General features: G+C 68.3%; 97 protein-coding genes, 1 rRNA gene, 2 pseudogenes and 2 riboswitches. Of the genes and pseudogenes, 41 read left to right on the forward strand and 59 right to left on the reverse strand.

All coding sequences use genetic code 11. From position 1 onward, the window contains the following. Window positions 1-715, reverse strand: a 16S ribosomal RNA gene (locus ACIRRA_RS26715); the annotation flags it as partial. Window positions 716-1195: 480 nt separating this feature from the next. On the opposite strand from ACIRRA_RS26715, the gene ACIRRA_RS26720 reads away from it, so the two are divergent. The 3 genes from ACIRRA_RS26720 (at window position 1196) to ACIRRA_RS26730 (ending at window position 4389) form a co-directional block, all read left to right on the forward strand. Beyond that, a complete protein-coding gene (locus tag ACIRRA_RS26720) occupies window positions 1196-1495 on the forward strand; it encodes a hypothetical protein (protein ID WP_402773355.1) in 300 nt (99 codons plus the stop codon). 141 nt (window positions 1496-1636) lie between these two features. Beyond that, window positions 1637-3469 (forward strand): ArnT family glycosyltransferase, encoded by a 1833-nt coding sequence (locus ACIRRA_RS26725; protein WP_402773357.1) that lies wholly within the window; start codon window positions 1637-1639, stop codon window positions 3467-3469. A 53-nt stretch (window positions 3470-3522) separates the two neighbouring features. Further along, the gene (locus ACIRRA_RS26730) at window positions 3523-4389 is read left to right on the forward strand and encodes an SDR family NAD(P)-dependent oxidoreductase (RefSeq protein WP_402773360.1); all 867 of its coding nucleotides are present in this window, start codon (window positions 3523-3525) and stop codon (window positions 4387-4389) included. A gap of 245 nt (window positions 4390-4634) precedes the next feature. Here ACIRRA_RS26730 and ACIRRA_RS26735 read toward each other — a convergent pair whose 3' ends face one another. Next, the gene (locus ACIRRA_RS26735; RefSeq protein WP_402773362.1) at window positions 4635-5564 is read right to left on the reverse strand and encodes an NAD-dependent epimerase/dehydratase family protein; all 930 of its coding nucleotides are present in this window, start codon (window positions 5562-5564) and stop codon (window positions 4635-4637) included. Between the two features lie 150 nt (window positions 5565-5714). On the opposite strand from ACIRRA_RS26735, the gene ACIRRA_RS26740 reads away from it, so the two are divergent. Then, the gene (locus ACIRRA_RS26740) at window positions 5715-6416 is read left to right on the forward strand and encodes a TetR/AcrR family transcriptional regulator (RefSeq protein WP_402773365.1); all 702 of its coding nucleotides are present in this window, start codon (window positions 5715-5717) and stop codon (window positions 6414-6416) included. 122 nt (window positions 6417-6538) lie between these two features. Here ACIRRA_RS26740 and groL read toward each other — a convergent pair whose 3' ends face one another. The 10 genes from groL to ACIRRA_RS26790 form a co-directional block, all read right to left on the reverse strand. Then, window positions 6539-8161: a chaperonin GroEL gene (gene groL, locus ACIRRA_RS26745; protein WP_402773368.1), complete on the reverse strand. Its 1623-nt coding sequence runs from the start codon at window positions 8159-8161 to the stop codon at window positions 6539-6541. A 225-nt stretch (window positions 8162-8386) separates the two neighbouring features. Further along, window positions 8387-8689 (reverse strand): hypothetical protein, encoded by a 303-nt coding sequence (locus tag ACIRRA_RS26750; RefSeq protein WP_157389774.1) that lies wholly within the window; start codon window positions 8687-8689, stop codon window positions 8387-8389. Window positions 8690-8796: 107 nt separating this feature from the next. Next, the gene (locus tag ACIRRA_RS26755; protein WP_402773372.1) at window positions 8797-9552 is read right to left on the reverse strand and encodes a Clp protease N-terminal domain-containing protein; all 756 of its coding nucleotides are present in this window, start codon (window positions 9550-9552) and stop codon (window positions 8797-8799) included. Window positions 9553-9618: 66 nt separating this feature from the next. Continuing rightward, on the reverse strand, window positions 9619-10701 hold the full coding sequence (locus tag ACIRRA_RS26760; RefSeq protein WP_402773375.1) for an NAD(P)/FAD-dependent oxidoreductase: 1083 nt from the start codon (window positions 10699-10701) through the stop codon (window positions 9619-9621). A 125-nt stretch (window positions 10702-10826) separates the two neighbouring features. Continuing rightward, window positions 10827-11729, reverse strand: a complete 903-nt coding sequence (locus ACIRRA_RS26765; RefSeq protein WP_402773686.1) for an RNA polymerase sigma-70 factor — start codon at window positions 11727-11729, stop codon at window positions 10827-10829. Window positions 11730-11878: 149 nt separating this feature from the next. Next, window positions 11879-12310, reverse strand: a complete 432-nt coding sequence (locus ACIRRA_RS26770; protein WP_402773377.1) for a hypothetical protein — start codon at window positions 12308-12310, stop codon at window positions 11879-11881. A gap of 114 nt (window positions 12311-12424) precedes the next feature. Further along, window positions 12425-12778, reverse strand: coding sequence for a UBP-type zinc finger domain-containing protein (locus ACIRRA_RS26775; protein ID WP_357004805.1), 354 nt, complete (start codon window positions 12776-12778; stop codon window positions 12425-12427). After that, complete coding sequence (locus tag ACIRRA_RS26780) at window positions 12778-14265, reverse strand: ATP-binding protein (protein ID WP_402773381.1); 1488 nt, start codon at window positions 14263-14265, stop codon at window positions 12778-12780. Before ACIRRA_RS26780 ends, ACIRRA_RS26775 begins: the two co-directional genes overlap by 1 nt. Before the next feature lie 10 nt (window positions 14266-14275). Next, window positions 14276-15949 (reverse strand): FAD-dependent oxidoreductase, encoded by a 1674-nt coding sequence (locus tag ACIRRA_RS26785; RefSeq protein ID WP_402773384.1) that lies wholly within the window; start codon window positions 15947-15949, stop codon window positions 14276-14278. Window positions 15950-16058: 109 nt separating this feature from the next. Further along, entirely contained in the window at window positions 16059-16262 is a 204-nt protein-coding gene (locus ACIRRA_RS26790) for a hypothetical protein (protein ID WP_357004814.1), read from the reverse strand. A 264-nt stretch (window positions 16263-16526) separates the two neighbouring features. On the opposite strand from ACIRRA_RS26790, the gene ACIRRA_RS26795 reads away from it, so the two are divergent. Then, on the forward strand, window positions 16527-16985 hold the full coding sequence (locus tag ACIRRA_RS26795; protein ID WP_402773387.1) for an SRPBCC family protein: 459 nt from the start codon (window positions 16527-16529) through the stop codon (window positions 16983-16985). A gap of 15 nt (window positions 16986-17000) precedes the next feature. Continuing rightward, window positions 17001-17705 carry an SIMPL domain-containing protein gene (locus tag ACIRRA_RS26800; RefSeq protein WP_402773390.1) on the forward strand — a complete coding sequence of 235 codons (705 nt, stop codon included), beginning with the start codon at window positions 17001-17003 and terminating at the stop codon, window positions 17703-17705. 43 nt (window positions 17706-17748) lie between these two features. Here ACIRRA_RS26800 and ACIRRA_RS26805 read toward each other — a convergent pair whose 3' ends face one another. Then, window positions 17749-18777, reverse strand: coding sequence for a beta-ketoacyl-ACP synthase III (locus ACIRRA_RS26805; protein ID WP_402773392.1), 1029 nt, complete (start codon window positions 18775-18777; stop codon window positions 17749-17751). Between the two features lie 293 nt (window positions 18778-19070). On the opposite strand from ACIRRA_RS26805, the gene ACIRRA_RS26810 reads away from it, so the two are divergent. The 4 genes from ACIRRA_RS26810 to ACIRRA_RS26825 all read left to right on the forward strand — a co-directional run bounded on the left by ACIRRA_RS26810 (window position 19071) and on the right by ACIRRA_RS26825 (window position 24531). After that, on the forward strand, window positions 19071-19787 hold the full coding sequence (locus tag ACIRRA_RS26810; RefSeq protein ID WP_402773395.1) for a phosphatidylserine decarboxylase: 717 nt from the start codon (window positions 19071-19073) through the stop codon (window positions 19785-19787). Beyond that, complete coding sequence (pssA, locus tag ACIRRA_RS26815) at window positions 19784-20704, forward strand: CDP-diacylglycerol--serine O-phosphatidyltransferase (protein WP_402773397.1); 921 nt, start codon at window positions 19784-19786, stop codon at window positions 20702-20704. Before ACIRRA_RS26810 ends, pssA begins: the two co-directional genes overlap by 4 nt. A 71-nt stretch (window positions 20705-20775) precedes the next feature. Then, window positions 20776-23034: an AAA family ATPase gene (locus ACIRRA_RS26820; protein ID WP_402773399.1), complete on the forward strand. Its 2259-nt coding sequence runs from the start codon at window positions 20776-20778 to the stop codon at window positions 23032-23034. A 150-nt stretch (window positions 23035-23184) separates the two neighbouring features. After that, the gene (locus ACIRRA_RS26825) at window positions 23185-24531 is read left to right on the forward strand and encodes a hypothetical protein (RefSeq protein ID WP_402773402.1); all 1347 of its coding nucleotides are present in this window, start codon (window positions 23185-23187) and stop codon (window positions 24529-24531) included. Between the two features lie 22 nt (window positions 24532-24553). On the opposite strand, the gene ACIRRA_RS26830 is transcribed toward ACIRRA_RS26825, so the two are convergent. The 5 genes from ACIRRA_RS26830 to ACIRRA_RS26850 form a co-directional block, all read right to left on the reverse strand. Continuing rightward, the gene (locus tag ACIRRA_RS26830; RefSeq protein ID WP_402773404.1) at window positions 24554-25915 is read right to left on the reverse strand and encodes a DUF5933 domain-containing protein; all 1362 of its coding nucleotides are present in this window, start codon (window positions 25913-25915) and stop codon (window positions 24554-24556) included. Between the two features lie 184 nt (window positions 25916-26099). Next, window positions 26100-27248 (reverse strand): glutamate--cysteine ligase, encoded by a 1149-nt coding sequence (locus ACIRRA_RS26835; protein WP_402773406.1) that lies wholly within the window; start codon window positions 27246-27248, stop codon window positions 26100-26102. A gap of 18 nt (window positions 27249-27266) precedes the next feature. Beyond that, entirely contained in the window at window positions 27267-27932 is a 666-nt protein-coding gene (sodC, locus tag ACIRRA_RS26840) for a superoxide dismutase[Cu-Zn] (RefSeq protein WP_402773409.1), read from the reverse strand. Window positions 27933-28105: 173 nt separating this feature from the next. Further along, window positions 28106-28660 carry a LytR C-terminal domain-containing protein gene (locus ACIRRA_RS26845; RefSeq protein WP_402773410.1) on the reverse strand — a complete coding sequence of 185 codons (555 nt, stop codon included), beginning with the start codon at window positions 28658-28660 and terminating at the stop codon, window positions 28106-28108. 91 nt (window positions 28661-28751) lie between these two features. Continuing rightward, window positions 28752-29069: a DUF3263 domain-containing protein gene (locus ACIRRA_RS26850; protein ID WP_402773413.1), complete on the reverse strand. Its 318-nt coding sequence runs from the start codon at window positions 29067-29069 to the stop codon at window positions 28752-28754. Window positions 29070-29414: 345 nt separating this feature from the next. Here ACIRRA_RS26850 and ACIRRA_RS26855 point away from each other — a divergent pair, with 345 nt between their 5' ends. Genes ACIRRA_RS26855 through ACIRRA_RS26865 form a run of 3 tightly spaced genes read left to right on the forward strand, consistent with a single transcriptional unit; the run spans window position 29415 to window position 31862 of the window. Beyond that, on the forward strand, window positions 29415-30038 hold the full coding sequence (locus ACIRRA_RS26855) for a peptide deformylase (RefSeq protein WP_402773416.1): 624 nt from the start codon (window positions 29415-29417) through the stop codon (window positions 30036-30038). A 6-nt stretch (window positions 30039-30044) separates the two neighbouring features. Further along, a complete protein-coding gene (locus ACIRRA_RS26860; RefSeq protein WP_402773419.1) occupies window positions 30045-30995 on the forward strand; it encodes a GNAT family N-acetyltransferase in 951 nt (316 codons plus the stop codon). Window positions 30996-31046: 51 nt separating this feature from the next. Further along, complete coding sequence (locus ACIRRA_RS26865; RefSeq protein ID WP_402773422.1) at window positions 31047-31862, forward strand: exodeoxyribonuclease III; 816 nt, start codon at window positions 31047-31049, stop codon at window positions 31860-31862. Here the strand turns inward: ACIRRA_RS26865 and ACIRRA_RS26870 are convergent. Next, on the reverse strand, window positions 31859-32497 hold the full coding sequence (locus ACIRRA_RS26870) for a hypothetical protein (RefSeq protein WP_402773425.1): 639 nt from the start codon (window positions 32495-32497) through the stop codon (window positions 31859-31861). The two genes, ACIRRA_RS26865 and ACIRRA_RS26870, sit on opposite strands and share 4 nt — an antisense overlap. A gap of 494 nt (window positions 32498-32991) precedes the next feature. Here ACIRRA_RS26870 and ACIRRA_RS26875 point away from each other — a divergent pair, with 494 nt between their 5' ends. Further along, complete coding sequence (locus ACIRRA_RS26875) at window positions 32992-33204, forward strand: hypothetical protein (RefSeq protein ID WP_402773428.1); 213 nt, start codon at window positions 32992-32994, stop codon at window positions 33202-33204. A 51-nt stretch (window positions 33205-33255) separates the two neighbouring features. Here ACIRRA_RS26875 and ACIRRA_RS26880 read toward each other — a convergent pair whose 3' ends face one another. The 3 genes and pseudogenes from ACIRRA_RS26880 to ACIRRA_RS26890 all read right to left on the reverse strand — a co-directional run bounded on the left by ACIRRA_RS26880 (window position 33256) and on the right by ACIRRA_RS26890 (window position 37521). Next, window positions 33256-35082 (reverse strand): acyl-CoA dehydrogenase, encoded by a 1827-nt coding sequence (locus ACIRRA_RS26880; RefSeq protein WP_402773430.1) that lies wholly within the window; start codon window positions 35080-35082, stop codon window positions 33256-33258. A 364-nt stretch (window positions 35083-35446) separates the two neighbouring features. Beyond that, window positions 35447-35555: pseudogene (locus ACIRRA_RS26885) on the reverse strand (DUF2236 domain-containing protein); the annotation flags it as partial. 46 nt (window positions 35556-35601) lie between these two features. Further along, complete coding sequence (locus ACIRRA_RS26890) at window positions 35602-37521, reverse strand: acyl-CoA dehydrogenase family protein (protein ID WP_402773433.1); 1920 nt, start codon at window positions 37519-37521, stop codon at window positions 35602-35604. A gap of 155 nt (window positions 37522-37676) precedes the next feature. Between ACIRRA_RS26890 and ACIRRA_RS26895 the strand changes: the two genes are divergently transcribed. The 4 genes from ACIRRA_RS26895 (at window position 37677) to ACIRRA_RS26910 (ending at window position 43263) form a co-directional block, all read left to right on the forward strand. Then, a complete protein-coding gene (locus ACIRRA_RS26895) occupies window positions 37677-38303 on the forward strand; it encodes a TetR family transcriptional regulator (protein ID WP_357004859.1) in 627 nt (208 codons plus the stop codon). A 69-nt stretch (window positions 38304-38372) separates the two neighbouring features. Then, window positions 38373-39578, forward strand: a complete 1206-nt coding sequence (locus tag ACIRRA_RS26900) for a homogentisate 1,2-dioxygenase (protein WP_402773436.1) — start codon at window positions 38373-38375, stop codon at window positions 39576-39578. A gap of 55 nt (window positions 39579-39633) precedes the next feature. Next, window positions 39634-40812 carry a fumarylacetoacetase gene (fahA, locus tag ACIRRA_RS26905; RefSeq protein ID WP_402773439.1) on the forward strand — a complete coding sequence of 393 codons (1179 nt, stop codon included), beginning with the start codon at window positions 39634-39636 and terminating at the stop codon, window positions 40810-40812. A gap of 102 nt (window positions 40813-40914) precedes the next feature. Beyond that, window positions 40915-43263: an MMPL family transporter gene (locus tag ACIRRA_RS26910; protein WP_402773441.1), complete on the forward strand. Its 2349-nt coding sequence runs from the start codon at window positions 40915-40917 to the stop codon at window positions 43261-43263. 124 nt (window positions 43264-43387) lie between these two features. Here the strand turns inward: ACIRRA_RS26910 and ACIRRA_RS26915 are convergent, their stop codons facing one another. Continuing rightward, the gene (locus ACIRRA_RS26915) at window positions 43388-44062 is read right to left on the reverse strand and encodes a TetR/AcrR family transcriptional regulator (RefSeq protein ID WP_402773444.1); all 675 of its coding nucleotides are present in this window, start codon (window positions 44060-44062) and stop codon (window positions 43388-43390) included. A gap of 208 nt (window positions 44063-44270) precedes the next feature. On the opposite strand from ACIRRA_RS26915, the gene ACIRRA_RS26920 reads away from it, so the two are divergent. Together ACIRRA_RS26920 and thiC are read left to right on the forward strand one after the other, a co-directional pair. Beyond that, entirely contained in the window at window positions 44271-44618 is a 348-nt protein-coding gene (locus ACIRRA_RS26920) for a lipase family protein (RefSeq protein ID WP_402773446.1), read from the forward strand. Between the two features lie 198 nt (window positions 44619-44816). Continuing rightward, window positions 44817-44927, forward strand: a riboswitch (TPP riboswitch). Continuing rightward, window positions 44921-46582 (forward strand): phosphomethylpyrimidine synthase ThiC, encoded by a 1662-nt coding sequence (gene thiC, locus ACIRRA_RS26925; protein WP_402773449.1) that lies wholly within the window; start codon window positions 44921-44923, stop codon window positions 46580-46582. (Overlaps the previous riboswitch by 7 nt.) 90 nt (window positions 46583-46672) lie before the next feature. On the opposite strand, the gene ACIRRA_RS26930 is transcribed toward thiC, so the two are convergent. Both ACIRRA_RS26930 and tnpA read right to left on the reverse strand, forming a co-directional pair. Then, complete coding sequence (locus ACIRRA_RS26930; protein WP_402773451.1) at window positions 46673-47077, reverse strand: VOC family protein; 405 nt, start codon at window positions 47075-47077, stop codon at window positions 46673-46675. Between the two features lie 177 nt (window positions 47078-47254). Beyond that, window positions 47255-47671 carry an IS200/IS605 family transposase gene (gene tnpA / locus ACIRRA_RS26935; RefSeq protein WP_402773453.1) on the reverse strand — a complete coding sequence of 139 codons (417 nt, stop codon included), beginning with the start codon at window positions 47669-47671 and terminating at the stop codon, window positions 47255-47257. Between the two features lie 25 nt (window positions 47672-47696). On the opposite strand from tnpA, the gene ACIRRA_RS26940 reads away from it, so the two are divergent. Continuing rightward, window positions 47697-48845: an RNA-guided endonuclease InsQ/TnpB family protein gene (locus ACIRRA_RS26940; protein WP_402773455.1), complete on the forward strand. Its 1149-nt coding sequence runs from the start codon at window positions 47697-47699 to the stop codon at window positions 48843-48845. A gap of 103 nt (window positions 48846-48948) precedes the next feature. On the opposite strand, the gene ACIRRA_RS26945 is transcribed toward ACIRRA_RS26940, so the two are convergent. Further along, window positions 48949-49599, reverse strand: a complete 651-nt coding sequence (locus ACIRRA_RS26945) for a TetR/AcrR family transcriptional regulator (RefSeq protein WP_402773457.1) — start codon at window positions 49597-49599, stop codon at window positions 48949-48951. Window positions 49600-49686: 87 nt separating this feature from the next. On the opposite strand from ACIRRA_RS26945, the gene ACIRRA_RS26950 reads away from it, so the two are divergent. After that, window positions 49687-50826: an epoxide hydrolase family protein gene (locus tag ACIRRA_RS26950; protein ID WP_402773459.1), complete on the forward strand. Its 1140-nt coding sequence runs from the start codon at window positions 49687-49689 to the stop codon at window positions 50824-50826. Window positions 50827-51022: 196 nt separating this feature from the next. Here ACIRRA_RS26950 and ACIRRA_RS26955 read toward each other — a convergent pair whose 3' ends face one another. The 4 genes from ACIRRA_RS26955 to thiD all read right to left on the reverse strand — a co-directional run bounded on the left by ACIRRA_RS26955 (window position 51023) and on the right by thiD (window position 55757). Next, on the reverse strand, window positions 51023-51175 hold the full coding sequence (locus ACIRRA_RS26955) for a hypothetical protein (protein WP_364619771.1): 153 nt from the start codon (window positions 51173-51175) through the stop codon (window positions 51023-51025). A gap of 163 nt (window positions 51176-51338) precedes the next feature. Next, a complete protein-coding gene (locus ACIRRA_RS26960; protein ID WP_402773462.1) occupies window positions 51339-53366 on the reverse strand; it encodes a glycosyltransferase family 39 protein in 2028 nt (675 codons plus the stop codon). Between the two features lie 157 nt (window positions 53367-53523). After that, window positions 53524-54768: a glycosyltransferase gene (locus ACIRRA_RS26965; RefSeq protein ID WP_402773465.1), complete on the reverse strand. Its 1245-nt coding sequence runs from the start codon at window positions 54766-54768 to the stop codon at window positions 53524-53526. 137 nt (window positions 54769-54905) lie between these two features. Next, on the reverse strand, window positions 54906-55757 hold the full coding sequence (thiD, locus tag ACIRRA_RS26970) for a bifunctional hydroxymethylpyrimidine kinase/phosphomethylpyrimidine kinase (protein WP_402773467.1): 852 nt from the start codon (window positions 55755-55757) through the stop codon (window positions 54906-54908). 249 nt (window positions 55758-56006) lie between these two features. Between thiD and ACIRRA_RS26975 the strand changes: the two genes are divergently transcribed. After that, window positions 56007-57143, forward strand: coding sequence for a GTP-binding protein (locus ACIRRA_RS26975; RefSeq protein WP_402773470.1), 1137 nt, complete (start codon window positions 56007-56009; stop codon window positions 57141-57143). Window positions 57144-57267: 124 nt separating this feature from the next. Then, a complete protein-coding gene (locus ACIRRA_RS26980) occupies window positions 57268-57645 on the forward strand; it encodes a DoxX family protein (RefSeq protein ID WP_402773472.1) in 378 nt (125 codons plus the stop codon). A 167-nt stretch (window positions 57646-57812) separates the two neighbouring features. Here the strand turns inward: ACIRRA_RS26980 and ACIRRA_RS26985 are convergent, their stop codons facing one another. The 8 genes from ACIRRA_RS26985 to ACIRRA_RS27020 form a co-directional block, all read right to left on the reverse strand. Continuing rightward, on the reverse strand, window positions 57813-58199 hold the full coding sequence (locus tag ACIRRA_RS26985; RefSeq protein WP_402773474.1) for a hypothetical protein: 387 nt from the start codon (window positions 58197-58199) through the stop codon (window positions 57813-57815). 171 nt (window positions 58200-58370) lie between these two features. Further along, window positions 58371-58985, reverse strand: a complete 615-nt coding sequence (locus ACIRRA_RS26990; RefSeq protein WP_357004891.1) for a TetR/AcrR family transcriptional regulator — start codon at window positions 58983-58985, stop codon at window positions 58371-58373. 6 nt (window positions 58986-58991) lie between these two features. Further along, on the reverse strand, window positions 58992-59786 hold the full coding sequence (locus ACIRRA_RS26995) for an enoyl-CoA hydratase family protein (protein ID WP_402773478.1): 795 nt from the start codon (window positions 59784-59786) through the stop codon (window positions 58992-58994). Window positions 59787-59872: 86 nt separating this feature from the next. Then, the gene (locus ACIRRA_RS27000) at window positions 59873-61036 is read right to left on the reverse strand and encodes an acyl-CoA dehydrogenase family protein (RefSeq protein ID WP_402773481.1); all 1164 of its coding nucleotides are present in this window, start codon (window positions 61034-61036) and stop codon (window positions 59873-59875) included. A gap of 3 nt (window positions 61037-61039) precedes the next feature. Further along, window positions 61040-63106 (reverse strand): acetyl/propionyl/methylcrotonyl-CoA carboxylase subunit alpha, encoded by a 2067-nt coding sequence (locus ACIRRA_RS27005; protein WP_402773484.1) that lies wholly within the window; start codon window positions 63104-63106, stop codon window positions 61040-61042. 26 nt (window positions 63107-63132) lie between these two features. Then, window positions 63133-64737 (reverse strand): acyl-CoA carboxylase subunit beta, encoded by a 1605-nt coding sequence (locus ACIRRA_RS27010; protein ID WP_402773486.1) that lies wholly within the window; start codon window positions 64735-64737, stop codon window positions 63133-63135. Beyond that, window positions 64734-65897, reverse strand: coding sequence for an acyl-CoA dehydrogenase family protein (locus tag ACIRRA_RS27015; protein ID WP_402773489.1), 1164 nt, complete (start codon window positions 65895-65897; stop codon window positions 64734-64736). Before ACIRRA_RS27015 ends, ACIRRA_RS27010 begins: the two co-directional genes overlap by 4 nt. Window positions 65898-65985: 88 nt before the next feature. Then, window positions 65986-67701 carry an acyclic terpene utilization AtuA family protein gene (locus ACIRRA_RS27020; protein WP_402773491.1) on the reverse strand — a complete coding sequence of 572 codons (1716 nt, stop codon included), beginning with the start codon at window positions 67699-67701 and terminating at the stop codon, window positions 65986-65988. Between the two features lie 178 nt (window positions 67702-67879). Here ACIRRA_RS27020 and ACIRRA_RS27025 point away from each other — a divergent pair, with 178 nt between their 5' ends. Then, window positions 67880-68038: a hypothetical protein gene (locus ACIRRA_RS27025; RefSeq protein WP_357004908.1), complete on the forward strand. Its 159-nt coding sequence runs from the start codon at window positions 67880-67882 to the stop codon at window positions 68036-68038. A 51-nt stretch (window positions 68039-68089) separates the two neighbouring features. Here ACIRRA_RS27025 and ACIRRA_RS27030 read toward each other — a convergent pair whose 3' ends face one another. From ACIRRA_RS27030 to thiO, 6 genes are all read right to left on the reverse strand, one after another. Next, a complete protein-coding gene (locus ACIRRA_RS27030) occupies window positions 68090-68857 on the reverse strand; it encodes an adenylate/guanylate cyclase domain-containing protein (protein ID WP_402773688.1) in 768 nt (255 codons plus the stop codon). 543 nt (window positions 68858-69400) lie between these two features. Then, window positions 69401-70219 carry an ABC transporter permease gene (locus tag ACIRRA_RS27035; RefSeq protein WP_402773493.1) on the reverse strand — a complete coding sequence of 273 codons (819 nt, stop codon included), beginning with the start codon at window positions 70217-70219 and terminating at the stop codon, window positions 69401-69403. Continuing rightward, a complete protein-coding gene (locus ACIRRA_RS27040; protein WP_379401279.1) occupies window positions 70219-71163 on the reverse strand; it encodes an ABC transporter ATP-binding protein in 945 nt (314 codons plus the stop codon). The genes ACIRRA_RS27035 and ACIRRA_RS27040 overlap by 1 nt, the downstream gene beginning before the upstream one ends. A 233-nt stretch (window positions 71164-71396) precedes the next feature. After that, window positions 71397-72167 carry a thiazole synthase gene (locus ACIRRA_RS27045; protein ID WP_402773496.1) on the reverse strand — a complete coding sequence of 257 codons (771 nt, stop codon included), beginning with the start codon at window positions 72165-72167 and terminating at the stop codon, window positions 71397-71399. Then, entirely contained in the window at window positions 72160-72372 is a 213-nt protein-coding gene (gene thiS / locus ACIRRA_RS27050; RefSeq protein ID WP_354843470.1) for a sulfur carrier protein ThiS, read from the reverse strand. Before thiS ends, ACIRRA_RS27045 begins: the two co-directional genes overlap by 8 nt. A gap of 26 nt (window positions 72373-72398) precedes the next feature. Continuing rightward, window positions 72399-73466, reverse strand: coding sequence for a glycine oxidase ThiO (gene thiO, locus ACIRRA_RS27055; RefSeq protein ID WP_402773499.1), 1068 nt, complete (start codon window positions 73464-73466; stop codon window positions 72399-72401). 153 nt (window positions 73467-73619) lie between these two features. Here thiO and thiE point away from each other — a divergent pair, with 153 nt between their 5' ends. Further along, window positions 73620-74321 (forward strand): thiamine phosphate synthase, encoded by a 702-nt coding sequence (thiE, locus tag ACIRRA_RS27060; RefSeq protein ID WP_402773501.1) that lies wholly within the window; start codon window positions 73620-73622, stop codon window positions 74319-74321. A gap of 119 nt (window positions 74322-74440) precedes the next feature. Here thiE and ACIRRA_RS27065 read toward each other — a convergent pair whose 3' ends face one another. Then, on the reverse strand, window positions 74441-74662 hold the full coding sequence (locus tag ACIRRA_RS27065) for a hypothetical protein (protein WP_402773705.1): 222 nt from the start codon (window positions 74660-74662) through the stop codon (window positions 74441-74443). Between the two features lie 24 nt (window positions 74663-74686). Next, window positions 74687-74842, reverse strand: a pseudogene (locus tag ACIRRA_RS27070) (hypothetical protein); the annotation flags it as partial. Window positions 74843-74999: 157 nt separating this feature from the next. Between ACIRRA_RS27070 and ACIRRA_RS27075 the strand changes: the two are divergent. After that, a complete protein-coding gene (locus ACIRRA_RS27075; protein WP_402773504.1) occupies window positions 75000-76322 on the forward strand; it encodes an RNA-guided endonuclease TnpB family protein in 1323 nt (440 codons plus the stop codon). A gap of 173 nt (window positions 76323-76495) precedes the next feature. Here ACIRRA_RS27075 and ACIRRA_RS27080 read toward each other — a convergent pair whose 3' ends face one another. Continuing rightward, window positions 76496-77170 carry an NUDIX domain-containing protein gene (locus ACIRRA_RS27080; protein WP_402773506.1) on the reverse strand — a complete coding sequence of 225 codons (675 nt, stop codon included), beginning with the start codon at window positions 77168-77170 and terminating at the stop codon, window positions 76496-76498. A gap of 157 nt (window positions 77171-77327) precedes the next feature. On the opposite strand from ACIRRA_RS27080, the gene ACIRRA_RS27085 reads away from it, so the two are divergent. The 3 genes from ACIRRA_RS27085 to ACIRRA_RS27095 are packed head-to-tail and all read left to right on the forward strand — an operon-like array spanning window position 77328 to window position 82071. Further along, on the forward strand, window positions 77328-78659 hold the full coding sequence (locus ACIRRA_RS27085; RefSeq protein ID WP_402773509.1) for a hypothetical protein: 1332 nt from the start codon (window positions 77328-77330) through the stop codon (window positions 78657-78659). After that, a complete protein-coding gene (locus ACIRRA_RS27090) occupies window positions 78656-79642 on the forward strand; it encodes a glutamate ABC transporter substrate-binding protein (protein ID WP_402773512.1) in 987 nt (328 codons plus the stop codon). Before ACIRRA_RS27085 ends, ACIRRA_RS27090 begins: the two co-directional genes overlap by 4 nt. Window positions 79643-79695: 53 nt before the next feature. After that, window positions 79696-82071, forward strand: a complete 2376-nt coding sequence (locus tag ACIRRA_RS27095) for a tetratricopeptide repeat protein (protein ID WP_402773690.1) — start codon at window positions 79696-79698, stop codon at window positions 82069-82071. Between the two features lie 233 nt (window positions 82072-82304). On the opposite strand, the gene ACIRRA_RS27100 is transcribed toward ACIRRA_RS27095, so the two are convergent. From ACIRRA_RS27100 to fgd, 3 genes are all read right to left on the reverse strand, one after another. Further along, entirely contained in the window at window positions 82305-83501 is a 1197-nt protein-coding gene (locus tag ACIRRA_RS27100; protein ID WP_402773515.1) for an acetate kinase, read from the reverse strand. Continuing rightward, entirely contained in the window at window positions 83501-85579 is a 2079-nt protein-coding gene (gene pta / locus ACIRRA_RS27105) for a phosphate acetyltransferase (RefSeq protein WP_402773517.1), read from the reverse strand. Before pta ends, ACIRRA_RS27100 begins: the two co-directional genes overlap by 1 nt. A gap of 135 nt (window positions 85580-85714) precedes the next feature. Beyond that, on the reverse strand, window positions 85715-86722 hold the full coding sequence (fgd, locus tag ACIRRA_RS27110) for a glucose-6-phosphate dehydrogenase (coenzyme-F420) (RefSeq protein WP_402773520.1): 1008 nt from the start codon (window positions 86720-86722) through the stop codon (window positions 85715-85717). Window positions 86723-87020: 298 nt separating this feature from the next. Here fgd and ACIRRA_RS27115 point away from each other — a divergent pair, with 298 nt between their 5' ends. Continuing rightward, window positions 87021-87779, forward strand: coding sequence for an HAD-IIA family hydrolase (locus ACIRRA_RS27115; RefSeq protein WP_402773692.1), 759 nt, complete (start codon window positions 87021-87023; stop codon window positions 87777-87779). 1 nt (window position 87780) lies between these two features. Here the strand turns inward: ACIRRA_RS27115 and ACIRRA_RS27120 are convergent, their stop codons facing one another. The 5 genes from ACIRRA_RS27120 to ACIRRA_RS27140 all read right to left on the reverse strand — a co-directional run bounded on the left by ACIRRA_RS27120 (window position 87781) and on the right by ACIRRA_RS27140 (window position 91317). Then, entirely contained in the window at window positions 87781-88242 is a 462-nt protein-coding gene (locus tag ACIRRA_RS27120) for a MarR family winged helix-turn-helix transcriptional regulator (RefSeq protein WP_402773523.1), read from the reverse strand. Then, window positions 88239-88880, reverse strand: a complete 642-nt coding sequence (locus ACIRRA_RS27125) for a type 1 glutamine amidotransferase family protein (RefSeq protein ID WP_402773525.1) — start codon at window positions 88878-88880, stop codon at window positions 88239-88241. Before ACIRRA_RS27125 ends, ACIRRA_RS27120 begins: the two co-directional genes overlap by 4 nt. Before the next feature lie 126 nt (window positions 88881-89006). Next, window positions 89007-90221 carry an O-succinylhomoserine sulfhydrylase gene (locus tag ACIRRA_RS27130; protein ID WP_402773528.1) on the reverse strand — a complete coding sequence of 405 codons (1215 nt, stop codon included), beginning with the start codon at window positions 90219-90221 and terminating at the stop codon, window positions 89007-89009. Between the two features lie 34 nt (window positions 90222-90255). Continuing rightward, complete coding sequence (locus ACIRRA_RS27135) at window positions 90256-90678, reverse strand: rhodanese-like domain-containing protein (protein WP_357004953.1); 423 nt, start codon at window positions 90676-90678, stop codon at window positions 90256-90258. 14 nt (window positions 90679-90692) lie between these two features. Then, window positions 90693-90808: riboswitch (SAM riboswitch) on the reverse strand. 62 nt (window positions 90809-90870) lie between these two features. Beyond that, window positions 90871-91317 carry a hypothetical protein gene (locus ACIRRA_RS27140; protein WP_402773531.1) on the reverse strand — a complete coding sequence of 149 codons (447 nt, stop codon included), beginning with the start codon at window positions 91315-91317 and terminating at the stop codon, window positions 90871-90873. Window positions 91318-91604: 287 nt separating this feature from the next. Here ACIRRA_RS27140 and ACIRRA_RS27145 point away from each other — a divergent pair, with 287 nt between their 5' ends. From ACIRRA_RS27145 to ACIRRA_RS27155, 3 genes are all read left to right on the forward strand, one after another. Then, window positions 91605-92996, forward strand: a complete 1392-nt coding sequence (locus ACIRRA_RS27145; RefSeq protein ID WP_402773534.1) for an FAD-dependent oxidoreductase — start codon at window positions 91605-91607, stop codon at window positions 92994-92996. Between the two features lie 91 nt (window positions 92997-93087). Further along, window positions 93088-93960 (forward strand): amidohydrolase family protein, encoded by an 873-nt coding sequence (locus tag ACIRRA_RS27150; RefSeq protein ID WP_402773537.1) that lies wholly within the window; start codon window positions 93088-93090, stop codon window positions 93958-93960. Between the two features lie 109 nt (window positions 93961-94069). Beyond that, window positions 94070-95167, forward strand: coding sequence for a CaiB/BaiF CoA transferase family protein (locus ACIRRA_RS27155; RefSeq protein WP_402773539.1), 1098 nt, complete (start codon window positions 94070-94072; stop codon window positions 95165-95167). An 87-nt stretch (window positions 95168-95254) separates the two neighbouring features. Here ACIRRA_RS27155 and ACIRRA_RS27160 read toward each other — a convergent pair whose 3' ends face one another. Next, window positions 95255-95791 carry a YceI family protein gene (locus ACIRRA_RS27160; RefSeq protein WP_364619874.1) on the reverse strand — a complete coding sequence of 179 codons (537 nt, stop codon included), beginning with the start codon at window positions 95789-95791 and terminating at the stop codon, window positions 95255-95257. 102 nt (window positions 95792-95893) lie between these two features. Here ACIRRA_RS27160 and ACIRRA_RS27165 point away from each other — a divergent pair, with 102 nt between their 5' ends. The 4 genes from ACIRRA_RS27165 (at window position 95894) to ACIRRA_RS27180 (ending at window position 101154) form a co-directional block, all read left to right on the forward strand. After that, window positions 95894-96715 (forward strand): helix-turn-helix domain-containing protein, encoded by an 822-nt coding sequence (locus ACIRRA_RS27165; RefSeq protein WP_402773542.1) that lies wholly within the window; start codon window positions 95894-95896, stop codon window positions 96713-96715. Window positions 96716-96780: 65 nt separating this feature from the next. Continuing rightward, window positions 96781-99396 carry a LuxR C-terminal-related transcriptional regulator gene (locus tag ACIRRA_RS27170; protein ID WP_402773545.1) on the forward strand — a complete coding sequence of 872 codons (2616 nt, stop codon included), beginning with the start codon at window positions 96781-96783 and terminating at the stop codon, window positions 99394-99396. Window positions 99397-99799: 403 nt separating this feature from the next. Further along, window positions 99800-100801: a hypothetical protein gene (locus ACIRRA_RS27175; protein WP_402773546.1), complete on the forward strand. Its 1002-nt coding sequence runs from the start codon at window positions 99800-99802 to the stop codon at window positions 100799-100801. A 26-nt stretch (window positions 100802-100827) separates the two neighbouring features. Beyond that, complete coding sequence (locus ACIRRA_RS27180; RefSeq protein ID WP_402773548.1) at window positions 100828-101154, forward strand: hypothetical protein; 327 nt, start codon at window positions 100828-100830, stop codon at window positions 101152-101154. A 71-nt stretch (window positions 101155-101225) separates the two neighbouring features. Here ACIRRA_RS27180 and ACIRRA_RS27185 read toward each other — a convergent pair whose 3' ends face one another. Together ACIRRA_RS27185 and ACIRRA_RS27190 are read right to left on the reverse strand one after the other, a co-directional pair. Continuing rightward, the gene (locus ACIRRA_RS27185; protein ID WP_402773551.1) at window positions 101226-101786 is read right to left on the reverse strand and encodes a methylated-DNA--[protein]-cysteine S-methyltransferase; all 561 of its coding nucleotides are present in this window, start codon (window positions 101784-101786) and stop codon (window positions 101226-101228) included. 52 nt (window positions 101787-101838) lie between these two features. After that, entirely contained in the window at window positions 101839-102141 is a 303-nt protein-coding gene (locus ACIRRA_RS27190; RefSeq protein ID WP_357004984.1) for a hypothetical protein, read from the reverse strand. 62 nt (window positions 102142-102203) lie between these two features. Between ACIRRA_RS27190 and ACIRRA_RS27195 the strand changes: the two genes are divergently transcribed. Continuing rightward, window positions 102204-103697, forward strand: a complete 1494-nt coding sequence (locus tag ACIRRA_RS27195) for a PLP-dependent aminotransferase family protein (protein ID WP_402773554.1) — start codon at window positions 102204-102206, stop codon at window positions 103695-103697. A 264-nt stretch (window positions 103698-103961) separates the two neighbouring features. Here the strand turns inward: ACIRRA_RS27195 and ACIRRA_RS27200 are convergent, their stop codons facing one another. Then, a complete protein-coding gene (locus ACIRRA_RS27200; RefSeq protein WP_402773557.1) occupies window positions 103962-105263 on the reverse strand; it encodes an adenylosuccinate synthase in 1302 nt (433 codons plus the stop codon). A gap of 533 nt (window positions 105264-105796) precedes the next feature. Between ACIRRA_RS27200 and ACIRRA_RS27205 the strand changes: the two genes are divergently transcribed. Together ACIRRA_RS27205 and ACIRRA_RS27210 are read left to right on the forward strand one after the other, a co-directional pair. Beyond that, the gene (locus ACIRRA_RS27205) at window positions 105797-106456 is read left to right on the forward strand and encodes a hypothetical protein (protein WP_402773560.1); all 660 of its coding nucleotides are present in this window, start codon (window positions 105797-105799) and stop codon (window positions 106454-106456) included. Window positions 106457-106514: 58 nt separating this feature from the next. Then, entirely contained in the window at window positions 106515-107297 is a 783-nt protein-coding gene (locus ACIRRA_RS27210) for a site-2 protease family protein (RefSeq protein ID WP_402773563.1), read from the forward strand. The last annotated feature ends 198 nt before the right edge of the window (window positions 107298-107495 follow it).

The following is a 107495-nucleotide window of genomic DNA, read 5'->3' on the forward strand; positions in this document are numbered from 1 at the left end:
CCCAGAGACCCGCCTTCGCCACCGGTGTTCCTCCTGATATCTGCGCATTTCACCGCTACACCAGGAATTCCAGTCTCCCCTGCAGTACTCTAGTCCGCCCGTATCGACCGCAAGCTCACAGTTGAGCTGTAAGTTTTCACGATCGACGCGACGAACCGCCTACAAGCTCTTTACGCCCAGTAATTCCGGACAACGCTCGCACCCTACGTATTACCGCGGCTGCTGGCACGTAGTTGGCCGGTGCTTCTTCTACAGGTACCGTCACTTGCGCTTCGTCCCTGTCGAAAGAGGTTTACAACCCGAAGGCCGTCATCCCTCACGCGGCGTCGCTGCATCAGGCTTTCGCCCATTGTGCAATATTCCCCACTGCTGCCTCCCGTAGGAGTCTGGGCCGTGTCTCAGTCCCAGTGTGGCCGGTCGCCCTCTCAGGCCGGCTACCCGTCGTCGCCTTGGTAGGCCGTTACCCCACCAACAAGCTGATAGGCCGCGGGCCCATCTCGCACCGATAAATCTTTCCACCACCAGGCATGCACCCAATGGTCATATCCGGTATTAGACCCAGTTTCCCAGGCTTATCCCAGAGTACGAGGCAGATCACCCACGTGTTACTCACCCGTTCGCCGCTCGTGTACCCCGAAGGGCCTTACCGCTCGACTTGCATGTGTTAAGCACGCCGCTAGCGTTCGTCCTGAGCCAGGATCAAACTCTCCGTTGAAGACTCTCGAAACACCCGAAGGTGAATCAGAAGTATCTCGAACCAGAGTCCGAAAACCTAGCAAAAATCGCCAGCCGGAAATTAGCTGACTTAAATGTCCGACCCCATCACACGGGGGGTGTGAGGCCGGAACCAAATAAAATATTTGGCACTGACATTCATCGACACACTATTGAGTTCTCAAAGAACACACGCACAAACGATCTCCCGGGCTCTTAGTCCCGCTCGATCGTGAGGCAACTTTTACAGCTTAGCTCAGCCTTCTCAGCGAATCCAAATCCGCTGGTCAGGTGAAGCTAGTGTGATCATCAGGCGCTCCTCGTCCAACCTCGTTTCCCAGGCCCTTGGGGCTCCGGGTCGGTGTCCGTGTCGCTCTGACCTGGAATAAGTTACGTGTTGCTACGAACAGAAGTCAAATCGGCTGGTCAGAGGCTCAATTCGCGCAATTCGCACGCTCTCGGTCTTGCGACCCGTCGCCGGGTGAACGACCTTGGTGGTGTGTACGTCTGCGATTGGTCGATTACCAGTTCTGTTGTCGACGAGTTCGCGGAACGACTTCCCGGCCATAAAGAGACCGACTGGTGTGTTAGTTGGCTGCCGGGCCGATTGTTCACCCGCGCCCAGGCAATGGCCGCCATCGAATTGACCGAACTCCTCTTCGACCCCGCCCGCCCCGCGGGCGCCGATATCCACGCCACCATTGCCGCGACCGCTGAACAGCTCGGCATCCGTCCCATCGATGCGGCCGTCACCCTCTCGGCACGACACCCCAACCGCTGACCCCACCGCTGTCCGGCCGCACCGTTACCGTCCACCCCTCGGTGGGCCCGGATACGCCGTGCGGACGATTCCCGCCGGAAGCCCTCGGCCCACGGGTGGAATTCCTTTGACACACACCGGAATCGGTCCGAGATTGGAGCTGTGACAGGGGTAATCGCACGTCCCGAACAATCCGGAACCGACTGGTCACGATGGTTGCGGGGGCAGGCCGACCAACCACGCTGGGTCCGGCCCGCACTGCTGGGCATCGCTGTCGCGGCCGGGGTCCTCTACGCCTGGGGCATCAGGTCGCAGACACCACACCTCTACTACTCGGCGGCCGCCCGCTCGATGAGCATGAGCTGGCACAACTTCTTCTACGCGGCCTTCGACCCGGACGCGACCATCAGCATCGACAAGCTGCCGGGCGCGATCTGGATCCAGGCGTTGTCGGTACGGGTCTTCGGACCGCATACCTGGGCGTATCTCCTGCCGCAGGTGATCGAGGGCGTACTCACTGTTCTCGTGCTCTACCGTGCGGTGCGGCGGCTGTCCGGTCCGTACGCGGCCCTCGTCGCGGCGGCGGTCGCGGCCCTGGCGCCGGCGGTGGTCGCGCTCGATCGCGGCAATATCTCCGACACCCTGCTGATCCTGCTGCTGGTGCTGGCCTCGGATCAGGCGGCGGCCGTGATCGTGTCGGGGCGGGTGCGGAATCTGGTGTGGTGCGGGCTGTGCATCGGCCTCGCCTTCCAGGCCAAGATGGTGCAGGCCTGGCTGATCGTCCCGGTCCTGGCGGCGGCGCTGCTGCTCGCCGCGCCGAGAACCGAACTGCGGCAGCGCATCACGGGTCTGGCCTGGTTCGGCGCGACCGCGCTGGCGGTGTCGCTGAGCTGGATGTCCGTGGTCAGCCTGCTGCCCGCCGGGCACCGGCCGTACGTCGACGGCAGCCACCACAACTCGCTGTTCGAGCAGGTCTTCGTCTACAACGCGGCCAGCCGTACCAATGACGGATTCAGCGTGGGTTCGGCCAACTTCACGGCCGGCGGTCAGGGCTCGGGATTCCGCGCGGAGCTGGTGCTCGGGCCGGACAGCCGGTTCGACCATCTCTTCGGGGGCAGCGGCGGGCGCGAGACCGGGTGGTTGATTCCGCTCGCCCTCGTCTGCCTGATCGCCCTGGCCTGGGCGGCCCGGCGGCGGCCGCGGACCGACCGTGAGACCGCGGCGCTGGTGCTGTGGGGCGGCTGGCTCGTGGTCCACCTGGTGATCTTCCTGGTGATCGGGACGGTGAACCCCTACTACCTGGCGGTGCTCGCACCCGCGATCGCCGCCCTGATCGGCATGGGGGCCGAGGCTTTCCGGAAGACGGATGACCGCCGGATGCGTGGGCTGGGGCTGGCCACCGTGGCCGCGACCGCCGCGTACGGCTGGTGGCTGTCCGCGGCCGCGCCCGGCTGGGTGCGGGCCGGGCTCGTGGTCGTCGCCGTGGTCCTCATCCTGGCGGCGCTGCGCGTCCGCGAATCATTGGCCACCGCACTGCTACTCGTCGTGGCACTCGCCGCGCCGACGGCGGCCGCGGTCTCGGTGGTCGCGGACGGATACGGCCCGCTCGACACCCCTTACGAATCGGCGCAGGCCCGGCAGGTCACCCAGGGCTTCATGGCCTCCGCCCTCACCTCGGCCCGGAAGCTCGACGCGCAGCTCGCGAAAGCGCCCGACCAGCCGCGGTATCCGCTGGTCACCTTCACCTCCGCGCTGGCCTCGCCGTTCATTGCGAGCAGCGGCCGGCAGGTGCCGGCCATCGGAGGCTTCACGGGTACGGCGCCGGTGCCGACCACCGCCGAGGTCGCCCGCATGATCGAAGCCGGCGAGGTCGGACTGGTCCTGGTGACCCCCGCGGACGACGACCGCGTGACCTGGGTCCGGCAACACTGCCGTGCACTGCCCGGCGGCGGGGACAGCGCCGCGGTCCTCGCCTACACCTGCGCCCGCCACTGACGGCGAAACCGAAACGGTCCCGAATCACTGTGCGGCGCTTAGCATCACTGACCATGCAGGACATCAACGGGCTGATTCACAAGATCAAGCACGGCCTCGACACCCAGGTGAGCCTCTCGCGGCTGCGGCGACACCGCACCCTCGCGGACGCCGCGACCGGACGCACCATCGTGATCACCGGAGCCTCCTCCGGCATCGGACGTGTCGCCGCCGCACAACTCGGCGCGGCCGGAGCCACCGTGCTGCTGGTCGCGCGCCGCGCCGAGGAACTCGAACAGGTAGTCACCGACATCGAGGCCGCGGGCGGCAAGGCCGTCGCCTACCCCTGCGACCTCAACGACTTCGACGCCCTCGACGCCATGACCGCCAAGGTGCTCGCCGACCACGACCACGTCGACATCCTGGTCAACAATGCCGGCCGCTCCATCCGCCGCCCGCTCGACCAGTCCTACGACCGCTTCCACGACTACGAACGCACCATGCGGCTCAACTACTTCGCGGCCGTCCGCCTCATCCTCGCCTTCGCCCCCGGCATGCGCGACCGGCGTGACGGCCACATCATCAACATCCTGTCCCTGGCCAACCTCTACGGCGGACCGGGCTACGCCGCCTACGTCGCGTCCAAAGCTGCCCTCGATTCCCTGAGCACCAGTCTCCAGGCCGAAACCCATACCGAGAACGTGCGTTTCACCTCCATCTACCTCCCCCTCGTCCGTACCCCGATGATCGCCCCCAACGCCGTCTACCAGAACGCCGACGCCCTCACCCCCGAAGAGGGCGGGCAGATCATCTGCGACGCCATCATCGACCGGCCGCGGCGACTCGCCCCGGTCATGGGACGAGTCACCGCGCTCATCGACAGCGTCCTGCCCGAACGCGCCGACGGCATCCGCAGCGCCCGCTTCCGGCACGGCATGTGAACATCCGGCCCGGCCGGTGAGCCGTGCCGGCGTCCGGGGGCCGCCCTCATCCGGTGCGGCGGCCCCACAGCACGGCCAGCTCCAGCATTCACCCGCTCCGCAGCACATACCCGGCGAAATTCGCCTGCTGCGCGCCCGGCACGTGCCACGGAGCCACCACACCGGACAGGGTCAGGGCCGCCGCCACTGCCGCGGGTTCTGACTGCGAGTGGAGGATGCCGTGAGAGCGGACATGGCGGGCTCCTTCACCGATGCACGGCGGGCTGAGCATCCAGGGTGGCGCGGACGGCATCCGCGAGCGGCGTCGGGTCGAGGCCGAAGCGGGTGGTCGCGGCGCTGGAGTCGAGCACGAAGGGGCGGTCGAACTGGTAGCGCAGCTCCCGCATTTCCCGGGCATCGGGCACGAACAGGCCGACCGCCCAGAGCAGGGCGGCGGGCATGCGACCGACCCGGGCGGGCGGCGCTCCGGCCACCGACGCGGTCAGATCGGCCAGGGCGCGGATCGACAGCGGCGGCGGGGTCGGGACGTGCCAGGCTCGGCCCCAGGCGGTTTCGTCATCCGCGACGGCGATCAGCAGGCGGGCCACGTCCTCGGTGGCGGTCCAGCTGTGCGGGGCGTCCGGGTCCGCCGGGACCAGGGCGTGCTTGCCCGCGAGCACCGCGGGTAGTACCAGCACGCTGAAGGCCGAGGTCGCGTTCGGGCCGAGGTAGTCCGAACCGCGCACCTCGGCGGTGCGGATGCGGCCGGCCCGGTGGGCGGCGAGCTGCTCGGTCCACATGTCCGTACGCACCCGGCCCTTCACGGAATTCGGGCGCAGCGGATGCGATTCGGTGACCTGACCGTCGAATTCGCCGTAGCCGTACAGGTTTCCGACGGTGATCAGGGCCGCGCCGGAACACTCGGCGGCCGTCAGGACGGCGCGGTGCAGGGGCGGGAAATCCTGCGGCCAGCGGTGATACGAGGGCTGGGCGCACTGGTACAGGGCGGTGGCGTCCGCACAGTGGGTCAGTAGAGCTGCCGAGTCGGTGGCGTCGGCGGCAATGCGGTCGATATTCGGGTGGTCGGGGCCGGAGCCGCTACGGGTGACGATGCGGACATGGTCACCCCGCGCGGCGAGCAGACGCGCGGTGGCGGCGCCCACCGGACCCGCTCCGATGACGACGTGCAGGGACATGGGTCCTCGATCCTGGTCGGATGTGGATGAGTCGAGAACACTGTTCTCGCTCTTTCGACGGTAAAGGTGCACACCGTTTCCCGTCAAGAACACTGTTCTCCAAGTCGCCTGCCGTTCTCCGAACAGTTGCCTGTTCTCTACACTGCGGATATGTCCGCCGGATCCCTGCGCGCCCGCGTCCGCACCGAAATGATCGAGGAGATCAAGGCCACCGCGCGCAAGCGGCTGGCCACCGACGGCGCGAACCTGTCCCTGCGCGGCGTCGCCCGCGACATGGGCATCGTCGCCTCCGCGCTCTACCGCTACTTCCCCAGCCGCGACGACCTGCTGACCGCCCTCATCCTGGACAGCTACCGATCCCTCGGCGCGACCGCCACCGCGGCCCAGGCCACCGCTCCCGCGAACAACGAACGCGCACAGTGGCTTTCGGTTTGCGCGTCGGTCCGGGACTGGGCCGTCGCCAACCCCACCGAATACGGACTCCTCTACGGCAGCCCCATCCCCGGCTACGACGCTCCGAAGGACACCGTCGGCCCCGCCGCCACGGTCGTCATGCTGCTCGCCGGCATCGCCGCCCATGCCGCGGCCGCCGGCCGCCTCCACCCCGCGCCGCTACCCACGCCCCTCCCCGCCCCGGTGCGCGCGGACCTGCGCACCCTCATCGAACAGCAGTCATCCGACCTCCCCGAAGAGGTCCTCGACCGCGTATTCCTAGCCTGGACACAGCTTTTCGGCCTGGTCACCTTCGAGATCTTCGGCCGCCTCGACGGCACCATCGAAGCGGTCGCCGACTACTTCACCCACCACATGAACCTCATGGCCGACCTCGTCGGCCTCCCCACCGGAAGCTGATCCAACACAAGCGAATCGACCCGAGTCACCACGGCACCGTGCCACCCTCCACAAAGCACTGGGCCCGGCCACCATCAGGTGGCCGGGCCCAGGTCGTTCAATTCCGTTGCCGGAGGCGCGGACTAGAAGTCCATGCCACCCATGCCGCCGGTCGGGTCGCCCGCGGGGGCGGCCTTCTCCGGCTTGTCGGCGACGACGGCCTCGGTGGTCAGGAACAGGGCCGCGATGGAGGCCGCGTTCTGCAGAGCCGAGCGGGTGACCTTGACCGGGTCGGCAACGCCGGCGGCCAGCAGGTCGACGTACTCGCCGGACTCGGCGTTCAGGCCGTGGCCCGCCGGGAGGTTCGAGACCTTCTCGGCGACAACGCCCGGCTCCAGGCCGGCGTTGAAGGCGATCTGCTTCAGCGGGGCGGACAGCGCGACGCGGACGATGTTCGCGCCGGTGGCCTCGTCACCCGACAGGGACAGGGCCTCGAGGGCCGGGGCGGCCTGCAGCAGCGCCACGCCACCACCGGCGACGATGCCCTCTTCGACGGCAGCCTTCGCGTTGCGGACGGCGTCCTCGATGCGGTGCTTGCGCTCCTTGAGCTCGACCTCGGTCGCGGCGCCGGCCTTGATCACGGCAACACCGCCGGCCAGCTTGGCCAGGCGCTCCTGCAGCTTCTCACGGTCGTAGTCCGAGTCCGAGTTCTCGATCTCGGTGCGGATCTGCGCGACACGGCCCTTGATGGCCTCCACGTCGCCCGCACCCTCGACGATGGTGGTCTCGTCCTTGGTGATGACGACCTTGCGGGCGGTGCCCAGCAGCTCCAGACCGGCGGTCTCCAGGGAGAGGCCGACCTCTTCGCTGATGACCTCGCCACCGGTCAGGATGGCGATGTCGGCCAGCATGGCCTTGCGGCGGTCACCGAAGCCCGGGGCCTTGACGGCGATGGACTTGAAGGTGCCACGGATCTTGTTGACGACCAGGGTCGACAGGGCCTCGCCCTCGACGTCCTCGGCGATGATCAGCAGCGGCTTGCCGGCCTGGATGACCTTCTCCAGCAGCGGCAGCAGGTCCTTGACGGTCGAGATCTTCGAGCCGACGAGCAGGATGTACGGGTCCTCGAGGACCGCTTCCTGACGCTCCGGGTCGGTCACGAAGTAACCGGAGATGTAGCCCTTGTCGAAGCGCATACCCTCGGTCAGCTCCAGCTGGAGGCCGAAGGTGTTGCTCTCCTCGACGGTGATGACGCCTTCCTTGCCGACCTTGTCCATGGCCTCGGCGATCAGCTCACCGATGGACGAGTCGCCCGCCGAGATACCGGCGGTGGCAGCGATCTGCTCCTTGGTCTCGACCTCCTTGGCGGTGTCGAGCAGCTTGGCGGTGACGGCCTCGACGGCCTTCTCGATGCCGCGCTTCAGGCCGAGCGGGTTGGCGCCGGCGGCCACGTTGCGCAGGCCCTCACGGACCAGCGCCTGGGCCAGCACGGTGGCGGTGGTGGTGCCGTCACCCGCGACGTCGTCGGTCTTCTTCGCAACTTCCTTGACGAGCTCCGCGCCGATCTTCTCGTACGGGTCCTCGAGCTCGATTTCCTTGGCGATGGAGACACCGTCGTTGGTGATGGTGGGGGCGCCCCACTTCTTCTCCAGCACCACATTGCGGCCCTTGGGGCCCAGGGTCACCTTGACAGCGTCGGCGAGGCTGTTCAGGCCACGCTCGAGTCCGCGGCGAGCCTCTTCGTCGTACGCAATTGTCTTGGCCATTGCGTTGAGATCCTCCAGATCAGGGGATTGGCATGATCTGGTCAGGTTCGGTGCCCGCGACGGACGACCCGGCTCATTTGGTCAAATACAGCCCGGTCTCACCGTTTCCGACCTAGCACTCGCAGGTGCGGAGTGCCAAATCCCTTTTTAGCACTCACCCCAGACGAGTGCAAGGTTGGGGAGATGGCCGCACGAGTCGTCTCGGCGGCCCGGATCCCCCGAGGACTACGAGAAGTGGGAGCGGTCGTCTACGCGCAGCAGCAGGGCGATCAGGGCGTCGGTACGACGTTCCTCCGGGGTGCGCGGCTCACCGTGCTCGATGGTGACGAGCTCGGCATCCTGGAGGAGGAGTTCGGCTTCGATTCGCATGATGGCCCGGATGAACGGTGGTGCGACCTCCGGTGGGAGGTCTCCGTTCACGATGTAGCCGCCGTCCGGCGTGTCCTCGGTGGAGACATAACTGAGCGCGCGCAGCAGATCGGCGCGCTTTTCCCCCGCAACTAGGTCGGAACCCTCGTCGCCCGCCATTCCACAATCGTATCTGCCGCATCATGCACACCAGATGACCCGGTGACGCGGGCGCGATCACGAGCCCTACATCACCAGGTCGGCAGCATGGTGGAGCGACACGCCGACTACTGCGTGTCGGGCGCGGGCGTCGTGACGCCGGGCACCGGCAGCGAGCTCAGCAGGTCCGCGATATCGGCCTGCACCGAGTCCTTGTCCAGACCCAGGCCGGACAGGATGCCGGCGCCGTTCTCCTGGTCCAGCAGGGCGAGCAGCAGGTGCTCGGTACCGATGTAGTTGTGGCCCAGCCGCAAGGCCTCACGGAAGGTCAGCTCGAGGGCCTTGCGGGCCTGTGCGTCGAACGGGATGAGCGCGGGCACCGGCTCGCCGGTGGCGACAGGGAGCGAGGCCGTGGCCACCCGGCGGACGGCGTCGACCGAGACACCCTTGGCCTCGATGACCTTCACCGCGAGGGATTCCGGCTCGGCCAGCAGGCCCAGGATCAGGTGTTCGGGACGGGTTTCGAGACTGCCGACGGCCCGGGCCTCCTCCTGGGCGGCCATCACCACGTGGCGGGCGCGCTGCGTGAAGCGGGCGAACCCGGCATTGGGGTCGAGGGCGGCGACCTGGCCCGGGTCGGCGGGGGCCTTGGGGACGAAGCGCTTCTGAGCGGCCTGCTTGGTCACGCCCATGCTCTGGCCGATGTCGGTCCAGGACGCGCCGGAACGGCGGGCCTGGTCGACGAAGTGGCCGATCAGGTGGTCGGCCACCTCGCCGATGTGGTTGCCGAGGACCACGGCGTCGGAGAGCTGTTCGAGGACGTCGTCGGGACGGGCCTTCTTGATGCCGTCGATCAGATCGTCGAGGCGGATGGAGTTCGTCATGCGTCAACTGTAGGTTGACTATGCCGTATCGGTCAACCCTTAGTTGACGATTATCCGGACGTGGGCTCAGGGCTTCGCCGCCCGGCCCACGGCCAGCACGACCTGCTCCTTGATCCACGCCGCCGTGCGACCGATCAGCACCGTGCGGCCGTTCGAGTCGTCGGCGTGCATCAACTGGACGACGCCGTCGCGACGCCCCAGGCTGATGCAGGTCAGCGCGAAGCGGACCCGATAGGGCGACGGCACCTTCCCACGCACCCGGGCGGCCACCGCCGCACCGATGTACCTGCCCGCGGGCTGCGCGGCCTGGCAGGACATCCGCGCCTCGCGGCCGTTGTGCCCGGGCATGACCGCCGCGTCACCGACCGCGTACACATCCGGGATGCCTTGCACCCGCAACTGCTCGTCGACCAGCACGCGGTCGCGTGCGTCCACCGGCAGGCCGGAGCGGGCCGCCACCTCCGGCACCGTGAAACCCGTTGTCCAGAGCACGGTTTCGGCGGCAATGCGCTCGCCGTCGACGAGCTCGAGTCCGGCCGCGGTCACCGCCGCCACCTTCGCGACGCGCACCCGGACACCGAGGCGATCCAGAACGGTGCGAATGTGCGAGGCCGCCTTGGGGATCAGCCAGCCTCCCGGTTCGTCGGCGCTCACCAGCAGGACCTCGAGATCGGGCCGGGATTCGGCGAGCTCGGCGGCGGTCTCGATGCCCGTCGGGCCGCCACCCACCACGGCGACCCGGCCGGTGAGCGCGGGGATCCGGCGCACATCCTCGGAAGTCGCCACGGTGTGGGCGAATTCGGCGGCGCCGGGCACCATGCCGAGGGCGGCGCGGCTGCCGAGGGCGTAGATCAGCGAGTCGTACTCGACCACTGCGCCGGAAGCCAATTCGACGCGGCGGGCCGCGATGTCGATACGTTCCGCACGGCCGGCGACGAACTCGATGCCCTTGGCCTCCAGGGTCTTCCGCAGTTCCCAGCGCGGCACGTCCTGACCGGCGGCGACCTGGTGCAGCCGCACCCGGTCGATGAATTCGGTGTGCAGGTCGATCACGGTGACCCGCGCGCCCTTGGCCTTCACCGCCTGCTGTGCCGCGGCCAGCCCCGCATAACCCGCGCCCAGTACGACGATTCGATGCTGCCCGGTCATGAGAGTGCTCCTTACCCGGCCCCCGCTCGGTGGCCGACACCCTCTAGACCGGACAGTCCCGCGATCCCTGACAGCTTCCGGATGTGTCCTGCGTCATATGCGAATTCGCGACGCGGAAATCGTCGCTATCCGGCGGCTTCGTCGGCGAGTTGCTGCTCGGCACGCGCGAGATAGGCCAGCTTGTCCGGGTTCACCACGAGCTGGATCGAGGCGATCGAAGGGCCGTCGAAGTCGGCGGACACGGTGCCCATCACCGTTCCCGCCAGCCGGGCCACGAACGCCGGTGCGGCATTGACCTCTTCGACCGCGAAGGTGACACCCGGCACCTTGGTGAACAGACCCACCAGGTAGCGCGCGACGTTCGCGGCGCCGACGATGGGCCGCTTGGCCGCATTGATCTTCGTGCCGCCATCGGCGACGGCGACGATATCGGCGGTGAACATGGCCTCGAGCGCGGCCAGATCACCGGATTGCGCTGCGCTGAGGAACTTTTCGACCAGTTCGCGCGCGTGCGCGGGGGCGGGTTCGAAGCGCGGGCGCTCCTCGTGCACGCGGTGGCTGGCGCGTCGGTAGACCTGCTGTGAATTGGCCTCGGTGAGCTCGAGCATGTCGGCGATCTCGCGGTGCGCGTAGCCGAAGGCCTCGCGCAGGACGAAGACGGCGCGCTCGGTGGGGCTGAGCCGTTCCGCCAGCGCCAGGAAGGCGATCGACACCAGTTCCCGCTGTTCCGCCGATTCCAGCGGACCGAGTTCGCCGTGCCCGGTCGGGACCGGTTCGGGCAGCCAGGGGCCGACGTAGGTCTCGCGGCGGGCACGGGCCGAATCCAGCCAGCTGCGGCAGAGATTCACCAGGATGGTGGTCAACCAGGCTTCGGCGGAGCGGATTCCGGCACGATCGGTGCCGTCCCAGCGCAGGTAGGTCTCCTGTACGGCGTCCTCGGCCTCGGCGGCGGAGCCGAGCATCCGGTAGGCGAGCGCGAACAGGCGCGGCCGATGCCGTTCGAATTCGGCCAGCCCGTTCGCGTCCATCAGTGCCCCAGTTCTCGTCGCACGCAATCGTTTGAGCACGATACGCCTGCCGCCGCGGGCCACGACGGTGGCCACCCGCCACACGCCATCAGGGTGCGGTCCGCGCCCAATGAAGAACCACCGACCGCCCAACCAGAATCGGCGTGAAACTACTTGGGCGCCACCCGGATCGCCACCGCGACCGGCGTATTCGAATACGTCGAGGCCAGGCAGGCCAGTTTGGCGGTGCCCAGCGCCACGTTCGGGCTGCCGTCCAGGAACGACCCCGGATTGGCGGCCAGGACCTGGTCGATCACCTGCTTCTCGGCATCCTCGGTGAGGTCGCGGAAGTCGCCGCAGGTGGTCTGGGCGCCGGCGGGCGCGGCGGTCTTCTTGGCCGCGGTGGCGCTGGTGGGCGCCTCGGCGGGCGGCTGCACCGGAGCCGCGGCGCTGGTGGAAGCGCCCGCGCTGGTGGTCCTGGCCACAGTGGTGGTCCCGGCCTGCTTCAGGCCGTTCGTATCACTGGATTTGTCCGAACCACAACCGGCGAGAGTCAACGCCATCGCACCGGCGGCGAGGGCGACGATCGAAAGACGCTTCATACCCTGCTTTCCGAACTTTCCCGAGAGTGCCAGCACCGGACCGGCCCGGCGCTCGCAGCAGCGTACCCGGCCCCGGCAACTCCCGGTAGAAAAAGTTCCGACCCGCGGCTCTCGTCAGTGCAGGTGCTGCTGCCAGTCCGCGGGCACCCGGCCGCGCGGACCGGGCACCGGCTGGTCCAGCGGATGCGCGTGCGGCGGAGCGAGTTCCGGGCCGCCCTCGTACATCTCCTTGTTCTCGAAGTTGTAGTACCAGTCCTCACCCGGCTCGAAACTCTGGATGAAGGGGTGCCCGGTGCTCTCGAAGTGCTTGGTGCCGTGCTGGTTCGGCGACATGTCGCAGCAGCCGATGTGCCCGCACTGCGCGCACCGGCGCAGGTGCACCCACCAGCCGCCGGCGGCATCGCATTCGACGCAACCGGATCCGCTGGGCGCGATGCTGGGGTCGATGCCTTCGATCTGTTCGGTCATCAGTTGCCTTCCGTCGTTGACTGCGCTGCTGCGAGAGTGGACTGTGCGGCGCCGGGGGCGGCCGCCTCGAGCGGCAGCCGGACGATGAAACGCGTATTCCCGGGCTCGGATTCGACGCGGATGTCGCCGTGATGCTTGTTCACCACGATCCGGAACGAGATGTCCAGCCCGAGCCCGGTGCCCTCGCCGACCGGTTTGGTGGTGAAGAACGGTTCGAAGATGCGGGTGCGGATCTCTTCCGGGATACCGGGCCCGGTGTCGCCGATTTCCACTGCGGCGCACTCGTTCTCACGATAAGTACGGACGCTGAGGGTGCCGCGCCCGGCCATGGCGGAGACCGCGTTGTCGATCAGGTTGGTCCACACCTGGTTGAGCTCGGCGGCGTAGCACGGCACCGGCGGCAGCGCCGGATCGTATTCCTTGACCACCGTGATGTCGTCACCGATCTTGCGGGCCAGCATGACCAGCGTGCTGTCCAGCAGATCGTGCAGGTCCACCACCTGGAACGGGGCCCGGTCCATCTGCGAGTACTGCTTGGCCGCGTTCACCAGAGAAGAGATGCGGTTGGTCGAGTCGGTGATCTCGTTCATCAGCAGCTCGGTCTCGACCGTGTAGTTGAGCCAGCGCATGGCCGCCTCGAAAACGTCACCGCCACAACCGGACAGGGTGCCGTGCACCTTCTCCATCCAGTCGATGTCGAATCCCGCCTGCACGAAGTTCGGCGCGATGTCCCAGCCATTGGCGACGCTGTGGTCCTCGAGCCAGTCACCCAGCTCGTCCTCGCGGTCGGCGGCCTCCAGCGGCGTCAGCGTCGGGGCCTTGGCGACCTGGGCGGCCGCCTCCTCCTGCAGCTGGGCCAGCGCCTCCATGGTCTCGGAGTTGAACTTGCCGTGCGCCATCATCTTCAGCTTGTGCCGCATGCCCGCGACCCGCTCGCGCAGCGAGGAGGTGGCGCGCACCGCGGCGGCCGCCGGATTGTTCAACTCGTGGGTCAGGCCCGCGGAGAGCGAACCCAGCGCCAGCAGCCGTTCCCGCTGACCGATGCGCTCATTGGCATTGCGGTTGCCGAAGAAGACGCCCTCCAGCAGGTGCAGCGCCATCGGGAACCATTCCTGCATCATCTTCGCGAAGGTGCCGGCGTCCAGCACGAAGAACTTCGACGGCCGGGTCACATAGAACGACGCGGTGTAGGTCTGTTCGACCTTGTCGCCCATGTAGGCCGTCCACGCGCCCGAGTACGAGCCGACGTGCTCGGTGCGGACGAGTTCGATCTCCTCGCCGCCCGACATCTTGGTCAGCCGCACCTCGCCGTCCATCAGGACGTAGAAGCAGGTGGCCGGGTCGCCCTCGCGGAAGACCAGCCCGGGCTCGAACATTTCGACCCGGCCGTCCTTGCACAGCCAGGCCAGCTGCTCGGCGTCGAGCTTCTCGAACAGGAACAGCTTCCGCAGTTCGTTCGGGTCACAGATCAATCGGGTGTTGCCCATTCGCCTACTCCTACTGTTTCGCGAGCCAGCGGTGCACCAGCATGACGGCCATGGCGCCCTCGCCGACCGCGGAGGCCACCCGCTTCGCGGATTCCGACCGCACGTCGCCGGCCACGAACACACCGGGCACGCTGGTCTCCAGATGCTGCGGGGGACGGGGGAGTTCCCAGCCCGCAGGCCGTTCGCCGCCGACCATGAGGTCCGGTCCGGCCAGCACGTAGCCAGCGTCGTCGCGCTTGACGATGCCCTCGAGCCAGTCGGTTTCCGGCGCCGCACCGATGAACAGGAACAAACGCTCCGCGTCCACCTTTTCTTCCGTGCCGGTCTCGTTGTCGCGCAGCACGATCCATTCCAGGTGGTCGTCGCCGTCGGCGGACACCACCTCGGTGCGGGTGTGCACCTTGATGTTCGGGATCTCCGCGATCTGCTGAATCAGGTAGTGCGACATGGACGCTTCCAGCGACGCCCCGCGCACCAGAATGTGCACGGTCCGGGCCCGCCGGGACAGGAACACCGCCGCCTGGCCCGCCGAGTTCGCGCCACCCACGATGTAGACGTCCTTGTCGGCGCAGTCGCTGGCCTCCGTCATGGCCGAGCCGTAGTAGACGCCGCGGCCGGTGTATTCGTCCACGCCGGGGGCCGGGTGGTGGCGGTAGTTGACGCCGGTGGCGATGAGCACCGAGTGCGCCGCCACGCTGCCGCCGTCGGCGAACCGCACCACCCGCGCGGAACCGCAGGCCTCGAGGGCCACCACCTCCCGCGCGGTGATCAGCTCGGCCCCGAATTTCACGGCCTGCCGGCGGGCCCGGTCGGCCAGCTGCGCGCCGGAGAGACCGTCGGGGAAGCCCAGGTAGTTCTCGATGCGGGAGCTCTGCCCGGCCTGGCCGCCGGTGGCGGTGCGTTCCACCAGCACGGTGCGCAGACCCTCCGACGCGCCGTAAACCGCCGCGCCGAGACCGGCCGGACCGCCGCCGACCACGATCAGGTCGTAGAAGTCGCTGGAGGCGTCGGTGTTCAGGCCCACGCCCTCGGCCAATTGCGCGTCGGTGGGCATGATCAGCACATCGCCGCTGGGATTGATGATGACCGGGCACTGGTCCTCGGTGACATTGGCGGCGGTCAGCAACCGCGCCCCCTCCGGCTCGTCCACCTGGTACCAGCGATACGGCAACTGGTTGCGCGCCAGGAACTCCCGCACCTCCGAGCAGCGGGCCGACCAGCGGTGGCCCACCACCTTGGTCTCGGTCACCGGCTTGTGCTCGTCTCCCCGCCAGGCCTCCAGCAGGGCGTCGACGACCGGGTAGAGCTTCTCCTCCGGCGGATCCCACGGCTTGAGCAGGTAGTGGTCCAGGTCGACCACATTGATGGCCTCGATGGCGGCATTGGTGTCCGCGTAGGCGGTCAGCAGCACGCGGCGCGCGTACGGGTGCAGGTCCATGGCCTGCTCGAGGAATTCGACGCCGTTCATACCGGGCATCCGGTAGTCGGCGATTATGACCGCGACCGGCCGGCCGCGCAGTTTCATCTCCCGAAGGGCCTCGAGCGCATCGGCGCCGGACTCCGCCCGCAGAATCCGGTAGTCCGCCCCGTACCGGCGGCGCAGGTCCCGCACGACCGCGCGCGAGACGCCAGGATCGTCGTCGACGCTGAGGATGGCCGGCTTTGCGGTAGCTGGTGAAGTCACCTAACGAGTATGGGCTGACGAGGCAAGACCGCGAAGGCCAGACCGTGCCATGTTCGCGTCAGGCGGAACAGACCTGCGTTCTTGCTCGAACGCCCCCCGGCACACCGGTTCAAATCCGGTGATGCTCAATGAGATCCATTTCGGTGGGGGTGAGCAATCGCTCGAGTCGCTCTTCGAGGGCGCCGTTGGCCTTGCGGCGGAAGCGCTTCGTCGGTTTGTCGAGCGTCATGGACTCCGCATTGGTACCGGACTCTTCAGCGGGGAGGAGTGGGACCGTCTTGGTCTCGAAATGCAGGAGCGAACGCAGGTTCACGGCCGATCACCTCACGTTTCCAATCGGAAAGCTGGTGGCAGTGTCTGTTGCTGCTTCGTCTATCCCACATTGTGCGCCGGGCATTACATTTCGGACATCAACACCCCCGGAATGTGATCTAGTTGGTTTTCAACCGCGGAATGAACCGGCGACACACGCTGTACGCGCAGGTGGGGTGTGGTGATCCACACCACGGAGCCGAGGTGATCCACGCCACCCGAACTAGGATGCGTGGTACCGATCGTCACGTCCCCGGAGGCAACGTTGCCGAAAACTCTCGAAGCCAGCATCGATATCGCGGCAGCACCCGAGCAGGTCTGGAGCGTCGTCGCCGACCTCAGGCGCATCCCCGAGTTCAGTCCGCAGACCCTGCGCATGCAGCCGCTGGGCCGCGTGGTGCACACCGGCACCTGGACGGTGAACCTCAACAAGGCCAAGGGCTACATCTACCCGACCACCTCCCGGGTGGTGCGGTTCGAGCCGAATCGCGCGATCGCCTTCCGCATGACCGAGAACCGGACCATCTGGAGCTACACCCTCGAGCCCACCGCGGACGGCGGCACCAAGCTGGTCCAGCGGCGGGACGTACCCGGCGGCAAGCTGCCCCGGTGGCTGCAGTTCACCATCGACACCGTGTTCGGCGGTGAACAGCCCTTCGAAGGCGCGCTCGAGGACGGCATGCAGGTAACCCTCGGGAAGATCAAGCAAACCGTGGAGCGCTGAGCGTAGGTTCGCCCTATGCGACGAATGACAGCGCTCTGCGCCGCCACCGCCGGTGCCGCGCTCGTGCTCACCGGCTGCGGCAGCTCCGACTCCTCGGGTGACCGGACGGTCACCGTCACCGGTACCGGAAAGGTCCAGGGCACACCGGATGTGCTCAATGCCGACCTGGGCACCGAGGTGAGCGCGGCCGACGTGTCCGCGGCCGTGAACCAGGCCAACGACAAGGCCAAGGCGATCACCGACGCCATGGTCACGGCCGGGGCCAAGCGCGAGGACATCAAGACCAGCGACCTGTCCGTGCAGCCCACCTACGGCACCGACGGCCACAACATCACCGGCTATCGCGCCACGAACACCATGCACGTGGCCGTGCGGGACCTGCCGAAGGCCTCGGGCATCCTGTCGGCGGCGGTGCAGGCGGGCGGCAACGACACCCGCATCAACTCGGTGGCCTTCGGACTGGAGGACAACACCAAGCTGCTGTCCGACGCCCGCGCGCGGGCCTTCGACGACGCCAAGAGCCGCGCCGAGCAGTACGCGGGCCTGTCCGGGCTGAAGCTGAAGACGGTCAAGACCATCAGCGAAAACGGCAGCGGCACAACGCCGCCGCCGAAACCGATGTACCGGGACACCGCCCCGGGCGCCGCGCCCAACGTCAACCTCGAACCAGGCCAGCAGACGGTCACGTTCACCGTGACCGTCGCCTGGGATATGGGATAGCTCGTCCGCTGCGCGCCGCCGGGTGGGCGGCGCGCAGCGGCGCTCATTTGAAGTTCGGCAGCTGGACCACCTGCGCCGCCCAGGACAACCCCGCACCGAAGGCGATGAGCAGTGCGGTGCCGCCGGGTTTGGCGTCGCCCGCGCGCATCATGGCCTCCATGGCCAGCGGGATCGAAGCCGCCGAGGTATTGCCGGTCTCCTCGATGTCGTTGGCCAGGGCGCACCGCTCGGGGAGCTTCAGCACCCGCGCCATGATCTCGATGATGCGACCGTTGGCCTGATGCGGGACCATCGCGTCCAGATCGTCCGTGGTCAGGCCCGCCCGCTCGATGGCCTCGCGGCACACCCCCTCCAAAGAGTGTGCGGCCCAGCGGAAGACAGCTGTTCCTTCCATGGCGAGGTAGGGCCGGACGGCGTCGAGGCCCTTCTCGTCGATCTCGGCGAAGAACTGAAGCCAGTCCTTGTCCTGGCGGATGGCGTGGTGCTGGGTGCCGTCCGATCCCCAGACGGTCGGGCCGATGCCCGCTTCGCTGGAGGGGCCGATCACCACCGCGCCGGCGCCGTCGGCGAAGAGGAAGGCGGTGCCACGATCCCTCGGGTTGACCGTGTCCGTCAGCTTTTCCACGCCGATGACCAGCACGTGCCGGGCGGTGCCGCCCTTCACCAGATCGGACGCCATGGCGACCGCGTGGCAGAAGCCCGCGCAACCGGCCGAGACATCGAAGGCCGCCACATTGTTCAGACCGAGTGCAGTGGCGACCTGCGGCCCCGCGCCGGGCGTGAGCAGTAGCCAGGTGGACGTTGCGACGATGACGCAATCGATCTGATTCGCGTCGATCTCCGCTGCTTCGATGGCGTCGCGGGCAGCCGCGGCGCTCATGCTGACAATCGTCTCCTCGGGGGAGGCGAAGCGTCGGTTGCGGATGCCGGAACGCGTCCGGATCCACTCGTCACTGGAATCTATCGGCCCAGCCACCTCGTCATTGGTGACGATTCGCTCCGGCCGGTACACACCGAGCCCGAGCATGGCCGTGTGCTCTGCCCCGTTGATCGAGGCAATTCGAGCAGACATTGGTTCTCTCCTATGTACTGCGTACCGCGCGTCGAACGTGACCTTCATCGGGCTCCTCAGCCCCCGCGGACCCACAATGCCGCAGACATGAGGCTCCCTCATCTTAATCGCGATAGCCTCTCATGCCAGTTCTTCTGATCACAATCGAGGGGTCATTGCCGGGTGGCGCACCTCCGGTCCGGGAGGCCGGGCCGCAGGTGTTCGGTCACCGAGAACGCGAGCGTCGAACTCACTTCACGTATCGTGTGATCGCGGTCCCTGACCGCATCTACCCCTGCATGAAAGAGGAGCCTGTGGCCCGCCGACCCACCCCGCCCGGCACTCCGGAACAGACCGGCCTCGGTCACGTCGCCGACCTGGTCCGCAAAGCCGTTCCGCCGCTGCATCCGGCAGGTCTGCCGTTCGTGGCCGCACCGCTGGCGGTGGCCACCCTCGGCTATCGGCGAAAGTGGCTGCGCCGCACGGGTTTGCTGGCGGCCGCGGCCTGCGCCACCTTCTTCCGGCACCCGCACCGGGTGCCGCCGAACCGCGCCGGCGTCGTGGTGGCCCCCGCCGACGGTGAGGTCGCCCTGGTGGACACGGCGGTGCCGCCGGCCGAACTCGGCCTGGGCGACGCGCCGCTGCCGCGGGTGAGCATCTTCCTGTCGGTGCTGGACGTGCACGTGCAGCGGGTGCCGGTGAGCGGCCTGGTGGAACAGGTCGCCTACCAGAAGGGCCGCTTCCTCTCCGCCGACCTGCCCGAGGCCAGCGACCGCAACGAGCGCAACAGCATGGTCATCGAGACCGTCTCCGGGCAGCGCGTGGTGGTGGTGCAGATCGCCGGGCTGCTGGCGCGCCGCATCGTCTGCGAGGCCAAGGCCGGCGACAAGCTGAACATCGGTGACACCTACGGCCTGATCCGGTTCGGTTCGCGCGTGGACACCTACTTCCCGGCCGGGACCAGGCTGCTGGTCACCCCGGGGCAGCGCACCATCGGTGCGGAAACGGTGCTGGCCGAACTGGATTCATGATGGAACAACTCGCGCCCACACCGAACGGGCGTCGCCGTAACCGCACTATCCGGCTGCTGCCGAGCATGGTGACCATCCTGGGACTGTGCTCGGGCCTGTCCGCGGTGAAGTTCGGCATGGAGGGCAAGCTGGGGATCGCGCTGGCGCTGGTCGGCGCGGCCGCGGTCTTCGACATGCTGGACGGGCGCATCGCCCGCATGCTGGACGCCACCACCAAGATGGGCGCGGAGCTGGATTCGCTGTCGGACGCCATCGCGTTCGGCGTCACGCCAGCCCTGGTGCTGTATGTGACCTTCCTGCACGCCGACAGCATCGGCTGGATCCTGGCGCTGATGTTCGCGGTCTGCATGGTGTTGCGGCTGGCCCGCTTCAACACGCTGATGGACGACGACAACCGCCCGGATTGGCAGCGTGAGTACTTCACCGGCGTGCCCGCCCCAGCGGGCGCGCTCATCGTGCTGACACCTATCGCGCTGTCCGAGCAGTTCGGCGACGGCTGGTGGGTGAGCTTCCCGGTGGTGGCGGTGTGGACGGTGCTGACCGGCCTGCTGTGCGTGAGCACGCTGCCCACCCTGGCCGTCAAGTCGGTGTCGGTGGCCCCGCGCAGCGCGCCCATCCTGCTGGTGCTGGTCGCGCTGGCCGCCGCGCTGCTGGTCACGTACCCGCTCATCCTGATGATGGCGCTGGTCGTGCTGTACCTCGGCCACATTCCGTTCGCGGTGCACTCCGCGCGCTGGGTGGCGGCCCGGCCCGAGACCTGGAACCACAAGCCCGCCGAGCGCCGCGCCCAGCGCAAGGCGCAGCGCCGCCAGCGCCCGCTGGCCGGCCGGGTGCCGCGGGTGTCGGTGTCCACGGCGCGGCTGCGGCTGCGCCGACCGGGTCAGCGCGACCGGGTATCGAACAGCCCCGGGAGCTGAGACCCAACGGCCGGGCCACAATTCGCCCGCGGTGACGTCGGCGGACGGTCGGCCCGGGCAGAATTGACAGCGTGACCGACGCACAGCCGGGTTTTCAGTTCACCGCTCGCCTGAACACCTCCCCCGCCGACGATCGGCGGGGAGTGGTCCGGTTACATCCGGAGTCGCTGGCGCTGCTGGGTGTGAATCCATGGGACGTGATCTCGATCGCCGGCGGCAGGCAGACCTCGGCGTTGGTGGCGACACCGGCGAAAGGCAAACCCGTCGGGCGCGGCGAGGCGCTGCTCGACGAGGTGACGCTGTCGAACGCGCACATCTCGGCGGGCTCGAAGCTGACCATCGCGAAGGTGATTCCGCGCCGGGCCACCCGGATTTCGGTCACGGGCTCGCCGGACGTCATGCGTGCCATCGACGAGACCACACTGCGCCAAGCCCTGCAGGGCAAGGTGGTGTCGATCCAGGACGCCGTCTCGCTGCGCCCGATGGATCTGAAGCCCGGGACCAGCCGATCCGGTGTGGCCCAGCAGCTTTCGAGAGCCCTCAATATCGCCTGGACCTCGGAGCTGCTGCGGGTGACGGCGGTCGATCCCCTGCCAGGCCCGGTGGTCATCAGCACCAACAGCGCGGTGGCCTGGGGTTCGGGAATCGCGGAGACCGACCAGCCCAGGGCCCTGCTGGACGACTGCGATACCCGGTCCGACCTCCGGATCGGTGCCCCGGCGTCACGACCGGAATCGGCGGTCGCGATCGCCGATCTGGCCGGGGTCCAGGCTCAGGCCGCAAAGCTGACGGAGTGGCTGAGCCTGGCGCTGGACGAGCCGGAGCTGTTGAAGAAGCTCGGAGCCTCCTCGCATCTGGGCGTACTGATCACCGGCCCCGCGGGCGTCGGCAAGGCGACGCTGGCCCGGGCGGTGACCGGATCTCGGCGGCTGGTGGAGCTGGATGGCCCGGCGATCGGCGCGACCGAGGCCGGGCCCCGGCTGCGCGCGGTGTCCGACCGGGTGGCCGAAATCTGTTCCGGTGCGGGCGGAGTCCTGCTGATCACCGATATCGACGCCCTGTTGTCGGCGCAGGCGGAGCCGGTGGCCACACTGATCCTCGACCAGCTGCGCGGCGCCGTGGCGTGTGAAGCGGTCGCGGTGCTGGCCACCACGTCGAATGCGGCAGGTGTCGACCCGCGGCTGCGTGCGCCGGAGCTGTGCGACCGGGAGGTCTCCCTGCCACTACCCACATCCGGGGTGCGCACGGCGTTGCTGGAACAACTGTTGCGCAATGTGCCCATCGATGGCCTGAAACTGGAGGAGATCGCCTCGCGAACACCGGGATTCGTCGCGGCGGACCTGACGGCGCTGGTGCGCGAGGCCGCCCTGCGGGCGGCCGCGCGGGCCAGTCGCGAGCACGCGGACCCCGTGCTGGTGCAGGAGGATCTGGCCGGTGCGCTGGAGGTGATCCGCCCGCTGTCCCGGTCCGGGTCCGAGGAACTGACCATCGGCAGCCTGAGCCTGGACGACGTCGGCGACATGGTGGAGACCAAGCAGGCCCTCACCGAGGCGGTGCTGTGGCCGCTCAAGCATCCGGATTCGTTTCAGCGGCTCGGCATCGAGCCGCCGCGCGGGGTGCTGCTGTACGGGCCGCCGGGGTGCGGCAAGACCTTCCTGGTGCGGGCGCTGGCGGGATCGGGCCAGTTGAGTGTGCACGCTGTGAAGGGTGCGGAGCTGATGGACAAGTGGGTCGGCTCCTCGGAGCGGGCGGTGCGCGAGTTGTTCCAGCGCGCACGGGATTCCGCGCCGTCGCTGATCTTCCTGGACGAGGTGGACGCGCTGGCGCCGCGACGTGGGCAATCCAGCGATTCCGGCGTCTCGGATCGCGTCGTCGCCGCGCTGCTGACGGAACTGGAGGGGGTCGAGCCGCTGCGGGATGTGGTGGTGATCGGCGCGACCAATCGCCCGGAACTCATCGATCCGGCCCTGACCCGGCCCGGGCGGCTGGAGCGCCTGGTGTTCGTGCCGCCCCCGGATGCCGATGCCCGTGCCGAAATCCTGCGCACGGCAGCCAAATCCGTGCCGCTGGCCACGGATGTCAACCTGCGGCGGCTGGCTCGTGATCTGGACGGGTATTCGGCCGCCGACTGCTCGGCGCTGCTGCGCGAGGCCGCGCTGGCCGCCATGCGGCGCGATGTCGAGGCCGCCGAGGTCACTGCCGCGGATGTGACCGCGGCTCGCAAGGCCGTGCGGCCGTCGCTGGATCCGATCCAGGTCGAGGCCCTGCGGAATTACGCCGCCCAGCGCGAGTCGTCGACTCCGCCCGGAGACCCGTCCGGCTACGTCTGAGGCCTTTCCACCAGGCCATACAACACCGATTAGTCTGTTGCCGCCCCGGTTTCGCGGCGTGTCCGCCATGCGCGCCGGTCGTTCGCCGAATCTGTACAAAGTAGGCGAGTCGTACCAATCGGTACGCCTATGGCCGGTAATTTTGCGCTGGTGAGGTCGCATCAGGTAGCCGTCGAGACGATCACGGCGCTGGTCGCAGCAACGGTTGCCGGCCTGGCGCTGACCCTGCCCATCGACTTCGGCTGGACCTCGGAGACTTCAGCCATGCAGCGAGACCTGCTGGCCTACACCCTGCCCCGCGCCGTGGCGGCGGGCGCGCTCATCGCCATGATCGCGGCGGTACTCATCACCACGCTCGGCAGCCCCGTCGCGGCGTGGGCGACCACACTGGGCGGATTGCTGGTGCTGCTGGCAAATCATGTGTTCGGCCATGCGGGCGACCCGAATTCGTCGCTGTCCACCATGAACTTCACCGATTCCCTGGCCGGCGGCCTGATCCTGGGCGCGCTGGGGGCGGCGGTGCTGCACCGTCGGCTGCCCGCCTTCGGCTGGACCCTGGGCATTCTGATCAGCCTGCTGCTGGGTTCTGTCAATCCGGTGCTGCAGACCGGCGGCGGTATCGACCAGACGCGGAGCGATCACTGGCATGCCGGCGAAATACCGCCCATCTGGATGCTCGTGCTGGCGCTGATCCTGGTCGGCTTCGGGTTCCTGACCCATCGGAAGCTCGAGGTGCAGCAACGACTCTCGGCGGAACTGCCGCTGGCCCCCATCCTGGCGGGCGTGGTACTGGTGCTGGTGACGCTGGCCAGTGCGGAATGGCTGGCCCGGCACGGCGACAGCCATGCGGGCATCGGCCTCGCGGTGGCGACCGCGGTGGGGACCGCCATTGTCGCTGCCATGCTGTTGCCGGGCCGGGACGGCGAGATCGTGCTGCTGGCGGTGGGCCTGGGCGCGGTGGGTGCGGCGACCGTGGCGGCCGAGATGCCGGCCTGGTCGATCCCGGTGCTGGCGGCGGCGGCAGCCGTCGGCATGTGGGTGGGCAGCAGGCTCGGGGGACCCACGGTCTCCCTGGCCGCGGGCATGGCGCTCGGGGTGTTCACGGCGTTCACGGCCGATTCGACCCGGGCCTGGCTGATAGTGGGCAGTGCGGCGTTCGTGTCCTGGCTCATCGGTTTCGCCCTGCTGTCCACTCGGCCGCGCTATGTGCCGAGCCGGGTGCTGGGCACCCTGGTGCTGTTCGTCCCGTCGGCGGTGCTGGGCATGCGGGATTATGTGTCGCGCGGCCACTACGCCACGCAATCCGCCGGCAACGCATTGATGTGCGCGGTGAGCTCCACCAGCACCGCAGCCCCGGGCTGGACGTCGATGCTGGTGGCCGGGGGCTGTCTGGCCGGGATCTATCTGCTGCGGCGCAGTCGCCCGCGGACCCCGGCCGCGACCGACACCACGCCCGATTCGCCCGAATCTCCGAACGGCGCGGCAACCTCCGGCTGACGGCGCAGCGACCGGCGAACGGTCAGGCGCGCACGGCGGATTCGAGTGCGGGAGCCGCGGTCACGGCGTCGCCGAACCAGGTGCGGTAGAAGGCCGTCACATAACCGGCCAGCAGGCCGAGCACGACGATGCCCGCGGGCACCGGGTGTTCGGCGAAGCCGGTCGACAGGTACCGGTAGGACAGCAGCAGCCCGGCGAAGAGCGCGGCGCCGGCCGACACCAGCTGCACGCGGGTGCGGTCCCAGCCGCGTTCCGGTGCACGCAGGGCGGATTCGATGGTCAGGCACAGCACCGCGCCGGCCACCAGATCCGCGCCGTAGTGGTAGCCGAAGCCCAGGGTGGCCGACAGGGTGGCGAGGAGCCAGAAGGTCCCGCCCCAGCGCAGCCAGACCGGCGCGGGCGCGCCGGTGATGGGGTCGCGGCGGGAGTGGATGAAGATCGACAGCGCCCACGCGGTGTGCAGCGATGGCATGCAGTTGCGCGGGGTGTAGTGGTCGAAGCCGATGGAACCCGGCGAGAGATCCACCGGCGGCACGACATTCGGCCAGTAGCCGCCCAGGGAGAAGGCGTGGCCGTCCGCGCCGAACGCGAACATCGGCCCGACGACGGGGAATACGACGTAGAAGACGGGGCCGATCAGGCCGAGCACCAGGAAGGTGCGCACCAGGTAGTGCCTGGGCCAGTCCCCCGTCGCGACCACATTGCGCAGTTGCCAGATGGTCACGATCATCGCGCCGACGGGCAGTTCGATGTAGACCCAGTGCAGCACGGCGGAGGCGATGGGACCGGTCCAGTCCAGCAGCTGCCCCATCAGCCAGGAGGGGTCGCCGAGGGCATGGTCCACCAGCACGATGTGTTCATCGAGCACCCGGGGCCCGGCCAGCACGGTGATGCCCAGCCAGACGTCGGCGACCTTGCTGGACAGCACCAGCAGGATGCCGAGCGCGGCGGCGTGCAGCGCATTGGTGCGATCCTTGCCCTGCCACTTCCAGCACGCGAGCCCGATGATGGCGAGCAGCACGAGGACGGGGCCGTTGCCCATGGCCAGTGGTCCACCGGACAGCGTCCGAACCGCTTGGTACACAAGGTCGATGCCGAGCGCCGCGCCGACCGCCAGGAACCGCCGCCGCCAGCTCAGTCCGATGAGCGCGAGCCCGAGCCCGGCCCACGGCACGGTGAAGGATTTGGCATTACCGGCGAAGTCGTCCCAGATGCTTTCGAGCGGACCGGTGAAGTGGTGCTGCGAGGCCACGAGCTGCAGGACGATGAGCAGCACCGCCCCCACGGACAGCGCGGCCGTCAGGCCGGCGCGCGGCGACAGCATCCGCAACCCGGTTCGGCGTGCCTCGCCGCCGATTCGGAAGTGCGGATCGTCGAGCAGCATCCAGCCATAGTAAACGCCGCATGAACGCCAGCTCGGTGAGTAGTTGAACGCCGCCCATCTCATCGGATGAACAGGCCCCGGTCAGCGCGGCATCACACCTGGCCACGCGTACACCGTACGTATCCGGTCGTAATCGAAATCACAGGCGTGCAAGACGGTTCGGCGGTGCGGGAGTTCGTGGACCTCAGCACTCGAGTTCGTGGACCAGCGAGTCGACGACCGCGACCAGATCGCCATGCGCGGCCGCGGCCACCCGGCGCTGACGCTGATAGGACGCGCCCTTCTTCGGGATGTCGGCGACCATGGCGAGCTCGCTCTCACAGCCGAGGCTCTTGGCGGTCGGCTCCAGCCGATTGAGTAGTTCCATCAGGTCGTCGGTGACCAGTCGCTCATTGCTGTCGACGTCGGTGATGACGATGGCGTCGAGCCCGTATCGTGCTGCGCGCCACTTGTTTTCCTGCACATGCCAGGGCGGCAGGATGGCCGGCATGGTCTCGCCTGATTCCACCCGGCGGTCGAGATCCACCACCAGGCAGTGGATCAACGCCACGATGGCGGCCAGTTCGGCCTTGGTGGGGGTGCCGTCGCAGACGCGGACCTCGATGGTGCCCCACTTGGGCGCGGGCCGGATGTCCCAGTGCATGCCGCCGAGTTGTTCGATCACACCGGTTTTCATCTGGTCGTGCACGAAACCCTCGAACTGGTCCCAGTTCTCGAACTGGAAGGGCAGTCCGGCGGTGGGCAGCTGCTGGAACATGAGCGCCCGGTTGCTGGCGTATCCGGTGTCGACGCCGGCCCACATGGGCGAGGAGGCCGACAGCGCCAGCAGGTGCGGATAGGACCGCAGCAGCCCGTTGAGGATGGGGAAGACCTTGTCCGGGTGGGAGATTCCGACGTGTACGTGCACGCCCCAGATGAGCATCTGGCGGCCCCACCACTGGGTTCGTGCGATGAGTTCGTCGTAATGCGCACTGCGCGTGAGCTGTTGGGTGGACCACTGCGCGAAGGGATGGGTGCCGGCGCAGAACAGGTCGACACCGACCTGATCGGCGGCGCGGCGCACGGCGTCCTGGGTGGCGCGCAGTTCGTCGACCACCTCGCTCACGGTGTCGTGCTTGCCGGAGACGAGTTCGACGGTGTTCTTCAGCAGTTCCTTGGTGATCTGCGGGGTGCCGTCCCAGGCGCGCAGATCACCGCAGGCTTCGAAAACCGCTGCGGCGGTGTTGGACAGGTCGCGCGTGCGCTTGTCGACGAGCGCGACCTCCCACTCCACGCCGAGCGTGGGCCGGGGCGATGAGTTGAAGGGGACCTTCGTTCTGCCTGCCCCGGCCATGGCTCACCTCGAGAGGGTTCAGGCGACGACGCCGCAGGCGACCCGTGCACCCGCGTCGCCGGTCGCGAGGGTGTCCGCATCCGGTGCGGGCGCATACCGGGTGGGAATGTTGCCGAAGTTGTCGGCGCCGGCGTGGATGATCAGGGCCTTGCCCTTGACCTCGTCGAGGGTGAAGGCATCGGTGGTGGTGGTCAGCTTGGCGGTGCCGTCCTTGAGCACCTCGAGCGAGGTCAGGTCGCCGCTGGCCGGGTGGGTGTTCTGGTCGCCGACCTGCAGGTGGCCACCGGCGGAGAGGAAGTCGCCGGGCGCGCCGCCCGCCGGTGCGGTGGAGTTGGGCTCGCACTTGCCGACCTGGTGGACGTGCAGGCCGTGGAAGCCGGGCTTCAACCCGTGCGCCTCGACGACCAGCTCGAGGTGCCCGCCCTGGTTGGTGAAGGTGGCGGTACCGATGGACTGACCGTTCGAGTCCTTCAGGGTGGCCGAGACCGAGTCACGCGGCACGGCGGCTCCCAGACCGCTCGAGGTGCCGGCGGGGGCCTGCGAACTGGTGAACACCGGCGGGGTCGTCCCCTTGACGTCGCTCGACTCCTGGCTGTTGGAGCAGGCCGTGAGGCCGAGAGCGGCGACCGCGAGCACCGGAGCAACAGTCCACCAGGACGGGCGACGAGTTGTGGACGAGGCCATCGGGGAACTCCTTTACGAGTCCGAGTTTATCGGGAAAGCAGGGTGGACATAGTTCGTACCGGACAAGATGATGCCAGAGACGTGCGTGTGTCCCGTGAAGGGGCCGCGCGGTTTCTTTCGAGCGACCTGATGGCGCACTGCGAACAGCGATTCAGTGCCTTCTCGACAGCGATTCAGTTGCCCGTGACGATGACGATGACGCCGGTGGGCGAGTCCGAGATTCCGGGGAATCGGGGTTCGGCCGAGCAGCCCAGTTGCGCGGCGATGGCCTGGGCCAGTGCCTGCTCCTTGGGCGAATTGCCGTAGTACACGGTGGTTTTCGGAACGACACCGTTCGGATAGTTGCCCACCTCGGTGACGTTGTACCCGTCGGAGCTGAGCTGGTCGCCGGTCTTCTTGGCCAGGCCGGGCACGGTGCCATTGTTGTAAACCCGTACGGGAAGGGTCTTGTCGACGCCCGCGGCCGCGGTGGTGGTGGTGGTCGTGGACAGCGCCGTGGTGGTGGGCGCGACCGGCGAGGTGGTGGCCTGGGCCGAATTCTGCTGTGCCGCAGTGGTGGTGGTCGCGGCGGCGCTGGACTGCGAGGTCGAGTCGGCACTGCTGCTCGAGGAGTCCGAACTCGACAGCGACATCGCGCCCAGCCCCGCGAACACGATGGCCAGCGCGATCAGGACCATCGCCAGGGCCCGCAGCGGCGGGCCGCCGGCCGGCGAATTCGGGTTGCTCACAGCGTCGAGCCTAATGGGTGAAGGGGCGCCCGCGCGGGATCAAGCGCGTACGCACGCGGTGTTGGAAGCTGCTTCACGTTCCGGCCGTGGTTCACACCTGGAAACCGAGACGGCGTGCGGCCCTGGTCTTCTGACGGCTGGCGCGTAGCCGGCGCAGGCGCTTGACCAGCATGGGGTCGGCGGCCAGCGCCTCCGGCTTGTCGACGACCGCGTTCAGGACCTGGTAGTAGCGGGTGGGTGAGAGGTCGAACAGCTCACGGATGGCTTCCTCTTTCGCACCGGCGTACTTCCACCACTTGCGTTCGAAGTCGAGAATGTCGAGCTCGCGGCGGGAAAGCCCGTGTACGTCATCCTCGCTGGAAGGGCCGTCCTCGCTTGCGGGAATGTCGCGTGCCGCTGCGCTGTCCATAGTGCTCCCTCGCCGAGTGGTCACCAGACGAATATGGTGCTTGTGCGTCGCCGATCATTCAACCACGCGGCGGAGTCGTCCCGATGCGTACCAATCGGCGTGTTCTGACGAACCCCCCGGCGTGTCGCGCTCGTTCTGCCCCTCCGCTTCGCCCCGGGCGGGGTTCGCGACCCCGAGGTCTCGATTCTTCCCTCCTCCGCTTGGCTCCGGTATTCGCTCCGAGCGCGGCGAGGCGGAGCGCAGTTCAGAATCGAGCGCTCCGCCTGCCCGCGCTCGGCCGCGAACCTGCGGGCGGGTGTCCAGGGGGCGATCTCTTGGAAAAAGCAGCCCAGTAGGCTGCTCAGCATGGCTATTCTCCCGATTCGCATTGTCGGCGACCCGGTTCTGCACCGCGCGACCACCCCGGTCACGCAGGCCCCGGAGGAGCTGGCCGAGCTGATCGCGGACATGTACGAGACCATGGACGCCGCCAATGGCGTGGGCCTGGCCGCCAACCAGGTCATCATCAAGGACGAGAACGAGGTCTCGCCCCGTATCTTCGTCTACGACTGCCCGGACGACACCGACGGCGCGAAGATGGTCCGCCGCCGCGGCTGCGTCGTGAATCCCGTACTGCAGACCTCCGAGATCCCGGAGTCCATGCCGGATCCCGATGATGACGAGGAGGGCTGCCTGTCGGTTCCCGGCGAGCAGTTCCCCACCGGCCGCGCCGAGTGGGCGAAGGTCACCGGCACCGACGAGCACGGCGAACCGGTCGAGATCGAGGGCCGCGGCTTCTTCGCCCGCATGCTGCAGCACGAGACCGGGCACCTGGACGGCTTCCTCTACGTCGACGTGCTGATCGGGCGCAATGCCCGGGCCGCCAAGAAGTCCATCAAGCGAAACGGCTGGGGCAAACCGGGTTTGAGCTGGGTGCCGGGCACCGTGCCGGATCCCTTCGGACACGACGACGACGATCTCGACGACTGATCGGGCATGACCGATTCCGAACTCCCGCCGATCGGTAAGCGGGTGGTGGTTCGCTACCGCCTGCCCGCGGGCTATCCACAACCGCTGACAGATGTGATCGGTGAACTCACCGAGACCGATCCGCTGACCGTGCGCACCGCCGACGGCCAGGTGGTCTCCATCGCGTGGGATCGGGTGGTGGCCTGGAAACCGCTCGGGCCCAGGCCCATTCGGACCAGCGAGATCCGCAGCCTGGAGGCGGCCGCGGCCGACGGCTGGCCGGGCCTGCGGCGGTCCTGGATCGGCGGCTGGCTGCTGCGCGCCGGGGACGGGTACACCAATCGCGCGAATTCCGCAGTGCCGCTGGGCGGTACGGACGGACCCGCCCTGATGGACACCGAAACCCTGCATCGGATCGGTGAGTGGTACGCCGCGCACGGTCTGCCCGCACAGTTCCAGCTGCCCGACCGGCTGGCCACCGCGCCCGCGGACTGGCACAGCTGGAACGAAACCCAGGTGCTGGCCGTCGATATCGAGACCATGGCGTTGCCGTCCGGACCGCCGATGGTGCGTTTCACCCCGGATCCGGACGGGGCCTGGCTGTCCATGCACCGGCATCGCGGCGGGGACGCCGAACTCGGGTCGACCCCGGTGGTGGAGGTGCTGACGGCGGTGCGCGACGGTCAGGTCGCCTTCGCCACGCTGGGTTTGCAGTCGCCGCTGGCCATCGGCCGGGTCGCGGTTACCACGGCCCCGGACGGCCGCTGCTGGGCGGGGCTGACCTGCGTCGCGGTGGCGACCGGGCATCGGCGGCACGGGCTGGGCGCGCTGGTGTGCGCGGAGATGATCCGCTGGGGGCAGTCGCACGGGGCCACGCACGCGTACGTGCAGGTGTCGGACGAGAATGAGGCGGCCCTGGCGCTGTACCACGAGATGGGGTTCGTCGAACACCACCGCTACCGGTACGCCGCGCCCTGATTGCGCGCCCCTCGCTTTCGCAAGACACTAGTTCTGAAAGGTTCACCACTCGTGCGCATCGCTACCTGGAACGTGAATTCGATTCGTACCCGCCAGGATCGGGTGCTGGCGTGGCTGGACCGCGCCGATATCGACGTGCTGGCCATGCAGGAAACCAAGTGCAAGGACGAGCAGTTCCCGTTCGAGGCCTTCGAGGCGGCCGGGTACGAGGTCGCGCACGTCGGCTACAGCCAGTGGAACGGCGTGGCCATCGCCTCCCGGGTCGGGATCGAGGATGTCGAGATCGGCTTCCCGGATCAGCCCGGGTTCGACAAGGACGCCGGGGAATCGCTGCTCAGCGCGCCGGTGGTGGAGGCCCGCGCGATCGGCGCGACCTGCGGCGGGGTGCGGGTGTGGAGCCTGTACGTGCCCAATGGGCGCGCCCTGGACGATCCGCACTACACCTACAAGCTGGAATGGCTTGCCGCCCTGCGCAGTGCGGGCAGCAAGTGGCTGTCGGAGGATCCGGACGCGCGGATCGCGCTGGTGGGTGACTGGAATATCGCACCGACCGATCTGGATGTCTGGTCGCCGGAGTTCTTCGAGGGCAAGACCCACGTGTCCGAGCGGGAACGCGACGCCTTCGACGCCTTCGGCGAGGCGGGCTTCAGCGACGTGATGCGGCCCTTCCACCCCGGCCCCGGTGTCTACACCTACTGGGACTACACGCAGCTGCGCTTCCCCCGGAAAGAGGGCATGCGCATCGATTTCATCCTCGGCTCCCCCGCCCTGTCGGCCCGGGTCACCGAGGCGAACGTGGACCGCGAGGAGCGAAAGGGCAAGGGCGCCAGCGATCATGCGCCCGTGGTGGCCGAGCTCGCCGACTAGACGGACCGGGTCTTGATGGCGTCGTGGGAGATGAAGACGTCGTAGCTGCCCGCGGCGGCGATGACCGCGTTGCCGTAGGCCGAGCGCACGAAAGGCTTTGTGTACCAGGACTGATTCTTCATGTCCTGGAAGAAGTCGGCGTCGCTGCCATTGAGGAAGATCTGGTTCTGCTTGGTGGCGATGCCGTCCAGCCGCTGGCCGTAGAGCCGGGTCACCTTGTACCCGGAGTTGAAGCCGAGCGCGTTCACCCACGGTTCGAGTTCCACGATATTGGCCTGCAGCACCCACAGGTCGCCCTCGACCTGATAGGTCTTGTGCTGGTCGCCGTGGTCCTTGTCACCGTAGAGGGTCAGATCCACGTTCATCATGTGTTCCTGCCCTGCAACGGGTTTGACCTCGATGTGCGCCGCCTTCACCTCCCCGGTGAGCCCGAGGAAGGTCTGCAGCAGCGTGGTGATCCACAGGATCACGACCGCGACGAGCACCAGCCCGGCCGCACCCGCGCCCCGGCCGGCCAGCACCCGCCACCCGACCTTGCGCGCTTTGAGAGCGGCGGTGACGAGCAATCCGATCGCCGCGATGCCGAGGACCAGCAGCAGCATCTGGATCCAGCCGAAGGTAACCGGGAAGACCATGCCGTAGTTGTACCCGCTGGGAACGACACCTCACGGCGCCGTCACACATCGAATGTGCGTGTCACGTCGGCGAGTCGCGCCTCGCCGACAAGACACACAGGAGCTCGTTCGGGTCCGGGTTGATCGGGGCGTCTGCGGGCTGATCCACCGGGCCGTCGAGCAGCTTTCCGCGCACGGTGCACCACTCGGGTTCGGTGAAGCGGGGCACCGCGTTCCGGGACCGTCCGGCGACGGCCCGGGCGGGCGATACGGACCAAGGGTGCGGCGAGATAGCCACTCCCGAGCTACGCCACCGGTACCACTCCGTTCACCCGTACCGGACGGTAGTGCGATCTGGGGATGGAGCGGCCCAGATCCGCACCAATGGCACGAATCGAGACTGCTCGCGGCACGGACTCTCACAGTTATCCCCAAAGTAGCTACACGTTCGAATATCTCATGCAGAATGCCGGACAGAACCGGCCCCGGCCGGTGGCGGACCTCGGAGGGGCGAGATGAACAATCCGACAGGCTCGAGTGCGCACCAGGTACTCGACGAGATCCTCACGCGCTACGGCAGCCTCGACGCTTTCATCGCCCACCTACACGCGGTGCTGGACGCACCACCGACCATCGTGCTCCCCATCCCCGTGGTCGCTCCCGCCGCGGGCGGACGGCACCGTCTTCGAGACCCCGCCGACCGGGGACCCTCGAGCCGGGTGGCGTGAAGCAAACCGGCCCCGCACCGAACAGGTGCGGGGCCGGGGGATGCGGGTGGGTCAGAAAGCGGCCTCGTCCAGCTTCATGATGTCGTTGTCGATGTTCTCGACGACCGAACGCACGCCGCTGATGAGGGGCAGCTTGTTCTTGGCGAACCAGGAGGCGACGCCGACCTTGCCGGTGTAGAAGGCCTTGTCCTTCTCGGCGGCGCCGCCGTCGAGGGCCGTCTGGGCGATGGCGGCCTGCTCCAGCAGTCGCCAGGAGATGACGAGATCGCCCACGGCGTACAGGAATCGGACCGAGCCCAGGCCGACCTTGTAGATCTCGTCGATCTGCTGCTGCGCCGCCATCAGGTAACCGGTCAGGGTGGCCGCCATGGCCTGCACATCGGCCAGCGCCGCGCCGAGCAGCCCGCGCTCGATCTTGAACTGGTCCGGGCCGCCGTCGATGAACTTCTGCATCAGGCCCGCGACGTGCGCGAGCGCCACGCCCTTGTCGCGAATGATCTTGCGGAAGAAGAAGTCCTGCGCCTGGATGGCGGTGGTGCCCTCGTACAGCGAGTCGATCTTGCAGTCGCGGATGTACTGCTCGATCGGGTAGTCCTGCAGGTAGCCGGAACCACCCAGGGTCTGCAGCGATTCGGTCAGGCTCTCGTACGCCCGATCCGAGCCGCAGCCCTTGACGATCGGCAGCAGCAGGTCGTTGACCTTCTCCGCCAGCTGGGCGTCCACCCCGTAATTGGCCTGCGCCACATCGGCGTTCTGGTACGAGGCGCAGTACATGTACAGCCCTCGCAGACCCTCGGCGTACGCCTTCTGCGTGACCAGCGAACGACGCACATCCGGGTGGTGGGTGATGGTGACGCGCGGCGCGCTCTTGTCGGCCATCTGGGTCAGATCCGCGCCCTGCACGCGCTGCTTGGCGTACTCCAGGGCGTTCAGGTACCCGGTGGACAGCGCGCCGGTGGCCTTGGTGCCCACCATCATTCGCGCGTTCTCGATGACTTTGAACATCTGCGCGATGCCATTGTGCTTGTCACCGACCAGGTAGCCGACGGCCGGAATGTCGCCGCCGAAGGTGATCTCACAGGTGGGCGAGGACTTGATGCCCATCTTGTGCTCGACGCCGGTGACCAGCGCGCCGTTCTTGGCGCCGAGTTCCATGGTCTCGGTGTCGAACAGGAAGCGCGGCACCACGAACAGCGACAGGCCCTTGGTGCCCGGGCCGGCGCCCTCGGGGCGGGCCAGCACCAGGTGGAAGATGTTGTCGGCGGTGTCGCCCACGTCGCCGCCGGAGATGAAGCGCTTCACGCCCTCGATGTGCCAGCTGCCGTCGGCCTGCTGGATCGCCTTGGTGCGGCCCATGCCGACATCGGAGCCAGCGTCCGGCTCGGTGAGCACCATGGTGCCGCCCCAGCGGTTCTCCCACGCGTGGGTGGCCCACTTCCGCTGCTGCTCGGTGCCCTCGTCGAAGAGCACCTTGTGCATGAGCGGACCCATGTTGAAGAAGGAGGCCGAGTTGTTCGCGGCGACCAGCATTTCCTGAATGCCCCAGATGAGGGCATTGGGGGCGGGCACGCCGCCCATCTCCTCGGCCATACCCAGACCCGAGTACCCGGCCTCGTTGACCGCGGCCACGGTCTTCTTCAGCGATTCCGGCACGATGATGGTGTGCTGGTCCGGAATGAACTCGACCGGGTTGCGATCGGCGTCGACGAACGATTCTGCGATCGGCCCCTCCGCCAGGCGCTTCGCCTCGGCGAGCATCTCCCGCGCGGTGTCGGCGTCCAGGTCGCCGTAGGCGCCCTGGTCCAGCAGTTCCCCGATACCCAGTACTTCGAACAAGTTGAACTCGATGTCTCGTAGGTTCGCCTTGTAATGGGACACGGAAGGGCCTCCTCGGCTGAGTCTGAACTGGTCGAGCGATGTCGGAAGATCTGATCGAGCATCTCGAAGATCAAGGCGAGGTTGCCGTACGCCCGTCCTGTTACGCAAGCGTAGGTACGCCTCTTTACTCGGAAAGCCCCATCCGACCGGGAAGAATCCCGAAAAGTTAACCCCGCCGTTATGCGCTGGACCGGGACGCCGCGGCCGTACAGTTCCTTGGCCTGCTGCGAAGTGACGGTGACGGGATTCACGGGAACCCGGGATCGCATGTGCACCTCGAGCAGACGGCCGGCCATGCGGCCGATGAACTGCTCGGCCGGCTCCAGCTTCGAGCGGTCGTTCTTCAGGGCGGCCATGGCCGTGCGGACCGCGGGCGGGTAGGCGGCGTCGAGCGGGCCCGGCCGGCGGAAACCGCCGGTCTCGCGCATCCACCCGTGGGATGTGGCGATGGCCGCCGGGGCCACCAGACGACTGCCGCCGCTGGTCGCGGCCCGGGCGGCCGGGCCGCGGCGGACGACGTCAGGGGTTCATCTCGTAGACCCCGGCCAGGGCCTCGACCTGCGCCGATACGTGATCGAAGCGGGCGGGGTCGGCGATCGGGCGGCGGACCAGATCCAGGGCGCGGACCTGTTGGGCCCTGGTCGCGGTCGGCTTGGTGTGCAGGGTCAGGGCGTGCTTGGAGAACTCGCGCACGAACAGGTCGAAGAGTTGGTCTAGTACCGACTCGTCGGCACCGGCGATCTCGGCCTGCTCGAGGATGAGCTGGGCGTACGGGAGCGTGGTGAACAGCTCGCCGAGGGCGAAGAGGAAGTCGACGTCCTGCTGCTGCTCCGCGGTCGGAGTGGCGGCCGCGAGCAAGGTCTGGAAGGCGAGGGCCTGTTCCAGGAAGACCGCGACATTCGGGATGTGGGCGAACTTCTCGAAGACCGGTCGCCAGTCGGTGAAGCGGATCTTGCCGAGGCCGCTGCTCGGGCCCTGACGGAAGAGGAATTCGTCGTCGGCGGCGTCGCGGCGGGTGGGCACGGGAGCGTGTGCGGCCCGGGCGAATTCGCTCTTCAGCGCGGGCACGGCCTTGGCGGCAGGGCCGCTGGCACGACGGCTGGTCCAGCTCAGCGCCCCGGACACCGCGCGCACCACGCTCTTGGGCGCGACGCCCGCGCCCGGCAGGTAGCGCAGCGCGGCCAGTCCGGCATCGGCGGGATGGAACATGAAGTTGGGCATGAACTTCAGCGACAGGGCCATGTTCACATGGACGGTGCCCTCGAGCCGCGGCAAGCCGAACATGCCGACCATGGCCATCGGGAAGTACATGTCGTTCTCGAAGCCGCGCGCCGCGATCACGTCGGCGAGATCCTCGTACAGCCGCTGGCCGTGCCGGGTGACCGACATCTTCTCGATGGCGTTGAAAAGCAGGTAGCGCCGGTCGTTCTCATTGGCGGAGCGCATGTAGTCGATGGCCCGCTCGCTGTAGAGCTTCATGCCGATCAGGCGGGCGTAGCTGTCCGCCAACAGCGACTTCACCTGCGGGAACTCGGTCACCCGGTGCCCGAACAGGATTCGGTTGTACGCGTGGCCGACCGCCTCGAACATGGCGTGCTCACACGCGCCGACCGCGCCGAAGCCGAGATTGAACTTGCCGACATTGACCGTGTTCATGGCGGCGTCGAAGGCCGCCCGCCCGGTGTGCAGGATGTCGGATTCGGCGACCGGGTACTTGTCGAGATCGAAAGCGGCGACGTACATCTGGGAGTCGACGACGTTCTTGCGCAGCTTGTAGTTCTTGTGCCTGGAGTCGGCGGCGAAGAACAGGTAGCCCGAGTACTCCTCGTCGGTCATCTTCCGCAGGAAATCCGAGGAGTCGATGATCGGCTTGTCGGCGCGGCGGCCGAAGACCGACACCATGCCCGCGAGATTGCCGTTGCCGATGTAGTGCTTGCCGCCGGTAGCGGTGTAGCCGCCGCGCGGGTCCGGTTCCAGCACCATGTCGGTGGAGTAGATGTCGGCGCCGTGTTCCTTCTCGGAGAGGCCGAAGGCGAAGATCTCGCCGGATTCCAGCAGCGCGGCGGCGCGGGCCTTGGCCTCGGCATTGGCGCTCTGCCAGATCGGGCCGAGGCCGAGGATGGTGACTTGCCAGACGTACCAGTACTGCATGCCGTAGAAGCCGAGGATCTTGCTCATCATGGCGATGCGCGCGGTGTCCCAGCGCTTGTTCGGGTCGCCGCCGGCCTGTGCGGCCGGGGTCAGGAAGGTCGCGAAGACCCGTTCGCGCTTGATGAAGTCCAGGAAGTCCGCGTACCAGACCCGGTCCCGGCTCTCGGCCAGCAGCCGGATCTTGCCGAAGGTCTCGAAGTAGTCGACGGTGGCGCGCAGCAGTCGTCGGGTCTCGGCGTCGAATTCGGTGAATTCGCAGGTTTTCGGGTTGAACAGGGTCTGGCTCATGGGGCTTCGCCTCCTCCGGCCGGGGGCGTCCTCGGCTCCTCCGGGTTGTTTCCTTCGTGAATGTAGCATTTTTGTGCAGTACTGTAGGAAACGATCTTGTTACCGGCTCGGACCAGCGGGTCCCCACCCCGCGCGCACTGCTATCGTCGGTGCGCATGGGCACCGATTCGGCGATACGACCACGCCAGCGCGCGCGGCATCTGGGTCCCGAACGGCGTCGCCCGCAGGTCCTCGACACCGCCCTCGAGATCGCCGTCGCCGACGGCATCGCGGCGGTGACCATCGCCGCCGTGGCCGACCGCATGAAGGTCACCCGCCCGGTCGTCTACGCCTGCTTCGCCGATCGGGTCGAGCTCCTCGAAGCGCTCATCCGCCGCGAGGAGGACTACCTGGTGCAGGGCGTGCTGGACACGCTGCCGCGCCGACGGGTCGAAGCCGACGAGGCGGTCTTCGTGGAAGGCTTCCGCGCCCTGCTGCACACGGTGTCCCAGCGGCCCGACACCTGGCGCCTGCTGTACGGCAATCCCGATCCGGCCGTGGCGGATTCGTTCGGCAAGGGCCGGCTACTGGCCGTGGAGCGCTGCACCCGGCGATTGCGCCCGACCTTGAAGGCCTGGGGCACCGCGCACGCCGAACGCAAACTGCCGGCCCTGGTCGAGCTGTGGGTCTCGGCCGGTGAGGGCGCGGTGCGCACGTTGCTCACCGATCCGGGCGAGTGGACCCCCGACACACTGGGCGAGTTCGTCGGCGCGGCGGTGTATCGAGCCCTGCGCCACGCCTGAGAATCCGGGGTCCTGCCGTTATCCGATGGCTACGATGGGAAAGGGACCATCGGTCAGCGGGAGGCCGCCATGACGTTCTATCGGCAGGTTGGTTCGGTGCCGCCCAAGCGGCACACGCAGCATCGGGATGAGCGGGGCTCGCTCTATTACGAAGAGCTGATGGGCGAAGAGGGCTTCTCGGGCGATTCCTCGCTGCTCTATCACCGGGGATTGCCTCCGGCCATTGTGGATTCGTCGGTGTGGATACTGCCCGAGCAGCGGCTGTACCCGAATCATCCACTGCGGCACCGGCATCTGAAGCTGCACGAACTGTTCCTGGGCGACAAGCCGGGCGACAGCGATGTGGTGACCGGGCGGCGGCTGCTGCTGGGCAATGCCGATGTGCGCATCTCCTATGTGGCGGCGCTGCGGGACTCGGCCCTGTACCGCAATGCCGTCGGCGATGAACTCGTCTATATCGAATCCGGTTCGGGGCGGGTGGAAACCGTGTTCGGGGCCCTGCCGGTGCGGCAGGGGCATCAGGTGCTGCTGCCGCGCGCCACCACGCATCGCTGGATTCCCGACGGCCCGGAACCCTTGCGCGCCTACGTCATCGAGGGTGCCGGCCACATCGCCCCACCCAAGCGATATCTCTCGAAATACGGCCAGTTCCTGGAGAACTCGCCCTACTGCGAGCGGGATCTGCACGGGCCCACCGAACCGGTACAGATCGACGGCGAGAACGTGGAAGTGCTGGTCAAGCACCGCCCCGCCGGTGAGATCGTCGGCACCAGCATGGTGTACGCCACCCACCCCTTCGATGTGGTGGGCTGGGACGGCTGCCTGTATCCGTTCACCTTCGATATCGCCGACTTCGAACCGATCACCGGCCGCGTGCATCAGCCGCCGCCCGTACATCAGGCCTTCGAGGGGCAGAACTTCGTGATCTGTAATTTCGTGCCGCGCAAGGTGGACTACCACCCGCTGTCGATACCGGTCCCCTACTACCACTCGAATGTGGACTCCGACGAGATCCTCTTCTACTGCGGCGGAAACTACGAGGCGCGCAAGGGATCCGGGATCGGGCAGGGCTCGGTGTCGGTGCATCCGGGCGGGTACGCGCACGGGCCGCAGCCGGGGGCCTACGAGCGCAGCATCGGCATCGATTTCTTCGACGAGCTGGCGGTCATGGTGGACACCTTCCACCCGTTGCAGCTGGGCGAGGGCGCGCTGGCGTGCGAGGACGCGCGGTATGCCTGGACCTGGTCGGGGCGAGGGCCGTCCGAGTGGATCTGAGTCCGAGTGAGGCAACGGTGCAGGGGTTGGTGACATGGGATCGGGCGGTGGGGAAATGAGCAGCCGGGTGCGTATCGAGGTGCCTCCGAGTTCCGGATTCGGACCGGCGCATCTGCCGTACTGCGTGTTCCGCCCGCTGGGCGGGGACCCGCGGGTGGGGGCGCGGCTGGGCGATTCGATCATCGATCTGGCGGTGGCGCTGGATGATCCGATGTTCGCGCAGCCCAGTCTGAACGCCTTCATGACCCAGGGCCGGCAGTGCTGGCGGGAGGTACGCGAGCGGGTGCGCGCGGTGGCCGACGCGGAACTGCCTGCGGCGGCGGTGCATTCGGTGCGGGCGGTGCGGCTGGACCTGCCGATGGAGATCGGCGACTACGTCGACTTCTACGCCAGCCTCGATCACGCCACCGCCATGGGCCGGATGCTGCGGCCGGCCGGTGAACCGCTGCTGCCGAATTGGCGGCACCTGCCGGTGGGGTATCACGGGCGCGCGGGCACCGTGGTGGTGTCGGGCACGGAGGTCGTCCGGCCGCATGGACAGCGCCGGACCGATTCCGGCACACCGGATTTCGGTCCGAGTCGCCGCCTCGATATCGAGGCCGAACTGGGCTTCGTGGTGGGTGCGGGCTCGCGGCTCGGTACGCCCATCGGGACCGGCGAGTTCGCCGAGCACGTATTCGGGGTGGCGCTGGTGAACGACTGGTCGGCCCGGGATATCCAGGCCTGGGAGGGGCAACCGCTGGGCCCGTTCCTCGGCAAGTCGTTCGCGACCAGCCTGTCGGCGTTCGTGACGCCGCTCGACGCGCTGGCCGCCGCGCGGATTCCGCTGCCGCCGCAGCATCCGGAGCCGCTGCCGTATCTGCGGGACGACACGTCCTGGGGACTGGACATCACGCTGACCGTCGAGTGGAACGGTCAGGTGATCTCCACTCCCCCGTTCCGGCGCATGTACTGGTCGGCGGCGCAGATGCTCGCGCATCTGACGGTCAACGGCGCGTCGACCCGCACCGGCGACCTGTTCGCCTCCGGCACCATCTCGGGGGCCGAGCGCGCCGAGCGCGGGTCGCTGATGGAAATGAGCTGGGGCGGTACCGAACCGATCGAGTTGAACGGGGTCCAGCGGACCTTCCTGCAGGACGGCGACGAGGTGGTCATCACGGCCACCGCACCCGCCATCGGGGGCGGTCACCTGGAGCTGGGTGAGGTGCGAGGGCGCATTACGAAAGCCGAGTGATAGCCAATTCGCATGGCCATGAATATCATCACTGACCCTACCGACCGGTAGGTCAGGAACGTTACCGTTCCGAACGTCTGAAGACTTCGGAGGGTGGCGTCCATGTTGACCAGTTCTGCCCGGTTCGCCATGGCGCGCCCGCGCGCGGTCCTGGCGGCCGCGCTCCTTTTGATGCTCATTTGCGGTGGCTTCGGAGCCACCGTGAAATCCCACATGGTCGGCGGTGGTTATCTCACCGACTCGCTGGAGTCGGTGCGCGCCAATGACTTCATCACGAAGAACTTCCCTGGCGGCAATCCCAACCTCATCGTCATGGTCAGCGGTGACGGGGGCGTCAACAGCCCGCAGGTGCGCGGCGAGGCGCAACGCGTCACCGACGAGCTGAGCCAGGACCCGACGGTGACCGGCGTGCAGTCGTATTGGACCAGCCTCACCGCCCGGCCCGACCTGGCCGCCGCGCTGAAGAGCAAGGACGGGCAGCGCGGGCTCATCATGGCCACGGTCACCGGCACCGACACCGAGGTGCAGAACCGGGCCGCCGAGCTGTCGAACCAGCTCAATGGGGACAACGACGGCGTGCGTGTCCGGGTCGGCGGCATGGCGGGTTCCTTCGCCGATATCAATCACCAGGTGGAGAAGGACCTGCTGCTGGCCGAGGCCATCGCGGTGCCGGTGTCGGCGCTGCTGCTGGTGCTGGTGTTCGGCAGCGTGGTCGCGGCGTTGCTGCCGGTCGGCGTGGGACTGTTCGCGATCGCCGCGACGCTGGGCATTCTGCGCGGGCTGACCACGGTCATGGATGTCTCCATCTTCGCGCTGAACATGACCAGCGCGCTGGGGCTGGCCCTGGCCATCGACTACAGCCTGTTCATTGTCAGCCGGTATCGCGAGGAGCTGGCCAATGGCCGCGATACCCGGGCAGCGATTCTGTGTTCCATGCAGACCGCGGGCCGCACCGTCGTGTTCTCCGGCTTGACCGTCGCGCTGGCCCTGGCCGCGCTGGCGGTGTTCCCGCAGCCGTTCTTCAAGTCCTTCGCCTACGCCGGTGTCGCGGTCGTCGCCGCGGCCGTGGGCGCGTCGATGCTTTTGCTGCCCGCCGCGCTGGTACTGCTCGGAGATCGGGTGAACGCCTGGGATCTGCGGAAACCGGTGCGCCGTCTGCTGGGTCGCGGCGAGCCCGCACCCAAGCCGGTCGAGACCACCTTCTGGTACCGGCTGGTGACCGTGGTCATGCGGCGAGCGCTACCGGTCGCCGTGATCGCGGCGGCCGTGTTGCTGGCGCTCGGATCCCCGTTCCTGAAGGCGCATTTCGGCACCCCGGACGATCGGGTGATCGGCACCTTCGCGTCCAGCCGTCAGGTGGGCGACGCGCTGCGGCAGGACTTCGATGCCGACATGGCCTCCAGCGCGGTGATCGTGTTGCCCGGATTCCACGGCAGCGCAGCGGAAATCGGCACGTACGCGAAGAGCCTGTCGGAGGTGCCGGGCGTCGCGGCGGTGCTGTCCAGCGAGGGCGTCTACCTGGCGCCAACGCCTGCTGTGGGCGTCGGGCCGATCGGCAAGCGGGTGGCGGCCGGTATCCCGCAGATGGTCGGCCCGAACGGGACCTACCTTTCGGTCGGCACCAAGGTCGCGCCCTACTCCGCCGCGGGTAAACAGCAGCTCGCGGCACTTCGGGCGGTTCCGGCTCCCGGCGAGGTGCTGTTCGGTGGCGCGGCCGCCCTGAACAAGGACACCATGGACTCGGTCATCAGCCGAATCCCCTTGGCGGCCGCGCTCATCGCCGTCATCACCCTGATCCTGCTGTTCCTGTTCACCGGCAGCGTGGTGCTCCCGGTGAAGGCGCTGCTGCTGAACATGCTGTCGCTGACCGCCACCTTCGGCGCCATGATCTGGGTCTTCGCGCAGGGCCACCTGTCCGGACTGCTGGGGTTCACCTCGACCGGCAGCATCGACCTGTTCATGCCGATCCTCATGTTCTGTCTGGCCTTCGGCATGTCGATGGACTACGAGGTCTTCCTGCTGTCCCGGATTCGCGAGGAATGGCTGGCCTCCGATCGCGGCCGGGCGGCCAATACCCGCTCGGTGGCCCTCGGGGTGGCCCGCACCGGCCGGATCTTCACCGCCGCCGCGGGTTTGATGGCGGTGGTGCTGCTGGCCGTGGCCACCTCCGAGGTCGCACCCATGAAGTTGTTCGGCATCGGCCTGGCGCTGGCGGTGGTCTCCGACGCCACCATCATTCGCGGGCTGCTGGCCCCGGCCCTCATGCGCCTGATGTCCACCGCCAACTGGTGGGCTCCGAAACCGCTTGCGGCACTGCACAAGCGGATCGGACTGGAGGAGGAGTCGGCCGAGGCGGTAGCCGAGGGCGACCACACCGGCGGCGAGCACGCCGAGACCGAGACCCATGCTGTCGGCGAGGGCGACCGGGTGGGCGCCGTCTCCGGCATCTGAGGCCATGACGGAGCCGATCACCGCGGCGCCGACTGCGGCATCGAATTCCCGTGCGGCGGAGTTCGATCCGGCGCCCATTTCGACCCGCCCACCCGCGCGATCGAGCGCCGGGCCGGAGGTTCGCTCAGCGGGCGGCGGCCCGGCCCGCGTCGACCACCGCCACGAAGTGGTTCAGATCGGCGACGAGGGTGTCCACGGAATCCGGTGCGCCGCCGTCGTCGTGGTGGTGCAGCCAGTCGGCGACGAGTTCGAACATGCCGCCGATGGTGGCGAGGGCCAGGGCCGGCAGGCGCGGGTCTTCGCGCGGATCGGCTTGCAGCCATTGGTGTTTCAGGAATTCCGCGGACCAGCGGCGGTTGGAGCGGCGCATGGCTTCGACGGTGGGTGAGATGCCGCCGGCTTCGCCGAAGGTGACCCTGGCCAGGCGGGGGTCGTCGGCGATGGCGTGGACGAAGGCGGCCAGTACGGCGGCGCGACGGGTGGGACAGTCCGCGTCGGCGGTTTCGGCGGCCACCTCGGCCACCCGTTGCCGGATGTCCGTGGTGATCTGTTCCAGCAGGGCGGTGTAGCAGGCTTCCTTGCTGTCGAAGTGGTCGTAGAAGCCCTTGGTGCCGACGTAGGCGTGCTGACAGATCTGTTCGATGGAAGTGCCCGAATAGCTTTGCCGGGCAAAGAGTTCGGTGGCGGCGGTGAGCAGCTGACGGCGGCGCTGGACGCTGCGCTCGTCGGCGTCGAGGCCGCGGATGCGACGCCGCACGGGGGTCCGGTCGGTCGGCGCGGCAGATTTGCTGCGGGACATGCCTAGACGATAGCCAAGCTCATTTCAGAAAGACATCTTGTTGATAAGCTGGCGGTGCTCACCGTGCTGCCGGTGCACGTGCGGTCGTGGCAGCTGCTGTACCGCACCACCGACCTGTTCGGGCAGCCGACGGTCGCGGCCACAACCGTGGCGATTCCGCAGGGGGCCAACACTTCTCACAGTCGGCCGCTGGTCTCGCACCAGTTCCGTGGGTACCGCCTCGCTGCGCAACACGTACCCGAAGTTCGCCGAGACCACCGAGAAGTACCTGACACCGGAAGGCCGCGAGGTCATGGATCGCACCGCGAACCAGTGCCTGGCACGCACCGTGCTGAACCTGATGTTCACCGACTACCAGCGCATGCCGACCATCCCGATCGCCGACTACCCGGCGCTGCCGGAGATCAAGGAGGTCTTCGATTCGACTGTGCTGGGCGGCAATCCGCCGACCGCGCCCACCATGGTCTATCAGGGCGTCTACGACGAGGCGGTGCCGTGGTACACCAACGACCGCATGGTTCAGCGATGGTGCGACGGGGGCGCGTCGGTCTACTAGCTGGGCAGCCTCGACGCCCTCGCCACCCAGACCGAGATCGAGCTGAACGCCGCGTTCGGCGCACTGGGCCGGCCGATCGGCCCGCAGGAGCGCTGAACCTCACCCGGCCGAATCCATCCCCTGAGCAGACCGGATCGTATATTCCGCGGTCTCGGAGCGTGCGTGCCGCGGAGCGCGGTATGGTCGCTGCGGAAAAGTACGTATGCCAACGGGGGCTCGCACCAGCGGGCTGAGAGGACGGCTAGTGGGCCGTCGACCGTATGAACCTGACCGGGTAATGCCGGCGTAGGGAGGATTCACCCATGTCATCGAGTCACGTCCCGAGCAACTCTGCACCCGTCGACACCGTGACAACCGGTCCCATCGAGGGCAGCGTCAAGCACTACCAGCAGGTCGAGGCCGACGGCACGACACTGCGGGTTCCGGTGCGGCGCATCAATCTCACCAATGGCGAGCACTTCGACGTGTACGACACCTCCGGTCCGTACACCGACGACACCGCCACCATCGATCTCGAGGCGGGGCTGCCCAAGCTGCGCGACACCTGGGACAAGCCGCAGGTCGACGGCCCGCCGACCCAGCTGGCCTGGGCCCGCCAGGGCATCATCACCAACGAGATGCGCTACATCGCGGCGCGCGAGGGCGTCGCGCCCGAGCTGGTGCGCGACGAGGTGGCCGCCGGTCGCGCGGTGATCCCGGCCAACCACCGCCACCCCGAGTCCGAGCCGATGATCATCGGCAAGAAGTTCGCGGTCAAGATCAATGCGAACATCGGCAATTCGGCCGTGAGCTCCTCCATCGCCGAGGAGGTGGAGAAGATGGTGTGGGCCACCCGCTGGGGCGCCGACACCATCATGGATCTGTCCACCGGCAAGAACATTCACGAGACCCGTGAGTGGATCCTGCGCAACTCCCCCGTCCCGGTCGGCACCGTGCCGATCTACCAGGCGCTGGAGAAGGTGAACGGCGACCCCACCAAGCTCACCTGGGAGATCTACCGCGACACCGTGATCGAGCAGGCCGAGCAGGGTGTCGACTACATGACGGTGCACGCCGGCGTGCTGCTGCGCTACGTGCCGCTGACCGCCAAGCGGGTCACCGGCATCGTGTCGCGCGGCGGTTCCATCATGGCGGCGTGGTGCCTGGCGCATCACCAGGAATCGTTCCTGTACACCAACTTCGCCGAGCTGTGCGAGATCCTGGCCGAGTACGACATCACCTTCTCGCTGGGTGACGGTCTGCGCCCGGGTTCCATCGCGGACGCCAATGACGAGGCCCAGTTCGCCGAGCTGCGCACCCTGGGCGAGCTCACCAAGATCGCGAAATCCTATGGCGTGCAGGTGATGATCGAGGGCCCGGGCCACGTGCCCATGCACAAGATCGTCGAGAACGTGAAGCTGGAGGAGGAGCTCTGCGAGGAGGCTCCCTTCTACACGCTCGGCCCGCTGGCCACCGATATCGCACCGGCCTACGACCACATCACCTCGGCCATCGGCGCGGCCATCATCGCGCAGGCGGGCACCGCCATGCTCTGTTACGTGACGCCCAAAGAGCACCTGGGCCTGCCCAACCGGGACGACGTGAAGGTCGGCGTGATCACCTACAAGATCGCCGCCCACTCCGCCGACCTGGCCAAGCAGCACCCGCGCGCTCAGGACCGCGACAACGCGCTGTCCAAGGCGCGCTTCGAGTTCCGCTGGACCGACCAGTTCAACCTCTCGCTGGACCCCGACACCGCCCGCCAGTACCACGACGAGACCCTCCCGGCCGAGCCCGCCAAGACCGCGCACTTCTGCTCCATGTGCGGCCCGAAGTTCTGCTCGATGCGCATCTCGCAGGACGTGCGCGACTACGCCGAGAAGCAGGGCCTCACCGATATCGCCGCCATCGAAGCGGGCATGGCGGAGAAGTCCGCCGAGTTCGCCGCCACCGGCAACCAGGTGTACCTGCCGGTCGTGTCCTAGGACCGCACCCGGTAATCAGCGAATCCGATTCGGGGCGGGCGGCTTTCGAGCTGCCCGCCCCGAATCGTGTTCCGGCCCGGTCCCATCGCCTCAGGCCCGGCTCGAGATCTGCTGGACGGCCCAGCTGTTGCCGTCCGGATCGTCGAAGAAGATGAACCCGCTGTTGTCCAGCGGGTCGCCCGCGGAAGGCGGCCCCGGCAGCACCTGGATGTCGCTGACCTCGACTCCGCGCGCGACCAGTTCAGCGCGGGCGCGCTTCAGATCCGGTACCACCAGCTGTAGCCCCTTGAGATATCCCGGCTCCATTTTCGGCACCACGCCCTCACCGATGACGATCGAGCAGCCCGACCCGGGGGGCGTGAGCTGACAGATCCGCGTCCCCTCCACGGGCCGGACATCGTGGTCCACATGGAACCCGAGCTTGGTGCTGTAGAAATCCTTGGCGCGGTCCACGTCCGACACGGGGACGATGACCACTTCGAGTGTCCAGTTCATGACAGTTCCTTCCGATTCGAGCGCTCTTGCGGAAGTCGGAGCCGAGCCGCGGAATTCATCATGGTTCAGGAACGAATGTCGGCACGTCCGCGGCGAACGCTATCGTGGGCCAGTGCGCCGTCGTTCGGGGCGGTGGTGGAAGCGGACGTGGGAGGGCTGTCGAGGCCCGAGCGTGCCCTAGACCGGGCGTTGCTGCTGTTCGATGTATTGGTGGAGAACGGAAATGGGTGCGCCGTCGACTGATCCGGCGAAGTAGGACCCCGACCATAGGCGTTTGGCTCGCCAGTAGTGGTGAACGAGGTCGGGGAACTCTTGGCGCAGCCTGCGTGAGGAGACGCCTTTGAGGGAGTTGACCAGTTTCGACACGGCGACTTTCGGTGGGAAGTTCACCAGTAGGTGAACGTGGTCGGCTTCGCCGTTGAATTCCACCAGCTCGCATTCGAAGTCGGCGCACACGTCCCGCATGATCTGCTCCATCCGGGCCAGGTGACGGTCGGTGAACACGCGATGCCGATATTTAGTGACGAAAACCAAGTGGACATGAAGCACGAAAACACAATGCCTGCCAGTGCGTATCGTATCGTCTTCTGCCATAAGCCAATACGGTACAGTCGGTCGTGTGCAGCTGTGGTACAACTTCCGCGTCTATCCGACACCCGGCCAGCAGGTTTCGCTGGCGCGAGCGTTCGGATGCGCTCGCGTGGTGTACAACGACGCGCTCGCGGCGCGGGAGGCCGCGCGCGTGAACGGGTTGCAGTACGTGAGCGACAGCGAGCTGAGCCAGGCGTTGACGGCAGCGAAGAAGGACCCGGGCCGGGAGTGGCTCGGTGAGGTGTCGGCGGTGGTGCTGCAACAGGCGCTGGCGGATTTGAACACTGCTTACCGGAATTTCTTCGCCTCGATCACCGGGAAACGCAAGGGCGGGCGGGTCGGTCGGCCGCGTTTCCGGTCCCGGAAGGACAACCGGCAGGCCATTCGATTCACCAAGAACGCGCGTTTCGCTGTCACGGCGGGCGGCAAGCTGCGGCTGCCGAAGATCGGGGACGTGTCGGTCCGCTGGTCGCGGGAACTGCCGTCTGCCCCGTCGTCGGTGACGGTCATCAAGGACGCGGTGGGCCGATATTTCGCGTCGTTCGTCGTAGTGACCGACGACCGGCCGTTGCCGTCGGTCGATTCGGAGGTCGGAATCGATTTGGGGTTGGCCACGTTCGCGGTCTTGTCGGATGGCAAGGTGATCGAGTCGCCGAAGTTCCTGCGCCGCGCCGAACGTCGCTTGCGGAAAGCGCAGCAGTCGTTGTCGCGCAAGGAGAAAGGTTCCAGCAACCGGGCCAAGGCTCGAGTCCGTGTGGCGAAGGCTCACGCCAAGGTGGCTGATACGCGCCGGGATTGGGCGCACAAGCATTCGACGCAGATCATTCGCGAGAATCAAACGGTGTTCGTCGAAGACTTGTGCGTGAAAGGTCTTGCACGGACCAGGTTGGCGAAGTCGGTGCACGATGCCGGGTGGGGCATGTTCACCCGCATGCTGGAGGAGAAAGCCCATCGGTACGGCCGGCATTTCGCGAAGGTGGATCGGTTCTTGCCATCGTCGCAGTTGTGCTCGGAGTGCGGGGCGATCGACGGACCGAAACCACTGTCGGTCCGGGAGTGGACGTGCGCATGTGGAACAACCCACGACCGGGATGCGAACGCCGCCAAGAACATTCTCGCCGCCGGACGGGCGGAGAGGTCAAATGCCTGCGGAGGGGCTGTCAGTCTTCCCGCCTAGCGGAAAGCGAGCCCCTGTGAAACAGGAACCCACCGAGAGCGCCCGCGAGGGCGCTGGCAGGAATCTCCGGCCTTCAGTCTTCAGGCGGAGAGGACGTCAACGTTCACTGGTCACGACGCTGCCAGCGTTGGGCGAATTCGCCGGGAACCGGTGGCGGGCCGGGCAGGTCGCCGGTGGCGGTGAGGCCGTCGATCAGCAGGGCCAGGACCCGGCGGCGCAGCTGGGCGGTGCGCTCGGGATCGGGCAGTGAAATCGTCGCGCAGGCTTCGAGGATCAGACCGAAGTCGGCGACGGTGACCCCGGGCCGCAGCCGCCCCGATTCCCGGGCCCGGCGCAGGAGTTGGTCATTGAGTTCGGCCGCGCGCTGGACGTCCGGGACGATCGACTCGTCCGGGGTGAAGGTGCCGGCCAGATGCACGGTCAGCGAGTGCACATCGGCGTCGACCACACGGTGCAGGAAGTCGACCAGTGCCGCCCAGCCGTCGGAATTCCCCAGAGCCGCTTCGGCTTCCGCGTTGTAGCGGCGCAGTCCGTCGTAGCAGAGGGTGCGCAGCAGCTCCTCCTTGCTCGGATAGCGGCGGTACAGCGCGCTGATCCCCACCCCCGCGCGCTCGGCGACGGCCGAGATCGGCGCCTTGGGTTCGGCCAGGAACACGTCCCGGGCGGCGGCCAGGATGAGCTCGTCGTTGCGCGCGGCCTGCGCCTTGCGGCCGGGCAGGGCGCGCTGAGCTGCGGGTTCGGCTGTGTTCGGCATGAATCCGAGCTTACCACTTGAACGGAATAATCCGTTCCGTTAAGCTTTGAACAGAATGAAGCATTCCGTTCCACCAAGGAGAGAATGATGAACGCCATCCGCCCCTTCCGCATCGATGTCCCACAGGCCCGGCTCGACGATCTGGCCGACCGGCTGCGTAAGGCGCTGTGGCCGGACGAGCTTCCGGGCGTGGGCGACGCGTACGGCGTCACCGGCGACCGCGTCCGCACGCTCGCCGAGTACTGGCTCGAGAAGTTCGATTGGCGGGCACTGGAGTCCGAGCTCAACGCCTACCCGCAGTTCACCACCGAGATCGACGGCGAGGACATCCACTTCCTGCACATCCGGTCCTCCAGGGCGGATGCCACCCCGGTCATCCTGACCCACGGCTGGCCCGGTTCCATCCTGGAGTACCTCGACGTCATCGAGCCGCTCACCGAGCCCGAGTCCGCGGATGATCCCGCCTTCCACCTGGTCATCCCGTCCCTGCCGGGCTACGGCTGGTCCGGCCCGACCCGGTCCAGCGGCTGGAACCGGTGGCGCACCGCCCGGGCCTGGGCCGAGCTGATGGAGCGGCTGGGCTACGCCCGCTACGGCGCCATCGGCAATGACGCGGGTTCCATGATCTCCCCCGAAATCGGCCGCATCGCCCCCGATCGGGTGGTAGGAGTCCATGTGACGCAACTGTTCTCGTTCCCCTCCGGCGATCCGGCGGAAATGGCCGACCTGTCCGCCGAGGATCAGGCGGGGCTGGTCCACCTGAAGTGGTTCTACGACAACAAGATGGCTTTCAACACCCTGCAGAGCCAGCAGCCACAGACCCTGGCCTTCGCGCTCGCGGATTCGCCGGTGGGCCTGCTGGGCTGGAATTCCCAGCTGTTCCCCGAGAGCGCCGACATGGACTTCGTGATCGGCAATGTGGCCCTCTACTGGCTGACCGGCACCGCCGCCTCGTCGATCCGCTTCTACTACGAGGACGCCCACGCCACCGAAGTGCCGCAGGGGCCCACCACCACCCCGACCGGACTGGCCATGTTCAAGGGCGACTTCCAGTCCATCCGCCGCTTCGCCGAGCGGGATCACGCGAACATCGTGAGCTGGCACGCCTACGACGTGAACTCGATGGGCTCGACCAGCGCCAACGATGCGGCGGGACACTACGCCGCGCACGAGGCGACCGACGTGCTGGTCGCGGATATTCGCGAATTCTTCGCCGGGCTGCGCTGATTCGCCTGGCTCCCCTCGAAGGCCGGCCTGGTTCATCCCCGGGCCGGCCCGGATCCTCCCCGGGTTCGCGAAACGCGCGGCGATGGTCCCCGCCGACTCCCGTTGATGTACTGAATTCATTGTCGCAACAACGAATTACACGACGTTAGCGTCATGAAGGTCGCCATTTCCGGAGCCGGACCCGGTGTGCCGCCGATCAGAAGCCGAAAACCTCTGCCATGGAGATGGATTCGTCGTCCCAGCGCCGTTCTATGGCCGCACGCTCGGCATCCGGGAGGTACGGATCCCATCCGGCCCTGCGCCAGAAGGCTTCTCGATGCTCATCGCTGAGGGGATGCGGCGTGCTCATGGCGGATTCCCTGGATCGTGACGACCGTCACATCGATTCTAGCGACCGGGTAGATCACTTGCGGCGAGTCGCAGCGCCACTTGTGTGCGACGGAAGAACCGAGCACTCGTCCCCCATCGGGTACGAGCGCTCAGTCCTGTTGTGGCGGTGGCAAGCCCGCCGGTTATGTGGTCTTCGGCGAGGTCAGGTCGTAGAGGGTGATGCCGTCCGCCTCCTGCGAGTTGAAGTGCTCCTTCACCCACGCGGTGATCTGCGAGCTCTGGCTCTGGTTGTTGCCGTTGCCGCCGCGGTCGCCACCCATCTGGTTGCCGCTGATGAAGTAATGGATCCGGCCGACCTGCACGTACTCCTCGAACTGGGACAGTGTGGGCGAGGGATCGCTGCCGTTGAAGCCACCGATCGGCATCACCGGCAGCTGGGTCGCCAGCTGGAATCCGGCCGCCGAATTCGAGCTGACCGTCGCCGCCACCCAGGTGTACTCGGAGCCGTCGGCCTTCAGCAGCGCGGTGACCTTGTCGCTCGGTTTGCTCGCGCTCATCATGTTGCCCGCCGGGCCGCCGAATCCGCCCGGGCCGCCGTCGTTTCCGGCATTGCCGCCGGGGCCGTCGGCCGCGGTGTCACCGTGGTTCATGCCCATGCCGTGCTGACCGCCACCCGGCTGCCCGCTGGGCATGCCATGGTTGCCGCCGCGCGGCCCGCCCGGACCCCAGGCGCCGCGCACCGCGGGTCCGGCCGAAGGCATCGGCCCCTGGTGCGCGGTGGCGATGCCATCCACGGCGTAGGCGGCCGGACCCGCCAGACCGACCAGTAACGCGGCCGCCGCGCCGGCCAGACCGGCCTTGCGGGGCAGGCGAATCAGCAGGAGCACGGTGGCGACAATGCCGCCCACCAGGATCACCCAGCGCAGCCACGGCACGAAGGACGTGCTGCGGGACAGGATGATCCACGCCGTGGCCGTGGTCAGGCCCATGGCGAGGACGGCGGCCAGGCGCACCCACAGCCGATCTCGGTGCTGCCAGGCGAGCACCGAGCCCGCACCGATCAGCGCGGCCACGGCCGGAGCCAGCGCCACCGTGTAGTACGGGTGGAAGATGCCCTTCATGAGGCTGAAGACCAGCCCGGTGCCCACCAGCCAGCCGCCGAACAGGATGAGCGTGGCGCGCTGGGGATCGGTGCGGGTCAGCTTGCCGCGCAGGGCGATTCCGGCCACCAGCAGCACCAGGGCGGCCGGGATGAGCCAGGCGATCTGACCGGCCTGCGCCGGTTCGAACAGCCGCCCGATGCCGGGCGTGCCCCACATGCCGCCACCGCCGGTCGGCAGCTGGTCGCCGCCGCCGACGCTGCCGCGCTCATTGCCGTCGAGGCGGCCCAGACCGTTGTAGCCGAGGGTGAGTTCGATGATCGAATTGTGCTGTGAGCCACCGAAGTACGGGCGATCCGAGGCCGGCCACAGCTCGGCCAGCAGCACCCACCAGCCCGCGCCCGCCGCCATGGCCGCGGCCGCGCCGAACAGCTGCGCGATGCGCTTGCCCAGCTCGGGCGGGCCCGCGATCAGGTAGGTCAGCGCCAGCGCGGGCACCACCAGCAGCACCTGCAACTGCTTGGCCAGGAAGCCGAGTCCGATGAACGCGCCGGTGAGCAGCACCCAGCGCCAGCGGCCGTCGGCCACCGCGCGGGTCATGGCCCAGGCCGCGGCCAGCATGAGGAAAACCAGCATGGCGTCCGGGTTGTCGAACCGGAACATCACGGCGGCAATGGGAGTCACCGCCAGCACCAGGCCGGCCAGCAGTCCGGCGCTCGCGCCGAAGGTGCGGCGCACGATGGCCCACAGCAGCGCGACCGAGGCCACGCCGAGCAGGGCCTGCGGCAGCAGCATGCTCCAGCTGTGCAGGCCGAAGATCCGCACCGAGATCTCCATGGGCCACAGCGACAGTGGCGTCTTGTCCACGGTGATGGAGTTGGCCGCGTCGGAGGAGCCGAAGAACATGGCCTTCCACGACACCGAACCCGCCTGCACGGCGGCCGCGTAGAAGGAGTTGGCCCAGCCGTTGGCGGACAGGTTCCAGATGTAGGCGATGGCGGTGCCGATCAGCAGGGCCGTCAGCGCCAGGTACTCCCGGCGGTCGGTGCGGGCCCCGGCCGGCTCGGCCGGGGGCGGGGCGAGCCGGGGCTCGGTCAGTGTCGCGGTCATCGGTCGCCTCCTCGGTCAGCTCGATCGGTGGGGGTGTCGGAGGGGGTGGCCCAGTACGGCAGATCGCCGTGTTCGGGGTGGCACCGGCCGGGGAAGTCCACTCGCACCAGCCGGAAGCCGTCGTTCGGAAGCGCCTGTGGCGCAGGGAAGATCGTGGTCACCGAACCGCCTCGGGCACGGGATGCCGTCCGGCATTGCGGAAGACCCAGCGCAGACCGACGAAGCGCAGCAGGGTGGCGACCAGGTTGGCGACCACCAACACCAGCAGTTCCAGGTGCACCGCCGCATTCGGGGCCCAGTGGTGCAGGGTGTAGAGCGAGCCACTGGTCAGCGCCAGGCCGACGCCGAAGATGATCAGCCCCTGGAAGTGGTGCGACACCGCCTGACTGGTCCCGCGCACCCCGAAGGTGAAGGCGCGGTTGGCGGCGGTATTGCCGATCGCGGTGACCAGCAGGGCCAGGAAGTTGGCGGCCTGCGCGCCCGTGATGCCCTGCAGCAGGACGTAGAGCAGCAGGTAGGCCAGGGTCGAGGTGACGCCGACGATGCCGAAGCGCACCAGCTGCCCGACCATGCCCAGCGGCACGCCCTCCACCAGCGGCTCGCGGCCGATGGCGGCGCGCAGCTCGTTGATGGGCAGCCGGCCGGTGGTCAGCGCGCGGCCGACCCGCCAGACGCCGAGCAGGTCCTTGCGGGCGGTGTCGACGATGTCCACCCGGGAGTCCGGGTCGTCGATCCAGTCCACCGGCACCTCGTGGATGCGCAGCCCGATGCGCTCGGCCAGCACCAGCAGTTCGGTGTCGAAGAACCACTCGCCGTCCTCGACCAGCGGCAGCACCAGCTTGGCCACGTCGCCGCGCATGGCCTTGAAGCCGCACTGCGCGTCGGAGAACTTGGCCTGCAGCGAGGCCCGCAGGATCAGGTTGTAGCAGCGGGAGATGATCTCGCGCTTGGGCCCGCGCACCACCCGCGAGGAGGAGGCCAGCCGGGTGCCGATGGCGACATCGGAGTGCCCGGACACCAGCGGCGCGACCAGCGGTAGCAGCGCGTTGAGGTCGGTGGACAGGTCGACGTCCATGTAGGCGACGACCTGGGCGTCGGAGGCCTGCCAGACCTCGCGCAACGCGCGGCCGCGGCCCTTGCGGTCCAGGTGCACCACCCGCACGCCGTCCATCTGGTCGGCCAGCTGCCGGGCCACCTCGAGGGTGCTGTCGGTGGAGGCATTGTCGGCGATGGTGATGCGCGCCGTGAAGGGGAAGTTCAGCGTGAGGAACGCATGCAGTCTGCGCACGCAGGGGCCGAGGTCGACCTCTTCGTTGTAGACCGGAACGACCACATCCACGACGGGCGCGGTCACTGCTTCTGCGGGTTCCGCCGCCCGCACGGCGGTCACGGTGTCGCTCATGCAGACCAATCTCGATCACCAGACTCACATCAGTCTGCGGCCTGCCTGGGAGGTTCCTGGGAGCCGCTTGCCTCGGCGTCGATTTCGTGCAGTGCGCGACCCCGGATCGAGATCGCGCGGACCCCGCGGTGATCGGGCTAGCTCGGTCCGAGATGCAGCCGCCACAACGGGGAGACCGGTCCGTGTCCTTTGCCCAGGTCGTACGACGCTTCCAGGCAGCGGAAGGTCCATTCCTTGGCGAAGGCGACGGCGTCGGGGACGGAGTAGCCGTGGGCAAGCGCGCAGCAGATGGACGCGGCCAGGGTGTCGCCGCCGCCGTGGTCGTTGCCGGTCGCCAGGCGCCGGGCCGGGAGTTCGTGGAAGGTGTCGCCGTCGAAGAGCAGGTCGGTGGACTGCTCGGAGGTGCGCAGGTGGCCGCCCTTGACGATGGCCCACTGCGGGCCGAGCGCGATGAGCGCCTCGGCGGCCTTGCGGGCGGAAGCGTCGTCGACCACGTCGATGCCGGTGATCAGGCGGACCTCGTCGAGGTTCGGGGTGACCACGGTGGCCAGCGGAATCAGGGTGTTGCGCACCGCATCCAGGGCCTCGGCGTGCAACAGGGCGTCGCCGTGCATGGAGGCGGCGACCGGATCGACCACCAGCGGGATGCTGCCCTGGTTTCCGATGCCGACCTCGCGGCAAACCCCCGCCACCGCCTCGATAATGGCGGTGGAGGCCAGCATGCCGGTCTTGGCCGCGCCGATTCCGATGTCGCCGACCACGGTTCGCACCTGGTCGGCCACGATCTGCGGCGGGATCTCGTGGAAACCGCTGACGCCGAGGGTGTTCTGCACGGTCACCGCGGCGACCGCCACGCACGCGTGCACACCGCACAGGGCCATGGTGCGGGAGTCGGCCTGGATCCCCGCGCCGCCGCCGGAGTCGGTGCCCGCGATGGTGAGGGCGCGGACCGGGGTGGTGCCGTTCGGGGCGAGCGTTAGGAGTTGCACGGTGCCTATTTTGCCCTCCGCTTCGCTCCGGGCGGGTTCGCGGCGCTGAAGGTCTCGTTCTTCGCTCCCTCCGCACGGAGTTCGATTGCCCTCCGCTCCGCTCCGGGCGGGTTCGCGGCGCTGGAGGTCTCGTCCTTCCCTCCCTCCGCTCCTCCGCTTCGCTCCCCCGCTCCGCTCAGTCCAGAACGAGACGCGCCGCGAACCAGGAGGGATCAAACCTCCACTGTTGAAAACCATTATCATTAACTCGTGACTTCAACTCAGCTGCCTGTGACCGTGCTGTCGGGATTCCTCGGTGCGGGCAAGACGACCCTGCTCAACCACATCCTGGCCAACCGGGAGGGCCGCCGGGTGGCGGTCATCGTCAATGACATGAGCGAGGTGAACATCGACGCGGCACTGGTCGCGGGACAGGGGCACCTGGACCGCACCGAGGAGAAACTGATCGAACTCACCAACGGCTGCATCTGCTGCACGCTGCGCGAGGACCTCATCGAATCGGTGGGAAAACTGGCCCGGGAGGGGCGCTTCGACCAGCTGGTCATCGAATCCACCGGGATCTCCGAGCCGATGCCGGTGGCGGCCACCTTCGAGTGGGAGTTCGAGGACGGCTTTCAGCTCGGTGAACTCGCGCGCCTGGACACCATGGTGACGGTCGTGGACTGCTCCACCTTCCTCGCCGACGTGGTGAAGGGGCAGGCTCTGGCCGAGCGGAATCTGCAAGCGGGAGAAGGGGATGCGCGCACCATCGCCGACCTGCTCGTCGATCAGGTCGAGTTCGCGAACGTGCTGGTGCTCAACAAGACCGACCTGGTGAGCGCGAATGCTCTCGGGACCGTGGAGGCCACGATCCGGCGGTTGAACCCGGGCGCGCGAATCCTGCGGACCGCGCACGGCGTCGTCGACCTCGCCGAGGTCCTCGACACCGGGCGCTACAACCCCGATCTCGCCGCCCAATTCGACGGCTGGGACGAGGAATTGGCCGGCGGCCACACTCCCGAAACCGAGGAATACGGCATCAGCAGCCTCACCTTCACCGCCGACCGCCCCTTCCACCCCGAACGCCTGGACGCCGCCCTCGCCCAACTACGGAGACTGCTCCGCAGCAAGGGCTTCTTCTGGCTGGCGAGCCGCCCCGACCTGGCCGCCATCTGGTCTCAAGCCGGCCCGAACCTGACCTTCGAAGCCGGCGCCTACTGGGACGTCCTCGACATGCGGCCCGGCCAGGAGATCGTCTTCATCGGCATCGAACTCGACCGGCCCCACGTCCACGACCTGCTGACCTCAGCCCTCCTCACCGACGCCGAACTGGCTGCGGGCCAACAGGAATGGCTCACTTACGCCGACCCCTTCCCGTCGTGGGGACCATCCCACCACCACCCCTGACCAGCCGGACCAGCTACGACTGCACTCGAACCCACCGCCCGTGACGCAGGTCATTCGAAGGTGATGTCACAAGACCGGAGGATTTCGACTCTTGTGTGCGAATCGCTGAAAAGGAGTCGCCACCATGAACATCGCCCTGTGGATCTGCGCCGGACTGCTCGCAGCCGTAGCCCTCTTCGGCGGCCTCACGAAAATCGTCGTCCCCAAGGAGAAGCTGGCCGCCGCCCCCGGCGGCGGCTGGACCGGCGACGCCACCGCCACGTTCGTCACAACCCTCGGCGGCCTGGAAGTCCTGGCCGCCCTCGGCCTCACTCTCCCCGCAGTCCTGGACACAGCCCCGTTCATGGTCCCGGTAACCGCCGTCTGCTGGATCCTCCTGATGATCGGCGCCATGATCACCCACCTCGGCCACGGCGACCGAGCAGCCTTGACAGCCAACGTCCTCTACCTGGCCCTGGCCCTCTTCATCGCGGTAGACCGCTTCTGGCTCCACCCGTTCTGACCAGCACCCGACTGCCGAGTGCCCAACCGAGATCCGGTGCTACCCGATGCTCGGCATGATGCCCCGGCCGCAACCGCACAGTGTCGTGCAGCGGCAGCTCGGCCGGCTCATCCACCAGTGCGGTGCGATCTTGCGGGGACCGGCCGGAACCGGGTCCAGTGACCGGGTCAAGCGATGAGTTTTCCGGTGAGGTCGTAGCGCACGGTCTTGATGTGGGCTTGATCGACCATCACGCTGGCCTCGATGAGGGGTTCGGGGTCCTTCAGATTCTCGAGGGCCGTGACCGACATGAGGGTGCCGCCGGGTGTACCCGCATCGTTGAGCGCAGTGCTCTGCACCTTCATCAGGACCTGCGGAGAGACCGAGTCACGTTTGAAGACACGCTGCGTCCCCTGCTCGGGCGTGAGCGCCACAACCGTCTCTGCCGCCGAGACCGCCTGCGACTGCGGGTCGTAGGTGTAGACGGTCATGCTGCGGTCCTTGTCGGGGGTGAGCACCCCTACGACGACCGATCGCTTCTGATTGTGCTGAACGGCCGCGAGCTGGACGGTCACATTCATATAGTCGGCCGACGCCGGCCACAGCTGAGAAGCTCGCGGCCCGTTCACTTTCGGTCATGCCAGGAGTCGAGCTTGGTGGCCCCGAGAATGACGTGCGTGCCGAAGAACTCTTGCGCCAGCCGAAATCATCACGATCACACCGAATTTCGACCCACCGGCGGATGGTCAGTGCCGGGCGGCCAAGGCGGTGTGGAGGGTGGCGGCCCACTGCTGCACGATTTCCTTGCGGCGCAAGGAGTCGTCGGTGAGGACATCGGCGAGCCCCAGGCCGCGGGCCAGGTCGAGGGTGGCCTGCACCAGGTGGTGCGCGACCGGATCCGAGTCGTCCACACCCAGCGCCTCGACCGCCATCCGATGCGAGATGCGGCCGAAGCGGGCTTCCATCGGGACGATTCGTTCACGCAGGGCCGGGTCGGCGGCCGCGTGGGTCCACACCTGCAGCGCCGCCTTGAACAGCGGGCTGGTGTAGGACTCGACCAGACCGGCCACCACCGCCTCGGTGCGTGCGACGCCCTCGGCAACGTCGGCGACCGCGAGGGCGTCGGCCTTGGCCTGGTCCATCCGGGTGTCGAACATGTACTCCAGTGCGGCGGTGATCAGATCCTCACGGGTGGGGAAGTGATGCTGGGCCGCACCACGCGACACCCCGGCCCGTTCGGCCACCACGGCGACCGTGGCGGCCGCCCAGCCCGTCTGGGCCAGGCAGTCGATGGTCGCCTCCAGCAGCCGCTGCCGGGTGGCCCGGCTGCGGTCCTGCTTGGGTTCGTGGGGTGTCGCCATGGTTGCCTATTCTGCCCAGCTGGGCGGGCGGCGCTGCATGAAGGCTGTGATGCCCTCGATCACCTCGGGGGTGCCGAAGAAGCTCGCGGAGCGTTTGGCCAGGTCCTCTGCCCCGCGATCGAAGGCCGTGAGCAGGTCCGCGTTGACGAGCTGCTTGGCTTCGGCCAGGCCCTGCGGTGAGCCCTTGCGGAGCTCACCGAGCAGGCGCGCGGTCTCGGTCGCGGGGTCGTCGGCGGCGACGGTGACGAGGCCGATGCGTTCGGCCTCGGCCGCGTCGAAGGTCTCGCCGGTCTGGAAGTAGCGGGCCGCCGACCGGCCGGTCATGCGCGGCAGCAGGGTCAGCGAGATCATGAACGGGGCCAGCCCGATCCGCACCTCGGTCAGCGCGAAGCTGCTGCTCCGCCCGGCGACCACGAGGTCGCAGGCGGCGATGATGCCCATGCCACCCGCCCGCACATTGCCGTCCACCCGTGCCACCACGGGCTTGGGCATGGCGAGGATGTCGCGCAGCACCGAGATCATCCAGCGGGTGCGGATATCGGCGGCGGCGGCCGGGTCGGCGTCCACCGCCTCCTTGAGATCCGCACCCGCGCAGAAGGTGTTGCCGGTGTGGGTGAGCACCACCCCACGCACCGCATCGTCCCCGGCCGCCCGCTCCAGGCCCGCCAGCAGTTCGGTGACCAGCCGGGAGGACAGGGCGTTGCGATTGTGCGGGGAGTCCAGGGTCAGTACCGCGAATCCGTCGCGCACCTCGTAGCGCACGAACGGCGCGTCCGCGGCGGCACCGGCTGTGTCGGTCATCGAATACTCCTGCTGCTGTGTGGCTTTCGGGTGCGGGAGGGACGAGTGACGGTGGCCGCGCACACCGCCGCCACTCGTCGCCCCGGTCAGTAGGACCGGGGCAGGCCGAGCGAGTGCTGGGCCACGAAGTTGAGGATCATCTCGCGGCTGACCGGGGCCACCCGGGCGATGCGCGCAGCGGCCAGCATGCCCGCCAGGCCCACATCCGAGGTCAGGCCGGAACCTCCGTGGGTCTGGATGGCCTGGTCGAGAGCCTTGATACTGGCCTCGGCCGCAGCGTATTTCGCCATATTGGCGGCCTCGGCCGCGCCGAAGTCGTCACCGGAGTCGTAGAGGAACGCGGCCTTCTGCATCATGACCTTGGCCAGCTCCAGCTCGATCTTCACCTGCGCCAGCGGATGCGAGATGCCCTGGTGCGAGCCGATCGGCGCACCCTTCCACACCGCGCGCTCCTTGGCGTAGGCCACGGCGCGGTCGATGGCGTAGCGGCCCATGCCGACCGCCATGGCCGCGCCCATGATGCGCTCCGGGTTCAGGCCCGCGAACAGCTGCGCGATAGCGGCGTCCTCCTGGCCGACCAGGGCGGTGGCGGGCAGCCGCACATCGTCGAGGAACAGCGTGAACTGGTTGTCCGGCTCGAGGATGTCCATCTCCTGCTTCGTCTTCACGAAGCCGGGGGCATCGGTGGGAACGATGAACAGGGCGGGCTGCAGGTTGCCGGTCTTGGCGTTCTCGGAACGGGCCACGATGAGCACCGCCTCGGCCTGGTCCACGCCGGAGATGAAGATCTTGCGGCCGTTGAGGATCCAGTCCTCGCCATCGCGGCGGGCGGTCGTGGTGATCTTGTGCGAGTTGGAGCCCGCGTCCGGCTCGGTGATACCGAAGACCATCTTGGACGAACCGTCGGCCAGCTTGGTCAGCCAGTGCTGCTTCTGCGCCTCGGTGCCGTACTTGGTGAGGATGGTGCCGCAGATGGCGGGCGAGACCACCATGAGCAGCAGGCCACAGCCCTGCGCCGCCAATTCCTCTTGCACGAGCGCGAGTTCGTAGATGCCCGCGCCACCGCCGCCGTACTCCTCGGGCAGGTTCACGCCCAGGAAGCCGAGCTTGCCGGCCTCGTCCCACAGCTCGTCGAAGGGCTCGTTGCGCCGGGCCTTGGGTCCGGCGTAGTCGCGGAAGTTGTACTTGGCGGCCAGCTTGGCCACCGCGGCCCGCAGCGCCTTCTGCTCGTCGGTCTCGATGAAACTCATTGCCTACTCCTGATCTTCGCTGTGGACCACGGCGAGAACCGCGCCGACCTCGACCTGCTGGCCGGCGGAAACGTTCAATTCGGTGAGCACGCCTGCGGTGGGTGCGGCGATGGTGTGCTCCATCTTCATCGCCTCCAGCCACAGGATGGGCTGGCCCTTCTCGAGCCGGTCGCCGACGGCCGCGCCCAGGCGGATGACCGCGCCCGGCATCGGGGCCAGCAACGAACCTTCGGCCACCTGGTCGGCCGGGTCCTCGAAGCGCGGCAGGCGGCGCACGGCCACCGGGCCGAGCGGGGAATCCACCGTTACCAGGTCGCCGTAGCGGGCGATCTCGAAGCGGCGGCGCACCGGGCCGCGCTCCCCCGGAACCTGGAGCACCACGAGATCCGGTGTGGCCTCCAGCAATTCGAGCCCGTCATGGCCCTCGACCTCGACACCCGCGCGGGTCAGGCGGTAGCGCACCTCGTGCTTGCCGGTCAGGCGCGACTCGTAGGACTTGGACTGCGGCTGCGACGGCAGATTGCGCCAGCCGCTGGGCAGGCCGCTGCCGACCCGGGCCGCGCGCCGGTTGGCGGCGGCGTCGGCGAGCGCGGCCGCCACGATGGACAGCTGCTCGTCGGCTTCGGAAACCAGTGGCGCCGAGAGCTTCTCGAGATCGTGGGTCGCGAAGAACGCCGTATCGGTGTCGCCCGCCAGGAACGCCGGGTGCCGCAGCACCCGCACCAGCAGGTCGCGGTTGGTGACCAGGCCGTGAATCTTGGCCCGCTGCAACGCGCTCGCCAGCAGATGCGCCGCCTCGTCACGGGTCTCGGCGTAGGCGATGACCTTCGACAGCATGGGGTCGTAGTGCACGCCCACCACGGAACCGTCCACCACGCCGGTGTCCAGGCGCACACCAGGCTCGGTCAGCACGGTGAATTCGCCCAGGGTGCCTGGGATGTCGATCTTGTGGACGGGGCCGGACTGCGGCTGCCAGTCGTGGGCCGGATCCTCGGCGTAGAGGCGCACCTCGATGGAGTGGCCGCGCATCTCCGGCTGCCGCGCGGGCAGCGGGCGACCGGCGGCCACCTGCAGCTGCAGGCGCACCAGGTCGAGGCCGGTGACCTGCTCGGTGACCGGATGTTCCACTTGCAGACGGGTATTCATCTCCAGGAAGAAGAAGTCGCCCTTCTCGTCGGCCAGGAATTCGACGGTGCCCGCACCCTCGTAGCCGATGGCCTGCGACGCCAGCCGCGCCGCTTCGAACAACCGCGCCCGCATGCTCTGTCCCTCGGCCATGCGCGCGGGCTCGTGGTTACGCTGCGCTACCTCCTCCGAGCTTGACGCGCGCATGGCGTCGATCTTCTCGACCAGCGGGGAGGGAGCCTCCTCGACGACCTTCTGGTGGCGGCGCTGGATCGAGCACTCGCGCTCGCCGACCGCCCACACGGTGCCGTGGGTGTCGGCCATGACCTGCACCTCGATGTGGCGCCCGGTCTCCAGGTAGCGCTCACAGAAGACGGTCGGATCGCCGAAGGCGGACTGGGCTTCCCGCTGCGCCGCCTCGATCTGACCGGTGAGCTCGGACAGTTCGCGCACCACGCGCATGCCGCGACCGCCGCCGCCGGCGGACGCCTTGATGAGCACCGGCAGCATGTCGGCGGTGACCTCGGCCGCATCCAGCTGCTTCAGTACCGGGACACCGGCGGAGTCCATCATCTTCTTGGACTCGACCTTGGAGCCCATCTGCTCGATGGCCGCGACCGGCGGGCCGATCCAGGTGAGGCCGGCGGCCTGCACAGCCTTGGCGAATTCGGCGTTCTCGGAGAGGAATCCGTAGCCGGGGTGGATGGCGTCGGCACCGGCGGCCAGGGCGGCCTCGATGATCAGCTCGGCACGCAGGTAGGTCTCGCCGGGGGTGTTGCCCGGCAGGCGGATTGCCGCATCGGCCTCGGCGACATGGGGAGCGTTCGCATCGGCGTCGGAATAGACCGCCGTGGTAGCGATACCCATGCGACGGCAGGTGGCGAACACCCGTCGTGCGATCTCGCCACGGTTGGCGACCAGAACGTTGGTAATCACTGTGCCCATTGGGGTCGCAATGCTCATCTCTGGCCTCACATCCGGAAGACGCCGAAGCCCTCGGCGCCCTTGATCGGGGAATTGTGGATGGCGGACAACGCCATTCCCAAGACCGTGCGGGTGTCACGCGGGTCGATGACGCCGTCGTCGTAGAGGCGGCCCGACATGAACATGGGCAGCGATTCGGCCTCGATCTGCGCCTCGATCATGGCGCGCATCCCGGCGTCGGCCTCCTCGTTGAAGGGCATGCCCTTGGCCTCGGCCGCGGCCCGGCCCACGATGGAGATGACGCCCGCCAGCTGCGCACCGCCCATGACGGCGGATTTGGCACTGGGCCAGGCAAATACGAAGCGCGGATCGTAGGCGCGGCCGCACATGCCGTAGTGGCCCGCGCCGTAGGACGCGCCCATGAGCAGCGAGATGTGCGGCACCTTCGAATTCGACACCGCGTTGATCATCATCGCGCCGTGCTTGATGATGCCCTTCTGCTCGTACTCCTTGCCGACCATGTAGCCGGTGGTGTTGTGCAGGAACAGCAGTGGCGTGTTCGACTGGTTGGCCAGCTGGATGAACTGGGTCGCCTTCTGCGCTTCCTCGGAGAACAGCACGCCGCGGGCATTGGCGAGAATGCCGACCGGGTAGCCGTGCAGTTCCGCCCAACCGGTCACCAGGCTGGACCCGTAGAGGGGCTTGAACTCGTCGAAGTCGGAGCCGTCGACCACGCGGGCGATGACCTCGCGCGGATCGAAGGGGATCTTGAGGTCGGTCGGCACGATGCCGATCAGTTCCTCGGAGTCGTACAGCGGCTCGATCACCTCGGTGACCGGGCGCGCCGCCGGGCCCTGCTTCTGCCAGTTCAGCCGCTTGACGATGGACCGGCCCAGCCGGATCGCGTCCTGCTCGTCCACGGCCAGGTAGTCGGCCAGACCCGAAATGCGGGCGTGCATGTCGGCGCCGCCGAGGGATTCGTCGTCGGACTCCTCACCGGTGGCCATCTTCACCAGCGGCGGACCGCCCAGGAACACCTTGGAGCGCTCCTTGATCATGACCGTGTAGTCCGACATGCCCGGGACGTACGCGCCACCGGCGGTGGAATTGCCGAAAACCAGTGCGATGGTGGGGATTCCGGCCGCCGACAGCCGGGTGAGGTCCCGGAACATGCGCCCGCCGGGAACGAAGACCTCTTTCTGTGTCGGCAGATCCGCGCCGCCGGACTCGACCAGGCCGATCACCGGCAGCCGGTTCTCCAGCGCGATGTCGTTCATGCGCAGGTTCTTGCGCAGCGTCCACGGATTCGACGTACCGCCGCGCACGGTCGGATCCGGCGCGACAATCATGCACTCGACGCCCTCGACAATGCCGATGCCCGCGATCACGCTGGCGCCCACATGGAAGTCGCTGCCCCAGGCCGCGAGCGGGGCCAGCTCCAGGAACGGCGAATCCTCGTCGATGAGCAGTTCGATGCGCTCACGCGCGGTCAGCTTGCCGCGCTTGCGGTGCCGGGCCATCTTGTCCGGGCCACCGCCCGCGATGTTCTTGGCGTACTCGGCCTCCACCTCGGCCAGCTTGGCCGTCATGGCTTCGGCGGCGGCCTGATAGTCCGCCGAATTCGGGTCTACGGACGTGCGCAGAATACTCAAGACTGGAACCCCAATCGCTTGGCCGCGAGGCTGGTCAGGATCTCGTTGGTGCCGCCGCCGATGCCGAGGATGCGGACATCGCGGTAGTGGCGCTCGACTTCGGACTCACGCATGTAGCCGAGGCCACCGAAGAGCTGCACCGCCTGGTGGGCAACCCATTCCGCGGTCTCCACGGCGGTGTTCTTGGCGAAGCACACCTCGGCGATCAGATCGGTCTCGCCGCGGGCGGCACGCTCGGCCAGCGCGTGGGTGTACACACGCGCGACGTCGATGCGGCGCGCCATCTCCGACAGCGTGTTCTGCACGGCCTGGCGGCTGATCAGCGGGCGGCCGAAGGTCTCCCGGTCCCGGCACCACTGCAGGGTCAGGTCCAGGCAGCGCTGGGCGTGCCCGTACCCCTGCACGGCCAGCCCCATCCGCTCGCTCACGAAAGCCTGTGCGATCTGGGCGAATCCGCTGTTTTCGGGGCCAACCAGGTTCGAGACCGGCACTCGCGCATCGACATACGACAGTTCGGCGGTGTCCGAGCACAGCCAGCCCATCTTCTCCAGCTTGCGGCTGACGGTGAACCCGGGCGTGCCCTTCTCCACCACCAGCAGCGACACACCCGCTGCGCCCGGACCGCCCGTACGCACCGCGGTCACCACGAAATCGGCGCGCACACCGGAGGTGATGAAGGTCTTGGACCCGTTCACGATGAAGTCGTCGCCGTCACGAACCGCCGTGGTCCGCAGATGCCCGACATCCGAACCGCCGCCCGGCTCGGTGATGGCCAGCGACCCGATCTTCTCGCCCGCCAGCGTCGGCCGCACCCAGCGCTCGATGTGCTCGGCATTGCCCGAGGCGATCAGGTGCGGCACCGCGATACCGCAGGTGAACAGGGAGGCGAACAGGCCGCCCGAACAGCCCGCGTAGTGCAGCTCCTCGGCCACGATGGCGGCGTCGATGCCATCACCGCCGGAACCGCCCGCGGACTCCGGGAACTGGATGCCCAGCAGCCCCAGCGCACCCGCCTTCTTGTGCAGCTCACGCGGGATCTCGCCATTGCGCTCCCACTCGTCCAGATACGGCAGCACCTCCCGCTCCGCGAAACCGCGCACGGTGGTGCGCAATTCGCGACGTTCGGGCGTCTGCCACGGATCTGCATATCCGGCGCTCATACCGCCTCGTTCCCTTCCGCGAGGCCGAACCCTCGCCTGTCACCGGCTCGGCCGGTCCACGGCCGCGGCGCAGGTCCGCCACGCCGCCTCACGGCAGCAACTCCGCGGGGATGTCCAGGTACCGGGCGCGCAGCCATTCGCCGAGCCCCTTGGCCTGCGGGTCGAAGCGGGCCTGATAGGCCACGCCCTCCCCGAGCAGGCCCTCGACGATGAAGTTCAGCGCCCGCAGATTCGGCAGCACGTGCCGGGTGACCGGCAGCGCGGCGGTCTCGGGCAGCAGGCGGCGCAGCTCGTCGACCGTCAGCGTGTGCACCAGCCAGCGCCACTGCTCCTCGGTGCGCACCCAGACGCCGATATTGGCATTGCCGCCCTTGTCGCCACTGCGGGCCAGCGCGATCGCGCCCAGCGGGGCACGGGTGGCGGCTCCCGCCGGAAGCGGCTGCGGCAGTTCGGGTTCCGCGACCGCATCCAGCTCCAGGGTTTCACCGGCCGGCGCGATCGCGACCTCGGTACCGTCGGCCAGGACCGCCGTGTGCGGAATCTCCTTGGAATCCACGTATCCCGGCGTGAACACCCCGTACGGACCGCCATTGCCGGGCGGGGCCGTCAGCGAGAAACCGGGGAAGCTGGCCAGGGCCAATTCCACGGCGACACTGGAGAAAACGCGCCCCACCCTGTTCGGATCCGGGTCGCGGACCACGCAGCGCAGCAGGGCGCTGGCCTGCTCCTCGGTGTCGGCGTCGGGCCGGTCCAGCCGTGCCAGGGTCCACTCCAGCTGCGCGGGCCGCGCCGGCAGCCAGGACTCCAGCTGCCGTTGCGCCAGTTCGGCTTTGGCCTCGATATCCAGGCCGGTGAGGATGAACTCCATCTCGTTGCGGAATCCGCCGATGGTGTTGGTCGACACCTTGGTCTGCGGCGGCGGGGCCTCACCGGTCACGCCGCTGATCAGCACCCGGTCGGGGCCCTCCTGGCGCACCTGGATGGTGTCGAGTCGCGTGGTGACATCCGGCCCGGCGTAGCGTGCGCTCTGGATCTCATACATGAGCTGGGCTTTCACCGTGTCCACGGTGACCGCGCCGCCGGTGCCCTCATGCTTGGTGATGACACTGCTGCCATCGCGCCGCACCTCGGCGATCGGGAAGCCCGGCCGGCCCAGATCGGCGATCTCGGTGAAGAAGGCGAAATTGCCGCCGGTAGCCTGGGTGCTGCACTCGATGACGTGTCCCGCCACCACCGCACCGGCCAGCGCGTCGTAATCGGTTCGGCCCCAGCCGAAATGCGCGGCCGCGGGACCGACCACCACCGAGGCGTCGGTGACCCGCCCGGTCACCACGATGTCCGCGCCTGCGGTCAGGCATTCGGCGATGCCCCACGCGCCCAGGTAGGCGTTCGCGGTGAGCGGCGTGCCCAGTCCGAGCTCTCCGGCCCGCGCCAGCAGATCGTCACCGGTCACGTACGCGACCTTCGGTGCGAGACCGAGCTTTTCGGCCACCTCGCGCACCCGCTGGGCCAGCCCGGCCGGGTTCAACCCGCCCGCATTGGCGACGATCTTCACCCCGGACTCGAGGGCCAGGCCGAGGCTGCCCTCCAGCTGCTTCACAAAGGTTTTGGCGTAGCCGAGGTTCGCGTCCTTCATGCGATCGCGTCCGAGGATCAGCATGGTGAGCTCGGCCAGATAGTCGCCGGTGAGCACGTCGAGCTGCCCGCCCTCGAGCATCTCCCGCATGGCGCTGAGACGATCGCCGTAGAACCCGGAACAGTTGCCGATCCGAATCAGATCCGGAGTGTCGGCGAGCTGACTCATGGCGGGCCTCCCTGTGCACCTGCGCTGTCACAGCGCGGTCGGCGCAGCCTCGGTGCTGCGGTCGATTACAGGGTCACATCGGTCCCGGAAAAAATCAAGCCCGCGTGCTTGTTATTTTCCAAAATCCCAGGTCGGGACCGGTCTCGGTGCGTCGGCAACCTTCAGGCACACTGAACAGGTGTCCTCAGACGTCACCGCGATCGTCCTGCTCGCCCTCGCCGGATTCCTGCTCGGCGGGGCGTACTCGCTGTTCAAGACCTCGCGCCCACTGGCCATCGGGCTCGCCGTCTGCGGCGTGCTCGCGGCCGTGGGCGCGGTGCTCTGGATGACCAACTGACTCTCGGGCTCTCAGGGGCTTCCCTGAAACCCCTTCCGGCCCCGGGGGCCGCTACTCCGCTTCGAGGCGGAAGATGCGGAGATCCTCGGGGACGCCGCTCAGGGGAGCGGCGAAAAAGCTACGGCGATAGGGCTTTACGCCCAGCCCGAGCTCCTCGAGCGTCTCCGGTCGCAGCGAGTCCAGGGTCGCGCCCGAGAGCATGGTGTTGCCATTGCCGCCCGCCTCCATGACGCGGGCCGCGATGTTCACATCGATGCCGAGCCAGTCGCCGCCGATCTCGCGCGGGCTGCCGGTGTGCAGCCCCAGGCGCATCTGCGGGCGATAGCCGTCCACCGACACCGCCGACAGGTTCTCCTTGGCCGCCACCGCCGCCCGCACCGCCCCGTCCGCGGACGGGAACACGGCCATCACGCCGTCGCCCATGCGCTTGACCACCTGGCCGCCACGATCCACGATGGGCGGCTCGATGGCCTTGGCCACCCGCCGCAGCAGGTCCAGGGTCACCTCGTCCCCCGCGGCCAGGGACCAGCTGGAGAAGGCCACCAGATCGGTGAACATGATGGTGATTTCCTGCGGGCCACGGCCCTTGCCGACCCGCTCCAGCACGGCCTGCCAGACCTGCAGTGCACCCAGCCCCAATTCGCGTGCGGCACTGGGGGAATCACCGACCAGCTTGTCCGCCGCGCGGGCCACCGCACGCGCGCCACCGGGTCCGGAGACCGAGAGCGGATCACCGAAGGCCGGATCGCCGGGCAGGTTCTCGCGCGCCTTGCGGATGGCGCCGATGATGTCGCCGCGCTGATTGGCGGCATTGACCATGGCCGAGAGCTGCCCGGGGAAACGGCCGCGCCGCCGCCCGGTCTGCGACTCGCCGGTCTCGTCGGGGTCCTCGGACAGTTCCGCGGGAATCAAGGGAATGACCACATCCGGGTCGATGCGGGGTTGCCGCGCCCGGCTGCCGGGGACGTCGCGGGACCGGTTGCGATCGGTTCCCAGTCCGTCCGTGCGGTTCGCGTCGGAGGCGCGTTCACCGCCGTCGGAGGGTCGTTCGCTCACGCCCAGAGCGTATCTCAGCGTTCCGTCATGGGATGGATCAATGATTGCCACCTGACACCTCCCGATCGGTGCTAGCGGCCACATCATTGGACCCGCCGAAGGTTTGAGTGTTTTGGTTGCTGCTTCGATGCTACGACTGTCCGGTACGACGGCCAACCGATCCAGGCCGGTAGGAAAAGTTAGCTGGAACACACTTTCGGCTCCCCATGACATCGGCCCGATACGGAGAATCCGTATCGGGCCGATGCTCGCCGCCGTGCCGGGCAGTGGCCGGCGGCCCCCAGGGCAGGGTCTGTGCGTCGCGCTCTACGCGTCGCGCTTATTTACCACGAACAACGCGGCTCCGAAGATCAATGCGACAAAGACCGCGAAATAGGCCAGGCCGCCCCACGGACCCCAGTGCCAGTAGGACGACTTGGCGTCCACGGTGCCCAGGAACAGGCCCGCGTTCTGGAACGGCAGCAGCACCTGGATCTCCCGGCCGACCTTGCCGAACGCGCCCACCATGGGCTCGAGGATCACCGGCCAGACGATCAGCAGCGACAGCGCGCCCGCCGACTGCCGGATCAGCGTGCCCACGCCGACCGCCAGGAAGACCACCAGCAGGATGAACAGCGGCACGGCGTAGAAGACCCGCAGATCGCCACTGCTCAGGCTCAGGTGACTGCCCGCGTCGTGGTTCACCATGACCTTGAAGATGAAGAAGCCGAGGAAGGTCAGCACCGCGCTCAGCAACGCCATAGCAACCCCAATGACGCCGGCCTTCGTGAGCAGCACGGAGGTTCGGCTGGGAACCGCGAGAAAGGTGGTCTTGATGGTGCCGAAGCGGTACTCGCTGGTGACCGCCAGCGCCGCCAGGATCATGACCATCAGGTAGCCGAAACCCGGAATGCCCTGGGCCAGGCCGGTGATACCCAGGCCCGCCACCGAGTTCTCCGCGTACGGCGCGTCGGCCGGGGTCATCTTGCCCTGGGCCAGCTGATCCTCGAACACCCGCCAGGACGCGTTCAGGGCCAGGCTGAACAGCGCCGCGATACCCAGCGCGAACACCACCAGCAGCGCCGTGCACCAGACCGGGGACTTGGTCGAGGTGAGCTTGATTCGTTCCGCCGCGAGCACTCCCATCAGAGCGCACCTCCCATAACCTGATCGAAGCCTTCGCCGTGGTACTGCACCGCGCCACCGGTCATGCGCATGAACGCCTCCTCAAGCGAGGCGCGCTGCGGCGAGAGCTCGTAGAGCGTGATGTCGTTGGCGCCGGCCAGTTTTCCGACCGCGTCGCTGGTGACGCCCGCGACCACCAGGGCCGGGCCGTCCGCCTCGGCGCCGTCCTCGCGGACCGTCATGCCGTTCGAGGTGAGCAGGCTGCGCAGCTGATCCAGCTGCGGACTGCGCACGCGCACAGACTGTTCCGAGGCCTTCTCGATGAAATCCTTTGTGGTGGTGTCGGCAATGAGCCGGCCCCGGCCGATCACGACGAGATGCTCGGCGGTCTGCGCCATTTCGGAGAGCAGATGACTCGACACCAGCACGGTGCGGCCCTCGCCCGCCAGCCGCTGCATGAAGCGGCGGATCCACAGAATGCCCTCGGGATCGAGGCCGTTCACCGGTTCGTCGAACAGCAGCACCTGCGGGTCGCCGAGCAGGGCGCCGGCCAGGCCGAGCCGCTGCGACATGCCGAGGGAGAAACCGCCGGCGCTCTTGTTGGCGACCTCGGACAGGCCGACCAGGCGCAGCACCTCCTCCACCCGCGACTGCGGAATGTCATTGGAGGCGGCCATCCACCGCAGGTGCGAGCGCGCGGAACGATTGGGATGCACCCACTTCGCGTCCAGCAGCGCGCCGACGGTATCGAGCGGACGCTTCAGGTCGTGGTACGGCTTACCGTCGATAAGGGCGGTGCCGGAGGTCGGTGTGTCCAACCCCAGGATCATCCGCATGGTGGTCGACTTGCCCGCCCCGTTCGGGCCGAGGAAGCCGGTCACCTGCCCCGGACGGACCGTGAACGACAGGTCCGACACCGCGACGGTCTGGCCGTAGTGCTTGGTCAGGCCTCTCAGTTCGATCATGGCGACCAGTCTTCCCCATGTGTGGAGCGCGCACTATCGCTAATTGGTCGCGCGTCACTCATCCCTGAGGATGAATGTGCTTAATTGCCCTCCGGTTTAATTTGCCCTCCGCTCCGCTCCGGGCGGGTTCGCGGCGCTGAAGGTCTCGTTCTTCCCTCCCTCCGCTCCTCCGCTTCGCTCCCCCGCTCCGCTCAGTCCAGAACGAGACGCGCCGCGAACCAGAGTGCGGCGCTTCAGAATCCGGGCGAGGACGCTTGTGCCCAGAACCGCTTGGGGATTCGACCCGCCTGCCGCGCCAGCCAGCCGCCCTCGACCGCGCGGGCCATGGCGGCGGCCATCAGCGCGGGCTGCCGGGCGCGGGTGACCGCGGTGGCCAGCAGGACCGCCGAGCAGCCGAGTTCCATTGCCAGCGCGGCATCACTGGCGGTGCCGATGCCCGCGTCGAGGATGACCGGCACGCCCGCGGCGGCCACGATCATCTCGATATTGTGCGGATTGCCGATACCCAGGCCGGTGCCGATCGGCGAGCCCAGGGGCATGACCGCGGCGCAGCCGGTGTCCTCGAGGCGCTTGGCCAAGATCGGGTCGTCGGTGGTGTAGGGCAGCACGGTGAAGCCGTCGTCCACCAATTGCTCTGCGGCGGCGACCAATTCGATGGCGTCGGGCAGCAGGGTGCGCTCGTCGGCGATGACTTCCAGCTTCACCCAATCGGTTTCGAGCGCCTCGCGGGCCAGCTGGGCGGTGAGCACGGCCTCGGCGGCCGTACGGCAGCCGGCGGTATTGGGCAGCGGGGCGATCTCCAGCCGCTTGAGCAGGTCCAGCACACCGGTGCCGCCCGCGGCGTCCACCCGGCGCATGGCGACCGTGGTCAGCTCGGTGCCCGAGGCGACCAGGGCCTCCTCCAGCACGGCCAGGTTCTCCGCGCCGCCGGTGCCCATGATGAGCCGGGAGCCGAACTCGCGACCCGCGATGACCAGCGGCGCTCCCGCCGGCGCGCTAGCCACCCTGCACCGCCGTCAGCACCTCGATCTCCCAGCCGCGGCCGACCGGCTCGTCCCAGCGGGACTTGGGGAACACCGCGCCGTCGATGGCCAGCGCCACGCCCTGGCACGGCAGGTTCAGCCGTTCCAGTAGCTGCCGGATGGTGAGCTCGTCGGGGAACACGTGGTCCTCACCATTGACGGTGACGCCGACCGGAATTGCGGTCATCGAACTCCTCCTGGGTGCTGTGCATATCAAAACGGTGCGGCGGTGGTGAACCGGCGCGGGTCCGCGGCGCGCGCCTCGGGCAGCTCGGTGTCGGCGAGCAGCGCCAGGACGGCGTCGGCGGTGACCGGGGTGTCGAGAATGCCGTTGCGGCCGTGTCCCGCGGCCACGATCACCTGCTCGTCCAGGTAACCGATCAGCGGCAGATTGTCGGGCGAGCCCGGTCGCGAACCCGCGATGGCCTCGGCGAATTCGTACTCGCCGAGGCCCGGCAGCACGGCTTCGGCATCGGTGACCAGGTCGCGGACACCGGCGACGGTGACGGCATTGTCGAACCCGACTTCGTATTGTGTTGCACCCAGCACGATCCCGTCACGCCTCGGCACAAGATATATGGGCCGGCCGTGCACCCGGGCCCGGATCACGCGGGCGGGCGCGGGCGGGGCGCTGGGGCGGCGGCGCAGGCGCAGGATCTCGCCCTTCACCGGGCGCACCGGCAGACCGGGCCACAGGTCGGCGGCCGCGGCGCCGGTGGCGAGTACGATGCGATCGTGCGGCAGGCCCGCCGGGGACTCCACCCGCTCCGCGCGGAACTCGACTCCGGCCGCGGCACAGGCGGTTCGGAGCGCGGTCACCAGGGCGCGATTGTCCACGGCGGGTTCGGCGACGGCGAGCAGTCCGGCGCGCACGCCGCGGCCCAGGCCGGGTTCGGCGGCGCGCACCCCGGCGCGGTCCAGCAGGCGCAGCTCGTGGCCGCGGGCATTCACCCAGTCGGCGATGGTGCGCAGGTCGGCGGCGTCGGCGCCGTCCAGGGCGACGGTCAGGGTCTGGTCGGCGACGAAGACATCGGTGCCGGTGACGGCCCGCAGCTCGGCGGCGAACCCGGGCCAGCGGATCAGGGAGGCGGCGCCGAAGGCGAGAGCGGCGTCCTCACCGGGCCAGCCCTCCGAGAGCGGGGCGAGCATGCCGCCCGCCACCCAGGAGGATCCGGAGCCCACGGCCGGGTCGAAGAGGGTGACGGTCCAGCCCGCTCCGGCGGCACGCCAGGCTACCGAAAGTCCGATCACACCGCCGCCGACGACGGCCAGAGTCCGCATGTGAATCCACCTAACTCATCCCGGCATCCGCGGGACCTGCATATATGTCGCTCGAAACAGTGGACTCGGCGGGATTGTCGCGCACCGGCACGCCGGGTGCGCTCCCTCGGGTCGTTTCGACTGGAACACCGTAGCGCGACTACCGTCGAGGCTGTGCAACCCTCCCACCCGAACCGGCCCGCCACCCCACGGGAACGCCTCGCCACCGCGCGGCTGTACCTGTGCACCGACGCCCGCCGGGACCGGGGTGACCTGGCGGAGTTCGCGGAGGCGGCCCTGGCCGGCGGCGTCGACATCATCCAGCTGCGGGACAAGGGCTCGCCCGGGGAGAAGCAGTTCGGGCCGCTCGAGGCCAAGGCCGAACTGGGTGCGCTGGCCGAGCTGAAGGCCGCCGCCCGCCGCCACGGCGCACTCGTCGCGTGCAACGACCGCGCCGATATCGCGCTCGCGGCCGGGGTGGACGTGCTGCATCTGGGACAGGGCGACCTGCCGCCCTGGTACGCGCGGCAGATCCTGGGCGGCGAGGTGGTGCTGGGCCGCTCCACGCACAATCGCGCGCAGGCCGGGCTGGCCGCGGTGGACGAGCACATCGACTACTTCTGCACGGGGCCGGTGTACGCCACCCCGACCAAGCCGGGCCGCACCCCCGCGGGCATCGACCTGGTCCGGTCCACCGCCGATTCGCACACGCAGCGGCCGTGGTTCGCCATCGGCGGTATCGACGCCCGCAGCCTGCCCGAGGTGCTGGACGCGGGCGCGACGCGAATCGTGGTGGTGCGAGCCATCACCGAGGCCGACGATCCGGAGGCCGCCGCCCGCGCCATCAAGCAGCGGATCCTGGAGAACGACCGCTAGCTAGCCGACCGGGTCGAGGCGGATCGGGACGCCGTTCAGGTTGGACATGCCCGCGAGGCGTTCCACATCGGCGAGATCGGTGGACATCAGGTCGTCTTGCGCTGGCCGTGGTAGCGGCATTACCTCATGCCGTGGCCGTGCGCGAATTCGCAGACGGTGCCCTCGATTCCGGAACGCACGGCATATCGTTGCCGCCAGGCGGGGCTCTGTTGCTCGGTGCGGGCTCGGACTTGCAGGTCGAGGAGTTCTCGTGGGGGAAAGCCCACGTTGCGGGCGTCGGTGATCTTGGAATTCGGCATGTCGCGGCAGCGGGCCAGGTAGAAGATCGCATCGCAGATCATCCGCCGCGGCCATTTCTCCGGGCGACCCCCTCGACCTGCGGTGTTACCCGGTGGTGGCAGCAGCGGCTCCAAGACCGCCCACTCGGGATCGGTCAGCGACGAGGACGGGTAGAACGGGCACTTCGGCGACTCGCCGTGGGTCGGGCACGACAAGCACGAGCAGGTAAGCGACACTGGCACAGGGACTCTCGGTGAGCGGCTACAGGTGTGGAAACCCCAGTCGTACCGGGATTCCCTCTACATGTCAGGCATCACACGCCGACCGGCCACCGAGTTCTCAGATGCCCTTTCAAGCTCAGATCGTCGTTGTCGGTGGCTTGTGTCACACTCGCCGATGATGAGCCGCCACACCACCTTCCGCTACTGCCTCGACCCCACGGTCGAGCAGCAACGGGCGCTCGACCGCCACGCCGGCGCGACACGGTTCGCGTTCAACAAGTCCCTCGACTTCGTGAAAACCGCGCTCACCCAACGTGAAACAGATCCTGATCACCAGGTGCCGTGGACCGGTTTCAGTCTGATCAACGCCTTCAACACATGGAAGAAGACCGAAGCCGCAGGCCGGGTGATTGCGGTCGACCCGGACGGAGTCGCCGAGATCGAGGTGACCGGACTGGTCTGGCGCCGCGAAGTGTGCCAGCAGGTGTTCGAAGAAGCCGCCGTGGACTGCGGACGCGCCCTGGGCGCCTTCGCCGATTCACGCACCGGCAAACGCCAAGGCAACAGAGTCGGATTCCCTCGATTCAAGAGGAAGAACTCGACCACCCCGGCGTTCCGGCTGCGCAACAAGATCTCCAAGTCCGGTCGCGCTGGGATCCGCATCGGCGACAACGGAATTCCGCGATCGGTGACCCTGCCCGGGATCGGAACAATCCGGGTCCGGGAGGACACTCGCCGCCTGCGGCGCATGCTCGCGAACGGGCGCGCCAAAATCCTCTACACCACTGTTTCGTTCCGGGCGGGTCGCTGGCAGCTCAGCGTGACCGTCGAAGCCGCCGATCTCCACCCTGCTGTCCGCCACTGGCCGTGTGCGGCCGACGACGACACCGGCTGGGTGGGGGTCGACCGCGGGTTGTCGAATTTCCTGGTCGCCGCCACAGCGGACGGCACCGAAGTCGCCCGCATCGACAACCCGCCCAAACCCCTGGCCAGGGGATTGCGCCAGCAGCGACGGTTGGCGAAGTCATTGTCCCGCAAGCAGAAAGGATCGCGTAACCGCAAAGACGCCGCCGCCCGGTTGGCGCGGCATCATCACCATGTCGCCAATGTTCGCCGCCACTTCCTGCATCAGGTCAGCAACGGGCTGGTCAAAACCCACGACCGGCTCGTTGTCGAGGACTTGAATGTGGCGGGCATGCTCGGCAACCACCATCTGGCGCAAGCGATCGGCGACGCCGGATGGGCCGACTTCGCCCGAATAGTGCGCTACAAACAACAGTGGCGCGGCGGCACCCTCGTCACCGCCGACCGCTGGTACCCCTCGAGCAAACGCTGCTCGGCCTGCGCCAGGGTGAACGCGCAGCTGACGTTGTCGGATCGGGTGTTCGCCTGCGAGTGCGGGTTTCGCGCCGACCGCGACCACAATGCGGCGGTCAACCTCGCGGTATGGCCGACGAACCGACCCGAAGACTCTCCCCGACCCCCGGACCCCCAAGCATGAGGCCGGGTAACCAATGCTCGCCGACGGGAAGGCGCTGACCGACACCTCATAGGTGCCGGTGAAACCGGCCCGGACGACGCGGGAACCGACGTTCACACCACGCAAGTGGCGTGAACCGACGACGCCCGAGAAGGGCGGTGCCTGACAACCGATCAGAGTTTTCAGGCACGCTGTCAAGACAACACCTGGTCCAGAGTGAGGAACAACACATTTCCGGCCAAATCGGTCTGTTCCGTAACCGATTCGGGCGCGCCGATGCGGGCGGTGCGGCCGACCCCGTCGCCATTCGAATGCAGCCAGAGGAATCCCTGCCCGGCCAGATCCAGGGTGCGCGGCAACGCGGCCGCCACCGCGCCGGTATCGGCGATTCCCTCGAGACTGATGAGGGTGGGCGCGGCGCGCAGGACGGGCCAGGCGGCAGCGAAGCCGGGGTGCAGCGGCCGGTCCTCGACCTCGTCCTCGGGCACCCAGATCAGGTCCTGACTCTCCATGTTGCCGCGGGTGCGCAGCCGATCGGCGGCATCGGCGATGACGGTGGTGTAGGTCCAGCCACTGGGCGCGGTCGCGGTCACGCGGGATCCGCGCACCCGGATCGAGCCGGGCGCGATGCCCGCCTCCTCCTCGGCCTCGCGGACGGCCGCGTGCACGCTGGTCTCGTGTGAATCGCGGGCTCCGCCGGGCAGCGCCCAGGTGCCGCCCTGATGGGTCCAGGCTGCCCGATGATGCAGCAGGACTGCAGATCCGCCGCCAGCCAGCGGGGCGCGCAGCAACAGTCCGGCAGCGCCGAAACGACCCCACTGGCGGGTGCCATCCGGACTCTCCGCCCAGCCGTCCCCATCACCACGCATCTTCGCAATCCCATCGTCCAACCGCGCTGCCGTGCACAGTCCCCGCTCGGGCGGGTCACACCGCGGGGATTCCCGCGTCACAGCGGCGGTACGTCCACAATAAGCTCATCCGACAGCAACAAGTCGGTCGTTCGATATCGGTCGGTAGGAGGTGAGGATGGCTCGCACCGAGGAATTGCGGCTCGCGGAGCTGTCCCCGCGCATCGCCGCCGCGGCCTGGCGCGAACGCTTCGCGACCACCGAACTGCGCAGTTTCGCCCAGTCCTCCCCGGCCAAACTGATCGCCATCGGGCTGGTCCTGCTGAGCCTGTGTGTGGCGGCCGGCATCGTGACCGCCACCGCGGTGACCAATCGGCAACACGCGCTGGACGTCCTGCTGGATCAGTCCGAGCCCGACGCTTATTCGGCGCAGCGGCTCTATACCTCGCTGTCGGTGGCCGACGCCTCGGCCAGTGCCGCCTTCATTTCCGGTGGGCTGGAACCGAAGCCGGTGCGCGACCGGTACAACCAGGCGGTCGGCGAGGCCGCGGCCGAACTGGTGACCCAGTCCAATCGCAGTGATGGGGACGCGGATACGCATCTGCGCAGCGGTATCGCCACCGGACTGCCGGTATATACCGGCGTCATCGAGACCGCGCGGGCCAACAACCGCGCCGGGGAGCCGGTGGGCGCGGCCTATCTGAGCGAGGCATCCAACCTCATGCAGGGGACGCTGTTGCCGATGGCGCAGGAACTGCAGGAGCACCGGTCCGCCGCCATCACCTCCACCCAGCACACGCACGTGCGCCCGCCCTGGCCCGCCATCCTGCTGCCACTGCTGGTGGTGGCGGCGCTGATCGCGGCGCAGCTGTTCCTGTACCGGCGCTGGCACCGGGTGCTCAATCTCGGGCTGCTGCTGGCCACCGGGACCATGGCGGCGCTGCTGACCTGGACGGTGATCGCGGGCATCATCTCCGCGGTGGACACCAGCCACGCCCGCGACGGGGGCAGCACCCCCACCGTGGCGCTCACCGAGAGCCGCATCCTGGCCCAGCAGGCCCGCACCGCGGAGACCCTCAAGCTGGTGCGCCGCGACACCAGCGCCGACTACGACAAGGCCTACGACCAGGCCATCGACAAACTGCGAAACATCCTGTCCGGCTATCGAACCGACGCGCCCGGCGCGAGCGACGTGCAGACCGCGGCGGCCGCCCTGGACCGCTGGCGGGCCGCGCACCAGCGCATGAACGACGCCCTGTCCAAGGGCGACTTCATCGGCGCGGCCGCGGTCGCCACCGGGCCGGGCGCCAACGAGGCCACCGCGCAGACCGACGCGCTGGACCGCGCGCTCGGCGACGGCATCGCCGGCACCCGGAACATGCTGCGCACCGACACCTCGCACGCCGCCCGCACGTTGGACCTGCTCGGCCCCGGGGCGCTGGTGCTGAGCACCGCCGCCGCCGTGCTGATCGCGGCCGGACTCTGGCCCCGACTGCGGGAGTACCGATGACCCGAAGACCCCTCCACTCCCTGACACTCGCGGCCCTGGCCGCGGCCGTGGCCTGCACGGCCGCCTGCGGGAACACCGGTCCCCCGCCACCCGCCCCCTCGACCCGGGTGCCCAGCTATGTCGAGCCGCCACTGCCGTCGGGAGCCGTTGCGGCACAGACCCAGACCGCGCCACCGCCGGAGGTGGCCGATTGCGGTGACCCGACCGCGAGCCTGCGGCCCAACGGCACCAGGAGCGGGCCCGACATCGACGCCATCCGGGCGCGGGGGCGGCTGTTGGTCGGCCTGGACCCGGGCAGCAATCTGTTCAGCTTCCGGGATCCGACCAGCGGCACGCTCGCCGGATTCGATGTGGAGATCGCCCGCGAGCTGGCCCGGGACCTGCTGGGCGATCCGGCGGCGCTGGAGTTCCGGATCCTCGGCTCCGCCGACCGCGAGCGGGCACTGCAGGAGCACACCGTGGACGTGGTGGTGAAGACCATGACCATCAATTGTCAACGGCGGCAGACGGTTACCTTCTCGACCTCGTATCTGCAGGCGCATCAGCGGGTGCTGGCCGTGCGCAACTCCGGCATCACCGGGCTCGCCGATCTGGCGGGCAAACGGCTGTGCGTGGTCAGCGGGACCACCTCCCTGGACCTGATCCGGCGCGCACAGCCCGCCGCGTCCATCCTCACCGTGCCCAGCTGGGCCGACTGCCTGGTGGTGCTGCAGCAGCGGCAGGTGGACGCGGTCAGCACCGACGACACCGTGCTGGCCGGGCTGGCCGAGCAGGATCCGGCCACCGAGGTGGTCGGACCCAACCTGAGCACCGAGCAGTACGGGATCGGCATCTCCAAGGGCGCGGACGATCTGGTCCGCTTCTTCAACGGCACCCTGGAACGCATTCGCGCGGACGGGACCTGGACCCGGCTCTACGGCCGCTGGCTGATGACCGAGCTCGGCGACGCAGCCATTCCGCCGCCCCCGAGGTATCAGGACTGACGATGACCACACCGGATCAGCCCGAGGGTACGCAGGCGGTCGCGCGCACCGAGATGACCGTGGGACCGTACTGGCCCGCCCGGACCGAGCTGACCACGCGGCACGAACCGGCCGGCGACAGCGATGACGACGCGGGCACCCGGCCCGCCCAGCGCACCGAGCCGACGCCGCGGGCGGAATCCCCCGGCACGCAGGCGACCGTCGTGGAACCGGAAATCCGGGTGGCACCGAGTGTTTCGAGCGCCGAGGGCGAGCCGCGCACCCCGACCCGGCCCTCCCAGCGCACCGCCCGCATGACCCGCCCGCGCCCCGTGGTGCGGCGGCTCGGGGCCGGACTGGTGCCGATCCCGGCGGTGGAGCCGGTGGATCCGGAAGCCGCCGTGCTCGACGATCCGGTGGTGGCCGAGGGGCGGAGGTTCTGCTGGCGGTGCGGCAAGCCGGTCGGACGGGCCACTCCGACCCGGGCGTCCACCACCGCGGGCACCTGCCAGACCTGCGGCGCGCCTTACGATTTCCGGCCCTCGCTGTATCCCGGCGACCGGGTGGCGGGCCAGTACGAGATCCAGGGCTGTATCGCACACGGCGGATTGGGCTGGATCTACCTGGCCATCGACCGCAATGTGAGCGACCGCTGGGTGGTGCTCAAGGGCCTGTTGCACGCCGGTGACGCCGAGGCGCAGGCGGTCGCGCTGGCGGAGCGGCAGTTCCTGGCCGAGGTCGTGCACCCGAGCATCGTGAAGATTCACAACTTCGTGGAGCACCCGGGGCCGGACGGGACGCCGATCGGCTACATCGTCATGGAGTACGTGGGCGGGCGTTCGCTGCGCGATCTGCTCGATCACCATGCGCCCGACCGCATGCCGGTCGCCGAGGCCATCGCGTACCTGCTGGAAATCCTTCCCGCCCTGGACTATCTGCATTCGGTGGGGCTGGCCTACAACGATCTCAAGCCCGACAACATCATGATCACCACCGACCGGGTGGAGCTCATCGATCTGGGCGCGGTCACCCAGTTCGAAGCGTACGGAAACCTGTACGGCACCAGGGGATTCCAGGCGCCCGAGATCGCGCACACCGGGCCGACGGTGGCCACCGACATCTACACCGTGGGCCGCACGCTGGCCGTGCTCACCCTGCACCTGCCGATGGAGCGCGGCGCCTACGTCGACGGCATCCCGGATCCGAAGGAGCAGCCGGTGCTGGCTCGGCACCCGTTCCTCCACCGGCTGCTACTGCGCGCCACCCATCCGGACCCGGAGCGCCGCTTCCCCTCCGCACGCCTGCTGGCCACCCAGCTCACCGGCGTGCTGCGGGAGATCCTGGCAGTCGAGACCGGCAACGAGCATCCGCAGCTGTCCACGCTGTTCAGCCCGCCGCGCACCAGTTTCGGCACCGGCGAGCTGATCGCGCAGACCGACGGCATCATCGATGGCATCGCTCGCGACACCCTGCTGCAGCCCGGCAACGTGGTGGCGGCGCTGCCGGTGCCCATCATCGATCCGGGCGACCCGTCCGCGCCGCTGCTGGCCGGGGCCGCGCATCCCGAACCCCGCCACGCCCTCGACGAGCTGCGGCACGCCCGCCAGCGCGCGGCGGCCGAACCCGGCGGCGCGCCGGAGACCTTCGAACTGGAGGTGACGCTGGCCGAGGCCCGCGCCCACCTGGACCTCGACGAGCCCGCGGCCGCCCGCATGCTGCTGGCCCGGCTCACCGACGAGCCGCTGCCGCCGGCCCCGGACTGGCGCATCGACTGGTACCTGGGCCTGACCGAACTGCTGGAACTGGAGTACGAGCGCGCTTTCGCCCGCTTCGACGCCGTGCTGGAGGCACTGCCCGGCGAGATCGCACCCAAGCTGGCGCTCGCCGCCACCGCGGAACTCATTCTCCAGCACTGGGATTCGCCCGATCCCGAGGAGTGGCGGTCCTACGCCGAGAACTACTACGCCACCGTGTGGCGCACCGATCGGGGCGTGGTGAGCGCGGCCTTCGGCCTGGCCCGCCAGCTGGCCGCGGCCGGGAACATCACCGCCGCGGTACACGCGCTGGATCAGGTGCCGCCCGCCTCACGGCATTACGCGGAGGCGCGGATGACGGCCATTCTCATGCTGCTGACCTGCGCGCCCGCCGCGGAACTGGACGAGTCGACGCTACAGGTGGCGGCGGCGCGGGTGCAGGATCTGCCGCCCGGCGAGGGACGCGCGGCCCAGCTGCGAATTCTCACCCTCGGGATCGCGCTGGGCTGGGTGCAGGCCGGGAAGCACCCGAAATCGGTCAGCTCCACGCTGTTCGGGTCACCGTTCACCGAGCGGGATCTGCGGCGCGGCATCGAGACCGGCCTGCGCGGCCTGGCCCGCTCCGCACCCGAACGCACCCACCGGTACGCGCTGGTGGATCTGGCCAACGCGGTGCGTGCCAAGTCCTGGTTCTGAGGAACCGGAAGAATCCCGTGTCGCCCGCGGCGGTCACAGAGGCAGTCTGCGAACCACGGGACCGGCGAGGGAATTGCGGCCCCTACCACGGCTGTGCGTGGTGCGACACGGGTTCCGGTGGACCGGGGGAACCGGATCCGGTGACCACCATGCCAGGCCCATCATGATGTTTTCGTGAAGTCCGAATCACCCCGATGGTGCCGTGGCGTTATCGCCCTCGGGTGCCGTGGCATTCAGCCGACCAGATCGGCGGCGGCGCGGGCGATGGCGAGTTCCTCGTTGGTCGGGACCACCAGCACCGACACGTCCGAGTCGTCGGTCGAGATGCGCCGGGCCGTACGGTCTTTCGCGGTGTTCCGGTCGGCGTCGATACGAATCCCGTACCGCTCCAATCCCGCCATCGACTCGGCACGCACCTTGGCGTCGTTCTCACCGACACCGGCGGTGAAGGTGATGGCGTCCACCTTCCCCAGCTCGATCAGGTACGCGCCGATGTAGCGGCGCAGCCGGTGGATGTAGACGTCGAACGCCAATTTCGCGGTCGGATGGCCGGTTTCGATGAGGCGGCCGAGCTCCCGGAAGTCATTGACGCCGGAGATGCCCTTGATGCCGGAGTTCCGGTTGAGCAGGGCGTCCACATCGTTCACATCCATGTCCGCCGTGCGGATGAGGTGGAAGATGATCCCCGGATCCAGGTCCCCGGACCGGGTTCCCATGACCAGGCCCTCCAGCGGGGTCAGGCCCATGGAGGTGTCCACCGCCTGCCCGGCCCGAATGGCCGAGGCCGACGCACCGTTGCCGAGGTGCAGCACGACCTGGTTGAGCTCGGTTCGGTCCTTCCCGAGGAAGGCCGCGACCTGGCCGGACACGTAATCGTGCGAGGTGCCGTGGAAACCGTACTTGCGAACGCCGTGCGCCGCAGCGATTTCCGCATCGATGGCGTAGGTCTTCGCCGCGGCGGGCAGATTGTGGAAGAAGGCGGTGTCGAACACCGCGACCTGCGGCACGTCCGGCAGCAGCGCGCGAGCCGATTCGATACCGATGACATTGGGCGGATTGTGCAGCGGCGCAAGGGAGGACAGGTCGACGATGGCCTGCACCACCGCGTCGGTGATGAGCGTCGGCTGGTAGAAGACCTCACCGCCGTGCACCACCCGGTGCCCGACCGCGGCCAGATCCGCGTGCGCCAGATCCTGGCCGCTCGCGCTGAACAGATCGAACGCCACGCGCAGGCCCTGCGCATGATCGGCGATGGGGCCCTGATACTCGAGAGTCTTCTCGCCCGAGGTGTGTTCGACGGTCACCGCGTTCGACTCGACCGCCTCGCCGATGCGCTGCACCACACCGTGCGCGCACACATCGGTGGTTGCCGGATCGAGCAGCTGATATTTGATGGACGAGGATCCGGAATTGATCACCAGAACCTTCATCACGCCTCCTGCTGAGCCTGAATCGCGGTGATCGCGACAGTGTTCACGATGTCCGCGACCAGCGCGCCCCGCGACAGATCATTGACCGGCTTGCGCAAACCCTGCAGCACCGGGCCGATGGCGACGGCCCCGGCGCTGCGCTGCACCGCCTTGTAGGTGTTGTTGCCGGTATTGAGGTCCGGGAAGATGAAGACCGTCGCCTGGCCCGCCACTTCGGAATTCGGCAGCTTGGTCTTGGCCACCGTGGGCTCGATCGCGGCGTCGTATTGAATCGGCCCCTCCACCAGCAGTTCCGGCGCCCGCTCGTGCACCAGCTTGGTGGCGGCGCGCACCTTGTCGACGTCCACGCCGGAGCCCGACTCGCCCGTGGAGTAGGAGAGCATGGCCACGCGCGGGTCGATGCCGAACTGGACGGCGGTGCGGGCGGAGGAGATGGCGATATCGGCCAGCTGGTCGGAGGTCGGATCCGGCACCACGGCGCAGTCGCCGTACACCAGCACCCGGTCGGCCAGGCACATGAGGAAGACGCTGGACACCGTGGACACGCCCGGCTCGGTCTTGATGATCTCGAAGGACGGGCGGATGGTGTGCGCGGTGGTGTGCGCCGCGCCCGACACCATGCCGTCGGCGACGCCCATGTGCACCATCATGGTGCCGAAATACGAGATGTCGCTCATGAATTCGCGGGCGCGGTCCACCGTCATGCCCCTGTGGGCACGCAGGCGGGTGTACTCTTCCGCGAATTCGTCACGCAGCGGGCAGGTCTTGGGATCGAGCACCTCGGCGGCCTCGATGTCCACGCCGAGCTCGGCGGCGCGGCCCCGCACCGACGCCTCGTCGCCGAGGATGGTGAGGTCGGCGATCTTGCGCTGCAGCACCCGGCCGGCCGCGCGCAGAATGCGGTCGTCGTCGCCCTCGGGCAGCACGATGCGCTTGCGGTCGTTGCGGGCGCGGTCGATGAGCTGGTACTCGAACATCTGCGGGGTGACGATGTTCGGGATGGGAATCTCGATCTGCCGCAGCAGTTCCCGCGGATCGACCCGCTGCTCCATGAGAGCCAGCGCGGTGTCCACCTTACGGATGCTGGACAGCGAGACGCGGCCGCGGGTGAGCGCGGTGGCCTTGGCGGTCTCGAAGGTGCCGAGGTCGGTGGCGAGGATGGGCAGTTTGGGTTTGAGGCCCGCCATCAGCCGCGCGATGGACGGCTCGGGCAGCATGCCGCCGTTCATGATGATGCCGGCCAGCGACGGAAAGCCCTCCGCCTCATGGGCGTTCACCAGCGCGAGCAGCACGTCGGAGCGGTCTCCGGGGGTGATGACGGCGGCGCCGTCGGTGAGACGTTCCAGAATGTGCTCGGCGGTCATGCCGCCGACGATGACCTCGAGCGCCTCGCGCTGCATGAGTTCCGGGTCGCCGCTGTAGAGTTCGCCGCCGATGGCCTCGCGCAGCTCCTCCATGGTGGGCGCCTGCAGCAGCGGCACCTCGGGCAACGCCCAGGACGGCACGGCGCAGGCCTGCTTCAGGGCTGCGGCGTCGGCTTCCAGCTGCCCGGGCTCGCACCGGTTGGCGATCACCGCTACCAGCTTGGCGTGCTCGGCCGCCAGCTCGGCGCGGCACAGCTCCACCAGCTGGCCCAATTCCTCAGGGGTGCGGCCCATTCCGCGCACCACCAGCAGTACGGGCGCGCCGAGGTTCACCGCGATGCGGGCGTTGTAGCGCAGTTCGCTGGGGCTGGCGACATCGGTGTAGTCCGAGCCGACGATGAGCACGGCGTCGCACTGCTTGGCGACCGCGTGGTACCGCATAACGATCTCGCTGATCGCCGCGTCCGGATCCTCGTGCACCTGTTCGTAGGTGACGCCGATGGCCTGGTCGTAGTCGACATCGGAGGTGGAGTGCTCGAGCAGCAGCTCGAGAATGTAGTCGCGCCCGATCGCGGACCTGGTGATGGGCCGGAACACGCCCACTCGCGGCGTGGTCGCCGCGAGGGCCTGCAGGACACCGAGCGCCACCGTCGACTTGCCGGTGTCGCCCTCGGGGGACGCGATGTACACACTGGAAACCGGTGTGGCAGCCATGGGCGAAAGCCTACCGACCGTTATGGGCTGATTTCCGCGCCTACCCGGTTACCCGGCCGCGAACAGTCGGGGACGGACTTCCGCAAGGGTCGCCCGTCCCCGGCCGCCACTCGATCTGGTGTGGCGTGAACCGACTCAGAGGGCGCGCAGGCGGGGCGCCAGATCGCGCTGGAACAGATCCAGGAACCGGCGCTGATCATGACCGGGCGCGTGGAAGACCAGGTGGTTCAGGCCCGCGTCCACATACGGCTTGATCTGCTCGACCGCCTGATCCGGATCGCTGGCCACGATCCAGCGCTTGGCGATCTGCTCGATCGGCAGCGCGTCGGCGGCCGCCTCCATCTCGATGGGATCGGTGATGGAGTGCTTCTGCTCCGCGGTCAGCGAGAGCGGGGCCCAGAAGCGAGTGTTCTCCAGTGCCAGAACGGGATCGGTGTCATAGGAGATCTTGATCTCGATCATGCGGTCGATGTCGTCGACGGAGCGGCCGGCCTTGGCGGCGCCCTCCGCGACGGCGGGCATCAGCTTCTCGGTGTAGAGATCCATGCCCTTGCCGGAGGTGCAGATGAAACCGTCACCGGCGCGGCCGGCATACCGGGCCACCAGCGGGCCGCCCGCGGCGATGTAGACCGGGATGCCGCCCTTGGGCACGTCGTAGATCGAGGCGCCGACGGTCTTGTAGTACTGGCCGTCGAAGTCCACCCGCTCGCCCGTCCACAGCGCGCGCATCAGGTCCACCGACTCGCGCAGCCGCGCGAAACGTTCTTTGAACTCCGGCCATTCGCCCTGGAAGCCGGTGGCGATCTCGTTCAACGCCTCACCCGAGCCGACGCCGAGCATGATGCGATCCGGGTACAGGCAGCCCATGGTGGCGAAGGCCTGCGCGATGACCGCAGGGTTGTAGCGGAAGGTCGGGGTCAGCACCGAGGTGCCGAGCTGAATGCGCTTGGTGCGCTCGCCCACCGCGGCCAGGAAGGCCAGCGAGAACGGGGCATGCCCGCCATTGTGCCGCCACGGCTGGAAATGGTCGGAGACGGTGGCACTGTCGAGGCCGTGCGCCTCCGCCTCCACCGCGAGCTCCACCAGTTCGCGCGGGCCGAACTGTTCCGCGGACGCCTTGTAACCGAGCTTGAGGTCTTTCACCTGGGCACTCCTGTCGCCTTGCTGCGCTCGAGCTGTGCGGGCCAACCTCCCGCACGACCGCCGCGACACCGGGCATCGCGAACGGTCTTACCTCGCACGATAGGTCAGCGGTGAAACGCGGTGCGGCAGGGGTCACACCCAAGGGATCGAACCCCGGGTAGGCGGACGGTATTCCGGGCATGAAACCGGTCGGACGGGTATCCAGAGCAGGAATATATGAGCGTTCGGTCCCGGGATAGCGGAGAATGTGCGCGTGACCAACTCGAGCGCTGAACCGATCCTCTCCTATCTGACCGACATGGACGGCGTCCTCGTGCACGAGAATCACATGGTGCCCGGGGCCGATCAGTTCCTCGCCGAACTGCGCGACAACGACATTCCGTTCCTGGTGCTCACCAATAATTCGATCTACACCGCGCGCGATCTACAGGCCCGGCTAAAGCACACCGGCCTCGATATTCCGGCCGAATCCATCTGGACCTCCGCGCTGGCCACCGCGACCTTCCTCAAGGACCAGCGGCCCGACGGCACCGCCTACGTGGTCGGCGAATCCGGCCTCACCACCGCGCTGCACGAAATCGGTTACGTCCTTACCGATTCCGACCCGGACTACGTGGTGCTCGGCGAAACCCGCACCTACTCTTTCGAAGCCATCACCACCGCCATCCGGCTCATCGCCGCGGGTGCCCGCTTCATCGCCACCAACCCCGACGCCACCGGACCCTCCCGCGAGGGCATCCTCCCGGCCACCGGCTCGGTCGCGGCCCTCATCACGCAGGCCACCGGCAAGAAGCCGTACTACGTGGGCAAGCCCAACCCGCTGATGATGCGCTCGGCGCTGCGCCGCCTCGGCGCGCACTCGCAGTCCACCGTCATGATCGGCGACCGGATGGACACCGACGTCATCGCGGGCCTGGAGGCGGGCATGCGGACCATCCTGGTCACCACCGGCATCTCCACCCCGGCCCTGGTCGAGCAGTTCCCGTACCGCCCGACCACCATCCTGCCCTCGGTGGCCGCCCTGGTCGGCAAGACCAAGGACCCGTTCGCGCTGTAAGTCAGGCCACGCCCGTCGCGTCGCCCTCGAGCGCGTCGAGGGCGGCCGACAGGGTCGTCAGCGCGTCCACGATGTGGGCGAGCTGCTCGATACCCAGATGCGCGACAAGCCGTTTCGCCATGGCCGCGTGCTGCGGGTCGATCCGCCGCACCGCGTCGTGACCCGCCTCGGTAATGGCCACCAGCTTCGCGCGCCGGTGCGCCGGATTGGGGCGGTATTCCACGAATCCCTTGTCCGCCAGCACATCCGCGATGCGCTGCACACTCTGGCGGGTGATACCCATTTCGCGGGCGATACCGGCCACCGGAAGCGGTTCGTGCAGAATCGCGCCGAGCACCTGCCACCACGCGACCGTGATCCCGGACGGTTTGGCCAATTCCTCTGCGATCGAGAGGAATTGGCCGTTCAGCTTGAACGACGTGACGGCCGCGGCCCCGAACAGCTGCTGCGCGGTGCGCGTCATCGCGCGGCCGCCGCGCGCTGCTGCTCGTACTCGAACAAAGCGTAGAAGCCTGCGGGATCATTGTTTCCGTACAGCTGGTACCAGGACTCCAGCACCTGCGGCTCGTAGATGCCGAGGCGCGCGAAGATCTCACGGGCGAAATCGACCGGTCGGGTGCCGGTCGCGGTGATCAGGTCACCGTCGGTGACGGCGGTCGCCTGAACGTAGTGCTCGCCGCCCGAATATCCGGAGTAGGCAAGATATCCCGCGTCATTGCTGGTGTGCGACCGATCGTCGAGCAGCCCCTCCTGCGCCAGCCCGAAGGTCGCGCCGCAGATCGCCGCCACCGGCACCCCGGCGGCCAGAAACTCCCGGGCCCTGCTCGCGAAGGCCGTCAGCACCTCGGGACGCTGCCCGGTTTCGAGTCCCGGCAGGATCAGCATGGCGCTGTCGGCGGGCTTCAGATCATCGAGAACGAGATCGGGCAGGACCCGCATGCCGCCCATCGACGTGATCGGCTCGGCGCCGAGGGCGACCGTCTTCACCTGCCAGGTTCCCGGCTCGCGGTGCCAGAGTTCGCGATTGATGTGCGCGATCGCATGCCCGGCCTCCCAGTCCGAGAAGCTGTCGTACACGGCCATGTGGACTGTTTTCATCATGACAGCATGCTGTCATGTTTGACAGCATGCTGTCAAACATGATTCTCAGCGGCCTCCCCCGTCGACCCCTGAACACGAAAAGGGCCGGAACCCAGTGGGTTCCGGCCCTCTCGAATACTCGTCGGATCAGCTCAGCGCCTGGTCCAGATCATCGAGGAGGTCCTCCACATCCTCGAGCCCGATGGAGATGCGGAGCACGCCATCGGTAATCCCCACGGCCGCACGGCCTTCCGGTCCCATCGCCCGGTGGGTGGTGGTGGCCGGATGGGTGATCAGCGTCTTCGCATCGCCGAGGTTGTTGGAGATGTCGACGATGCGCAGCCGGTTGAGCACCTCGAAAGCCCGCTTCTTGGCCTCGTTCTCCTGGGCCTTCAGCTCGAAGGTGATCACCGTGCCGCCGCCGGACATCTGACGCTTGGCCAGCTCGTACTGCGGGTGCGAGGACAGGAACGGGTACTTCACCCAAGCCACCGCGGGATGGGTCTCCAGGAACCCGGCGATCTTCAGCGCGGAGTCCACCGACTGGCGCAGGCGCAGTGGCATGGTCTCCAGGCCCTTGAGCAGGGTCCACGCATTGAAGGGGCTCAGCGCCGGACCGGTGTGACGCATCAGGTTCTTCACCGGGCCGTCGATGTAGTCCCGCGGTCCGAGGATCGCGCCGCCGAGTACCCGGCCCTGGCCGTCGATGTGCTTGGTGCCCGAGTACACGGTGATGTCCGCGCCCAGGTCGAAGCCGCGCTGCAGCAGCGGGGTGGCGAAGACGTTGTCCAGCACCACCTTCGCGCCCGCCGCGTGCGCGAGATCGGAGACCGCGCGCACATCGGTGAGGGTCTGCATGGGGTTGGAGGGGGTCTCGAAGAAGACGGCCCGGGTCGGCACCGACAGCGCCTGCTCCCACTGGTCCAGGTCCTCGCCGTCGACGAAGACGGTCTCCACGCCCCAGCGCGGCAGGATCTCGTTGGCCACCACGAAGCAGGAGCCGAACAGGCTGCGCGCCGCCACCAGTCGGTCACCCGCCGAGAGCAGCGCGCCCAGGGCGGTGAAGACCGCGGACATGCCGGAGGCGGTCGCGAAACAGGCTTCCGCGCCGTCGATCAGGCGCAGCCGCTCCTCGAACATGGCGACCGTCGGGTTGCCGTAGCGGGAGTAGACGAAGTGCTCGATATCGCCGGTGAAGGACGCCTCGGCCGCCTCGGCGCTCTCGTAGACGAAACCCGAATTGAGGAACAGCGCCTCGGAGGTCTCGTCGAAGCCGGAGCGCCGGGTGCCGCCGCGCACGGCCTGCGTGGCGGGGCCGACGCCCTCGGGGAGCGGTTTGTCGAAGGAACCACCGGTGATCATGACTGCCTCCCTGCGATCCGGCCGGACACGAAACTCATGACTGACGCCAGGGCAGGCCGTCGGCGCGCCAGCCGGTGCCGCCGCGATGCCCCTGACCGTCGAGCGCACCCTCGAAGCCGTCGACCACATTGAAGGACGGGGCGATGCCGAGGGTGGTGGCGGCGGTGGCCGCGCCGATGGAGCGCTGGCCGGAGCGGCAGATGAAGATGACCGGAGCGGCCGAGTCCTGGCCGCGATCGCCGAGCGCCTGCTTCAGCTGGTCGGTGAAGCGGGTATTGGGCGTGCCGGAGACGTCCACCCACTCGATCAGCGCGGTCGGCCGGCCGATGCCGCTGGTGTCGGGCACCCCGACGAACCGCCACTCGGCCTCGGTGCGCACGTCCACCAGCACCGCATCGGGGTTGTCGCGCAACAGTTCCCACGCCTGCTTCGGCGTGATGTCACCCGCGTAGCTCACTTGTACCTCCTGTGAATCCGCACTTGCCGCACCGCTGTCCGATGCGAGGCCAGGTCGTCACCCGGAGCACCCCACCGCGGAGGAGGGTTGCCGACCAGCCAGCCGGGGCTTGACGCTGGTACTCATGACCTGAGTCGAGACTGCCGAAAAAACGGCCCCACTGTCAAACCCCGGCCGAGACTTCGGCCGTTGTCACGAATTGCAGACCAACCAGCGGGAATTCTCCCGGGTGAAGCGCCAGGTCGAGGTGGATTGAGCGCCGGAGACGGTGAAAGTGACCTGCGCCGTGGCCTTCTCGCCGTCGACGGCCGGGTCGGAGAGCTTGTCGAACGTGATGGTCCTCCCGGTCGCGGCGGCGATCTTCAGCGGCGAGGCGTTCTCGTCGAATCCCTTGCAGGACAGGGTCGGATCGTACTTGCCGGTCTCGCTACGGGACTTGATGAAGTTGCCCGCCGCCACCGAGAGCCGATCGGAATCTGTGACATTCTTCTCAACCGGCGAGACCAGCGTCGCGATCACGATGCCCAGGATCACGATCGCGATGACGCCCGCCGCGACCAGGAACGGCCACATGCTCCGGGCCTCGTCCTGGTCGATCGGAACCGATGTCTCCTCGACTGTCTCCTCGGCGTCGCTCATGGGTAGATCATGCCTGGTCGCCGCCGTCCGCCTGCCACGGCATTCCCATAGTCAGGGCCTCGGCGTTCCCACAGTTCACGGCCCTGCGCGCGAAGGGCCCCGTGCGCCATCGATAGAATCAGCAGAATTTCCGCCCCAGGCGCGGGAATAGCAAGACTACGCAGCAACGCTGCAGCGTCGGGGGCCAACGGCGGCCACCGAAGCCAGGGCGTCAACTTAGCCTAAGCTAAGAACGACGGCTGAGTTTTGACGACAAGTTAGTTTCGACCCAAAGGGTGCGCCGAAGAATGACCGAACAGAGTGCAGCGACCCGCCCGCTACGCATTGCGATCGTGGGCGCGGGCCCGGCCGGTATTTACGCCGCCGATGCCTTGATGAAGTCCGATGCCGAGGTGAGCATCGACCTCTACGAACGCATGCCCGCGCCCTTCGGCCTCATCCGCTACGGCGTCGCGCCCGACCACCCGCGCATCAAGGGCATCATCACCGCCCTGCACAAGGTCCTCGACAAGCCGCAGGTCCGCCTGCTCGGCAATATCGACTACGGCGTCGACATCACCCTCGAGGACCTGCGTCAGTTCTACGACGCGGTCATCTTCTCCACCGGCGCCAACGCCGACCGCGCCCTCGAGGTGCCCGGCATCGACCTCGACGGCTCCTACGGCGCCGCCGACTTCGTGTCCTGGTACGACGGCCACCCGGACGTGCCGCGCAGCTGGCCGCTGGACGCGGAGAAGGTCGCCGTCCTCGGTGTCGGCAACGTCGCCCTCGACGTGGCCCGCGTACTCGCCAAGACCGGCGACGAACTGCTGCCCACCGAGATCCCGCCGAACGTCTACGAGGGGCTGCAGGACAACAAGGCCCTCGAGGTCCACGTCTTCGGCCGCCGCGGACCCGCGCAGGCCAAGTTCACCCCGCTCGAACTGCGCGAACTCGACCACTCCCCGACCATCGAGGTCATCGTCGACCCCGAGGACATCGACTACGACGAGGGCTCCGAGGCCGCGCGCCGCCACTCCAAGCAGGTCGACATGATCTGCAATACGTTGGAGCAGTGGGCCATCCGCGACGTCGGCGACCGCCCGCACAAGCTGTTCCTGCACTTCTTCGAGAACCCGTCCGAGATCCTCGGCACGGACGGCAAGGTCGTGGGCCTGCGCACCGAGCGCACCCAGCTGGACGGCACCGGAAACTGCAAGGGCACCGGCGAATTCAAGGACTGGGACATCCAGGCCGTGTACCGCGCGGTCGGCTACCTGTCGCAGAACATCCCGCTGCTGCCCTTCGACGACCAGGCCGGCACCGTGCCCAACGAGGCCGGTCGCGTGCTCGTCGACGAGGATGCCGACGGCGCGGCTCGCTACATGCCCGCTACCTATGTGACCGGCTGGATCAAGCGCGGCCCGGTCGGCCTCATCGGCCACACCAAGGGCGACGCCAACGAGACCATCGCCTGCCTGCTCGACGACGCCGCGAACTTCACCCCGGCCGCGAAGCCGGAGCTGGAAGCGGTCACCGAGTTCCTCGAGGGCAAGGGCATCCCGTTCACCACCTGGGCCGGCTGGTACCGCCTCGACGCGCACGAGCGCGCCCTGGGCGAGCCGCAGGGCCGCGAGCGGGTCAAGGTCGTCGAGCGCGACGAGATGCTCGCCGCCTCCGAACCCGACAAGGTTTCCTGACCGGCTCCGGGCAAGATGTCCTGACCAGCGCCAATCCGCCTGCCGGACAAGGTTGTCCACACATGTCACCGTTCTGAGGCATGCTGATCACGTGTTCGATGCCCATCTCCACATCTTCGATCCGCGGTTCCCGCTGGTCGAGAACGAGGGCTACCTGCCCGACCCGTACACCATCGCCGCTTATCGCAAGCGCATGTCCCGCTTCGATATCGACGGTGGCGCCGTGGTCAGCGGGTCGTTCCAGGGCACCGATCAGAGCTATCTACTGGCCGCCCTCGCCGAACTCGGCGAGGGCTGGGTCGGCGTCACCAATCTGCACGTGGACGCCACCGACGCGGAGATCCTCGAGCTGAACCGGGCCGGGGTGCGGGCCATCCGGTTCAACCTCAAGCGCGCGGGCGGCGATATCGTCGGGCTCACCATGCTGGCGCTGCGGGCCTACGAACTGGCCGGCTGGCATGTGGAGCTCTACATCGACGGGTCCATGCTGGGCTCGCTGGAACCGGTCATCACCAAGCTGCCCAAGCTGTCCATCGACCACCTGGGTATGTCCGACGACTGCCTGCCCTACCTGCTCAACCTGGTCGACCGCGGGGCCAAGGTGAAGGCCTCCGGCTTCGGGCGGGTGGCGATGAATGTGGGCTCGGCCCTGCGCAAGATCCACACCGTCAACCCCGAGGCCCTCATGTTCGGCACCGACCTGCCGGGCACCCGGGCCGGACGGCCGTTCCGCGACGCGGATATCGTGCTGATCGCCGATGCCGTGGGCTCCGATCTGCACCGGGTGCTCGAAGACAATGCCCGCGCGTTCTACGGGCTGGCCGCCAAGGAACGCCTCTTCGAGGACCCGAACCCGACCATGCGCCGAGCCGCGGGCGAACCGCCCACCCTGCGCCTGCCGCGCTCGGAGCTCCCCGGACCCCCGCCCCCGGATACCCTGCCGCTGCCGATCATCGATCGCTAGCGCAGTGGGGCCACCCGCGCAGAGCCGCGGAGACTTCGCGTTATTGTCATACCGTCAACACCGGCGTGTGAGCCGGTGCGCAGGATTCGACGACGAACCGAGGTAGGGCGTGAGCACTCCATCCACCGCCAAGCAGGGCCCGCTCGCGGGCATCCGGGTTGTTGAACTGGCCGGCATCGGCCCCGGTCCGCACGCGGCACTGCTGCTCGCCGACCTCGGCGCCGACGTGGTGCGGGTGCAGCGGCCCGGCATGCTGCCCGGCTTCATGGAGCGTCCGCAGTGGCGCGGGCGCACCATCGTCGAGGCGAACCTGAAGGATCCCGCCGACATCGAGCGGGTGCTCGGGCTCATCGAGAAGGCCGACGTGCTACTCGAGGGCTTCCGGCCCGGCGTCACCGAACGCATGGGACTGGGCCCCGACGCGGCGCTGGAACGCAATCCGCGCCTGATCTACGGCCGCATGACCGGCTGGGGCCAGTACGGCCCGATGGCCGACCGCGCCGGACACGACATCAACTACATCTCGCTCACCGGTGTGCTGAATGCCATCGGCCGCAAGGGCGAACGCCCCGTGCCGCCGCTGAACATGGTCGGCGACTTCGGTGGCGGTTCCATGTTCCTGGTCTTCGGCATCCTGGCCGCGCTGGTGGAGCGCCAGAACTCCGGCAAGGGCCAGGTCATCGACGCCGCCATGATCGATGGCGCACTCGCCCTCTCCCACATGATCTGGGGCATGAAGGGCGTGGGCCTGTGGTCCGATGAGCGCGGCACCAACCTGCTCGACACCGGCATGGCCTTCTACGACACCTACGAGACCTCCGACGGCAAGTACATGGCCGTGGGCTGTATCGAGCCCCAGTTCTACGCGGAACTGCTGCAGGGCCTGGAGATCTCGCCCGAGGGCCTGCCCAACCAGCTCGACCCCAACGGCCAGGACCAGCTGCGCAAGCTGTTCACCGAGAGGTTCAAGACCAAGACCCGCGACGAGTGGTGGGCGATCTTCGAGCACACCGACGCCTGCACCACCCCGGTCCTGACTTTCACCGAGGCCGAACAGAATCCGCACATCCAGGCCCGCACCGGCCTGATCGACATCGACGGCGTCGTGCAGCACGCCCCGGCCCCGCGCTTCTCGCGCACGCCGGCGGGCATCCCGACCCCGCCGCCGAACGAGGGCACCCCGATCGAAAAGGTCTGGGCGGACTGACCTTCCGCGCACGGCCGAACGCCCCCGGTGGAAGACGAATTCCACAGGGGGCGTTGACTTTTCCGATGCGGCGGGTAGCTCCCGGAATTACGGGGCGACGAGCTGGATGTCGAGCTCGATGGCGATCTTGTCGCTCAGCATGGCGTTGGGCATGCCCGGGGCGACGTCGAACTCGCTGCGCTTGATGGTGCCGGAGGCGGTGAAGCCGGCGTGCTCCTTGTTGTCCTGCGGGAAGACCTGCACGCCGCCCCACTCGACCTCGAGGGTGACGGGCTTGGTGATACCGCCGATGGTGGCCTCACCGGTGACCTCGAACTCCTCGCTCAGGGCGACGGGCTCGGGGACGCGGAAGGTCAGGTGCGGGCGGTTGGCGACATCGAGGATGTCGGCGCTGCGGACGTGGCCGTCGCGCATCTCGTTGCCGGTGTCGAAGGAGTCGAAGTAGATGGTGGCCTCGATGGCGGCCTCGCCGGCCTCGTTGACCACGAAGCCGGTCTCGAAGCGGTTGAAGCGGCCGCGGACCTTGGAGATGCCCAGGTGCTTCACGGTGAAGTTGACCGAGGAGTGGGCGGCGTCCAGGGTCCAGGAGCCGGGGGCGAGGGTGGTCTGCTCGGAAGTCGTCATGTCGACCAGACTAAGTGGACTCCGGTCCGTTTATCCACACCGTGGTTATCCGGGGACTACCAGGGCGCGGATAACGGAACCAGGACCCGGCAGTATGGAAGGGTGTCCCGTTCCGAATTCGCCGAGTTCCTGATCGCCCGCCGCGCGCGACTGCAGCCCGAGGACGTCGGACTGCCCGCCGGCCGGCGGCGGCGCACACCCGGCCTGCGCCGCGAGGAGGTGGCCGCGCTCGCCGGTGTCAGCGCAGACTACCTGGCCCGCCTGGAACAGGGGCGCGACACCAACCCCTCCACCGCCGTGCTGGCGGCCCTCGCGGAAGCCTTGCGGCTCAACGAGATCGAGAAACACCACTTCGGCAAGCTGGCCCTAGGACTGGAACAGAAGGCCTCCTGCCCCGCATCCGGGCAGGCCCGGGAACAGGTCTCCGAGACCATTCAGGCGGTCATCGACGCCCTGCAGCCGACGCCCGCGCTGGTGCTCGGCCGCTGGCTGAACCTGCTCGCCGGAAACCCCTCCTTCCGCGCCTTCGCCGAACCCCTCGGCGTGTTCGACGCGGAGGCGCACGGCAACTTCGCCATCTACATCTTCGCCCATCCGGCCGCCCGGCAGACCTTCCTGAACTGGTCCGACGCCGCCGATATGGCCACCTCGTCCCTGCGCGCCGCCGCCACCCGGTTCCCCGACGACCCGTCGGTCGAGGCCATCGTCACCGCCCTGAGCCGCTACCCGGAGTTCGAGCGACGCTGGCGCGAGCACCGGCTCACCGATTTCCGATCCCTCGTGCTGAAGATTCAGCACCCCGCGCGGGGTGCGGTCGAGGTGGAGGTCGAGACCCTGGATCCGGCCGCCGACCAGACCATCATGGTCTGGCTGGTCGACCGCCGTCAGGCCCGCACCCCCGGATTACGGCTGGTCAACGAATAAAAGCCGCAGGTTCCGGGGGTTTCGTTCCCGCTGCCGGGGCGGGTCGGGCCATCTACAGTTGAGCCATGGCTCGGAATTGGCCGATGGTCGAGCGGGTGAGAGAACTCGAATCGATCAGGTCGGCACTCACCGGTGACGAGTTCGTCGGGGCGGTGCTCACCGGTGACGCGGGGGTCGGCAAAACCACGCTGGCGCGGCAGGCCACCGCCGCCGTCGGCGGCAATATCCGCTGGGTCGCGGGTACCGAATCCGCCCGCAGCATTCCGCTCGGGGTCTTCGCGCACATGGTGGGGGTGTACACCGCGCACGATCCGGTGACCTTCATGGCGGCCGCGCGCGAGGCGCTGCTCGCCGACGGGCACACCATCATCGGCGTCGACGACGCGCATCTGCTCGACCAGCTCTCGGCCACCCTGCTGCTGCAGCTGGCCATCGACAAGGCCGCCCACATCGTGTGCACCGTACGCAGCGGGGTGCAGGTGCCCGACGCGGTGACCTCGCTGTGGAAGGAAGGGCATCTGCTGCGCATCGACCTGAAGCCGTTCACCCAGCGGCAGAGCGTGGAACTGGTGGAATCGATGCTGGGCGGACAGCTGGAGGGCTTCACCGCCAATCTGATGTGGGAATCCTCCGGCGGCAACGCGCTTTTCCTGCGGCACCTGGTCGAGGGCGCGCTGGAGGCCGGGACGCTGCGGCAGGTCAGCGGGGTGTGGCAGCTGCGCGGGCGCGCGGCCGTCACCTCGGAATTGGCTGCGCTGCTGGAGGATCGGGTCGAGCAGCTGCCCGAGTCGGTCCTGCGGGTGCTGGAACTGCTCACCTTCTGCGAGCCCATCGACCTGGACGTGCTCTCCGAACTCGCGGGCGAGGAAGCGGTGGAATCCGCCGAATCACGCGGTCTCATCAGGATTGTCGAGAACAGCCATCAGCTGCTGGTGCGCTACAACCATCCGCTGTTCGGTGAGGTGATCCGGCGGCGGCTGGGCATCGCGTCGGCGCGGCGGCTGCGCGGGCGGCTGTACTCCTCGCTCCGGGACCGGCCCATCAACTCCGCGTCCGAGCGCATCCGATTGGCCGAATTGGCCTTGGACAGCGACAAATCCGCGGATCTCGAGCTGTTCCAGGCGGCGGCCGCGGATGCCATCGCACTGGCGAATCTCCCACTGGGAGAACGCTTCGCGCGCGCGGCCGTGGAACGCCAGGGCGGCGTGGAGGCCGCCGATCTGCTGGCTCGCGCGCTTTTGTGGCAGGGGCATCGCATCGAGGCCGAGCGCACGCTGGCCGGATTCGATCCGGACCAGATGAACGAGGTGCAGCTGGCGCGCTGGGGCAGCACCCGGGTGTCGAATCTGCTGTGGTCCATGGGCGATGCCGACCGCGCCGATACGGTGCTGGAATCGGTGCGCAAACGGGTCACCCATCCGAAAATCATTGCGACACTGGACGGTCTGGCCTCCGCGTGCGCGGTCAACGAGAACCGGATCGACGACGCGTACGCCCTCGCCGAACCGGTCATGTCCGCCCCGGACGCGCCACCGTGGGCGGTGTACTGGGCGGCCTTCGGCGGCGGACTCGCCCTCGCGCTCATGGGACGCGGTGAAGCTGCCCGGCAGTACGCGGCCCGCTCGCACGCCGTGGAGTCGCACATCGACGGATTGAACCGATTCATCTCCACGCACGCGGAAGTGCTGGCCCTGACCTTCATCGGCGAGTTGGAAGCCGCGCGCCGATGCGCCAATACGCCCTACCCGTTCTCCTCCCCCGGCCAATATCTGGCCTGGGGCATGGCCAAGATCCTGCAGGGCACCGTGGATGTGGCGCAGGGCCAATTCCCGCAGGGTATCGACAACCTCGAACAGGCGCTCGCCGCGCTCACCGCCGAGGGCGCCGCGGCCTGGATGTTCCCCGCGCAGCTGCGATTGGCCGAGGCGTATTCGGCGCTCGGGCGGCCCGCCGAAGCCGCGGACGCCATTGCGGCGGCGACCCTCCGGGGCGGGCGGCACAGCGCCGTCTACGAACCGTTGCTCGAGCTCGCAAGGGCCATGCAGGCCGCCGCCGAGGGCACCGCGACCCCAGCCGTGCGGCTCGCCCTCGGTGCCGCCGATCTGGCCGCGCGCACCCATCAGCACGCCATCGAGGCCATGGCCTTGCATACCGCGGCCCGCTTCGGCGACCACTCGGTGGCCGGCCGGCTGGCGGATCTGGCGGCCCGCATCGACGGGCGGCTGGTACAGGCGCAGGCCCGGCACGCGGTGGCGGTGGCCGCCCACGATGGGCCCGGATTGGACGCCGCCGCAGCGGAATTCGAGTCGATCGGGGCGCTGCTGTCGGCGGCGGACGCGGCCGCGCAGGCCGCCTCCGCGCACGAGCGGGCGGGTGACCGGCGGCGCTTGCTGGAATCCGCGGCCACCGCCAATCGGATGGCGGCCGCCTGCGGCGGGGCCTCGACCCCGGCGCTGCGGCAATCCGCGCAGCCGCTGCCGCTGACCGCGCGCGAACGGGAGATCGCGAATCTGGTGGCGGCCGGGCTGTCCAACCGGCAGATCGCGGACCGGCTGACGGTCTCGGTGCGGACGGTGGAGGGGCACCTGTACCGGGCGTGCATCAAGCTCGATGTCACCGATCGGGAGGCGCTGGCGGAATTGATGCGCGGCGGGACGCCTTCGGGCAAGTCCGTGAACTGACCTGATCCGAGTTTTGCCAACCCGTGGTGTTTCGGCGTAACTCGTCGGCATCGAGCAGTGAATACCGTCGTGCTCCGCCATGCCCTCCGTCCTGCCGCCTCCGTCTTGCCGCTGGCCCTGGCCCTCTCCTGCGCGGCCCGCGCGGGCGCTGCCACCGCCGGCATCGGTGGCGCCATCGGCGGGGCCTTCCGGCCGCTCCCGCACTCGATTTCCTCCGGCGGAGTGGAACTTCGCACCCCCAATTCGAGGCGCTGATCTGCGTCGACGCGAATAGGGCCGGGGCACGAGCAAGCCCCGCCGGAGGTTCCTGCGAATAACCGGTAGTCATGGCCGGTATCCGGACCGGTGCAACGAAATATGTTCGGAAGGCAGGTGTTTCGGCGTGCTCCGTCGGCATCGTGAAGTGAAGAGCACCGTGGCTCGGCGGGCGATAGTCGTGGGCGCCATTCCGCTGGCGCTGACCGTGGCCTGTTCGAATACGAGTGACCAGCCGGCCAAGTCGGCGCAGGGCAGCTCGACCCAGGCCGCCGCGCAGCCGAGCGGCAGCCGCGCCGCGGGCAATACCGTTGCTCCGGAAGCGAATCCGCAGCCGGGCGCGGCGGGCCCGGACACCGCGGGCACCGCCGGCACGCCAGGCTCGGTTCAGCCCGCCCCGCGCCCCGGCTCCTCCCAGCCTGGCGTAGCCCTCCCGGCCCGTGACCAGGATCGCCCCGGCCCGCACCCGAGCCTCGTGCAGCCCGGCGTCACCGTGCCGAACCACCCACTGCCGCAACCGCAGTCGCAGGCCGACTACCCGATCCCCGCGAACTTCCGCCCCATCCCGAATCACGAAGCGGCCCCCGCAGTCGACTTCCAAACCCTGCACGCCCCGACCGTGGTGGACCCGGTCCTCCCGATCGCCCCGCCCCCGCGCACTGTCCGCATCGGCGACTTCACCACCCCCGCCCCGGACCAGCTGCCCGACAACATCCTCGACACCGTCAACGGCCTGGCCGCCGACACCGAAGCGAGCCTGGCCACCGGCCTCAACTCCATCGGCGTCAACCCGAGCCGCTCCGACAAGATCGCCGCGGGCACCCTCGGCGGCGCGGCGATCGGCGGGGGCATCGGCGCCGTCGCCGCGGGTGTACCGGCGGCACTGGCCGGTGGGGCCGTCGGCGGCGCAATCGGCGTCGGCGTCGGAGCCGCGATCGGATTCGGGCTCGGTTCGGCCGGAGCCGTCGTGGCGCCGTGGACCGCGCCGATCGACGTTCCGGGCGGCACGGCCGGTGGTGCACTGATCGGCGCGGGCGTCGGCGCTGCCGCTGGAGCCGCGGCCGCGGGCATCCCCGCCGCACTCGTCGGGGGAGCTGTGGTCGGAGCGGGAGGCGCGGCGCTGGGCTGCTTCCTGGGCGGCGCACTGTGAGCGCCAGAGAAGAATTGGGGACCGAGATGCGAAAAGTACTGCGCACCAGCGCAATCGCCGGTGTAGTGGCTGTGTGCGGCCTGCTCGGCACCCAGGCGGCATCGGCTACTCCGCCGGTTGCCACACCAGAGCCGGGCGGCGTGATCCGCATGGACCCGGTTCCGGGCGAATGGTGGAACTGCGCGGGCTGGAGCCTGCGGCCGCCGTTCATCGGATCGGATCCGGTGACGGGGCTTTCCGAAGGGCGTCCGCTCTACCTGCATTTCGCGCCGGGCGCGGATGTCTGGATGTTCTGCACGGGCGCAAGCTGGCCGTTCAGCTACTGGGGTCCGATCGTCAAAGCCGGCGAGTAGACGAAGCGTCTTCCAGCGATACGGGGCACCCGCGCAGTCCTTCTGTGCGGGTGCCTTTCAGATGGCAGAGGTCAGAAGAGAGTGGGTTCGCCGAAGCCTGGAGTGCGTTCGATTTCCAGGAGGCGCTGTTTGGTGGTGAGGCCGCCGGGGGCGGAGAAGCCGTGCAGGGCGTGGTCGGCGGCCAGTACCCGGTGACAGGGGATGATCAGGGGGATCGGGTTGCGGCCCAGGGATTGGCCGACGGCCTGGGCGCCACCGGGGGCGCCGATGCGGTTCGCGACCGCGCCGTAGTTGAGGGTGTGGCCCGGGTCGATGGCGCGGGTCACCTCGTAGACGGCGCGGTCGAAGTCGTTGAAAGCGCTGGTGTCCAGGGGGATCCAGCGGAGGTCGTCCAGATCGCCGGTGAGGTGGGCGCGGATGCGGTCGATGGCCGTGACCAGGTCGGCGGTGGGCTCGGCCTCGTGGATGTCGGCCAGCCGGTGGCGGCGCAGGATGTGGGAGCGGGTGGCCGCGGGGTCGCGGTCGGGAAGGGCGAAGCGCAGGACGCCGGTGGCGCTCCAGGCGATGGCGCACACGCCGATCGCGGTATCGAAGAGCGCCGCCGACGCCAGGGGTCGGGCCGGGGCGGACATGAGGCCAGTGTGCACGGTGGCACCGACAAGACCTAAATTCAAGTCCAGTTGATTAGAATTGGACTGATTCTTCCCGGCACGGGATGGTGGATAGGGCGGCCACGGCCGGAGCGCTGCGACGGAACCGGCGCGCGGGGGTCGGCGGGCACGCATCCGGACGCAGCGACGCGATGGCGTCCAGGTCCGAATACTGCCGGGACGCTTCATATTCGGCGAGCGACCAGTCCGACATGGGGGCATGCGGGCGATACCGCTCCAGGAGCACGCCCCAGCGCTCGCCGGGCTCGGGCGCATACCGGTACACGAGCCCGGCGAAAGCGGCGACGATCAGAATGGAGACCAGCAGAGCGACCATGAGCCCATGGTGGCTCCGACCCGGACTTGAATAAAATATCCAGTGCCCCGATACTGGCCTGTATGGCGACACGAGTGATCGGCGCGGCCAGCCTGACGCGCGACCTGGGCCGGTGGCGGAACAACGAATCGGGCGCCCCCGCGGACAATGGCAAGCGTTCGGCGCGGCCCGCCTACGTGGCACTGGCGGAGAGCATCCGCCTGCTCATTCACGACGGCCGCGCGCCGCTGGGCGTCGCGCTGCCGAGCGAGCGCGATCTGGCCACCTCCCTCGCGGTCAGCCGCACCACCGTCACCTCCGCGTATTCCCTGCTGCGCGAGCACGGTTACCTGATCAGCCGCCAGGGCTCGCGCAGCACCGTGGCGCTGCCACCGACCGTGGTGCACGACGGCGCGAAGCCCGCCCGCAGCATCCTGGCCATGATGGCGCAGCCGGAACTGCCGACCATCGACATGACCTACGCCGCCATGGCCGCCCCGCCGCAGATGACCGAGGCGTACTCCTTTGCCCTGCAAGGGCTTCCGACCTATCTCGGCACGCACGGCATGGACCCGGTGGGTGTGCTCATGCTGCGCGAGGCGCTGGCCCGCCGCTACACCGAGCGCGGGCTGCCCACCGAGCCGGACCAGATCCTCATCACCCTGGGCGCGCAGCACGGTCTGCGGCTGCTGCTCAATGTGCTCACCACCCCGGCCGAACGCGTGCTCATCGAGCACCCCACCTACCCGAACGCGATCGAGGCGATTCGCGATGTGGGTGCGCGCCCGGTGCCGGTGCCCATGCGCCCGGACGGCTGGGATCTGGACGGAATCCGCAGTGCCGCACGGCAGACCGCGGCCAGCGTCGCCTACCTGATTCCCGACTTCAACAATCCGACCGGTCACCTGCTCGACGCCGAGGGCCGGGCGGAGCTGGCCGCCATCGCCCGCGAGACCCGCATGACGGTGATCGTCGACGAATCCATGGTGGACCTGAACCTCACCGACCTCGAATCCCCGCCGCCCGCCGCCGCTTTCGCCCGCAATTCGGAGATCGTCACCATCGGTTCGGCCTCCAAGTCCTTCTGGGGCGGCCTGCGCGTCGGCTGGGTACGTGCCAACCAGGCCCTCATCACCAAACTCCTGGGCACCCGCTCCACCGTCGACCTCGGCACCCCCGTCATGGACCAGCTGGCCACCGTCCATCTACTCGGCAATGCCGACGAAATCCTCACCACCCGCCGCGACCAACTCCGCTCCCGCCGCGCGGTCCTGCTCGAAACCCTCGCCGAGGAACTACCCGACTGGCGCGTGACCGAGGGCGTCGGCGGCATGTCCGTGTGGGCCCAACTTCCCGCCCCGGTCTCCACCGCGCTGGCCGCCACCGCCCCCAACCACGGCGTATTGCTCGCTGCCGGACCACGTTTCGGCGTCCAGGGCGCCTTCGAACGCTTCATCCGACTCCCCTTCACCCACGAGGAATCCGACCTGCGAGTCGCCGTGAAGTCCATCGCGGCGGCCTGCGCCGCCCTCAACCCGCACGCCGCCGACCCGCTCGCCCCGCTGATCGCCTACTGACGCCGCGGTGTATACGGCCCTAAGACGCACACTATGCCCTGAAACGGCTCGTGCCCGCCGCGAAAAGCGGCGGGCACGTGTCTTCCGTTCAGCGACAACTGATCTGGCGAGATGCGGGTAACTCACCGGGTACGCCAACATCGGTTCGGCACCTATCCGCAGGCACGGATGCAGAACCGGCGACGGCACCCGGCCGCCCGCTGAAGTTCCGGGGAGGCGGGGGAGCCGCCCGCTGAAGTTCCGGGGAGGCGGGGGAGCCGCCCGCTAAAGTCGCGGGGAGGCGGCGACGTCGTGACGGACGATGGTCTGGTCACGACCCGGGCCGACGCCGATGCACGAAACCCGTGCTCCCGACAGTTCTTCCAGGCGCTTGACGTAGGCCTGGGCGTTGGCGGGGAGCTCCTCGAAGGTGCGGGCGCCGGAGATGTCCTCCCACCAGCCGGGCATTTCCTCGTAAATCGGCTTGGCGTGGTGGAATTCGGTCTGCGTGGTGGGCATCTGCTCGACCCGCTCGCCGTCGATCTCGTAGGCGACGCAGATCGGCACGGTGTCCAGGCTGGAGAGCACGTCCAGCTTGGTGAGGAAGTAGTCGGTGATGCCGTTGACGCGGGTGGCGTAGCGGGCGATCACGGCGTCGAACCAGCCGGTGCGGCGGGCGCGGCCGGTGGTGACGCCGACCTCGCCGCCGGTCTTGGCCAGGTAGGTGCCGGACTCGTCGAAGAGTTCGGTCGGGAACGGGCCGGAGCCGACGCGAGTGGTGTACGCCTTCAGGATGCCGAGCACCGTGGTGATCTTGTTCGGGCCGACGCCCGCGCCCACCGCCGCGCCGCCCGCGGTCGGGTTGGAGGAGGTGACGTACGGGTAGGTGCCGTGGTCGACGTCCAGCAGGGTGCCCTGCGAACCCTCCAGCAGCACAATCTCATCGCGCTCCAGCGCCTGGTTGAGCAGCAGCCGGCTGTCGGCGATGCGGTGCTTGAAGCCCTCGGCCTTCTCGAGCACCTCGTCCACCACCTGCTGCGGGTCCAGCGCGCGGCGGTTGTAGATCTTCACCAGCACCTGGTTCTTGAATTCCAGTGCGGCCTCGACCTTCTGGGTGAGGATCTTCTCGTCCAGCACGTCGGCCACACGGACGCCGACGCGGGCGACCTTGTCCTGGTAGCAGGGGCCGATGCCGCGGCCGGTGGTGCCGATCTTCTTGTTGCCCAGGAAGCGTTCGGTGACCTTATCGATGGCCACGTGGTACGGCATGATCAGGTGCGCGTCGGCCGAGAGCAGCAGGCGGGAGGTGTCCACACCGCGCTCTTCCAGACCGGCGAGTTCGGCCAGCAGCACACCCGGATCCACCACCACGCCATTGCCGATGACGTTGGTCACATCGGGGGTGAGGATGCCGGACGGGATCAGATGCAGCGCGAAGCTCTCACCATTGGGCAGCACCACGGTGTGACCCGCGTTGTTGCCGCCCTGGTATCGAACTACCCACTGGACCCGATCGCCGAGCAGATCGGTTGCCTTGCCCTTGCCCTCGTCGCCCCACTGGGCGCCGATCAGCACGATTGCCGGCATGTGAGTGTCTCCTACGGGTTCGACGCGCAGCCCCTCTGGCGCTGCAGCTACCCGCCGTCAGAAGGCGGTGGCCGTAGGCACACTTTACGGGAACGCCACATGAGTCCCCTGGGCGGCATACCCGCAGTTCGCGCGGCCCGGCTCGATTCTGGACCGCGCTCCGCCTCCCCGCGTTCGGAGCGTGGGAGCGACCTGCGCCTTGGGCCGCGAACCGCCCGGAGCGAAGCCGAAGGCAATCCGGCACAGCAGTTCGCGGCCCGGAGCGAAGCGGAAGGCAATCCAGCACAGCAGTTCGCGGCCCGGCTCGATTCTGGACCGACGGAGCGGGGGAGCGAAGCGGAGGAGCGGAGGAGGGAAGAATCGAGCTTGCAGGGCCGCGAACCGCCCGGAGCGAAGCGGAGGGCAATCAAACACAGCACAGCGCGGCAAATGAGACAGGGCTATGGTGACACGGGGAGAGGGACCGGCGGGGGTCCATCGGATACGCAGCGAGGCGGATAGGTGTTGGCAAGCCAGAGGAGGGTGTTCGGCAGTTGAGTACCCATGTTCTCCGCTGCGACGGCGCGCCCGTTCCCATCGCGCTGGCATCCCTGCCCCTCACCCAGACCTCCGCCATTCCCGATACCGGAGCGCTGGACGAGTTGCTCCCGGTCATGGCCGCCGACAGCCTGCCCCGGCTCATCGTGCTCGGTGAGGATGCCGGATTGGCCGCGGTCCTCACCCATCTGATGCGCACCGAACGGCTCGGCGTCGAAATCGGTTATGTGCCCATCGATCGCACCTACGGCTCCCGCGCCTATGAGACCGGTACCGGCTCCGCCGCCGCCAAGCGCGCGCTGGAGGGCAAGGCCATCGCGACCCCGCTGATTCGCGACGACACCGGCAAGGTGCTGATCGGCCGCGCCACCCTCGTCGGCGAGGCGGGCGCGAAGCTCGAGGGCGAGGCCTACGTCGACGACACCCGGCTGTTCACGGGAAAGGTCGCGGCACTGCATGTTTCGCCCATGCTGGAGATGCCCGGCCTGCACGCCACCGTGCAGCGCGGCCTGCGCAAGAAGCGCTGGATCGAGGGGCGCGCCATGCAGCTGGGCACCAGCGGTGCCATTGTCACCCGCGACGGGATCACCACCGATCGGGTGGTGAAGCGCTCCACGTTCTATCGGCACCACGAGCCTTGGCTGCTGGTTCGCTGACTCAGCCCCAGAATGGGTGGCGGGGCGTACAGAACAGCCGACCAGTTGGGAGTATCAGGTGAATTATCCGCGCGCGGTGGGCCGGGCATCCGGAGCGGTCCGGCCCAGTCCGGTGTTCCTGCTGGTCATGGTGATCACGGTGGCGGGCGGAGCGCTCGCCTGGGACGCCGACTATGGTTCGCGCCAGGCCCAATTCGGCGTTTTCATCCTGGTGGTGGCGGGCTGGATCGTGTCCGTCTGCCTGCACGAATTCGCGCACGCGTACGTGGCGTGGCGGGCCGGGGACCGCGAAGTGGAGATGCGCGGGTATCTGACACTCAATCCGCTCAAGTACAGCCATCCGCTGCTGTCGATCGCGCTGCCGGTGGTATTCATCGCGCTCGGCGGGTTCGCGCTGCCCGGTGGTGCGGTGTACGTGCACTCACACAACTTCAGCCCGCGGGTACAGCGGATGCTGAGCGGCGCCGGCCCCGCGGTGAACGCGCTGTGCGCGATCGTGCTGCTGGTGATCGTGCGGTCCTACGGCAGCACCCATTCGCACGCGGCATTCTGGTTCGGGCTCAGTTACCTTGCGTTCCTGCAGATTACGGCGACCGTGCTGAACCTCATCCCGATTCCCGGCACCGACGGCTACGGGATTCTGGAGCCGTCGCTGAGCTATCAGACGCGGCGGTCGCTGGATCAGATCAAGCCGTTCGGCATTCTGATCCTGTTCGCGCTGCTGTTCACGCCGGAACTCAACCGGCTCTTCTTCGACGCGATCAACGCGCTGTTCGAATTGTCCGGGCTGCCGGGTGGCTGGTGGTCGCGGGGCAGCGCACTGACGCGCTTCTGGCTCTGACCCTGCCGCGTTTCCAGTTCTGCGCCGACCGCGCTGCCGGCGCTGACCGGGCGGACCCGGGCGGGGGGGGGGGCGCCCCCCCCCCCCCCCCCCCCCCCCCCCCCCCCCCCCCCCCCCCGCGCCGGCCCCCCCCCCCCCCCCCACCACCCCCCCCCCCCCCCCACCCACCCCCCCCCCCCCCCACCCCCACCACCCCCT

This window comes from Nocardia sp. NPDC101769, assembly GCF_044766925.1.
GTDB lineage: Bacteria > Actinomycetota > Actinomycetes > Mycobacteriales > Mycobacteriaceae > Nocardia.

Coding starts and splice junctions, on each gene's coding strand:
- ACIRRA_RS26730 (WP_402773360.1), top strand. CDS start 3,523: ATGCAGGACATCAACGGGCTGATTCACAAGATCAAGCACGGCCTCGAC.
- ACIRRA_RS26735 (WP_402773362.1), bottom strand. CDS start 5,564: ATGTCCCTGCACGTCGTCATCGGAGCGGGTCCGGTGGGCGCCGCCACC.
- ACIRRA_RS26740 (WP_402773365.1), top strand. CDS start 5,715: ATGTCCGCCGGATCCCTGCGCGCCCGCGTCCGCACCGAAATGATCGAG.
- groL (WP_402773368.1), bottom strand. CDS start 8,161: ATGGCCAAGACAATTGCGTACGACGAAGAGGCTCGCCGCGGACTCGAG.
- ACIRRA_RS26750 (WP_157389774.1), bottom strand. CDS start 8,689: ATGGCGGGCGACGAGGGTTCCGACCTAGTTGCGGGGGAAAAGCGCGCC.
- ACIRRA_RS26755 (WP_402773372.1), bottom strand. CDS start 9,552: ATGACGAACTCCATCCGCCTCGACGATCTGATCGACGGCATCAAGAAG.
- ACIRRA_RS26760 (WP_402773375.1), bottom strand. CDS start 10,701: ATGACCGGGCAGCATCGAATCGTCGTACTGGGCGCGGGTTATGCGGGG.
- ACIRRA_RS26765 (WP_402773686.1), bottom strand. CDS start 11,729: ATGGACGCGAACGGGCTGGCCGAATTCGAACGGCATCGGCCGCGCCTG.
- ACIRRA_RS26770 (WP_402773377.1), bottom strand. CDS start 12,310: ATGAAGCGTCTTTCGATCGTCGCCCTCGCCGCCGGTGCGATGGCGTTG.
- ACIRRA_RS26775 (WP_357004805.1), bottom strand. CDS start 12,778: ATGACCGAACAGATCGAAGGCATCGACCCCAGCATCGCGCCCAGCGGA.
- ACIRRA_RS26780 (WP_402773381.1), bottom strand. CDS start 14,265: ATGGGCAACACCCGATTGATCTGTGACCCGAACGAACTGCGGAAGCTG.
- ACIRRA_RS26800 (WP_402773390.1), top strand. CDS start 17,001: ATGCGACGAATGACAGCGCTCTGCGCCGCCACCGCCGGTGCCGCGCTC.
- ACIRRA_RS26805 (WP_402773392.1), bottom strand. CDS start 18,777: ATGTCTGCTCGAATTGCCTCGATCAACGGGGCAGAGCACACGGCCATG.
- pssA (WP_402773397.1), top strand. CDS start 19,784: ATGATGGAACAACTCGCGCCCACACCGAACGGGCGTCGCCGTAACCGC.
- ACIRRA_RS26830 (WP_402773404.1), bottom strand. CDS start 25,915: ATGCTGCTCGACGATCCGCACTTCCGAATCGGCGGCGAGGCACGCCGA.
- ACIRRA_RS26835 (WP_402773406.1), bottom strand. CDS start 27,248: ATGGCCGGGGCAGGCAGAACGAAGGTCCCCTTCAACTCATCGCCCCGG.
- sodC (WP_402773409.1), bottom strand. CDS start 27,932: ATGGCCTCGTCCACAACTCGTCGCCCGTCCTGGTGGACTGTTGCTCCG.
- ACIRRA_RS26850 (WP_402773413.1), bottom strand. CDS start 29,069: ATGGACAGCGCAGCGGCACGCGACATTCCCGCAAGCGAGGACGGCCCT.
- ACIRRA_RS26855 (WP_402773416.1), top strand. CDS start 29,415: ATGGCTATTCTCCCGATTCGCATTGTCGGCGACCCGGTTCTGCACCGC.
- ACIRRA_RS26860 (WP_402773419.1), top strand. CDS start 30,045: ATGACCGATTCCGAACTCCCGCCGATCGGTAAGCGGGTGGTGGTTCGC.
- ACIRRA_RS26870 (WP_402773425.1), bottom strand. CDS start 32,497: ATGGTCTTCCCGGTTACCTTCGGCTGGATCCAGATGCTGCTGCTGGTC.
- ACIRRA_RS26875 (WP_402773428.1), top strand. CDS start 32,992: ATGAACAATCCGACAGGCTCGAGTGCGCACCAGGTACTCGACGAGATC.
- ACIRRA_RS26890 (WP_402773433.1), bottom strand. CDS start 37,521: ATGAGCCAGACCCTGTTCAACCCGAAAACCTGCGAATTCACCGAATTC.
- ACIRRA_RS26895 (WP_357004859.1), top strand. CDS start 37,677: ATGGGCACCGATTCGGCGATACGACCACGCCAGCGCGCGCGGCATCTG.
- ACIRRA_RS26900 (WP_402773436.1), top strand. CDS start 38,373: ATGACGTTCTATCGGCAGGTTGGTTCGGTGCCGCCCAAGCGGCACACG.
- fahA (WP_402773439.1), top strand. CDS start 39,634: ATGAGCAGCCGGGTGCGTATCGAGGTGCCTCCGAGTTCCGGATTCGGA.
- ACIRRA_RS26910 (WP_402773441.1), top strand. CDS start 40,915: ATGTTGACCAGTTCTGCCCGGTTCGCCATGGCGCGCCCGCGCGCGGTC.
- ACIRRA_RS26915 (WP_402773444.1), bottom strand. CDS start 44,062: ATGTCCCGCAGCAAATCTGCCGCGCCGACCGACCGGACCCCCGTGCGG.
- thiC (WP_402773449.1), top strand. CDS start 44,921: ATGTCATCGAGTCACGTCCCGAGCAACTCTGCACCCGTCGACACCGTG.
- ACIRRA_RS26930 (WP_402773451.1), bottom strand. CDS start 47,077: ATGAACTGGACACTCGAAGTGGTCATCGTCCCCGTGTCGGACGTGGAC.
- tnpA (WP_402773453.1), bottom strand. CDS start 47,671: ATGGCAGAAGACGATACGATACGCACTGGCAGGCATTGTGTTTTCGTG.
- ACIRRA_RS26945 (WP_402773457.1), bottom strand. CDS start 49,599: ATGCCGAACACAGCCGAACCCGCAGCTCAGCGCGCCCTGCCCGGCCGC.
- ACIRRA_RS26950 (WP_402773459.1), top strand. CDS start 49,687: ATGAACGCCATCCGCCCCTTCCGCATCGATGTCCCACAGGCCCGGCTC.
- ACIRRA_RS26955 (WP_364619771.1), bottom strand. CDS start 51,175: ATGAGCACGCCGCATCCCCTCAGCGATGAGCATCGAGAAGCCTTCTGG.
- ACIRRA_RS26960 (WP_402773462.1), bottom strand. CDS start 53,366: ATGACCGCGACACTGACCGAGCCCCGGCTCGCCCCGCCCCCGGCCGAG.
- ACIRRA_RS26965 (WP_402773465.1), bottom strand. CDS start 54,768: ATGAGCGACACCGTGACCGCCGTGCGGGCGGCGGAACCCGCAGAAGCA.
- ACIRRA_RS26980 (WP_402773472.1), top strand. CDS start 57,268: ATGAACATCGCCCTGTGGATCTGCGCCGGACTGCTCGCAGCCGTAGCC.
- ACIRRA_RS26990 (WP_357004891.1), bottom strand. CDS start 58,985: ATGGCGACACCCCACGAACCCAAGCAGGACCGCAGCCGGGCCACCCGG.
- ACIRRA_RS26995 (WP_402773478.1), bottom strand. CDS start 59,786: ATGACCGACACAGCCGGTGCCGCCGCGGACGCGCCGTTCGTGCGCTAC.
- ACIRRA_RS27000 (WP_402773481.1), bottom strand. CDS start 61,036: ATGAGTTTCATCGAGACCGACGAGCAGAAGGCGCTGCGGGCCGCGGTG.
- ACIRRA_RS27005 (WP_402773484.1), bottom strand. CDS start 63,106: ATGGGCACAGTGATTACCAACGTTCTGGTCGCCAACCGTGGCGAGATC.
- ACIRRA_RS27015 (WP_402773489.1), bottom strand. CDS start 65,897: ATGAGCGCCGGATATGCAGATCCGTGGCAGACGCCCGAACGTCGCGAA.
- ACIRRA_RS27020 (WP_402773491.1), bottom strand. CDS start 67,701: ATGAGTCAGCTCGCCGACACTCCGGATCTGATTCGGATCGGCAACTGT.
- ACIRRA_RS27030 (WP_402773688.1), bottom strand. CDS start 68,857: ATGGTCAATGCCGCCAATCAGCGCGGCGACATCATCGGCGCCATCCGC.
- ACIRRA_RS27035 (WP_402773493.1), bottom strand. CDS start 70,219: ATGGGAGTGCTCGCGGCGGAACGAATCAAGCTCACCTCGACCAAGTCC.
- ACIRRA_RS27040 (WP_379401279.1), bottom strand. CDS start 71,163: ATGATCGAACTGAGAGGCCTGACCAAGCACTACGGCCAGACCGTCGCG.
- thiS (WP_354843470.1), bottom strand. CDS start 72,372: ATGACCGCAATTCCGGTCGGCGTCACCGTCAATGGTGAGGACCACGTG.
- thiO (WP_402773499.1), bottom strand. CDS start 73,466: ATGCGGACTCTGGCCGTCGTCGGCGGCGGTGTGATCGGACTTTCGGTA.
- ACIRRA_RS27065 (WP_402773705.1), bottom strand. CDS start 74,662: ATGATCTGCGATGCGATCTTCTACCTGGCCCGCTGCCGCGACATGCCG.
- ACIRRA_RS27075 (WP_402773504.1), top strand. CDS start 75,000: ATGAGCCGCCACACCACCTTCCGCTACTGCCTCGACCCCACGGTCGAG.
- ACIRRA_RS27080 (WP_402773506.1), bottom strand. CDS start 77,170: ATGCGTGGTGATGGGGACGGCTGGGCGGAGAGTCCGGATGGCACCCGC.
- ACIRRA_RS27085 (WP_402773509.1), top strand. CDS start 77,328: ATGGCTCGCACCGAGGAATTGCGGCTCGCGGAGCTGTCCCCGCGCATC.
- ACIRRA_RS27090 (WP_402773512.1), top strand. CDS start 78,656: ATGACCCGAAGACCCCTCCACTCCCTGACACTCGCGGCCCTGGCCGCG.
- ACIRRA_RS27095 (WP_402773690.1), top strand. CDS start 79,696: ATGACCGTGGGACCGTACTGGCCCGCCCGGACCGAGCTGACCACGCGG.
- ACIRRA_RS27100 (WP_402773515.1), bottom strand. CDS start 83,501: ATGAAGGTTCTGGTGATCAATTCCGGATCCTCGTCCATCAAATATCAG.
- pta (WP_402773517.1), bottom strand. CDS start 85,579: ATGGCTGCCACACCGGTTTCCAGTGTGTACATCGCGTCCCCCGAGGGC.
- ACIRRA_RS27115 (WP_402773692.1), top strand. CDS start 87,021: ATGGACGGCGTCCTCGTGCACGAGAATCACATGGTGCCCGGGGCCGAT.
- ACIRRA_RS27120 (WP_402773523.1), bottom strand. CDS start 88,242: ATGACGCGCACCGCGCAGCAGCTGTTCGGGGCCGCGGCCGTCACGTCG.
- ACIRRA_RS27125 (WP_402773525.1), bottom strand. CDS start 88,880: ATGATGAAAACAGTCCACATGGCCGTGTACGACAGCTTCTCGGACTGG.
- ACIRRA_RS27130 (WP_402773528.1), bottom strand. CDS start 90,221: ATGATCACCGGTGGTTCCTTCGACAAACCGCTCCCCGAGGGCGTCGGC.
- ACIRRA_RS27140 (WP_402773531.1), bottom strand. CDS start 91,317: ATGAGCGACGCCGAGGAGACAGTCGAGGAGACATCGGTTCCGATCGAC.
- ACIRRA_RS27145 (WP_402773534.1), top strand. CDS start 91,605: ATGACCGAACAGAGTGCAGCGACCCGCCCGCTACGCATTGCGATCGTG.
- ACIRRA_RS27160 (WP_364619874.1), bottom strand. CDS start 95,791: ATGACGACTTCCGAGCAGACCACCCTCGCCCCCGGCTCCTGGACCCTG.
- ACIRRA_RS27170 (WP_402773545.1), top strand. CDS start 96,781: ATGGCTCGGAATTGGCCGATGGTCGAGCGGGTGAGAGAACTCGAATCG.
- ACIRRA_RS27180 (WP_402773548.1), top strand. CDS start 100,828: ATGCGAAAAGTACTGCGCACCAGCGCAATCGCCGGTGTAGTGGCTGTG.
- ACIRRA_RS27185 (WP_402773551.1), bottom strand. CDS start 101,786: ATGTCCGCCCCGGCCCGACCCCTGGCGTCGGCGGCGCTCTTCGATACC.
- ACIRRA_RS27190 (WP_357004984.1), bottom strand. CDS start 102,141: ATGGTCGCTCTGCTGGTCTCCATTCTGATCGTCGCCGCTTTCGCCGGG.
- ACIRRA_RS27195 (WP_402773554.1), top strand. CDS start 102,204: ATGGCGACACGAGTGATCGGCGCGGCCAGCCTGACGCGCGACCTGGGC.
- ACIRRA_RS27200 (WP_402773557.1), bottom strand. CDS start 105,263: ATGCCGGCAATCGTGCTGATCGGCGCCCAGTGGGGCGACGAGGGCAAG.